91 protein-coding genes and 1 pseudogene (1 of these 92 running past the window's edge) are annotated in these 115,343 nt (G+C 39.7%); 40 read left to right on the top strand and 52 right to left on the bottom strand.

The features are described from left to right. A protein-coding gene (locus PTRA_RS16105) for a benzoate/H(+) symporter BenE family transporter (RefSeq protein ID WP_058374700.1) crosses the window boundary here: on the bottom strand, nt 1-756 show its 5' portion. It extends 402 nt beyond the left edge of the window; 756 of the gene's 1,158 nt are visible here — the first part of the coding sequence; the start codon lies at nt 754-756; the stop codon falls past the left edge of the window. Nucleotides 757-940: 184 nt separating this feature from the next. Next, entirely contained in the window at nt 941-2,161 is a 1,221-nt protein-coding gene (locus PTRA_RS16100) for an alkaline phosphatase family protein (protein ID WP_058374699.1), read from the bottom strand. A 334-nt stretch (nt 2,162-2,495) separates the two neighbouring features. Between PTRA_RS16100 and dgt the strand changes: the two genes are divergently transcribed. Both dgt and PTRA_RS16090 read left to right on the top strand, forming a co-directional pair. Then, nucleotides 2,496-3,962: a dGTPase gene (gene dgt, locus PTRA_RS16095; protein ID WP_058374698.1), complete on the top strand. Its 1,467-nt coding sequence runs from the start codon at nt 2,496-2,498 to the stop codon at nt 3,960-3,962. Nucleotides 3,963-4,031: 69 nt separating this feature from the next. Next, nucleotides 4,032-5,582: a hypothetical protein gene (locus PTRA_RS16090; protein WP_058374697.1), complete on the top strand. Its 1,551-nt coding sequence runs from the start codon at nt 4,032-4,034 to the stop codon at nt 5,580-5,582. A gap of 281 nt (nt 5,583-5,863) precedes the next feature. On the opposite strand, the gene gshA is transcribed toward PTRA_RS16090, so the two are convergent. After that, entirely contained in the window at nt 5,864-7,381 is a 1,518-nt protein-coding gene (gshA, locus tag PTRA_RS16085) for a glutamate--cysteine ligase (RefSeq protein WP_058374696.1), read from the bottom strand. Nucleotides 7,382-7,966: 585 nt separating this feature from the next. Between gshA and PTRA_RS16080 the strand changes: the two genes are divergently transcribed. Then, nucleotides 7,967-9,694, top strand: coding sequence for a potassium/proton antiporter (locus PTRA_RS16080; RefSeq protein ID WP_058374695.1), 1,728 nt, complete (start codon nt 7,967-7,969; stop codon nt 9,692-9,694). A 91-nt stretch (nt 9,695-9,785) separates the two neighbouring features. Here the strand turns inward: PTRA_RS16080 and PTRA_RS16075 are convergent, their stop codons facing one another. Continuing rightward, nucleotides 9,786-10,673: a LysR substrate-binding domain-containing protein gene (locus tag PTRA_RS16075; RefSeq protein ID WP_058375144.1), complete on the bottom strand. Its 888-nt coding sequence runs from the start codon at nt 10,671-10,673 to the stop codon at nt 9,786-9,788. 144 nt (nt 10,674-10,817) lie between these two features. Between PTRA_RS16075 and PTRA_RS16070 the strand changes: the two genes are divergently transcribed. The 4 genes from PTRA_RS16070 to PTRA_RS16055 all read left to right on the top strand — a co-directional run bounded on the left by PTRA_RS16070 (nt 10,818) and on the right by PTRA_RS16055 (nt 16,339). Beyond that, nucleotides 10,818-11,273 carry a DoxX family protein gene (locus tag PTRA_RS16070; RefSeq protein WP_058374694.1) on the top strand — a complete coding sequence of 152 codons (456 nt, stop codon included), beginning with the start codon at nt 10,818-10,820 and terminating at the stop codon, nt 11,271-11,273. 77 nt (nt 11,274-11,350) lie between these two features. After that, the gene (locus PTRA_RS16065; protein WP_058374693.1) at nt 11,351-12,301 is read left to right on the top strand and encodes a glutathione S-transferase family protein; all 951 of its coding nucleotides are present in this window, start codon (nt 11,351-11,353) and stop codon (nt 12,299-12,301) included. A gap of 210 nt (nt 12,302-12,511) precedes the next feature. After that, nucleotides 12,512-13,492 carry a YecA family protein gene (locus tag PTRA_RS16060; protein ID WP_058374692.1) on the top strand — a complete coding sequence of 327 codons (981 nt, stop codon included), beginning with the start codon at nt 12,512-12,514 and terminating at the stop codon, nt 13,490-13,492. Nucleotides 13,493-14,797: 1,305 nt separating this feature from the next. Beyond that, the gene (locus tag PTRA_RS16055) at nt 14,798-16,339 is read left to right on the top strand and encodes a DNA cytosine methyltransferase (protein WP_058374691.1); all 1,542 of its coding nucleotides are present in this window, start codon (nt 14,798-14,800) and stop codon (nt 16,337-16,339) included. A gap of 7 nt (nt 16,340-16,346) precedes the next feature. On the opposite strand, the gene PTRA_RS16050 is transcribed toward PTRA_RS16055, so the two are convergent. The 5 genes from PTRA_RS16050 to PTRA_RS16030 all read right to left on the bottom strand — a co-directional run bounded on the left by PTRA_RS16050 (nt 16,347) and on the right by PTRA_RS16030 (nt 22,341). Continuing rightward, the gene (locus tag PTRA_RS16050) at nt 16,347-17,081 is read right to left on the bottom strand and encodes a hypothetical protein (RefSeq protein ID WP_058374690.1); all 735 of its coding nucleotides are present in this window, start codon (nt 17,079-17,081) and stop codon (nt 16,347-16,349) included. Further along, nucleotides 17,074-17,877 (bottom strand): hypothetical protein, encoded by an 804-nt coding sequence (locus PTRA_RS16045; protein WP_058374689.1) that lies wholly within the window; start codon nt 17,875-17,877, stop codon nt 17,074-17,076. Before PTRA_RS16045 ends, PTRA_RS16050 begins: the two co-directional genes overlap by 8 nt. Beyond that, the gene (locus PTRA_RS16040) at nt 17,874-19,799 is read right to left on the bottom strand and encodes a hypothetical protein (protein ID WP_058374688.1); all 1,926 of its coding nucleotides are present in this window, start codon (nt 19,797-19,799) and stop codon (nt 17,874-17,876) included. Before PTRA_RS16040 ends, PTRA_RS16045 begins: the two co-directional genes overlap by 4 nt. A 410-nt stretch (nt 19,800-20,209) precedes the next feature. Then, nucleotides 20,210-21,748 carry a S24 family peptidase gene (locus PTRA_RS16035; RefSeq protein WP_058374687.1) on the bottom strand — a complete coding sequence of 513 codons (1,539 nt, stop codon included), beginning with the start codon at nt 21,746-21,748 and terminating at the stop codon, nt 20,210-20,212. After that, nucleotides 21,745-22,341 carry a class I SAM-dependent methyltransferase gene (locus tag PTRA_RS16030; RefSeq protein WP_058374686.1) on the bottom strand — a complete coding sequence of 199 codons (597 nt, stop codon included), beginning with the start codon at nt 22,339-22,341 and terminating at the stop codon, nt 21,745-21,747. The genes PTRA_RS16035 and PTRA_RS16030 overlap by 4 nt, the downstream gene beginning before the upstream one ends. 561 nt (nt 22,342-22,902) lie before the next feature. On the opposite strand from PTRA_RS16030, the gene PTRA_RS16025 reads away from it, so the two are divergent. After that, the gene (locus PTRA_RS16025; protein WP_011329728.1) at nt 22,903-24,504 is read left to right on the top strand and encodes an ABC-F family ATPase; all 1,602 of its coding nucleotides are present in this window, start codon (nt 22,903-22,905) and stop codon (nt 24,502-24,504) included. A 307-nt stretch (nt 24,505-24,811) separates the two neighbouring features. Here the strand turns inward: PTRA_RS16025 and katG are convergent, their stop codons facing one another. After that, nucleotides 24,812-26,992: a catalase/peroxidase HPI gene (gene katG, locus PTRA_RS16020; RefSeq protein ID WP_058374685.1), complete on the bottom strand. Its 2,181-nt coding sequence runs from the start codon at nt 26,990-26,992 to the stop codon at nt 24,812-24,814. 690 nt (nt 26,993-27,682) lie between these two features. On the opposite strand from katG, the gene PTRA_RS16015 reads away from it, so the two are divergent. After that, entirely contained in the window at nt 27,683-28,576 is an 894-nt protein-coding gene (locus tag PTRA_RS16015; protein WP_058374684.1) for a tetratricopeptide repeat protein, read from the top strand. Here the strand turns inward: PTRA_RS16015 and PTRA_RS16010 are convergent. From PTRA_RS16010 to PTRA_RS15990, 5 genes are all read right to left on the bottom strand, one after another. Continuing rightward, complete coding sequence (locus PTRA_RS16010; RefSeq protein WP_058374683.1) at nt 28,566-28,886, bottom strand: hypothetical protein; 321 nt, start codon at nt 28,884-28,886, stop codon at nt 28,566-28,568. The two genes, PTRA_RS16015 and PTRA_RS16010, sit on opposite strands and share 11 nt — an antisense overlap. Nucleotides 28,887-28,913: 27 nt before the next feature. Beyond that, a complete protein-coding gene (locus PTRA_RS16005) occupies nt 28,914-29,654 on the bottom strand; it encodes a nuclear transport factor 2 family protein (protein WP_058374682.1) in 741 nt (246 codons plus the stop codon). A 214-nt stretch (nt 29,655-29,868) separates the two neighbouring features. Then, entirely contained in the window at nt 29,869-30,612 is a 744-nt protein-coding gene (locus tag PTRA_RS16000) for a ferredoxin--NADP reductase (protein ID WP_058374681.1), read from the bottom strand. Between the two features lie 660 nt (nt 30,613-31,272). After that, on the bottom strand, nt 31,273-31,974 hold the full coding sequence (deoD, locus tag PTRA_RS15995) for a purine-nucleoside phosphorylase (RefSeq protein WP_058374680.1): 702 nt from the start codon (nt 31,972-31,974) through the stop codon (nt 31,273-31,275). A gap of 13 nt (nt 31,975-31,987) precedes the next feature. Next, complete coding sequence (locus PTRA_RS15990) at nt 31,988-33,205, bottom strand: phosphopentomutase (protein WP_058374679.1); 1,218 nt, start codon at nt 33,203-33,205, stop codon at nt 31,988-31,990. Between the two features lie 191 nt (nt 33,206-33,396). Here PTRA_RS15990 and udk point away from each other — a divergent pair, with 191 nt between their 5' ends. Together udk and PTRA_RS15980 are read left to right on the top strand one after the other, a co-directional pair. Beyond that, nucleotides 33,397-34,026, top strand: a complete 630-nt coding sequence (gene udk / locus PTRA_RS15985) for a uridine kinase (protein WP_011329721.1) — start codon at nt 33,397-33,399, stop codon at nt 34,024-34,026. A 17-nt stretch (nt 34,027-34,043) separates the two neighbouring features. Continuing rightward, entirely contained in the window at nt 34,044-35,267 is a 1,224-nt protein-coding gene (locus PTRA_RS15980) for a NupC/NupG family nucleoside CNT transporter (RefSeq protein WP_058374678.1), read from the top strand. 996 nt (nt 35,268-36,263) lie between these two features. Here PTRA_RS15980 and PTRA_RS15975 read toward each other — a convergent pair. From PTRA_RS15975 to PTRA_RS15940, 8 genes and pseudogenes are all read right to left on the bottom strand, one after another. After that, nucleotides 36,264-36,473: a cold-shock protein gene (locus tag PTRA_RS15975; RefSeq protein WP_002959120.1), complete on the bottom strand. Its 210-nt coding sequence runs from the start codon at nt 36,471-36,473 to the stop codon at nt 36,264-36,266. Nucleotides 36,474-36,723: 250 nt separating this feature from the next. After that, nucleotides 36,724-37,257: pseudogene (locus PTRA_RS18960) on the bottom strand (GGDEF domain-containing protein). Nucleotides 37,258-37,299: 42 nt separating this feature from the next. Then, nucleotides 37,300-38,817, bottom strand: coding sequence for an RNA-guided endonuclease InsQ/TnpB family protein (locus PTRA_RS15965; protein WP_058374676.1), 1,518 nt, complete (start codon nt 38,815-38,817; stop codon nt 37,300-37,302). Between the two features lie 789 nt (nt 38,818-39,606). After that, nucleotides 39,607-40,659 (bottom strand): hemin-degrading factor, encoded by a 1,053-nt coding sequence (locus PTRA_RS15960; RefSeq protein WP_058374675.1) that lies wholly within the window; start codon nt 40,657-40,659, stop codon nt 39,607-39,609. 45 nt (nt 40,660-40,704) lie between these two features. Next, complete coding sequence (locus PTRA_RS15955) at nt 40,705-42,792, bottom strand: TonB-dependent receptor domain-containing protein (protein WP_058374674.1); 2,088 nt, start codon at nt 42,790-42,792, stop codon at nt 40,705-40,707. Nucleotides 42,793-42,938: 146 nt separating this feature from the next. After that, nucleotides 42,939-43,352, bottom strand: a complete 414-nt coding sequence (locus tag PTRA_RS15950; protein WP_058374673.1) for a biopolymer transporter ExbD — start codon at nt 43,350-43,352, stop codon at nt 42,939-42,941. Beyond that, nucleotides 43,345-43,896 carry a MotA/TolQ/ExbB proton channel family protein gene (locus PTRA_RS15945; protein ID WP_011329712.1) on the bottom strand — a complete coding sequence of 184 codons (552 nt, stop codon included), beginning with the start codon at nt 43,894-43,896 and terminating at the stop codon, nt 43,345-43,347. Before PTRA_RS15945 ends, PTRA_RS15950 begins: the two co-directional genes overlap by 8 nt. Before the next feature lie 14 nt (nt 43,897-43,910). Next, complete coding sequence (locus PTRA_RS15940) at nt 43,911-44,663, bottom strand: energy transducer TonB (RefSeq protein ID WP_157756055.1); 753 nt, start codon at nt 44,661-44,663, stop codon at nt 43,911-43,913. Nucleotides 44,664-44,730: 67 nt separating this feature from the next. Between PTRA_RS15940 and PTRA_RS15935 the strand changes: the two genes are divergently transcribed. From PTRA_RS15935 to PTRA_RS15910, 6 genes are all read left to right on the top strand, one after another. Further along, on the top strand, nt 44,731-45,648 hold the full coding sequence (locus PTRA_RS15935) for a heme/hemin ABC transporter substrate-binding protein (RefSeq protein WP_058374671.1): 918 nt from the start codon (nt 44,731-44,733) through the stop codon (nt 45,646-45,648). Nucleotides 45,649-45,653: 5 nt separating this feature from the next. Beyond that, entirely contained in the window at nt 45,654-46,709 is a 1,056-nt protein-coding gene (locus tag PTRA_RS15930; RefSeq protein ID WP_058374670.1) for a FecCD family ABC transporter permease, read from the top strand. Next, a complete protein-coding gene (locus PTRA_RS15925) occupies nt 46,710-47,495 on the top strand; it encodes a heme ABC transporter ATP-binding protein (protein ID WP_058374669.1) in 786 nt (261 codons plus the stop codon). It begins immediately after the preceding gene. A 206-nt stretch (nt 47,496-47,701) separates the two neighbouring features. After that, complete coding sequence (locus PTRA_RS15920) at nt 47,702-49,501, top strand: glycoside hydrolase family 3 protein (RefSeq protein WP_058374668.1); 1,800 nt, start codon at nt 47,702-47,704, stop codon at nt 49,499-49,501. An 11-nt stretch (nt 49,502-49,512) separates the two neighbouring features. After that, complete coding sequence (locus PTRA_RS15915; protein ID WP_058374667.1) at nt 49,513-50,241, top strand: 5-oxoprolinase subunit PxpA; 729 nt, start codon at nt 49,513-49,515, stop codon at nt 50,239-50,241. A 152-nt stretch (nt 50,242-50,393) separates the two neighbouring features. Then, nucleotides 50,394-52,421, top strand: coding sequence for a S9 family peptidase (locus PTRA_RS15910; protein WP_058374666.1), 2,028 nt, complete (start codon nt 50,394-50,396; stop codon nt 52,419-52,421). A gap of 1,100 nt (nt 52,422-53,521) precedes the next feature. Here PTRA_RS15910 and PTRA_RS15905 read toward each other — a convergent pair. Then, nucleotides 53,522-55,123, bottom strand: a complete 1,602-nt coding sequence (locus tag PTRA_RS15905) for an isocitrate lyase (RefSeq protein WP_058374665.1) — start codon at nt 55,121-55,123, stop codon at nt 53,522-53,524. A 235-nt stretch (nt 55,124-55,358) separates the two neighbouring features. Here PTRA_RS15905 and PTRA_RS15900 point away from each other — a divergent pair, with 235 nt between their 5' ends. Beyond that, on the top strand, nt 55,359-57,542 hold the full coding sequence (locus PTRA_RS15900; protein ID WP_058374664.1) for a malate synthase G: 2,184 nt from the start codon (nt 55,359-55,361) through the stop codon (nt 57,540-57,542). Between the two features lie 224 nt (nt 57,543-57,766). On the opposite strand, the gene PTRA_RS15895 is transcribed toward PTRA_RS15900, so the two are convergent. The 4 genes from PTRA_RS15895 to PTRA_RS15880 form a co-directional block, all read right to left on the bottom strand. Further along, nucleotides 57,767-58,492, bottom strand: coding sequence for a YebC/PmpR family DNA-binding transcriptional regulator (locus PTRA_RS15895; RefSeq protein WP_011329702.1), 726 nt, complete (start codon nt 58,490-58,492; stop codon nt 57,767-57,769). A gap of 131 nt (nt 58,493-58,623) precedes the next feature. Next, complete coding sequence (locus PTRA_RS15890) at nt 58,624-59,241, bottom strand: HAD family hydrolase (RefSeq protein ID WP_099046608.1); 618 nt, start codon at nt 59,239-59,241, stop codon at nt 58,624-58,626. Nucleotides 59,242-59,665: 424 nt separating this feature from the next. Next, nucleotides 59,666-60,160 (bottom strand): DUF6702 family protein, encoded by a 495-nt coding sequence (locus PTRA_RS15885; RefSeq protein ID WP_058374662.1) that lies wholly within the window; start codon nt 60,158-60,160, stop codon nt 59,666-59,668. Beyond that, on the bottom strand, nt 60,160-62,610 hold the full coding sequence (locus tag PTRA_RS15880; RefSeq protein ID WP_058374661.1) for a M1 family metallopeptidase: 2,451 nt from the start codon (nt 62,608-62,610) through the stop codon (nt 60,160-60,162). The genes PTRA_RS15885 and PTRA_RS15880 overlap by 1 nt, the downstream gene beginning before the upstream one ends. A gap of 471 nt (nt 62,611-63,081) precedes the next feature. On the opposite strand from PTRA_RS15880, the gene PTRA_RS15875 reads away from it, so the two are divergent. The 4 genes from PTRA_RS15875 (at nt 63,082) to PTRA_RS15860 (ending at nt 69,237) form a co-directional block, all read left to right on the top strand. Then, nucleotides 63,082-63,324: a hypothetical protein gene (locus PTRA_RS15875; protein ID WP_058374660.1), complete on the top strand. Its 243-nt coding sequence runs from the start codon at nt 63,082-63,084 to the stop codon at nt 63,322-63,324. Nucleotides 63,325-63,416: 92 nt separating this feature from the next. Further along, nucleotides 63,417-64,664 carry an exonuclease SbcCD subunit D C-terminal domain-containing protein gene (locus tag PTRA_RS15870; protein ID WP_058374659.1) on the top strand — a complete coding sequence of 416 codons (1,248 nt, stop codon included), beginning with the start codon at nt 63,417-63,419 and terminating at the stop codon, nt 64,662-64,664. Beyond that, nucleotides 64,661-68,314, top strand: coding sequence for an AAA family ATPase (locus PTRA_RS15865; RefSeq protein WP_058374658.1), 3,654 nt, complete (start codon nt 64,661-64,663; stop codon nt 68,312-68,314). The genes PTRA_RS15870 and PTRA_RS15865 overlap by 4 nt, the downstream gene beginning before the upstream one ends. A 263-nt stretch (nt 68,315-68,577) precedes the next feature. Then, nucleotides 68,578-69,237 carry a class I SAM-dependent methyltransferase gene (locus tag PTRA_RS15860; RefSeq protein WP_058374657.1) on the top strand — a complete coding sequence of 220 codons (660 nt, stop codon included), beginning with the start codon at nt 68,578-68,580 and terminating at the stop codon, nt 69,235-69,237. A 110-nt stretch (nt 69,238-69,347) separates the two neighbouring features. Here the strand turns inward: PTRA_RS15860 and PTRA_RS15855 are convergent, their stop codons facing one another. Beyond that, nucleotides 69,348-69,800 carry an Lrp/AsnC family transcriptional regulator gene (locus tag PTRA_RS15855; RefSeq protein WP_011329694.1) on the bottom strand — a complete coding sequence of 151 codons (453 nt, stop codon included), beginning with the start codon at nt 69,798-69,800 and terminating at the stop codon, nt 69,348-69,350. A gap of 104 nt (nt 69,801-69,904) precedes the next feature. On the opposite strand from PTRA_RS15855, the gene PTRA_RS15850 reads away from it, so the two are divergent. Further along, nucleotides 69,905-70,549 carry a LysE family translocator gene (locus PTRA_RS15850; protein WP_058374656.1) on the top strand — a complete coding sequence of 215 codons (645 nt, stop codon included), beginning with the start codon at nt 69,905-69,907 and terminating at the stop codon, nt 70,547-70,549. 518 nt (nt 70,550-71,067) lie between these two features. Here the strand turns inward: PTRA_RS15850 and PTRA_RS15845 are convergent. Beyond that, nucleotides 71,068-71,673 (bottom strand): short chain dehydrogenase, encoded by a 606-nt coding sequence (locus tag PTRA_RS15845; protein ID WP_058374655.1) that lies wholly within the window; start codon nt 71,671-71,673, stop codon nt 71,068-71,070. 152 nt (nt 71,674-71,825) lie between these two features. Here PTRA_RS15845 and PTRA_RS15840 point away from each other — a divergent pair, with 152 nt between their 5' ends. Continuing rightward, on the top strand, nt 71,826-72,707 hold the full coding sequence (locus tag PTRA_RS15840; protein ID WP_058374654.1) for a LysR family transcriptional regulator: 882 nt from the start codon (nt 71,826-71,828) through the stop codon (nt 72,705-72,707). Between the two features lie 437 nt (nt 72,708-73,144). Here PTRA_RS15840 and PTRA_RS15835 read toward each other — a convergent pair whose 3' ends face one another. Genes PTRA_RS15835 through PTRA_RS15825 form a run of 4 tightly spaced genes read right to left on the bottom strand, consistent with a single transcriptional unit; the run spans nt 73,145 to nt 75,348 of the window. Then, nucleotides 73,145-74,119: a hypothetical protein gene (locus PTRA_RS15835; RefSeq protein WP_058374653.1), complete on the bottom strand. Its 975-nt coding sequence runs from the start codon at nt 74,117-74,119 to the stop codon at nt 73,145-73,147. Between the two features lie 35 nt (nt 74,120-74,154). Beyond that, entirely contained in the window at nt 74,155-74,292 is a 138-nt protein-coding gene (locus PTRA_RS19090; RefSeq protein WP_237113505.1) for an ACT domain-containing protein, read from the bottom strand. 41 nt (nt 74,293-74,333) lie between these two features. After that, nucleotides 74,334-74,891 (bottom strand): DUF6942 family protein, encoded by a 558-nt coding sequence (locus PTRA_RS15830; protein ID WP_058374652.1) that lies wholly within the window; start codon nt 74,889-74,891, stop codon nt 74,334-74,336. 1 nt (nt 74,892) lies between these two features. After that, entirely contained in the window at nt 74,893-75,348 is a 456-nt protein-coding gene (locus PTRA_RS15825) for a YaiI/YqxD family protein (RefSeq protein ID WP_058374651.1), read from the bottom strand. A gap of 119 nt (nt 75,349-75,467) precedes the next feature. Between PTRA_RS15825 and PTRA_RS15820 the strand changes: the two genes are divergently transcribed. Beyond that, nucleotides 75,468-75,992 (top strand): lipocalin family protein, encoded by a 525-nt coding sequence (locus PTRA_RS15820; protein WP_058374650.1) that lies wholly within the window; start codon nt 75,468-75,470, stop codon nt 75,990-75,992. 163 nt (nt 75,993-76,155) lie between these two features. Here PTRA_RS15820 and PTRA_RS15815 read toward each other — a convergent pair whose 3' ends face one another. Genes PTRA_RS15815 through PTRA_RS15805 form a run of 3 tightly spaced genes read right to left on the bottom strand, consistent with a single transcriptional unit; the run spans nt 76,156 to nt 78,439 of the window. Continuing rightward, nucleotides 76,156-76,491 carry a DUF3325 domain-containing protein gene (locus tag PTRA_RS15815; RefSeq protein ID WP_058374649.1) on the bottom strand — a complete coding sequence of 112 codons (336 nt, stop codon included), beginning with the start codon at nt 76,489-76,491 and terminating at the stop codon, nt 76,156-76,158. Continuing rightward, nucleotides 76,488-78,089, bottom strand: coding sequence for a PepSY-associated TM helix domain-containing protein (locus PTRA_RS15810; RefSeq protein WP_058374648.1), 1,602 nt, complete (start codon nt 78,087-78,089; stop codon nt 76,488-76,490). The genes PTRA_RS15815 and PTRA_RS15810 overlap by 4 nt, the downstream gene beginning before the upstream one ends. Continuing rightward, a complete protein-coding gene (locus tag PTRA_RS15805; protein ID WP_011329685.1) occupies nt 78,086-78,439 on the bottom strand; it encodes a hypothetical protein in 354 nt (117 codons plus the stop codon). The genes PTRA_RS15810 and PTRA_RS15805 overlap by 4 nt, the downstream gene beginning before the upstream one ends. Before the next feature lie 204 nt (nt 78,440-78,643). Between PTRA_RS15805 and PTRA_RS15800 the strand changes: the two genes are divergently transcribed. Then, nucleotides 78,644-79,000, top strand: a complete 357-nt coding sequence (locus PTRA_RS15800; RefSeq protein WP_058375143.1) for a VOC family protein — start codon at nt 78,644-78,646, stop codon at nt 78,998-79,000. Nucleotides 79,001-79,126: 126 nt separating this feature from the next. Further along, nucleotides 79,127-79,729: a uracil-DNA glycosylase family protein gene (locus PTRA_RS15795; protein WP_418055010.1), complete on the top strand. Its 603-nt coding sequence runs from the start codon at nt 79,127-79,129 to the stop codon at nt 79,727-79,729. Between the two features lie 167 nt (nt 79,730-79,896). Here PTRA_RS15795 and PTRA_RS15790 read toward each other — a convergent pair whose 3' ends face one another. Beyond that, nucleotides 79,897-83,952 carry a DEAD/DEAH box helicase gene (locus tag PTRA_RS15790; RefSeq protein WP_058374647.1) on the bottom strand — a complete coding sequence of 1,352 codons (4,056 nt, stop codon included), beginning with the start codon at nt 83,950-83,952 and terminating at the stop codon, nt 79,897-79,899. A gap of 180 nt (nt 83,953-84,132) precedes the next feature. On the opposite strand from PTRA_RS15790, the gene arfB reads away from it, so the two are divergent. Next, nucleotides 84,133-84,546 (top strand): alternative ribosome rescue aminoacyl-tRNA hydrolase ArfB, encoded by a 414-nt coding sequence (gene arfB / locus PTRA_RS15785; RefSeq protein ID WP_058374646.1) that lies wholly within the window; start codon nt 84,133-84,135, stop codon nt 84,544-84,546. Between the two features lie 83 nt (nt 84,547-84,629). Here the strand turns inward: arfB and PTRA_RS15780 are convergent, their stop codons facing one another. The 6 genes from PTRA_RS15780 to PTRA_RS15755 all read right to left on the bottom strand — a co-directional run bounded on the left by PTRA_RS15780 (nt 84,630) and on the right by PTRA_RS15755 (nt 89,805). Next, entirely contained in the window at nt 84,630-85,679 is a 1,050-nt protein-coding gene (locus PTRA_RS15780; RefSeq protein ID WP_058374645.1) for a DUF2955 domain-containing protein, read from the bottom strand. A gap of 10 nt (nt 85,680-85,689) precedes the next feature. Next, nucleotides 85,690-86,757 carry an HlyD family secretion protein gene (locus PTRA_RS15775; protein ID WP_058374644.1) on the bottom strand — a complete coding sequence of 356 codons (1,068 nt, stop codon included), beginning with the start codon at nt 86,755-86,757 and terminating at the stop codon, nt 85,690-85,692. Then, the gene (locus PTRA_RS15770; protein ID WP_058374643.1) at nt 86,747-87,238 is read right to left on the bottom strand and encodes a MarR family transcriptional regulator; all 492 of its coding nucleotides are present in this window, start codon (nt 87,236-87,238) and stop codon (nt 86,747-86,749) included. Before PTRA_RS15770 ends, PTRA_RS15775 begins: the two co-directional genes overlap by 11 nt. 230 nt (nt 87,239-87,468) lie before the next feature. Beyond that, the gene (locus PTRA_RS15765; protein ID WP_058375141.1) at nt 87,469-88,356 is read right to left on the bottom strand and encodes a spermidine synthase; all 888 of its coding nucleotides are present in this window, start codon (nt 88,354-88,356) and stop codon (nt 87,469-87,471) included. A gap of 13 nt (nt 88,357-88,369) precedes the next feature. Further along, complete coding sequence (locus tag PTRA_RS15760) at nt 88,370-88,990, bottom strand: fused MFS/spermidine synthase (RefSeq protein ID WP_058374642.1); 621 nt, start codon at nt 88,988-88,990, stop codon at nt 88,370-88,372. A gap of 314 nt (nt 88,991-89,304) precedes the next feature. Continuing rightward, nucleotides 89,305-89,805: a lactoylglutathione lyase family protein gene (locus tag PTRA_RS15755; RefSeq protein WP_011329672.1), complete on the bottom strand. Its 501-nt coding sequence runs from the start codon at nt 89,803-89,805 to the stop codon at nt 89,305-89,307. A gap of 104 nt (nt 89,806-89,909) precedes the next feature. Between PTRA_RS15755 and PTRA_RS15750 the strand changes: the two genes are divergently transcribed. Next, nucleotides 89,910-90,779 carry a LysR family transcriptional regulator gene (locus tag PTRA_RS15750; RefSeq protein ID WP_058374641.1) on the top strand — a complete coding sequence of 290 codons (870 nt, stop codon included), beginning with the start codon at nt 89,910-89,912 and terminating at the stop codon, nt 90,777-90,779. Nucleotides 90,780-90,922: 143 nt separating this feature from the next. Continuing rightward, entirely contained in the window at nt 90,923-91,372 is a 450-nt protein-coding gene (locus tag PTRA_RS15745) for a GyrI-like domain-containing protein (protein ID WP_058374640.1), read from the top strand. Between the two features lie 102 nt (nt 91,373-91,474). On the opposite strand, the gene PTRA_RS15740 is transcribed toward PTRA_RS15745, so the two are convergent. Further along, a complete protein-coding gene (locus PTRA_RS15740) occupies nt 91,475-92,344 on the bottom strand; it encodes an MYG1 family protein (RefSeq protein WP_058374639.1) in 870 nt (289 codons plus the stop codon). Between the two features lie 604 nt (nt 92,345-92,948). Between PTRA_RS15740 and PTRA_RS15735 the strand changes: the two genes are divergently transcribed. The 4 genes from PTRA_RS15735 to PTRA_RS15720 all read left to right on the top strand — a co-directional run bounded on the left by PTRA_RS15735 (nt 92,949) and on the right by PTRA_RS15720 (nt 96,575). Continuing rightward, entirely contained in the window at nt 92,949-94,466 is a 1,518-nt protein-coding gene (locus PTRA_RS15735; protein WP_058374638.1) for a DUF3360 family protein, read from the top strand. A 343-nt stretch (nt 94,467-94,809) separates the two neighbouring features. Continuing rightward, entirely contained in the window at nt 94,810-95,427 is a 618-nt protein-coding gene (locus PTRA_RS15730) for a hypothetical protein (RefSeq protein ID WP_058374637.1), read from the top strand. Between the two features lie 73 nt (nt 95,428-95,500). Further along, complete coding sequence (locus PTRA_RS15725) at nt 95,501-96,001, top strand: hypothetical protein (RefSeq protein WP_058374636.1); 501 nt, start codon at nt 95,501-95,503, stop codon at nt 95,999-96,001. Between the two features lie 13 nt (nt 96,002-96,014). Then, on the top strand, nt 96,015-96,575 hold the full coding sequence (locus PTRA_RS15720) for a YfbU family protein (protein WP_058375140.1): 561 nt from the start codon (nt 96,015-96,017) through the stop codon (nt 96,573-96,575). 334 nt (nt 96,576-96,909) lie between these two features. On the opposite strand, the gene PTRA_RS15715 is transcribed toward PTRA_RS15720, so the two are convergent. Together PTRA_RS15715 and PTRA_RS15710 are read right to left on the bottom strand one after the other, a co-directional pair. Continuing rightward, nucleotides 96,910-98,307 (bottom strand): heavy metal sensor histidine kinase, encoded by a 1,398-nt coding sequence (locus PTRA_RS15715; RefSeq protein ID WP_058374635.1) that lies wholly within the window; start codon nt 98,305-98,307, stop codon nt 96,910-96,912. Beyond that, the gene (locus PTRA_RS15710; protein ID WP_058374634.1) at nt 98,294-98,980 is read right to left on the bottom strand and encodes a heavy metal response regulator transcription factor; all 687 of its coding nucleotides are present in this window, start codon (nt 98,978-98,980) and stop codon (nt 98,294-98,296) included. Before PTRA_RS15710 ends, PTRA_RS15715 begins: the two co-directional genes overlap by 14 nt. Before the next feature lie 174 nt (nt 98,981-99,154). On the opposite strand from PTRA_RS15710, the gene PTRA_RS15705 reads away from it, so the two are divergent. From PTRA_RS15705 to PTRA_RS15680, 6 genes are read left to right on the top strand one after another with little or no spacing between them, the layout of a single operon-like run. Beyond that, nucleotides 99,155-100,993 carry a copper resistance system multicopper oxidase gene (locus PTRA_RS15705; RefSeq protein ID WP_058374633.1) on the top strand — a complete coding sequence of 613 codons (1,839 nt, stop codon included), beginning with the start codon at nt 99,155-99,157 and terminating at the stop codon, nt 100,991-100,993. After that, nucleotides 100,990-101,865, top strand: coding sequence for a copper resistance protein B (locus tag PTRA_RS15700; RefSeq protein ID WP_058374632.1), 876 nt, complete (start codon nt 100,990-100,992; stop codon nt 101,863-101,865). Before PTRA_RS15705 ends, PTRA_RS15700 begins: the two co-directional genes overlap by 4 nt. A gap of 22 nt (nt 101,866-101,887) precedes the next feature. Further along, nucleotides 101,888-102,292: a copper resistance CopC family protein gene (locus tag PTRA_RS15695; RefSeq protein ID WP_058374631.1), complete on the top strand. Its 405-nt coding sequence runs from the start codon at nt 101,888-101,890 to the stop codon at nt 102,290-102,292. A gap of 11 nt (nt 102,293-102,303) precedes the next feature. Continuing rightward, a complete protein-coding gene (locus PTRA_RS15690) occupies nt 102,304-103,206 on the top strand; it encodes a copper resistance D family protein (protein ID WP_058374630.1) in 903 nt (300 codons plus the stop codon). A gap of 22 nt (nt 103,207-103,228) precedes the next feature. After that, nucleotides 103,229-103,717 carry a YybH family protein gene (locus PTRA_RS15685; protein ID WP_011329650.1) on the top strand — a complete coding sequence of 163 codons (489 nt, stop codon included), beginning with the start codon at nt 103,229-103,231 and terminating at the stop codon, nt 103,715-103,717. Between the two features lie 10 nt (nt 103,718-103,727). Further along, complete coding sequence (locus PTRA_RS15680) at nt 103,728-104,255, top strand: DUF411 domain-containing protein (RefSeq protein WP_058374629.1); 528 nt, start codon at nt 103,728-103,730, stop codon at nt 104,253-104,255. A 124-nt stretch (nt 104,256-104,379) separates the two neighbouring features. Here the strand turns inward: PTRA_RS15680 and PTRA_RS15675 are convergent, their stop codons facing one another. The 5 genes from PTRA_RS15675 to PTRA_RS15655 all read right to left on the bottom strand — a co-directional run bounded on the left by PTRA_RS15675 (nt 104,380) and on the right by PTRA_RS15655 (nt 115,184). Further along, nucleotides 104,380-106,713 (bottom strand): S9 family peptidase, encoded by a 2,334-nt coding sequence (locus PTRA_RS15675; protein ID WP_058374628.1) that lies wholly within the window; start codon nt 106,711-106,713, stop codon nt 104,380-104,382. A gap of 199 nt (nt 106,714-106,912) precedes the next feature. Continuing rightward, nucleotides 106,913-108,379, bottom strand: coding sequence for a DNA recombination protein RmuC (locus PTRA_RS15670; protein ID WP_058374627.1), 1,467 nt, complete (start codon nt 108,377-108,379; stop codon nt 106,913-106,915). 1,017 nt (nt 108,380-109,396) lie between these two features. Next, on the bottom strand, nt 109,397-112,543 hold the full coding sequence (locus tag PTRA_RS15665; protein WP_058375139.1) for a DEAD/DEAH box helicase: 3,147 nt from the start codon (nt 112,541-112,543) through the stop codon (nt 109,397-109,399). Between the two features lie 424 nt (nt 112,544-112,967). Further along, the gene (locus tag PTRA_RS15660; protein WP_058374626.1) at nt 112,968-113,930 is read right to left on the bottom strand and encodes a hypothetical protein; all 963 of its coding nucleotides are present in this window, start codon (nt 113,928-113,930) and stop codon (nt 112,968-112,970) included. A 15-nt stretch (nt 113,931-113,945) separates the two neighbouring features. Then, on the bottom strand, nt 113,946-115,184 hold the full coding sequence (locus PTRA_RS15655) for an AAA family ATPase (RefSeq protein WP_058374625.1): 1,239 nt from the start codon (nt 115,182-115,184) through the stop codon (nt 113,946-113,948). Nucleotides 115,185-115,343: the final 159 nt, after the last annotated feature.

Below are 115,343 nucleotides of genomic sequence, written 5' to 3'. Positions count from 1 at the left end.
AAAACCCGTTACATTGAGTGACGCCGAAATAGGCGCTTTATAATTATGGGCTTTTAGTACCGCAATACCGGGTAAGTTTTGTGAGGTCATGGTCACTATATATAAAGGAATGCTAATACTAATAAATGCCTGAAAATTAAAACTGGGGGCTATATAAGCAAAACTACTGGCTTGCCATTGCAAGCTGCTGGTATCAATATGGCCCATATTCCACGCCAGTAACACACCGGTTATTAGTACACTTAACATAGTAAAACGTGCAAAGTAACGTTTACCTATACAATAAACTAATACCATTAAGCCAATCATTAACGGTAATTCGTTCATAAAGTTAAATACGTCAATGCCAAAAGTAACTAATACTCCCGCAAGCATGGCACAAGCAAGCTCACTCGGAATACGGTTCATAACTTTTTCAAACCAGCCCGTCACTCCCGATAAAAATACCAATAGTGCACAGAGCATAAATGCCCCTACAGCTTCATTTAGGTTATAACCATCGGCAGTAGAAATTAGCAGTGCAGCCCCCGTGGTCGACCACGCTATTAATATTGGCACTTTATAATAATACGATAAAATAATAGAGGTGCTGCCCATTACCAAGCCCAGCATTAAAATCCAGCTGGCTACTAGCTCAGGCGTACCGCCAAGCACAATAACTACCTGGTAAATCAGTGCTACTGAGCTGGTAAAACCAATAATAACGGCCACCAACCCTGCCATTACACGGCTAACTAACTGATCAATCCCTGCCATAAGTTTCTCTATTTATTATTGTTATATTTTTTAACATACGTGGCGGTTAAATACTTTGCAATTAGCAAGAGGTCTAATTTGAGTGAAAAATAGTCATGTCAGTTTACAGGCATAAAAAAGCGGCTAATTAGCCGCTTAGGTATTATGTAGTTTACAGCCTAAGCTGTTATTTTTAGACTACAGATTAATGTACTATCATTTTTCGCTGCACAGCGGGCATTAAGCTTTTACCGTCGCCGTCGGTTTTACTGAGTAGTTTTAGCCCCATTATTTTTGCCAACACCGGATAAATATCTAAGTTATTAACTTGCTCAATACTCATGCCCTTTTTAAACGCAGGGCCAACAGCTAAAAAGGTTGCAGCCATATCATCGGTATAAGCATAACCGTGGGTACCTATAGGGCCTGCTTTTTCTGAACTAGCAAATATTGCCGGTGCCGTTGTTTGCACTACAATATCGCCTACACGGGTGCCTTTATCATAATGATAGCCCGCTAACTGCTCAGCCGTTAATACCGTATAACGCCCTTTAGCTGCTTGTTGTAAACGCGCTTTATAGCCCTCAACATCGGCATTAACCGCCTCTGGTTTTGTATAAATAAGTAATCGCGGGCCAGTGTTTTTTACTAAAAAGTTGTCATCTTTAGGTAAACTACTAACTAATATGCTTTTAGCTGGATCAAGCTGCGCCATACCATGATCCGACACTATCACTAAGTTTACTTCTTGATCTAATTTGTTTAAACGTGTTTGTAACTGCCCCATTAACTCATCGAGTTGTTTAACTGCATCGCGCGTTTGAATCGCATCGGGCCCATATTTATGCCCCATGCTATCTACCAATGAAAAATAACCTGCCACAAACCGTGGGCGCTGCGCTTTAGGTAAACTTAACCACTGCACGATTTGATCAACCCGGTCTTGGTAGTCACTATGCTGCGAGTAATGAAAATAGTAATCAGGGGTCATGCCGTTAAAACGCGCATCCGACTCAGGCCAAAAATAAACCGCCGATTTAAGCCCCTGCATTTTAGCCAGGTTCCACAACGGCGTACCGCTAACCCAAGTACTATCGGTAAAGCCTTTACCCATGCTATAACATTCATTATTACGGGCTTTATCACAAAATCTATTGTCAACAATGCCATGATTAACAGGGAGTAAGCCGGTAATAATTGAAATGTGGTTAGGAAACGTTTTAGTAGGATAAACCGGAATCAACTTTTGCGCTCTAACACCGCGCTCACCCATTGCTTTTAAATTAGGCGCACCATGTTTTTCTATATAATCCCAGCGCATACCATCAATTGATATAAGTACTACAGTTTGCTCTTTTGCGGCAAACGCATTACTCATCCCTAATAAAAGGCAAACCGATATTGCCTTTATAATCCACTGTTTCATTTTAATACCCTGTTTAACATTACGTTTATTTATAAAATATGTGTGCAAATGAGCGCGTTTGGCTCATCTCTACTGAAGCGCTAAAAATTAAAAGCTACGCTTTTCGCGCCAGCAAGCTATGCGCCTACAAAGTAACAGCGCGAGGTAAACTCCCGCCTACCTACAATCACCGCACTGGGCTAATCTTTACCTGACATCTAAAAACCTGCTTTGTTATTCGATCTTAAAGCAATATATTAATTTAAGATACAAACTGATAGATTAAACCAAATTAATGAAAAACCTATGACGATGCGCTAAAACTATGCCTGTCATCAGCTTACAAAAGGACAAGATGATGATCGATTTTAGTAAAAAAATAACCCCCGCACGTATGTATCGCACTACCGCTAACTTACAAATGGCACTAGAGAGCGATCGGGGCCGAATTATAAACAGCGCCGCTATTCGTCGCCTACAACAAAAAACCCAAGTGTTTCCGCTAGAGCGCAACGCCGCGGTACGTTCACGCCTTACCCACTCGTTAGAAGTACAACAAGTAGGGCGCTTTATAGTACAACGTATTTTTGCATCACTAAGTTATCAGCAACAGCAAGACTACGGGCTCACCGAGCTAGAGCGGCCGTTAGAAAGCCTAGTTGAAATGGCCTGCCTAATGCACGATATAGGCAATCCGCCGTTTGGTCACTTTGGTGAAGCCGCCATAAACCATTGGTTTAATAATAATTTAGCAAGTGTAACGCCCGAGCGCTGTAAACAGCCTAACTCTGGTATTGGGGTTGTTTTTAAAAGCCTAGCACACGACATTTGCAGCTTTGAAGGCAACGCCCAAGGCATACGTATTATTCATTCATTACAATTACTTAATTTAACCTACAGCCAAAGTGCCGGTATTTTAAAGTATACCCGCCCTGCAGCGCTCGACAAAAAAGAGATACCACAAAATAAAAGCTATTTAATGAAAAAGGTTGGTTACTACTACAGCGAAAAAAACTTTGTAGAGGCACTACAAACTGAGCTTGAAATTCAGCCGTATTGCCGCCACCCCGCAAGTTATATTATGGAAGCCGCCGATGATATTTCCTATTGCATAGCCGATATAGAAGACGCCGTAGAAAAAGACATAATAAGCACCGAGCTATTATGCCAAAAGCTTAAAAGTCATTATACAAAAGTACTTATAAACCTCACTATCGACGACTGCCAACATCAAGATTTTGTAAATAAAGCCGTAGACTACGCACTTGAGCGTGCCCGCGCACAACCTTATAATTTTAATAGTGAATTTTTTATATACTTACGCGTAGCGCTGCTGCATCCGTTAGTTAATCATGCGGCTAAACGCTTTATTAAACATATAGAACCCATTTATCATGGCGATTTTAACCAAGCACTACTTGAGGATCGCAGCTATTTACACGCACTCACCATAACCCTTAAACAAGTGGCGCTTGAGTATGTATTTTCGAACAAAGAAGTAGAAAAACTCGAACTACAAGGCTATCGTATTATTAACGGCCTGCTCGATTGCTACAAACCACTGCTATTATTAAGCAGTGACGATTTTAAACGTGCGCTCAATGGCGACTCGCGCTTATTAATAGAATCGCGACTGGTTAAAAAGCTTTCTAAAAAGCACTTAAACAGCTATCAGCACGCCATAGATGCTATGCAAGAAGAGCCTGATCACTTTACCGCCTATGAGTTTTATTACCGCTGCCGGTTAATTCAAGATTATATAAGCGGCATGACCGATCAATTTGCCTACGACGAATATCGCAGTCTAATGGTAATTGAGTAGCCCACAGTAGATATATTTTAAATTAGCGCTTAAAATCAAACTATTGATGCTTAAGCGCTACTGACCTTTATGATAAAAATACTCACACGCCTGACCCTTTGTGTTGCCCTATTTTATAGCTTTAATAGCGCAGCCTATAACCAAGCTATGTGCATACTTATAAAACAAGAAATGCAGCAGCACAGTAATAATAAAACGGGCCGCAGCTACCGTAATGCCGCGCGCGACTATAATAAAAATTGCAATAAGCCGGTAGTAACACCAACCCAGCCAAAACCGCATACTATTGTTAACGATCCAGAGCCCCAGAACGCACTGCGTGAGCTTATTACTGAGCCGGTTACTGAGTCTATTCCAACGCCTATTGTTGAGCCTTTAAAAACACACTCTGAGGCAAACAATACCGCTAGTATTAATACCGAGCCACAAGCAAACCCTAGTCAAACAAGCCAAGTAACGACTGATGAACCCGTTGCCAATATAAAAAGCTCGGATGTAAAAAGCACTGATATAAAAAATCCGGCGGCTGAAAGTACACAGGCAAACGCTACAGAAGTAAGCGCAGATCCCATCGCAGCTGCGCAAAAACCAGCGAGTGTAAAACCTGCGCCAGTATCAAAAATAAACAGCGAAAGCGCCGCCTCACTACTGCTACCCAGCTTATTATTATTGCTAATAGTACTTATTGGGGTAATGGTTTTAGTACGCATGCGCCGAGCTAAACAAAGTAATTCTGATGTGGCAACAGTACTGCCAACTAGCCCAGCTGCTACCACATCCGTTACTAAACAAGTAACTGAACAAGTAACTAAATCGGCAGTTAAATCGACAGTTAAGCCAAGCCCTAGCGCCGTAAATATACAAAATACGACAACAGCACAACCTGCGGCTGAGCCGGTTTCAATGCAGCAAATTGATGCGGCATTGGCAAAACCACAAGCAAGTACTAGCGAGCCAGAAACCGTAGCTAAAACAGCCAATACAACATTTAGTAATGAAAAGCCCAAAACAAAACCAGAGCCCAATACCGCGGAGTTTGAAGCCGCGGCTAAAAACACCTTAGAGCGAATCAAAAATGCCAGCGACTTTGCCGAGCCAGAAGTACGCATGTTCGATCCCGATGCACCACTGCCTACTAAAAAGCAGCGTCAGCAACAGGTTACTCAACAAGCGCCAGCAGCAATTAATAATCAAACGCCAGCTCAAAATACAATTGAGCCCGCTAATATCAGCCCAGAGCCTATTATTGCGCAGCAACCAACAACAAATATACACTCCCCTGTAAACAGCAGCACAGAGCAAGCAACTTCATTTAATACCGAGCCCGAATTTAAAGAGCCCGAAGTGCGTACATTTGATCCCGATGCACCGCTACCAGGCAGTAAAGCAAAGCCTGTAATAAAAGCAGATACAAACCAACAGCCAAAACCAATAGCTGAGCCTAAAGCGCAAAATGTGCAAATAGACAACAGCAACCCATTTGCCAACCTATCGCTGGATGATAGCTGGGATCCAAATTCAACTAAAAAGCCAGAAATAGCGCAGAAAAAACGCGAACCTAAATCTCAAGCCCTGATCGAAGCCGAGCAGCGTGCTAAAAATATGCAAACTAAAGAATAGAGTTACAGGTTTTATACATTAGTTAGGTAAATATCAATATGGGTTTCAAAAAGTGAGTAACCCCATTCGGGGTTTACTTTTATTATTGTGGTTTATTAATTTCGGCCAGGGGATTAAGGCTTAATTGTAAAGGATGCGATATAAAACCGCACCTACAAGTAAATCCAAGTACCAAGCTTGGTAGGGCGTGTTGACCTTGATACGGCCCTGTTGCGGTTTACTTTATCGGGGTCGTATCATCTATCTAAAAGCTAAAGGCCAACACCTAAAGCTGTCTTTTGCTAAACCTTGCCCTCTAACTTTTGCTGCTCTGCGTGTGATGAGCTTACAAGCTGTTTAAAGTAATCGCTCTGTGCTGCGCTCAGTGGCATTTTTTTCCATTGTGCAGTGAGCTCAGTGGCGCGTTGCCCTACCCAGTCACTGTGATCCTGATTATTAGCGATAAGCTGCGTCATCATAAGCCCTGATGGCGTTAGCTCTGGCTGTTGTAATAATGGCTTATAGTGTTGTATCGCCTCGCTGTAGCCGCTATCAGCGTGATCAAGTAGCCCTGCTATAGCATCTAACTCTGCAAATAGCTGTTCGCTCCAAGCACTGCGACTAAGCTCACCATTAGCTGTTTCTAGCAGTAAATCAGGGCATCGCCCCTGCTCGGTCACACGGGTGTGATTGCGTGCTAAACGCTGTTGTTCTTGCTCGCCAATTTCGGGGCTATCTTGTAATAAGCAAAACAGTAAAAATGTATCTAAAAAGCGAATTTGAGTGTCGTCAATACCTAGCGCCAACATAGGGTTAATATCGAGATTACGTACTTCTATGTATTCAACCCCGCGCTCGTTCATAGCCTGCAGTGGTGTTTCACCCGCGTGAGTAACACGTTTAGGGCGAATATCACTGTAGTATTCGTTTTCAATTTGTAAAATATTATCGTTTAGCTGACGTTTTTCACCATTTACCTCAACCCCTATACGCGTATAAGGTGCATGTGGCGTGTGAAGCGCTTGTGTTAAATCGCGGCTATATTCAGCTAAGCTATTGGTACTTACATTTAAACTCGCTTGGGCATCGTTTTGATAGCCAAAACCACTCATTCGCAACGAAGTAGCATAAGGCATATAAAGCGTATCGTTGCCCAAACTGGCTAACTGATGCGCACGGCCATCAACAAACGAGCGGCTTAACGCCGGAGATGCACCAAATAAATAAAGTAATAACCAACCATAGCGACGAAAATTACGGATCAGCGCAAAATACTGAGCAGAGCGAAAATCTGCAAGCGAGTCTTGGTTACCCTGTAGAGTTTGATACCCCTGCCAAAAGCTATCTGGTAATGAAAAATTAAAATGAATACCCGCAATACTTTGCATAATACGCCCGTAGCGCATATCTAGCCCACGACGGTAAGTGTGCTTCATTTGTCCTTGCACCGAGCTACCATATTGAGCAATGGGCACACTATCATTACCTTGAAGCGCACAGGGCATACTCGCTGGCCATATATGTTGTGCGGTTAATTCTGTGGCAGTATAACGGTGCAATTGTTGTAAAAAGTCGAGTGTGTGATCAATACTTTCACCTGCAGGCGTAATAAATTCCAATAACGACTCTGAGTAATCTGTAGTGATATGAGGATGAGTCAGCGCCGAGCCTAAACTATACGGATGAGGGTTTTGTGCCAATAAACCGTCTGTAGTTACGCGTAAAGCTTCTTTTTCTATACCCCTTTTAATATGCGCCAATGATTGGATCAAATCAGCATTGGCTAACTGTGTTAGGCGTGGAGTTAGGGATAACGTCATAAAAACCTCTGTAATAATTCAGTCAATCAGGCGTTGCCCTGATGCTTTTTACTAGTGCTGTTTTCGCGCCTTAAACCTAAGCATACGATTACTGTGCTAGTAAAAATAAGTAGAGCATTATATTTCTTATGAATTAATAAATAATCCCTTCATTGTGTAAATCACTTTTACTAAGTGGTAATAGTGCCCAAAGGCGAAGTGCAAATTTAAAAACAATTTAAATGGTTAAAAGCTAAAAGGTAAGGTGAAGCAAAACTCTCACTTTGAATATTGAACCTAAAGCGCGAGCTAAAATTACATCTAAAAACGGCCTTTTCACACTGAGTTTGGCAAGTTTTTAGCAGATCGCTGATACCTGCTATTTATGACGCCGATCCTCCCTATTTAATGAAAATAATGCTACAATATCAAAAGCTAAAAAACATTTTTGTGTAAACAAACCCATGTTTAACATCGCTTATTATTTTACCTATTAAAATGAAAACCAGTTCATACTTAGCAGCAGAGTAACTACTATCCCATACTCTAGTGCGTAATTTACAATAACGACCTAACCCAGCCCTTAGCTATAAATGAGAATAATATATGTTTTTTATTGATCAAATAATATTGTTAGCCGCGGTATTAATTTTACTGGGTATTGTATCCAGTAAATTATCAGCTCGTCTCGGTTTGCCCGTACTGGTAATGTTTTTAATGGTCGGTATGCTCGCTGGTGAAGATGGTCCCGGTGGCATATTTTTTGATAATGCTGCAGCGGCACACTCTTTAGGTACGCTCGCATTAGCGATGATATTATTTGATGGCGGCTTACAAACGCCCTTAAAAGCGATAAAAAAAGTCTGGAAACCCGCCTCCGTATTGGCCACCCTTGGAGTACTTATTACCAGCGCAGTCACTGGGGTTGCTGCCGCATACATGCTTGATATTCCTTTGCTACAAGGCTTATTGTTTGGCGCTATTGTAGGCTCAACCGATGCCGCGGCCGTATTTGCGCTGCTGCGTAATGCCGGTATTCATTTAAACACCAAACTAAAAGCCACCCTCGAAATAGAAAGTGCCTCAAACGACCCCATGGCAATATTTTTAACCGTAGGCTTACTCGAAGTGTTAGTAAACGACATGAAGCTAGGCACAGGCCTGTTACTCATGTTTGTATCACAAATGGGTTTAGGCGCATTAGTCGGCTTAGCCGTGGGTTGGATCTCCGTTAAATTAATTAATAAAATTCAATTAGTCGCTACTGGTTTGTATCCGGTATTGGTTGCAGCGTGTGGTTTACTCTCATTTGGTATTACCGCAAACATTGGTGGTAGCGGATTTTTAGCGGTATTTATTACCGGTGTGGTTATTGGCAATAGCCGCTTTGTGTTTCAGCGCAGTACGTTTTTATTCCACGACGGGTTAGCTTGGTTAGGTCAAATTACCATGTTCGTGGTGTTGGGCTTATTAATAAACCCAACCTCGTTATTAGATGTGTGGTTTGAGGGACTGATCATTGCATTAGTGCTTATATTTATTGCTCGCCCTTTGGCGGTTATTCCGGTGTTAGCGCTATTTGGCTTTAAAGCACGTGAAATCACCTTAGTGTCTTGGGTTGGCCTGCGCGGTTCAGTACCTATTATTTTAGCAATATTCCCTCTTATGTTTGGCCTACCTGGCGCCGAACTCATTTTTAACGTGGTATTTTTTGTGGTGTTAATTTCAGCCACACTGCAAGGCTCAACGCTTGCTTTTATGGCCCGCAAACTAAAACTTACTTTACCACCGCCAGTAACTCCCGCAGCCACGCTAGAGATCACTGCTTTAGGCGATGTTGACGCCGATATTGTTGAATACACCATAGGCAAAATGTCACGCGCTGTTGGCCGTCGTTTATCGCAACTAGCACTACCCGATAGCACAGTAATGGCAATGATCAGCCGTAATAATAATATTATTGCGCCACGCGGCTCTACGTTATTACAAGCAGACGATCAGCTATTTATGGTACTAAAACCGCATACGCGCGAGTTTGTTGACTGTGTTTTTTCGAGCACGATTGATCAAGACATTACCGAGCTTTCGGCAAAAGAGCTAAGAGTTAAAGGCAATACCAGTGTGGCCAGCATAGCCTATTCTTACGATATTCATATTGCTGCTGAACCAAACGATACGCTAGAACAAGTACTAAAAACCTCACTAAACAGCCTACCTAAAGTAGATGACTTTATTGAGCTTGATGACGTAAAACTCACTATTTGTGAAATGGTTGGTGACCGTATTATTACCGTTGGTATTATAATTACCCTAGATGAAAGCCTAGACGAATAAAGGGCTTACCTTAGCTTTTAAATAGTAAATTATATTTACTACAGCTATTAGCTAACAGCCATACACGGCTGTTAGCTTTAAATGCGCAATGTTAAGGTTGTAATAATAGTGAGGTAAGTCGTTGCAACCCTTTACCTTTATTAGTTATTTTCCAGGCTATAAATAGGTCTTGGCAAGGCCGTTTATCGGTTAGCTTTACCTCCACTAACTGCCCCGACACTATATACTGCTCAATTAAACGCTTGGGTAAATAACCAATACCTATACCGGCAATAATAGCCGCAATTTTTTGCGCAACAGAGCTAACAAAAAAGCGCTGGGTGCCCTCTATTATATTTGCCGACCATGGAATTTCTTGCTCTGCAGAGTCGTGTACTATCACACTGCGGTACTGAGCAAGGCTACTCATATCGAGAGGTTGCTGCTGCGTTGCTAACGGGTGTGTGCTATTTACCACAAGTACGCTTTGATACTCGTCTATTTTAACCGCGCGAATGCCTTTTTGGTTCGGCACTGGCGACGGCGCGCCAATAACTAAATCAACTTTGTCTTCAATCAGCACTTCCCAGCTGCCGTTCATTACCTGCTCTTGTACATCTATTTCAATATTTTTATGTTCTGCTAAAAACTGCTCTATACTGGTAAATATCGGTTTTATATCAATAATAGAATCCAAAGCAATACGAATTTTTGGCTCCCAACCATTCGCAATTGTTTGTGTTTGCTCCGACAATGAATTAATCGCCAAAAGCAACTTGCGCCCCTCGGTCAGTAAATGTTTGCCCGCAGGAGTTAGCACAGCACGACGCCCCTGACGCTGAAACAAAGTCACGTTTAATTGCTCTTCTAGCTTTTGTACTATGTAGGATAGCGCCGAAGGCACTTTATTTAATTGCTCTGCGGCTGCCGCATAACTGCCACGATGCTCAATAGCGTCAAGCACCAGTAACGCTTCAATACTAATAGGAGGTGTACTCATGGTTTTTTTCATCCAAATAACAACTGTTCAAATTATTTGAACATATTAAGCAAATAATAGGCATTATTTAATTACAAAACAACAACTACAATGGCTACATACTCAATTAAACATACTTACTTAACATCAATAAGGGTAAAAATTATGACTATTAAAAATATTGCTAACGTTATCACTAAAACTGAACAATCACTGGCTGCAGTACCACTGCGCGTTATTGCAGGTATTATTTTTGCCGCTCACGGTGCACAAAAATTATTTGCATGGTTTGGTGGTTATGGCTTAGAAGGCACAGGACAATGGATGGAATCAATTGGCCTAGCACCAGGGTTTTTAATGGCCTTAATGGCAGGTAGTGCAGAATTTTTTGGTGGCTTATTTTTAATTGTTGGCCTACTAACAAGACCTGCTAGCTTTGTACTGGCTATTACTATGGTTGTGGCTATATTTACCACTCACATTGATAACGGCTTATTTATGAGCAACAACGGTTACGAATTTGGCCTAGCGCTATTAGCAATCACACTGGCTTTAGTTATCCAAGGTGGCGGTAAATTCTCACTTGATAATGTAATTAACCGTAACTTAAACAAAGCGTAATATTGGTTATTTAAAACACACACCGCATAGCTATGCGGTGTGTGTTTATGCATTTACAGCACATTAAGGAGTTAATAATGGGATTAATCGTAGACGGAAAATGGGTTGACCAATGGTACGACACCAAAAAATCGGGTGGTAAGTTTGAACGCCAAGCAAGCCGCTTTACCCAACAAATTTCAAACGCCGCCGATAGCCAATTTAAACCCGAAGCGGGACGTTACCATTTATATGTGTCGCTAGCTTGCCCATGGGCTCACCGCACCATGATAATGCGTAAATTAAAGCAACTCGAAAACGTAATTACACTTAGCGTAGTAAAGCCCGAAATGCTCGAAAATGGCTGGGAATTTGGTGAGCACGGCGATCCGCTTTATAACCTAAATTACGCCTACCAATTGTATTTAAAAGCCGATGCCAATTACGAAGGCCGCGCCACTATTCCTATTTTATGGGATAAAAAAACCCATACTATAGTTAATAACGAATCATCGAATATCATGCGCATTTTAAATACCGCGTTTAACGAGCTAACCGGCAACACCGACGACTACTATCCGCAAGCACTGCGAGCAGAAATCGACAGCGTAAACGAGCGCATTTACAACACAGTAAATAACGGCGTATATAAAGCAGGCTTTGCCACCACGCAAAGTGCTTATAATAGCGCTTACCGTGCATTATTTGAAAGCCTAGACTGGTTAGAGCAACGCCTAGCTAAACAGCGCTACTTAGTTGGTGAGCAAATTACCGAGGCCGACTGGCGCTTATTTACTACTTTAGTGCGTTTTGACGCTGTGTATCATGGCCACTTTAAGTGTAATCAGCAAAAAATTAGCGAATACCCTAACCTATATAACTATGTCACTGAGCTGTACCAAGTACCGGGTATTAAAGACACCATTGACTTGGAATACACCAAAATACACTACTACGCCAGCCACAAAACTATTAACCCCACCGGCGTAGTACCGCTAGGGCCTAAAACACAATTTGAGCAACCGCACAATCGCAACCGCCGGTATTAATCAGGCTTCGAGCTTCGGCAAAATTATGCTGAAGCTCTTAAGTAAGTAAACAGCCAGTAAAAAATTCACAAAGAGGGTATGAGGCGCTGCGCTTTAGAGAAAATAACAATCCACGGTCAGTTTCCAGTTAGCCCTCAGCTCGTAGCTTTTATTTACTAACAAATATAATGATGTAACACTAAACCCATATTGCGCAGAACGAGCTAATAAATGAAACTAGGACGAAACGATCCCTGCCCATGTGGCAGTGGCAAAAAGCACAAACATTGTTGTATGAACACTGCATCTACTAAACAGCATGCACAAATATTTGATGACATAACGCAAACTTTAGCCATGAATCCAGAGTTAAGTTTAGATGAGCTAAACCTTGTTGCAGAACAAACAATAGCTGCGCGAAATAACCAAGCCGATAGTGATTTTTGCGGGCTTTGCCCAACGCAAATATCTAATTGGCTCTATGCCCCGTTCAATGAATTAACAAAAGTTACTTTTAATACTCCAGCAGATTTATCAAGTAGCCCAGTGATGAGCTATTTAGCATTAATATTTACTGAAGCCATGCAACAAGGCGGCTCAATTAAAGCAACGGCTAAAGGCAATTTACCTGCTAAATTAGTCAAGCAAGCCTCTGAGCTACTACCTAACTTTGCTGTTTCTAAATACCCTATCCATATCAGTATTAGTGAATTTTCAGGCAGTAACGAAGATAAGTTTAACGCCCTACACTACACGCGTACTTTGGCTGATGTTGCCGGTATTATTTACTATAAAAGTGGCCATTTTCATATTAAAAAATCGGCGCAAAAGCTGTATCAAACCCAGGGGATTAATGCTTTTTACCTCCCTATGCTCGAAGCCGCCATCATGCAATACAATTGGCGTTACTTCGACAGCTTTACCGATAGCGTGGATCTGCGCGCATTTTGGCTATTTATGCTGTGGCGACTACAAAAACATGCCTCGGTCGAGCAACTAACTGACGAAGTCATTACCGCATTCCCAGCGTTACTTAGTCACGCTCCAGCGTCTCAATACTCAAGCCCGAGTAAGCTATTAGGCAGGCTGATTGAATCTCGATTCATCAATCGCTTTTTAGAATTTTGGGGATTTGTTAGCATCGATCCAAAGCGTAGGGAAAATGCCAATATACAGCCATTGCTAACGCAAACCTTTCAGTTTGCAATTTAGTACCACACATACAATTATTATTCGCCTCACATAATGAGGCGAATAGCATGACTAATTGCCTCATTGCGCTAAGCCCGAAACCTTTAAATTGTAGGCAGGGGCTTACCTCGCGCTTAGGCTTTTAATTGCAAATTTGAGTTATATGTCGCGTTGGCGACGGCAACCAAAGAAAGGCAAACGCTGGTCTCTCTTTGGAATCTCACAGCGCCCCGAGGATCACACTGTTTCTTCAATTGTAATTAATGATATGAACGTAATCAGCGTAGATAGGCCATCCATGGCCAAGCTACGCTTTATCGCGCATTGCCTAAAGGGATTTAGGTACTTGGAATTTGTCGGGAACAAAATTCCGCCATGCGCAGCTTATTACTCATCATTAATTCAATTTCGGGTGTGATCACGGAGTGTTGTCTCAGCGTCAGCCTTCAAATTGTAGGCGGGAGTTTACCTCGCGCTTGAGCTTTTAATTGCAAATATTAGTTATATATCGCGTTGGCGACGGCAACCAAGGGGCGCTCTTTACCAAATTAAAGCGCCGACCGCCCCTTGGAACCCCACAGCGCCCCTCAATTTCACTTATCTTTAAACACTAAATTAATATGAACGTAAACGCGATGAAAGCACATCCATGTGCAAGCATCGCTTTCCTCGCCTCCATGCGAGGTAATTACTCATTAATTATGTGTTTTCAGGTGAAGTTGAAGGGGAGGGTTTCTTAGCATCATCCTTTAATTACTCGCTCGCCTAGTACTTAACTCACACGTTTATACTTAATTACTAGTAACTTAGACGATTAATACTTGTAGCTGTACCGTATTTTAGTAAACTGAATGTTCGCAAACAGGGAGTGGCTTTAATGCAGCAGATTGGTATTTACGAGCAGTTAATTACGCAAGTAATTGAACAAAATTTAAATCGTGATACGATTTTTTAATTGCAAATTATTTATACATATCGCGTTGGCGATGGCAACCAAGGGGTGGATACCGCCGACCGCCCCTTGGAACCCCACGGCGCCCCGAGGATCACACTACTTCCTCAATTCAAATTAATGATATGAACGTAATCAGCGTAGATAGGCCATCCGTGGCCAAACTACGCTTTTCAACAGCATCCATGCTGTAAATTACTCATCATTATTTCAATTTCGGGCGTGATCACGGGGAATTATCTCAGCTTCTGTGTTTAAACTTCTAATAGTGTTGCTAATTTGCTCTATTAGCAGTAGTACTGCTATTTAAAACTTTAAGACCATGTATAAGCCTGGTATCATCCTACGTCATTTAATTATTTAGTAGTAAAGTTATGGTAAACGGTGAAATTCTGGTCATTGATTTATTCGCTGGCCCTGGTGGGCTTGGGGAAGGAATTTCAGCGGCTCAAACTTCTGATGGTAAATTACCTTTTCAAATAGGTATTTCTGTTGAGAAGGATGTCCATGCTCATCAAACTTTAACAACTCGTGCGTTTTATCGTACACTCAAAACCAAATCTCAGTCATTAAATAATTACTATCGTTATCTACATGGTGAAATTACAAGAGATGAGTTATTCAAGCTCCATCCTGATGTTGCAACAGAAGCCAATAAAGAAACTCTAAATGGTGCAAAAGAACTAGGCAAAGACAATAAGCTAATCCATAAACGCATAAAGGAACTCGTCAAAAAGCATAAAGGCCCAAAAGTTCTAATCGGCGGCCCTCCATGCCAAGCCTATTCACTTGCAGGACGTTCACGAAATGCTGGTAACAAAAGTTACATAGCAGAAGATGATGCTCGCCACTTTTTATACAAAGAGTACTTAGAAGTAATTTGCCTAGCGAAGCCTGATATTTTTGTGATGGAAAATGTAAGAGGGATACTTACGGCAAAAGTGAACGGCCAAGTCATGTTTCCGCAAATATTAGAAGATTTGCGCAGCCCTGGCTCAGTAACAAAACACAAAAAAATTCCAAAATATAAAGTCTATTCATTAGTCGTTGATGCTGACAATCCAGAAGACCCACAATACAAAGATTCTGCTGATTTTTTAATTCGTTGTGAGCAATACGGTATACCTCAAGCTAGGCATCGTGTAATTTTACTAGGTGTACGTGAGGATATTAAAGCAACCCCAGAAACACTAAAGCTATGCGAACACCAAGTTACCGTAGAACAAGTTATTAGTGACTTACCAAATTTACGCAGCGGCTTTTCAAAACAAAAAGATAATGCAAAAGATTGGGAAACAGCTGTTACTAAAAATGCAGCTAAATTAAAAGTAATTCTGACAAAGCAATTTAATGAAGAATCAGCAAATAGCTTGAACCTTTTACCAAAAATAGGCTTAACAAGAAAAGAGAAAGCTTTAAGTAACAAAGCTCCTATCATGCCAGAGCCTTTAAAATCTTGGTATATCGATCCAAGCCTTAAAGTAGTTCTAAATCATGAAACTAGAGGCCATATGGTTGATGACTTACTACGTTACTCATACTGTGCAGCATATGCAAAAATCCAAGGTTTATCACCTAAATCTCGTCATTTCCCACAAGAACTAGCCCCGGCCCATGCTAATTGGAATACTGGAACACATTCAGATCGATTTAGGGTTCAAGTTGCCAATAAATATGCAACGACAGTCACAAGCCATATCTCAAAAGATGGGCATTACTTTGTTCATTATGACCCACAGCAGTGCAGAAGTTTAAGCGTACGTGAAGCCGCACGTATACAAACATTTCCTGATAATTATATTTTCGAAGGGACGAGAACTAACCAGTATGTGCAGGTAGGTAATGCTGTGCCACCGTATTTGGCACAGCAGATTGGGGGGGTAATCATTGCCCTTTCAGAAAGAGGGCTTGATTAGCCTCTACTTAATTATTACTTATAAACTTTTCATATTCAGAAGGTAAAAGGGAATTAATGCTAGTTACATCCATTGCATCTACTTTATAATTAAGTGATAACCTTTTTAGCTGTAAAGCAACTCTTCTTGCCCCTCCTTCACCAGCTCTTGATCTTTCTCCATTTTTTAATAATTTACTAGAAATTTTAGAGCCAGTACTAGGCTTTAAGCTATCTTTATTTCTGTCATAATATAAATTACAAATGAAATTAAGTAACTTTTTTGAACGAGTTAAGTATTGACGCCCATTAATTTGCTCAGCTAGCTCGCCCCACACATGCATTTTATTACTGATAAGCATTCTAGAAATATCATGGCCATGCTGCCTATATAGCCTTACAGGCGTTGCAACAGAATGTCTGTAGACTATTCTACCAGGCATATAAATATAGTGTTCTGGTTTACTAAATTTACCATTCTGAATTATTTGTTCAATATATAAGCAACAAATCCAACTCCAAAATTCTGGTTTATTATCGAATAAATCAAAGATATTTGCCGATACAGTTTCATCAAGGTACTTTGCCATCATTAATCTATCTTCAAAACTTTTTGACTCATCAAGAAAAATATCATTTGAAATAACTTGCGAATACTGTTCACCTATCAAAATATCTTTTGGTAACTCTTTAAGCCCTTTACTTTCTATATACTCTCTAAAGATTTGAAGTCCGAACTCATTAAAAACGGAAATATTAATCATTTATTGCTACTCCTATATCTTTTGCAAATTTACTAGCAAACTTTTTCTGAAAACAGTAACTTTCTAATAAATCATCGATAGTGTTTAATAATGAGTAATACTCTCTAGGCTCTTCAAGTAAGTCAGGTATATTTTCGAATTGTATTCCGAATGACTCCAAAAACTTCCCCCAATTGTACTGCCAACAACTTTTATCATATATATCAGCGGCTTTATTAAAAGCTAAATGAACAATACATTCTTTTGTTAGTTCAGGAAGTATACAGCCAAGAATACCTGAATTGTCTTTTACTACATTTTTAATGTTTGGAATTGATTTGTTTAATACCAAAATAGGGTTGGTATCATCAGAAAGTTTAACTTTCCAAATTCTCTGTCCAAGATCTAGAAGCTCTACATTTAGAAGTGAGTTTTCATCTTCTGGCTCATCATTTGAGCGATACTTAAGAGTTTCATTACTCGCGATTATCTGTTGAGCATCATTAAAGATTATCAACCTAAACCCTTTAAGTGAAGCAAAGTCCAGCTCTTCTAGTAATAGGTTTGATGGCTTTTTAAAACTTGATACTGTTCCTAGCTCATACTCTTGCTCAGCATTAGAAGAATAAGCATATAAACTAACTTTTGCAGATACATCTTGTAAATTCATTCCCAATATAACATCTGATAATAATACTAAGTCTAACTCAAAAGCTTCATTACCATCTGAGTCAGTATGTAAAGTAATACTAATTTTATCACTTGGGATTTTTAGTCTTTTTGTTGGATTTGTTGTATGAATTCCACTCAATTTCATAGCTCAATATCCTTATCATTTTCTTGAGTTATTCTGTATTTGACTTTCAATGGTACGCTGCTATTAAATCCTGATATAGAAAACTTGAAATCATTGCTGTTTACTTTTAAAAATATTTTGTTCAAGTCAGCAGATATCACTTCACAATTATTCTCATATACTTTAAATTGATTCAACGCTGAAAAGTCAAAGTCTAGATGAGTATATAGCTTTAGTGGATTACCTTCCGATAAAACATTATCAAAAGCTGCAGTTAACTCTATCTCGAAAGGCACATCTTGCTCTTTGATATACTCAGTAGGGGAAACCATAAAACCATTCACATCAGGAAGGTCTGAAAGAATAATCATTGGCAATTTACTAGGAATAGGCTCTGTAGGAGCTGGGTTTTCGCCTCCTTTATTATCTATATTTTTCTTTTTTTTCTTTTTCTTTCTTGAGAGTTTCTCATCAACTGGAACAGATAATAAACCTACAAGAAATGCCCTATCCTCACTTTCCTCATCATCCAGTAAAAGATTGAATAACTTAGGTAATGATTGACGGACTTTAGCTAAAGTATTCTTAATATTTTTATATTTATCCTCAACCTTACTCTCTTTCGCACTCCATATTAAGTGAGAAGCTTCTTCTGCATTTGCAAGGAACTCAGCCAGATTAGGGCTTCTTTCATCAGCTACAACCAAACCAAAAGCATTTTTACCTGTGTGAATTCTTAATCGTCTTTCTTTTGCTATAAATAAATCAGTCCTGATAAAAGCTTCTTCTGTTTGCTCAATTACTTCAGAACGTTTAAGGTACACATAAAGATTTTCAGTATAGTTATTTCCATTTTTTTCGGAAATATATATGGGTACCTGAATAGCTACTATTTTTTCTTTGTCAAATTTTTTCTTTATTTCCTTTATTGTTTGCTCATCATAAATGTTATAGAAACTATCTTCACTTCCACTCCACCGAACATTTTTTACAGGTGAAAGTATTTTTAAGTTAATACACTGCTCTACAAAGTCTAAAAATTCAGAGGATGGAGCATAGTCATATTTATCTGTAAACTTGTGTGAATTTGCTTTTGCAATTGAGATAAGATTATTTTTATTTATAAGTTTACTGCCAACTTCTATTGCAAGCCTGTTTCTTAAAATAGGAAAATAGAAGTCATGGACAGATGCTTGAATAATAATACTCTCTGTTAATTCTTCTGATGGTTGGGGTATAAAATATACGTTTCCACTATCCAATGTAGATATATCTACACCGAAATTTCTACAAAACTCTTTAATATACTCTTCATCTTCACATGGTAAAGGCTGTTCACTTTTATTATTTGCCCAAAAACCAAAAGTCTCGTAACTTTTATCTTCACATTTATGAGTTCTTGATAAATTAATATTGCCCATTAAAAGTAGTTTTCCATCCTCAGCTCTTTTAGTAACTAAAAAGACACACCTTAATTGTGACAACATGTAATAAATTATCTTTCCTTGGCCTGCCCTTCCGTTTTTAGCCCCTGATTTAGCTTCTAATGCTTCCCCAAAAAAAAAGTTTGCCCAATCGCTATTCTCTGCATCACTATCAGTATATTCACCTTTAAAGCCAGTAGTCCCTTCTTCTCTTATAACCAACATTGTAGGGTTTTCGGAAATACCAGAATAATTAGTTTCTGATGCATTTAAATGCTTATGTATTGGCTTAACGAGCATCTGATATTGTTTAATTGCTTCGGTAGTTTTTATTTTTTCAAAGTTTATAAATACTTTTGCTGGTTCACTTGGATTAATACGGTTATCCAAAATATTTTGGAATAACTCACGTATAAAAATATACCCATCAGCCCAGCCTTCAACCTTAAAATTATTAACCAACGACTTTCTACCTCGTCGGCTTCTTTGGGTCAGCTCATCTATAATCCACGTTAACATAAAATATTCCTTAATTTTAAAAAATAACAAGTTCTAAGAGAAAGTAATTTACTAATACTTAATAAACAATTACTAACCAATATACTTCAACTCCTGCATGCGTTCATAAATAAATACACCTAACTATATGTAATCAAAAATTAAATTTAGTTGATGGTGAGTGCTTACAGCATGGTGGAATTTTGTTCCCGACAAACTCCAAGTACCTAAATCCCTTTCGGCAATGCTGTAAAAAGCGTAGCTTGGCCATGGATGGCCTATCTACGCTGGTTACGTTCACATCAATAACGTAAGTTGAAGATAAAGTGTGATCCCACGGCGATAAAACCTCAAATAGAGGTTTTTAAACCCTTTAAATCTTCACGCAAAAAACAATTTATGAGCGCGAGATAAAATCGCAGCTACAATTATTATTCCACAACCACTTGCTTAAACCGTGCGAATGTTCGCATGCTGTCATCAGCAATCATTACTTCATAATCTGGGTTTTGAGCGATTAGCTCATATTGCCCATTAGGTAATTTATTAACTTTACGCAGTAAATACTGCCCGTCACCACCTATATCATCTCGCTCAATCGCGACAATTTGGCCGCGTAGCGATCCCGCTTTATCGGGTGTTATAAGCTCAAGTAACAGTAAATCGCCATCGTTAATCGGATTTTTACCACCATTCATTGAGTTACCCCATGCATGCGCTAAAAAGTGTACTTGCGGATCGAGCTTGCCTGCACCAAGTGGCGCATCCATTAATTCTATGTCGCTCTCATCCCCTGTTTTAAAATGCCCACAAGCAATTTTAATATTGGGGAAATACGGCAGCTTTAGCGCATCATCAGTTGATTTTAAGCTAATAACAGGCTCTGCAACTTGATTTAACTCTGTTTGTTTTGCTTGCGGGAAAGCCACTATATCGGCGGTTGGTTTTGCTTGCTCAAAATGGTCTTTATTTCCAAGCCATAATTTAGCGTTGTTGGCTTGTGCCACCTGATACGCCCAATTGCTTACTGCGAGTGACTTATCTGCATCGCAGTGAAAATACGCACTTAGCTCATTATTAATAATTTGGCTGTTAACAACCAAGTTTTGCTTTTGCCAACGCTCACGGTGTTGCTGCGCAGCTAAAAAGTCGCGCTTATTGTTATTACATGTGCGGTGCGCAGCCACAAAATTATGGCCAAGATCGTTTGCGTAGCGGGAAAACGGTATAAAGTGATCGACCTCAATATCGTTTTTCATTGGCTTTTGGCAATAAAAGCATGAGTTTGATTGCAGCTCTACTAACACAGGTTTTGCTTTTGTGAGTGCGTTACGATCAAAGCCAAATAAAAAGTCGTGCAGTTGGCTTTGCGGGCCAATAAGTGTTTGGTTGTACTTTATACTTTGAATTTTTTGCAGCCACGCATTTTTAGCTAAGTACACTACTAAATCATAAAAACGTCTAAAGCAACTGGCGATACCTGCATTTAAGGTAATGAATTTAGTGTTTTTAGTGTGCGGGTATAAAAAGCATTCTTCTTGTTTGGCAAGTATTTGTAAACGCCAAAGCGGACCACTTTTCAATGTTGCCATAGCTGCATTAAAAGTCGGTTTGTAAAATGAACTTTGCTTTAGCTGGCGTAAATTACGAATATTGTTTTGTTGGCATTCAAACAATACGCTAATCACTTTTGATTGCGCGCCTGTGTTTTGCAAAAGTAGAGCGCTTTCACCGGTATGTTCTGACGGAAACGGCATTGCATGATGCCAATATAAGGTAATTAATTTATCGGCAAGTGTAGGTAACTCTATTACTAATTCACTTTGATCTGACAATAACGGCTGTTCTACACATACATCGGCAATAGCATGCAGCAAGGCAAACTTATAAGTTGCGCTAAAGTCCCCTTCAACTAACATTCGTTGAATATACGCAATAAAGTCGAGCTGTTGCTGCATTGCTCCAATCATAAAACGTGTACTACTTTAATCAGCGCATTTAGCCAAACTTCACTTTCGCGCTCTGGGCGCTGATCAACACTTTGCCATTGTTTAATCGCTTTTAACTGCGTATGGCTAAGTAAATGCGTTAAACCATTTTCAGTTAAATCGGTAAATTCACGGCCATTATGCACACGCTCTGTGTCGCCATATTTAAACGATACATACAAAACCCCATTGGGTTTTAGTGCATTTTGTAGGTTTAAAAACACCTGCAGAAGTTCAGCTTTTGGCACGTGCAATAAGCTAGCGCAGCACCAAATAGCATCGTATTTATTAACGCAATCTAGCTGTTGGAAGGTTTTAACGTCGACGGGTTGCTGTAAGTAGCTGCTTGCTAATGCAGCAAGTTGTTCGCTGGCATCAAACGCGCTAACAGTAAAACCAAGCTGTTTAAAATAAGCAGCATCGCGGGCGCTGCCGCAGCCTGCATCTAAAATATGACCATGTTCGGTAACATGTGGCAAAAATTCAGCATACAGCACTGACATATCAACATTTAGGGTTGAGTCACTAAAGCTTTGTGCGTTTTGATTGTAGTAACTAAGTGTGGAGTTTGACACGAGACACACCGCTCCTTGGTTTATCTGTTAATAACTAACGTATTATTAAGTTAGTATTCATTTAAAACAATTTACCTGATTGGTAAAAATAAATATAGGCTTATTAGTTATATAACCAATAAAAACTACGCCGTTATCATTAATACGCGCCTGCTTTTACAATTATGTAAATTTAGCCTTAACTTTTAAACAATTAAGTACAAGTTTTTGTTATTACTAAATTTAAAAACCCACACAACACGTTTAAATTAATCCGGATGTATAATCGTGCCTACACATTAAAAGCTGCGCTTTTCGCGTCAGCAAGCTCGCCCATAAGCACGAAGTAAACTCCCGCTTACTCTTGTACATTAACCTTGGTTAATTTTTACCTAAAACCTCAAGCCTGACATCTAAAACCGGCTCTTGCTCTACTGGCTATTTTTTAAGTTTCTTTTACCTTTCATCTTTGGCTTTGGATCTGTATAATTCGCCAGCTAATTTACCCTATTGTCTGGTTCTTGTTTGTGGCGTTTTGCTGCAGCCTATCCCTGTCAGTACTTTTTCTAGGATTACATTTTTTTGATCTCCACCGCAAATATCACGATGCAGTTTGGCGCAGAGCCGTTGTTTGAAAACATTTCAGCTAAATTTGGTAACGGTAACCGTTACGGTTTAATTGGCGCTAACGGCTGCGGCAAGTCGACTTTCATGAAAATTTTAAGCGGGGCACTTGTGCCAAGTGCGGGTAATGTATCTATTACTCCAGGGTTAAAAGTAGGTAACCTAAGCCAAGACCAGTTTGCGTTTGAAGAATTTAGCGTAGTTGACGCTGTAATTATGGGCGACGTGGAGCTTTGGAAAGTAAAGCAAGAGCGCGAACGTATTTACTCTTTGCCAGAAATGAGCGAAGACGATGGCATGAAAGTAGCTGAGCTAGAAAGCGTATTTGCAGAAATGGACGGTTACACGGCAGAAAGCCGCGCTGAAGAAATTTTGCTAGAAGCGGGTATCGATAAAGAATTTCATTATGGCTTAATGGCAAACGTAGCGCCAGGCTGGAAACTACGTGTGCTTTTAGCACAGGCGTTGTTTGCAAACCCTGATATTTTGCTACTCGATGAGCCTACCAATAACTTGGATATTCATACAATTACCTGGCTTGCTAACGAGCTTAACAAGCGTAAATGTACCATGATTATTATTTCGCATGACCGTCACTTTTTAAACTCGGTATGTACACACATGGCCGATATTGATTACGGCGAGCTGCGTATTTACCCTGGTAACTACGAGAAGTTTTTAGAAGCCGCTGGCCTACAACGCGAGCAATTACTTGCTGAAAACGCGAAAAAGAGCGCTGAAATTGACGAACTACAAGACTTTGTTAACCGTTTTGGTGCTAACGCATCTAAAGCGAAACAAGCAAGTTCGCGTGCTAAAAAAATGGATAAAATTAAACTTGATGAAGTTAAATCGTCAAGCCGTATGAGCCCTTCGCTGAGCTTTGACGAAGGTAAAAAAATGTATCGCCAAGCGCTTGAAGTTAACAAAATTGGCCATGGCTTTGATGGCGAAATGTTGTTCTCTGGCGGCGACTTATTACTTGAAGCCGGCGCTAAGCTTGCAGTAATTGGCGAAAATGGTGTGGGTAAAACCACCTTTTTACGCTGTTTAGTAGACGAGCTTAAAAGCTTAGAGGGCGAAGTTAAGTGGTCTGAAAATGCTACTTTTGGTTATTGCCCGCAAGACAGCACTAAAGATTTTGACAACGATTTAACTTTGTTTGATTGGATGTCGCAGTGGCGCACAGCTAAGCACAACGATTTAATGGTACGTGGCATGTTAGGCCGTTTGTTGTTTACAGCAGACGATTCAAACAAAAAAGCGCGTAACTGTTCAGGTGGTGAAAAAAACCGTTTGTTATTTGGTAAGTTAATGATGCAAGACGTTAACGTACTCGTAATGGACGAGCCTACAAACCACATGGATATGGAAGCCATTGAAGCACTTAACAATGCGTTAAAAGACTTCCAAGGTACGCTTATTTTTGTAAGCCATGACCGTGAGTTTGTATCGTCACTTGCTACGCGTATTATCGATATTAAAGATAAGCAAGTAATCGACTTTCAAGGCTCGTTTGACGAATACCTAGCCAGTTGTGAAGAGAAAAAAGTAGCGTAATAACAGGTTTTAAGTACTTTATTTAAGTATTAAGTAAAAACGGTGCTAACTTTAGCGCCGTTTTTTTGTGCTTGTTATTTGCGCTTCGAGTTGCGGGCAATAGCCTCATTAAATGATTAACTCACAAAGAGGTTATGAGGCGCTGCGCTTTTAGAGGAGTTAATAATGCCATGAACCATATGTTTTAGGTCTGGTTATTTACTCCCATTCTTTTCTGTTTATGCAAACATGGCTTTTAAGGAACTATGCCCCAAAAAAATAGGGGAGTAATTAATACTCCCCTGTGTTTATTTACCTGCAGATAAGGTTATTTAATATCGAATCTGTCGGCGTTCATTACTTTTACCCAGGCATTAACAAAGTCTTGCACAAAACGAGTTTTATTGTCGTCTTGGGCGTAAAATTCTGCCAGTGCGCGTAAAATAGAGTTTGAACCAAACACTAAATCTACGCGGGTTGCGGTCCACTTAGTGGCACCACTTTGACGATCAACTATGTTGTATAGGCCTTTTTCTGCAGGCTCCCAGCGGTAGTTCATATCGGTAAGAGTTACAAAAAAGTCGTTTGTTAATTTACCAACATTATCGGTAAATACACCATGCTGAGTGCCGGCGTGATTTGTGCCAAGTACGCGCATTCCGCCAAGCAGTACACTCATTTCTGGTGCGCTTAATCCCATTAATTGGCTACGATCAAGTAGTAGCTCTTCGGCTGATACGCTGTAATCATTTTTCAGCCAATTTCTAAAGCCATCATGAATAGGCTCTAGAACGTCAAACGATTCTGCGTCGGTCATTGCATCGGTTGCATCGCCGCGTCCTGGCGCAAATGGTACGTTAATATTTACACCGGCATTGTAAGCTGCTTGCTCTACCGCTGCAGTACCGCCTAAAACAATTAAGTCGGCAATGCTAACGGGCTTACTTAAGCCTGCTTGTACTTTTTCAAGTGCGCTAAGTACCTTAGCTAAACGTGCGGGTTCGTTACCTTGCCAATCTTTTTGTGGTGCAAGGCGAATACGCGCACCATTAGCGCCACCACGGTGATCAGAGCCACGATATGTACGCGCGCTGTCCCAGGCGGTGTTAATTAAATCAACAGCACTTACGCCACAATTAAGTAAGGTGGCTTTAAGATCAGTTATTTCACTCTCACTGAGGGTGTAATTTACACTGGGGACTAGATCTTGCCAAACTAGGTCTTCACTTGGTACATCGGCGCCTAAATAACGTGATTTAGGGCCTAAGTCGCGGTGAGTTAGTTTAAACCAAGCACGAGCAAACACATCACTAAAGTATTCAAAGTCGTTATTAAAACGCTCAAGTATTTTGCGATACGCTGGGTCCATCTTCATTGCCATATCGGCATCGGTCATTATTGGGTTTAAACGAATGGATGGGTCTTCTACATCTACTGGTTTATGTTCTTCTTTAATATTAACCGGTTCCCATTGGTGCGCGCCTGCAGGGCTTTTTGTTAGTTCCCACTCGTAATTAAGTAACATTTCACAATAACCGTTATCCCATTTAGTCGGGTGTGTGGTCCATGCGCCTTCAATTCCTGAGGTTACTGTGTCGCGGCCAATGCCACGCGTTGTGCTGTTGTTCCAACCTAATCCTTGCTCGTGTACGTCGGCTGCCTCTGGCTCTGGCCCTAGGTTTTCGGCCTTGCCATTACCATGGGTTTTTCCTACCGTATGGCCGCCAACTGTAAGCGCGGCGGTTTCTTCGTCGTTCATCGCCATACGAGCAAATGTTTCGCGTACTTGCGCTGCGGTTTTAAGCGGGTCGGGCACTCCGTTAACCCCTTCTGGGTTAACGTAAATTAAGCCCATTTGTACTGCTGCTAGCGGGTTTTCCATGGTGTCGGGTTTATCAACGCTGCTATAACGCTCGTCACTCGGTGCTAACCATTCTTTTTCGGCGCCCCAATATACATCTTTTTCTGGATGCCAAATATCTTCACGACCACCGGCAAAACCAAAGGTTTTTAAACCCATGGACTCATAGGCCATATTGCCGGCTAAAATAATTAAATCAGCCCACGAAAGTGCATTACCGTATTTTTTCTTAATTGGCCAAAGTAAGCGACGCGCTTTGTCTAAATTGCCATTATCAGGCCAAGAGTTTAACGGTGCAAAGCGCTGGTTAGCTGTTCCACCGCCGCCACGGCCATCGGCCAAACGATAAGAGCCTGCAGAGTGCCATGCCATGCGGATCATTAAACCACCGTAATGGCCCCAATCAGCTGGCCACCATGCTTGGCTTTGGGTCATTACGTTTTTTAAATCTGATTTAACAGTTTCAAGATCGAGCGTATTAAACGCATCGGCGTAATTAAAATCGCTATCGTATGGCGTCGTTTTTGTATCGTGCTGATGCAGAATGTCTAAGTTAAGAGAATTAGGCCACCAATCGGTATTGTTTTTTGAGGTGGTGGTATTACTACTGTGCATAACCGGGCATTTTCCCGCTTTATGATCATTCATGTTGAGTCCCTTTTTATAAAACAAATAAAACGTACAACTAATATAGGCTGGCAAGACAATGTAAGCTAGCTTCTATCGATGCTTTAAATAGATTGCTGTTATTAATTTTTTTGATGAGTATTTAATTTAAATAAACCTTTCATTTATAAATCGTATTTTTTAATTCTTACAATGACTTACTCATACGGGCTATACACCTCAAAGCGATCACTGAATTTAAAGTTAAAAATAAAACTGATCGGTATCAAAACTAGCAGCGTATCTATTTACGAAGGGTTTTAAAGTGGCTTTAAGTTGTTTTTATTAAATATACTTTTCCTTCACCATGTGACCAAAATAAAGGTGTGATAGCTTATTTTTACACCTTTATTTTTTCAACAAATTTTTTAAATAGTTGAATTAAGTTAAGTAAATGTTCAGCTAAATACCGTTATTATGCAATCTAACTTATTGTTTTTCCCTTTGACATTATGTTGTTTTAAGTAGTTTTTGCCAGCTCACCTTGAGCTGGTTTTTTTTGCCTAATTTTTATCAATAGCGTCTAAAAATATCTAATAGCTGCAAACTGGTGTTAATTACCTAACTAGCGCTATAAAGTGTTTAACGAAACACCAACCTCCTCTAGTACCCTGAATCTGTGCATGTTAAAGTTGCCTTAGCGATTTATTGATTTTATTTATTAGGCGTACTATGCGTTACTTTTTATTACTATTGTTTATTTGCGTAACTTTTAATTCTACAGCGATCATTGCTGCTGAAGATGACCCTTTTTCGGCTCCCAGCGAGCAGCAACAAAACCAAGCTGTTGATGGGCTAGCAGCTCCTATGTATAAGCCGCTAATGGAGCGCTATATTCTTGATGAGCTTAGAGCTGTGCGTCAAGATCAGCAAAAACTACGTGAGGATGTAACTAAACAAGTTACTCATGCCCAGCTAGATACCGCCGACCGTGCAATTACTTATACTACTGATACTATTAACAATGTATTTTTTATTATTACTGCTACCGCGTCAATTTTAGTATTAGTGGGTTGGAACTCGCTGCGCGATGTTAAAAATAAAGTAGAAGACATAGTAAATACCCGAGTAAGCGTTATTACCGATGAGTATGAAGATCGCTTAAAAATTCTTGAAGAAAAACTACGCGTTCGCTCTGAAGAAATACTCAGTAACCAAGAGCGGATTTCGGTCACTAATGAAGTTCATTCGCTGTGGATGCGGGCTAATTTAGAAAGTGATTTTGCTAACAAAATTGAAATTTTTGACGAAATTTTAAAACGTAAACCCGAAGACGTAGAAGCCATTGCTTATAAAGCCGATGCGCTGCTAGAAATTAACGATACAGCTCAAGCTATTGAGCTGTGTAACCAAGCAATAGAGATAGACAGCGATTATGGCTATGCTTATTGGCAACGTGCGTGTGCTTATGCGTTAATTCATGAGCATGCCGATGCGTTAGCCGATATAAAAATGGCGTTAGATTACTCACCTAACTTACGCAATGAACTACTACACGAGAGTGCGTTTGCTAGCCTTCACGACAACGAAAGCTTTAACGATATTTTGAGTGCGACTAGCGTTTAAAGTACAGATCTATTGCTTTACTGAGCAGCTCGTCGAGCTGCTCTTCAAACTCTTCTATATTTATTTGAAAGTGATCGAAATACAGCTTGGCCTGAACTTGCGATAAGTTGCGGCTATTTACGCTGTATTGACGTTCACTTTTTTGTTTGTCGTAACGAGGGGTAAATAAAAATTGCGCATAATATGGCGATTTAATATGCTTATTAGCATAGCGACAAAAATCTTCTATGTAGCTTAGCCCTTGTGGGCCTAAACAGCCTGGCTCTACCCGATACTCTAGGCGAATTTTTTTCTCGTCGTTTAACTGCATCTTGATACTTACTTACCTAGTTGTGAGTTATCGAAAAAATAACACACGAATTATTTTACCATCTTTAACTTGATAGCTTGAAATAAGCTCTGAGCGTTTGTCTATTACGTTTTCATCTACTGAGCAGGTTTCTGATAATTCATGATCAATTACTATATCGCCATGTACTATGCGTTTAATTGGTGATGAATGAATGCATTTTAGCTTTTTAAACATTAAGCCATAACGGGCTATTAGTTTTTCTTTGCCTTTAAATAGCAGCTCGTTAGGAAAAATATAAAACTCAACGTCTTCGGCATAAACCCTAATAAACTCTTCAATATTACGGGCGTTATACGCTTTAACTAATTGTTCAACCACAGCTAATGATTCGCGCGATTGTTTGGCTTTTGTTTGCTGTTTTTGAGTTAAGGCTTCTTTTGCTTGCGTTACTGCTTGCTCAGCTTTGGCAATAGCAGCCGCTTTTTCCTCTTTATTTTTAATTTTTTCAACTGGCTTAGGGGTTTCGGTGCCAAGTACTTTTGAGTCGTCTACTTTGTTAGGATCAACAACTGGTTTTGTTAATACTGCCTCTTTATGCTCAAGGGTATTGAGCCTATCTGTAGCTTGTTGTTTTGACTCGTCGGCAGCTTGCTGCTCTTTTTCAATTACAGGCTTAGCTTGCTCTGCAATGCTTTGCGCCGTTGTGTTGGTTTCTTGCTCTGTTGCGTAAACAAGTGCCGCGGCACCAATAAATATAAAAGCAAAAACGATAGGTAAAGGTTTCATAGTTTTCCTAAAATGAGCACGAAATACTGTTAGGGCGCAACATAGCAAATTTTGCGGTTTTGGGGTAGTGATTATCTGTTTAGTACTAGGGCATGTTTGGCATTTAGCATGGTTATTGCCCATTTAAGGGAGTAACCACACTAAATAGGTGCTTATTTACCTAAAAACCAAACACCCGGCTATACGTTCAAACGGGCAAAATAAACACGCCTAACTACCAATATTGCTCAACCGTTATGTGGCCGGGGGTTCTACGCCGATTGCGTTGGTAATTTTGCTTTATGAGTAACTCTGTGGTGTCTTTTACCATTTGCGGATTACCACAAATCATAAACTGTGCGTTTTCGGGCGTTGCATTTAGCCCAACGTGCGAAAATAATTGCTTATTCGCAATCATATCCGTTATTCGTCCATGTAGCCCTACTTCCGCTTGCTCACGACTCACTACTGGAATGTAATTTAACTGGGTAGGATGAGCTTCAAGTAGCGTGTTTATAAGCTCCTGATAGCTTAAATCGTCATTTAAACGCACGCCATGCACTAGGTTTATATGCTGATACTTTTGCCATACTTCACTCTGTTGTAGCATGGATAAAAACGGCCCCAAAGCGGTGCCTGTACTTAGCATCCATAACTGTTCGCTGGCGGGTATTTCGTCAAGGGTAAAAAAGCCTGTAGCACGGCGCTCTATTAATACATTATCGCCTGGTTGTAGCTTGGCTAAATGCGATGAGAGTAAACCGTCAACTACGTTTATTAGGTAAAACTCTAAATTGGGGTCATCGGGGGCATTAACGTAGGAGTAAGCCCGTGCAATACGCTTATCGCCATCCATTATAGATAGCTTAGTAAACTGCCCCGCTTTAAATGGCTCAACGTCGGCATTTACCGTTATGCTAAATAACGAGTCTGTCCACCAAGTAATTGTTTTTACTGTTGCATCAACCCAATTAGACATAGTTAGCTCCTATATTATCGGCTATAAAGTATTAAGGTTACTGACTTTAAATATGCGTTTTTATAGCTTAAACCTTAACACTAAGTAACAAATACTTATAGAGTAATTAGCTGCCAAATTTTACGAATAAAAATAGGGAATAAATGAGTAGAGCTATATTTATTTTTCACACAACCCCCAGCTCTTTTCACCCACTCAAAGCGCAGCGTCCTAACCTTATTATGAACAGAATTTAATTTAAAGTGCGCGGCATACATACAGCCCCGCCAACACAATTTGCACAAAGAGAAGACAATGAGAGTAAATAAGTAGACATAAAATACATTGTTCTTGGCTTTGTTATTCCTCTAAAGGCGCAGCGTCTCATACCCTCTTTGTGAATAAATGGGCTTAGATGTTTTTGCACAAAGAGCAGAAGGGGTGAAAGTATACAAACAGGTTTTAGCGTAGTACGCCTGCAAGCTGCTTGGCTGCAAAATGATGTCTGGTTTAAACTTAATTTTTAGATGCAGAGCTTACTCACGTTAAAAGCTAAAGTTTAAGCATAAAAAAAGCCGCAAAAATGCGGCTTTGGGGTTTAGTCTCACTTCACTTTGGGCGTGTCTCCAAAATTTAGTGAATACGTTACCAAGGAACTGTTTTACTAAAATAGTTAATTACTTAGATAGACTCTAAGGCAATTTTAACCATTTCGTTAAATGTGCTTTGACGCTCGTCTGCTGGAGTTGCTTCGCCAGTGATCACATGATCACTTACAGTGAATAATGCCATTGCTTTTGCGCCATATTCGGCTGCAACACCATATAAACCGGCTGTTTCCATATCAACTGCAAGCACACCTAATTTATCTAAATCTTTATAAAAAGTGTCGTCGGCTTGATAAAATGTATCGGTAGTAAATACGTTGCCCACTTTTGCTTTAATACCAAGATCTTTTGCAGTATTTACGCCGTTTAAAAGCAGGTCAAAGTCAGCAATTGCAGCAAAATCTGTACCGCGTACACGGGCACGATTTACGTTTGAGTCGGTGCATGCACCTTGTGCAAAAATAACATCGCGTATTTTAACGTCGCTACCAATACCGCCACACGTGCCAATACGAATCAGGTTTTTAACCCCAAAAGTAACAATTAGCTCACGCGCATACAAAGACATTGATGGAATGCCCATACCCGATCCCATAATGCTTACAGGCTTACCTTTGTAAGTGCCCGTAAAGCCAAGCATGTTACGTACACTGGTTACTTGTTTTGCGTCATCTAAAAAGTTTTCAGCTATATATTTTGCGCGTAGCGGATCGCCTGGCATTAATACTGTTTCGGCGAAATCACCTACGTTTGCATTGATATGCGGAGTACTCATTAATCTTTCCTTTTTATTTAGATGTAGTTAGCTTATCTATAAAGCCATCACCGTATTCAAGCGCAGGTAAGTTAAACCATTGTGCTAAGGTTTGACCTATGTCTGCAAAGCTATTGCGCTCACCAAGTGGGGTGTCGGTCATACCCGGTTGGTAAGCAATTACTGGTACGTATTCACGGGTGTGCTCAGAACCTGGAAAGGTTGGATCGCAGCCATGATCGGCAGTAATAATTAGTAAATCATCGGCTTTTAGTGCGTTTAATATAGTTGGCAAGTAATCGTCAAACTCTTTTAACGCTTTTGCATACCCAACAGGATTACGACGATGACCAAACATTTCGTCAAAGTCGACCAAGTTAGTAAATATTAAGCTGTGATCGGGCGCACTTTGCATTAATTCGTTGGTTTTTTTCAGCAAGTTTATTAACCCTGGTGCTTTATGCTTTTGGGTAATACCTTGATGCGCGTATATATCTGAAATTTTGCCAATGCTTATTACTTCGCCACCGTCTTTTGCCAGTACGTCTAGCAATGTAGGAGCTGGCGGTAATACCGAGTAGTCACGGCGATTGCTGGTGCGGGCAAAATCTTGATTATTTGAACCCAAAAATGGCCGCGCAATCACTCGCCCTATATTCATTTCATCAAGTAGCGACCGTGCAGTTTCGCAAACCTGATAAAGCTTTTCTAGGCCGAATGACTCTTCATGCGCGGCTATTTGAAACACGCTGTCAGCTGAGGTGTAACAGATAGGTTTACCTGTTTTAACGTGCTCTTCACCTAGCTGCTCTAAAATAGTGGTTCCTGATGCATGGCAGTTGCCTAATATGCCAGGAATACCGGTGCGAGCAATAAGCTCGTCAATAAATTCTTGTGGGAAGCTTGGCTGAGTTTTAGGAAAGTAACCCCAATCAAATAAAACGGGTACTCCCGCCATTTCCCAATGGCCTGATGGCGTATCTTTACCGCTCGAAAGCTCTTTAGCGTATCCCCATGCACCTTTCGATGTTGAACGATTTGACACTAAACAAGGCTCTTTACCGGCCGCTTCGCAGGCATCAATTAACCCTAACTTTGATAAGTTTGGTAGCGATAATGCTGTGCCTGTTTCGTCATAATATGCTTTTAGCAGATGTGCTAAAGTATTTGCGCCAATATCACCAAACTTATCTGCATCTGGTGCTGCGCCAATACCTAAACTGTCTGCCATTAGGATAATTGCTCTTGCCATTGTGACCTCCCGTTATTCAATATGGTTACTTTATCTGCTCTTCGATTTTTACGCACAGGACATAAGTCCTGTTTCATATAACCTAAACATTATAAATTTACGTCCTTAAGCGAAGCAAAAGAGATTAATCGTGTCTTTTTTGCTATTGTGATCTACCAACAATATATCTTCCTGTGTGGGTGAGAACTTTAGTGACACGAACTATTATAGCCATTGCTGGCGCATCAGCGTCGGGCAAATCTCTTTTTAGCCAAACAATTTACAATGAATTGGTTAATGAACTTGAACCAGGCGCTATCGCCATTATCGAAGAAGATGCTTATTACAAGGATCAGTCGCATTTACCGTTTGCACATCGTACGCAAACTAACTACGACCATCCTGATGCATTTGAATATAAGTTAATGCATGAGCATTTAACACAACTTCGTAACGGCCACGCTGTAGAAGTACCTATTTATGATTATGCACAACATACTCGCAGCGAAACAACGCGGTATGTAACTGCAGCTAAAATATTAATCGTAGAAGGTATTTTACTACTTAGCGATAAAGCGCTTAATAAAGAATTTGATATTAAGGTGTTTATAGACACTCCCTTAGACATTTGCTTAATGCGTAGAATGCAACGCGATATGGAGCAAAGGGGCAGAACATTACAATCTGTTGTTGAACAATACCAAGCAACTGTTAGACCGATGTTTTATCAATTTATAGAACCGTCAAAGCATAATGCAGATCTAGTTGTCACTCGAGGCGGCATGAATCGCGTTGCGATTGATATAATAAAAAGTAAAATCAAACATATTCTTCAAGAATAGTAACGGGAAACATTTGTATGACAACTTTTATGAGCGTAGTTGGCATGTTTGTGCTGCTAGCTATTGCATTTGCGGCGTCAACTAATCGCAAAGCTATAAAGCTTAGAACGGTAGGTATCGCATTTGCGATGCAAGTAATTATTGGTGGTTTTGTATTATTTTTTGATGCAGGTAAAAATGCATTAGCAAGTGTATCTTCCGCTGTTTCATCGGTTATTGGTTTTGCTAACGACGGTATAAGCTTTTTGTTTGGACCTTTAGCATCGCAAGATACATTAGGGTTTATTTTTGCTATTCAAGTACTGCCGGTAATTGTGTTTTTCTCTGCGTTAGTGGCCGTGTTATATCATTTAGGCATTATGGCGTGGGTTATTAAGATTTTAGGTGGCGGCTTGCAAAAGCTGTTAAAAACCTCACGTACTGAATCGCTATCGGCCACTGCTAATATTTTTGTTGGTCAAACAGAAGCGCCGTTAATTGTTAAACCTTTTATTGCCACTATGACCAAATCGGAATTATTTGCCGTAATGGTAGGTGGTTTAGCAACGGTAGCAGGCTCTGTTATGGCCGGTTACGTAATTATTGGTATTGACCTTAAGTATTTAATAGCAGCTAGCTTTATGGCGGCTCCTGGCGGCTTTTTAATGGCCAAAATGATTGTGCCAGAAACCGAAACGCCTAAAGACAATTTAGCTGACTTAGATTTAGATGATGAAAAGCCCGTTAACGTTATTGATGCAGCTGCATCGGGTGCTGCAAGTGGTATGCACTTGGCACTAAACGTAGGTGCAATGCTACTTGCTTTTGTAGCATTAATTGCATTGTTGAACGGTTTATTAGGCGGTATTGGCGGCTGGTTTGACTACCCGACATTAACGCTGCAAGAAATTTTAGGTTATGTATTTGCGCCTGTTGCATGGTTACTTGGTGTGCCATGGAATGAAGCAATACTAGCCGGTAGCTTTATTGGTCAAAAGTTAGTAGTGAATGAATTTGTTGCTTACTTAGACTTTATAAATTATCGCGATACGTTAAGTGCGCACACACAAGCAATTGTTACTTTTGCACTGTGTGGCTTTGCTAACTTATCATCGATAGCCATTTTACTAGGTGGATTAGGCGGTATGGCGCCTAGTCGGCGAAAGGATATCGCTCGCTTAGGGCTCAGAGCAGTGTTAGCAGGATCTATGGCTAACCTTATGAGCGCCGCAATTGCTGGATTTTTCCTCTCGCTAGCTTAGAAACTTAATGAGATGAACCACTGTTGCAAAACAATAAGATAGTGCTTTAAGGGGTTAAAGCTCTATCTGACTTGAACGATACTTCATCAAGGGCCGCAAGGCCCTTTTATCGTTTGGGCTTATAAATAGGCTTATAAATAGGTTTATAATGAGCTTAAAGGCTAACCTTTGAATCATATAATAAAATAAAGAACCACCTGCCAACCACCACCTTTAAACACTAAAATGGTATTCACCACAGATCAACACCAGTCCCCTGCCATAAGCGCAATATAAAGCAGTAAAAAGCGTGCGAGGTAAACTCCCTGTGGCTTCCATAACCATTAACTTGGGTGGGATTATAACTGCTCGCTAATAATTAAGAAGTTGATAATTGATAGTTAACTGGCAGGCAGCTCAAGCCTGAGTGCTGTCCCTTTTCGTATTTACAGCCAAAGCTAAACATTGAGTTTGCTTAGTTACTTTATTGAGCTTGCATCAAACACTTGACGCCTAAAACCTTAAATATAAACCTGAAATATAAAACCTGTTTTTACCTCATACTGGTATCTAATCTATAGGGTTTAAATCACTACTTTGTGATCTTATCACCTTTTACAAATACGTTTTTCGTACTACGAGCGTGCGGCAGGCAACAAGCTACTCGCCCAGGGTAAGTTTATACCCAGCATCAAAAACACAGCAAAAAGCGCGAGGTAAACTCCCGCCTACTTTCGCAGCCCTTTTTGCATTTACGGCTAAAGCTATACACATTGAGCTTCGCAAATTGTTCCCGAGATATAAAGCCTGAAACCTAGAGCCTAAAGCCTAAAGCCTAAAGCTTGGAGCCTGACACCTTTTATATAAAATTGCATTCACAAAATCGATACGGAGTTTGGCAGTTAAATTTAATGCATTGAAATACAATACTAAAGGGGAAGTTACCGAGGAATACCAAATTTTAGGCACAAAAAAAGCGCCTTAAGCGCTTTTTTTCATTTTACTTAAAAAGTAAAATTATACAGCTGTGATGTTATCAGCTTGTGGACCTTTTTGACCTTGTGAAAGAGTGAACTCTACACGTTGGCCTTCAGCTAAAGTTTTGAAACCTTCGCTTTTGATTGCTGAGAAATGTGCGAAAACGTCTGGGCCGTTTTCTTGCTCGATGAAACCAAAACCTTTAGACTCGTTAAACCACTTAACTGTACCTGATACGATGTTTGACATTGTAATATCCTGATATAAAAATAAAAATATGCTCATATGAGCGGGTGTAGCAAAAAATGAGATGGTACTTTAAAAACTTCAGGACGGTACTACAAGTATTACTTATACAACATCGAAATGGAGATTTATAGATTACATGCTTTCTTTCTAGCTGCGGCTTACTATATAGAAGTTTTAATTTGTGTCAAGTTCATTATTTAAATAATTTTAAAATATTAAACCTTGTTTAGATTAGTTAAGGGCCTTTCAGTTACTCTATTAAATTAGCAATAACGCTACGGTTACGACCATGCTCTTTTGCATAGTAAAGTGCGTTATCGGCTTTTTTAAATACTTGCTCAATATTAGTGCCGTGCTCTGGGTAACTAGCAATACCTATTGATATGGTTATATAACCAACTGTATCTATATGCGACGACTCAACAACAAGGCGCAGCCTTTCAGCTATTTAAAATGCACCTTCACTGTTTTGATTAGGTATCACAAGTATAAACTCTTCGCCGCCAATGCGCGCAACAATATCGTCTTTGCGAGCAATACTTTGAATAAGCACGGTTAATGCTTTGAGTGTTTCATCGCCTTTGTCATGGCCATATGTGTCATTTACGCGTTTAAAAAAGTCGATGTCTATTTCTAAAATGGTAAATAACGTTTGTTCTTGAATTAATTTATCAAGCCATACTTTTAAGCTTCTGCGATTATGAAGCCCTGTTAGAGGATCTGTTTGTGCATCGTGGCGTAGCTGCCCTATTTGCAGCTGTAAAATACTTTCGCCTTTTAACATTGCTGTTCTTAATTGCTGACTATGAACTACTCGTAGCTAAAACTATCGAGTTTCCAAGACGCCAGTAACACTGGCGTCCATTGTTGTAAGAGAGTTTCTTTGTACAAGGCTTGCCGTCGATGACGGTCTTACGTCAGCTTGCGTGCGTGAGCACACAAGGGACACATCAGTTGATGCAGTCTCTAACTCCCCTGATTTTTCAGTTGAGGCCAGTTCGCTCCCCAACGGCGGTGTTACCGCCTTTTTACGTACTGCTGTTTTCTTACGAGTTTTTGCTTTCTCGGCAAACGTAGACTCTTGTATGTAAGGTACAGCTCGTTGCGCTACGACAATGCTGGCATTGTCGTCCGCATGAAAAGTTCCGCAGCCATTTAAACAAATTAATGTATCTTGCTGAGGTCTTATCGTATTTTTTTCACCGCACATATGGCACGTCTGCGACGTGCCTGCGGGGCTCACTTCGACTACGGCCTTCCCGTAGTCGTTCGCTTTATACTTGATGAAGTCACCAAGCTTTCCTAAAGCGACATTTAATAATGAGCGATTTAAACTGCTCTTGGCATTCGCGTTGTTACGCGCATAGCCACGGCCATGCTTGCCGCGCTTTGGTTTAGCACGCTTGGTCATGTTTTTGAGTTTTAAGTCTTCCAAAGCGATTATAGACTTCGCCGAAAGCACGACCTCTTTCGAGGTCTGGTGCAAAAAGTCGTGCCTAATTCGCGCAGTCTTGGCGTCGAAGTTAGCTATCTTATCTGCTAGCTTTTGCTGCTCATTAGACTCAACACGTCTAGTGTTTTTGTTATTGTTTTGGCGCTTTTTACGCGCCAAAATACGCTGATACCGAGCCTTCTTTTGCACTAATCGCTTTAGCCTTTCAGTCGTCTCAGGGCTATAGGCTTTGCGCAAACCGTCGCTTGTTGCAATAGGCAGCTTAACGCCACGGTCGATACCTGTGATTTGGGATAGTAATTCGTCATCACTGAGGCTTTGTGCAACAAAGCCTTTCAACAGTTCCTCATTCGTTGCAGACTCAACACCGTCGTTATACGACCCTGAGAGGTAGAAGCGTCTACCTTGGCGCGATATACGGAACTGCTTTGCGAGCTGGTCGGGTTCGTAGTCGAGCTTTATAGAAAACATACGTGCGGGCTTCTTCGAAGCCTTCTCGTAGAATGTCAGAAGTGCCCGACCTTCGTTTAGCGGCTCAAGGATGAACATTTCCTTTGTTACTACACAGCTACGCTTGCGATTACGCCCTTTGGGCTTAGGAAACTTCCGAAGCCCACTTCGGCACGCATTAATATCACTAAATAACATACTTGCAGCGTTTCGAAGTATTTGTGGTGGTATTTCTTTTAAGAAGGAAAGCTCAGGTTTAGCCTTAATACCTGCATACTTCTGATCAATATCCGAGCCTTTGTCGGCTCGGATAAGTTCGAGGCTTTCCTCAATTTTCTGATTACGCATGACATTCGATCCACCGATCCACCGCGCAAAATGAGTAGCTGCTTTACTACTCATTTTGTCAGTTATTTCGATATTAAAGCCACGAATTGCCATTAATTAAATGCCTTGAACAGTCACTAAACACAGAATATTATAGCGCTATACAAAAAACAATCATGAGTTTAATATGCACGAATGGAGAACTGGCAGGAACTGCGTTTATAAGAACCAAGTACACCTAGCATTCGTTGCAAAATACCGCTGTGACGTGTTCGCTCGCAGCGTAAGCCACCCTCTGAACTAGCTGTAAAATAGAGTAAAGCTGTAGCAAAACACAACCACTAAAACCGCAGGGCTTAACTCGTAGCTAAAGCCGACGAGAATGCACCCTGCAAATGTTCAAGAAAGCTATCTGTTGCTGAAGCAAGCTTATTAGCATAAGCGTAATTACTGTGTAACGTGTAGTTGATTAACTGCTCTTTTTGCACTTGATAAGTAGCATACTACTTACTAAGGTGCAAATAGAGGCAAGCAAAACAAGTAATAGTATAAGAAACCTGAGGTTTAATGTTGGTAATAATTTGTGAAACACCCTGTTTATACCTCACGTACAACTTGCATGCATAATATATTCAATACATTTTATACTACCTGCTTTAAAACCAAGAATCTAACCAACTTTAATAATGTGCAGTACTAATTAACCTAAGCTCCGAATAATAAACCTATCTCAAGCAGTTATTGACGCGTAAATTCGCCTTGTTTTCACTGAAAACTTATGGCTAAAGAAAATAAATTTAAATCTAATTATAATTCAAAACGTTAGTAAATCTCTTAACCAGAGTTCCGGTTAATTATTGCCTACCTATAGGTAGACAATAATTAGAAATGTGTTTTATCAAGTTAACTTTTATAACTGTCGCTCAATTTATTACACAGTGCTATCCACTGCTTCGGTTGCTCTTTACCTTCAATCCTGCGGCCAAATAAGGTCATAACTGTGTTGCTGCTCTCATCAAAAAACTCTATTGAGTACACAACAGTATTACCGTTATCTGTTGGCTTTTTAACGACAAAAGCACGCGCTAAATCTTCACTTTTAATATGTAAATTAAAGTCTTCATCAAGTACGTTATACCAAGGGCCTACTTGCTTTAAGTTATTGAGTGTTCCTGAGTATATTTGCACCGCGGCGTTGTTATTTACAAAAATCATTATCTCGCTTTGCTGCTCTTTTAACGTACTAAATATTAACGGTAAGCTTGCGGTTGGTATTTCTTGTGCCCAATTGGGCTGTGCAAGTTCAAGTGCTTGTATTCTGCCTACTTTAAACTGGGTTAATAATGCCGGAAAATGATGCACATCTTGCAAGTTTTCCCATGCGGTTAAAAAGCCTGCTACATTTATATTTTCTTGCGGTGTGGTCTCAAGCTCTGGGGTTTTGATTGGCTCGACCATTAATGTAGTGCTTTGCTCTGGGTCGCTATATTTATTAATTAGTGCCTGATACGCGGTTAAATTAGTTTTATCGGTATTAAATATTTTATGAACGGCTCGGCCATGTTTATCAAAGCACTGAATGCTCACAATGTTATTTAACTTAACAGCAAATACACTGGCCCATTGCGATAAAAACAACCTTAAATCTATGCCTCCTGGGTTAATTGCTATCCCCATTTTTTTATTATTACGCTGTGAGGTATACAGTTTTTCGTAGCAGCCTTTAATTTCACTCACTACAACGCCGTTGCGTGTAAGTGCCATTACATGCTCTAGTTTTTTTAACCCTTTGAGAATGTTTTCGATTTGATTAATATTTAATTTAATTGCTTGCTGCCCTACTTGAGAAGCAATAAGTTGTGCTTCTGTGGTGCCAAGTTGTACGGCGGCATCTACACTGCGAATATTGGGCTGCGCTACTTTTAATGTTTGATATTGGTTAACTAAGGTATTCATAATTTACTCCTAAAAGGTAATGGCCTAAGTGACCATTACGGCAACTTAAAATTTAAAACTAATTTGCGTTTTAATATTACGGCCAACACCATAGTCGCCAATGGCGCCTGTAGTACCAGCTATAACTTGGTATTCTTTATCAAATAAATTATCTATTGCTAAGCGGGCATTCCAGCTGTCGTTAATATCCCAACTGGCGTTTATACCTGCTAAAACATAACTTTTATGTTGCTGCTCAATGCCAGATACAAGCACTGTGCGATCATTAACATGTTGAATGTTAAAGCCTGTTTTTAGCATGTCGTTAAAAAAGTTTAATCCGCTACTCAGTGCAAACTTATCGGCTGGTAAATACCATAGTGGTTCATTGTTTTGGTTTTCACCTGATATTCGACTATAAGAAAAGTTGGCATAACCTAAGGTATGTGCATAATTTATTTCAAACTCAATGCCGTCTCGTTGGTTTTCGCCACTATTGTTATAACGCGCTGCGGGTTCGGGATTAGTGGCTATATTGGTGTTTGATTGAATTTCGTCATCTATTTTTACTTTAAAATAAATAACACGGGCAGTTAAGGCATCTCTGTTTGTAAATATGTTTTGGTTTTGGTAACTCGCACCAATTTCTTTATTGGTGCTGTTTTCTACTTTAAGTTCGAGTGCCGGATCACGCCCACCATATTGATCATAAAGCTCATCAATTAATGGGGCTCTAAATCCTTGCTGATAACTTGAAAAAACAGCCAGTTGGTTATTAATTTGATAGTGGGCGGTTAATGCAGGCACCACTTGAGAGTGCTCAACATCGGTATCTAAATTATTAAATGAGTTGGCAAAGCTAGAAGTTGCTGTGGTTTTATATTTTTCATAGCGCAGCCCTGTGGTAAGCGTTAATGCCTGCCAAATAAATTCGTCTTGTAGGTAAACGCCTATACGTTTTTGAGTACCTCCGGGCTGAGATGTTATTTCGTCTTGTATTGCTTGCTCTGCATAATCAATACATTGATAAGTTTGCATGTCTAAATTAAGGCATGGATAACTTAACTTGGTTCCCACTCGATCTTTTTCAGAATACTGCATGCCATAGGTTAAAGTATGCTGTTTAATTAAAGATGTATTTGCAATATCAAGTGTGGTTATGTTGTATTCGTAGTTAGACTCTAAGCCAATAAAATCTTTTAAAGTGCCTGAACCATCACTTTCAACAACCTGACTTTGGGTGCGCCCTAAGCGTGCTGTTAAATTTACATAAGGATTATTGGCGGGGTTAAGCTCATAGCTTAAATTAGTAACCGACTGTTCTATTTCTCTATATACCATACCCCATGCGCCAGGATCGGTCGTATTAAACTCGGTGCGCTGATTGTCTTCACTTTTTGTATACGACAATCCAATTAAGGAGTCTTCGTTTAAGTAGTACTCTACTTTTAAAAGCAGCGATTCGGCCTCAATACCCGAATTATCGAGCGTTTCACCATTTGATAACTTAAAGTCGTCACTGCTGCGCTTTACGTACGAAGTAAGTATATCTAATGAGTCGGTAGGGCGTGCATAAGCATATACGGTACCGTTATTTTCATTATTATTGCCATGGTGACCTAGCTTAACTTTAACGCCACCTTGCTCACCCGGTGCTAAAAAGTCGCTGGCATCTTTAAGTTCCATTTCTACCACACCACCTAAAGCACCACCGCCATGCAAAACAGTACTTGGTCCACGTTTAACATTTACAGAGCGATAAAGTTCAGGATCTGAAAAAAAACTTCCCATTCGATACTTTTCAAATGTTTGAATTGCACCATCTACACTTATCAACACATCTTCTGCGTCACTAAAACCACGTACATTAAACTTTTGTCCCATATTACGTGGGCCACCGGTTGCAGTAACGTTAGGAATACTAATAAGGCTGTCGAATACGCTACTAGCAAGTACTTGCTCTATTTGTTCTGCGTTAATAACATTAACGGCTTGAGCTGAATTTAGTGCAGACTTTGCGGTACGGGTTGCCGTTACGGTTACGGCATCAAGTGCTGTAACCGGCATATTAGTGTGGTTAGGGTTTTCAAGATCAGCTGCCATTAAGGGCGAAGACAGAGCGGCAAGGCAAGCTGCCAGTTTGGTAATACGCATTATTTACTCCATTTAATAATTATATTTTGTTTACTCTTTTGCTCTACTTATATTGAATGCAAAAAAGTTACATAGCGCTTTGGGTTAGCCCCTACTGCCTAAAGCAACTTGACTATAACAAAATAAACATTAAATGATAATGGTTATCAATCGCTTTTAACTAAAATATTTGCAACTTTATACTTTTCAGCAGAAAGTTTAGCTAATAGCTTTACTAATTCGCCGCTAGGTACTTGCTGATCAACCGCTAAATACAGAGGTAAGCTTTCTTTACTGTTTTTTAAGGCGTTAACTGCTTCATTTAACGAAGTAAATGATTCTTTTTCGAGGGCGTATTGAAGCTTATTATGCTCTAACCGAATACTAAGCACCTGTACATCTGCTTGTTGTACCGGTGTGCTGGTGTTTTTACCTGTATCGGGAAGCGTTACATCAAGCATATTTAACTTAACCGCTGCTGTAAGTAATAAAAAAACCAATAAAATAAATAACACATCAAGCAAAGCGGTTAAGTCTGGCACTAATTGCGCCGCTGTATTACGCGGTGGCAAGCTAAGCATAAGGTGAGTCACTATAGGTAAACTTATAATTTAAATGATTGATAATTCTTGTAAAATCATTTTGTAACCCTTCTAGTATGGTGTTTAATAAGCCGCTAACTAATAAACATGGAATAGCAATAACTAATCCAGCCATGGTTGAATACATAGCTTCCCACAAGCCATCAGCTAGTAAAGCAGGCGTAACCGCTTGATTAGTTTCGGCAATGCGTTTAAACATAACGACCAACCCCCACACAGTACCAAGTAACCCCATTAAAGGGCTTAAAGAGGCCAATAAGCTCAATATGTTTAGCCGTTTTCGCCAATCAATTAAGCAGTCTTGTAAATACAATTGGCACCATTGCAAACGTTGCTCACTGTGCAGCAACTGCTTAGCTTGCAGCGTAATTGCAAATTGACTTGTCCCTAATTTATGTTGCTTTAATTGCCACTTAGCAATAATTAAAATAGTGCTGCGCTCCAGCACAATAGCCAAAGCTATAATTGACACCAATAGTAATGGCCAAGCCATAATACCTACCGCATTAAAAGTTGACTGCATGTTATTACTCTTTGTTATACGTTTAACAAAAACCGAATTGGCACGCTAAATCGTGCTTTTATCGGGTGGTTATTTTTAACAACAGGATGAAACTGCCACTGCGCTACATTATTTAAAGCAGCTTTGTCGAGCTCAGTAAATCCGCTGCTTTTTAACACAGTTAATTTTGCTATATGCCCCTGCTTATTCAACTCAATTTGCAATAACGTAACCCCTTCGTAACCTCTTTTTTTAGCCCGTAACGGATACGTTAATATTGGCTTAGGGGCTTTAAATAATGGTAATTCGGTTACGGTAACTAATTGATTAGTAGCAGAGTGCTGGTTACTTAGTTTTGTGGTACTAGAACTGGGCGCAGCAGGCTTTATTTTATTTTTGTTTGCTGGGACATTTTTTACAGACTTTTTATGTTCAGTGCTTTTAGCTATGTTAACCGGTTTGGCTTTAGCTGGTTTTTTTGGCGGGTTATCTATTATTTTTTTTATATTTTTAGGTGTTTTTTTTACTATTTTAAGGTGCTGCTTGGTGCCCGAAAACTCAGTGCTAACATTATCGTTTTTAACTACAGGCGCTGTTAGTTTTGGCTCAGCTGGTATTTTTTTAGCTACTTTACTGGCGTTAACCTGGGTTGAGTTAATAATATTAATTGCCACACGATCGGCTTTTTGCCCCTGCGAAAATGTCATAGCTTTAGGGGGAGCAGGTTGAATAAACAACCCAATATAATGAGCAACTGCTGACAGTAATATAAAAATAGTAAACTTCATAGCTTTTAAATCTAAATGATAACTGTTATTGTTCGTGTTTATTAATAGTATCAACATTGGATTTGTTATGAAACCCCTATTCACATATTTAATTACGCTTACCCTGTTAACATTTGCTTGTAGCAGTAATTCAGCTCCATTTTCGGCACAAAAAATTGTTGTTTCGGGAGGCTCAATAACCGAAATTATTTATGCCTTTAATGAGCAGCATCGTATTGTAGGTGTAGACAGCACCAGTGTATTTCCAAGTGCTGCGACTAAAAAACCGCAAATAGGGTACGTACGAAAAATAAGTACAGAGGGGATATTATCGCTCAGCCCAGATTTACTCTTAGGCGAAGCCGACACTGGACCTCAAAAGGTAGTAGAGCAGCTAAAAAGTACGGGAATAAACATGACCATACTTACACAAGAAGATAACTTTTTAGGCATTGAAGCTAAAATAAAACACATTGCACGTTTACTCAATGTACCTAAAAAGGGAGAGCAACTTGCAAATAGCTTGGCAATAGACAGAGCTGCTTTAAACACAGTTTTACAACAAAGTACTTATAAGCCTAGAGTACTTTTTATTCTTAATGTACGCAGCGGGCAACCTATTGTAGCTGGGGCAAATACCTCTGCAAATGAATTAATAAATGCCGCTGGAGCAATTAATATTGCAGCAGAGCATATACAAAATTGGAAACCGCTTTCAACTGAAGCGGCCCTTGCTCTTAACCCAGACGCAATTATTACCATGGGACGACACGGCGACACCCCACTGGAAAGCGTATCGAAACTAGCACATTTTAAGTTCTCTAATGCAGTTAAAAATAAGCAAGTTTATAGCTTCGACGGCAGTTATTTATTAGGCATGGGCCCACGTACACCACAAGCAGTAGTAGAGCTTGCGAGTGTTTTACACCCTAATGCTAAATTACCTGCAACGTATAAGTTTCGCTTTGCTAAAACCTCTCAACCTAACATTGAGCTAAGTGAGTAATAACTATGCTGGCATTAGGAAGTACGCTATTAACCGAACAAAAACAGCGAAAAATGGCCATTCCCTGTTTATTTTTAGCCTGTGTTTTTATGTTTTTTATTGCACTAAGTAAAGGTGGCGTAAATTTAAGCTTAAGTGAAATAGTGGCAATAATTAACCAGCTTGAAACTGATAGCTTTAAAAACGCTATTATTTGGCAAATACGCTTACCGCGCATAGTGTTAGCCATGGTGGTAGGTGCAGGGCTAGCCGCTTGTGGCTGTGCTATGCAGGCAATTTTTAGAAACCCATTAGCCGATCCGGGTTTAATTGGTGTGTCGAGTGGTGCAGCACTTGGCGCTGTAACCACTATAGTATTAGGCAGTAGTTTATTTGCTAACTTTAGCAGCACCTTGGGTGTTTATGCAGTACCGGTTGGCGCATTTATTGGCTGTATTAGTGTGTGTGTATTTATTTATAGATTAAGCGCTCACAGTGGTCAGTTTACAATTATAAGCTTATTACTAGCAGGTATTGCTGTTAACGCCATTGTGGGATCGCTCATTGGTGGGCTTACATTAATTAGTAACGAGCAACAACTGCGCGATTTAACATTTTGGAGTATGGGTTCGTTAGCCGGTAATCACTTTGCCATGATGCTGCCCTCTTTATGTATTATTGTTTTGAGTGTGGTTTTATTACTACGCCTAGCAAAACCTCTTAATTTATATTTACTAGGCGAAGCGCAAGCTAAACATTTAGGCATTAATGTAACGCGGCTTAAAAAACAGGTATTTATTTGTACGGCATTGTGCACCGGTGCTGCCGTCTCCATTACCGGTATTATTGGCTTTGTTGGTTTTATTGCGCCGCATATTGTAAGGCTTGTTTTAGGGCCCGATCATCGTTACTTAATGCCAGCAAGTATTTTAGGCGGGGCGCTGTTATTAAGCTTTGCTGATTTATTTGCACGTACTGTGATGCTCCCTGCAGAGTTACCTATTGGCTTAATAACCAGTGCTATTGGTGGCCCTTTCTTTTTAATTATGTTGTTAAAAACTTATCAGCAACGGAGCTTATAAATGCTGTGCGCTAATAATGTGTCGGCCCAAATTGGGCAAAAAAAACTACTCAAGCATATTAACTTTTATGTAAAACCTAACGAGTTAGTGGTAATTATAGGCCCTAATGGAGCAGGTAAATCGTCGTTACTAAAAGCCTTATGCGGCGATATAAAAATTAATAATGGTGATATCACACTTAATGATCGCCTACTTAGCGACTACTCAATAGCAAGCTTGGCTACATTACGCGCTGTGCTTACGCAAAATTACGAACTCGACTTTCCATTTAGCGTAGCTGAAGTGGTTGATATGGCGCACTTTGCCCATCAAGCAGACTATAGTAAACAGCAGCTTATACATTTTTCAGAGCAAGTAATGCAAGCACTTAGTGTAACGCACTTAAAAGCCCATACCTTTACACAACTCTCTGGCGGAGAAAAGCAACGCGTACAACTTGCGCGGGTATTATGCCAAATTCAGCCTAGCCTAGTTGCCAATAAAACACCTTACTTACTAATTGACGAGCCCACCTCTAGCTTAGATATTTTTCATCAATACGATGTAATGGCTCAAGCTAAAAGTATTGCCAGCCAAGGCGCAGGAGTGGTTGCCGTGATCCACGACCTATCGCTTGCTGCCAGTTTTGCAGATCGAATTTACATGCTTAATAATGGCGAAGTAGCCGCATGCGGTACACCAAAAGAAGTGCTTACCCCTGCGCTGCTTAAGCGGGTATATAACATTAGCGCCAGGCTTGAAAATAACACCACCGAGGTTATGCCACACATTCAAATGTGTTACTAAATTACTTAAAAATAACGCCCTAATATCAGCGTTTATTCAGCTTTAAAAATCAATAAGACTTAAACGCACCGCTATTGCGTATCGGCTTTGCAGTTGCACTAAAAAATAGATAAGCTGCATGCACTTATCTATTTTATTTAGCTTTGGAGTGTGTTTTGCTAAATAAGTATGCTGTATCGTCTATTGCTTTTTTAATCGGGTGTTTAATGCCATTACAATCTTCTATAGCTCAACCTGCGCTTACGCTTGAACAACAACTTGGCCAAAAGCTATTACTAGACTTTCGCTATTTTTGTCACCAAGGTGCAAGTAAACAGTGTCGAACGCCAATGACTCAATTACCCGATGAACTAGCAAACGCCATTAGTAAATACAATATTGGCGGGGTGATTTTATTTTCTGAAAACACCCAATCTATTGAACAAATAATTACCCTTAACCAACAATTACAACAGGCTGCAAGTAAATCAAGCTCTGCATTACCTTTGTTTATTTCGGTTGATCAAGAAGGCGGCCGTGTTGCACGCCTACCGCGCGATGTAGCAACCTCGTTTACCGGTAATATGTCGATTGGTGCTACTTTTGAAAAGCACGACAGTTATTTTGCCGCGCAAACCGCTAAAGTAATGGCCACCGAGCTAAGTGCTTTGGGTATTAACGTTAATTATGCGCCTTCAATCGACGTAAATATGAACCCAGATAACCCCGTTATTAATGTGCGCTCGTTTGGCGAGGACCCTAAGCACGTGGCAACTTTAGGTGCCGCTCAAGTTGCTGGGTTTGAAAATAACGGCATTATTAGTTCGCTTAAACATTTTCCGGGCCACGGCGACACTAACGTAGACAGCCATACGGGCTTACCTAGGGTAAACCATGCAAAAGAGGTTATTTACCAACAAGACCTAGCCCCTTTTAAACAGATTATTGCCACGCAAAGCCCTGGCATGATCATGACCGCACATATTCAGTACCCTGCGCTTGATAGCAGTACCTTTACCAGTGTTGATGGTAAAAGCATGATTAAACCCGCAACTATGTCGCGTAAAATAATTACTGATATTTTACGCCATGAGCTTAATTATAATGGCGTAGTAGTAACCGATGCACTTGATATGGCAGGTATTAGTCACTTTTTCAATCCTACTCAAGCGGTTATAAATACCTTTGCTGCAGGGGTCGATATTGCCTTAATGCCAATAGAAATTCGCAGCATAGATGACTTAACCAAACTTGATCAGCTCATTAAAGATTTAGTCGCTGCAGTTAAGTCTAAGCAACTTAATCAGCAAGAAATAACTGAGTCGGCGCAGCGTATTACAGCGCTTAAAAGTAAGTTTAAACTTAACACCAATTTTAATGCCATTAATGCGCTAGTTAACGCCAAGCACGTTATTGGGAGTAAAGCGCATCGCGATATTGAAGCACAACTAGCGGTAGAGGCTATTACACAAGTTAAAAACACTCATAATACACTGCCACTTACACTTAAAGCCGGGCAACATGTTCATATTATAATGCCCGACACTCGCAAATGCATGGCACTACAACAAGCCCTGCAAAGCATTAGTAAACATACGCTTAACTATACTTGTAGCAGCTTGCAAGGCTTCGATCCGCAACAAGCACATGCAGACATTAATAAAGCCGATGTTGTTATAGCGGGCAACGCAACGCCAAATCAAAGTGCGGTAGAAATTGGCGGTATGGATGATTTAAAAAACGATCCTCAATTTGCACTTAGCAACGCACAGCAACCAAAAGCACTTGAGTCGTTATTAATAGTGGCAAAAAAACAAAATAAAAACACGGTATTTATTAGCCTAAGAGCGCCTTACGACATTGCTGAGTTTAGCGATTATGCCCATGCTGTACTTGCATCGTATGCCTATAATATTGATCACGATAAAAACGATATTGTAACAGGCCCCGCATTTACCGCTTTAGCACACGTACTGTTAGGCAAATTGCCAGCTAATGGCACTTTGCCTGTAACAATAAAAAAGTAAGGAGACCTTAAATGCTATTAAATTGCGATTTAGGTGAAAGCTTTGGTGCTTGGAAAATGGGCTTAGATGAAGAAGCTATGCCGCACATTAATATGGCTAATATTGCTTGTGGTTTTCATGCGGGTGATGCCGATGTAATGGCAAATACGCTCAAGCTGGCAAAACAGCATAAGGTACAAATTGGCGCTCATCCTAGTTACCCAGATCAACAAGGTTTTGGCAGACGATCTATGGCGCTAAGTGCAAGCGAGCTTACAAATTGCCTGCACTATCAAATTGCTGCGCTAGAAGGTATGGCCAAAGTACAAGGCTTAAGCCTTAGTTATGTTAAGCCCCATGGCGCACTTTATAACGACATGATGCTTAACGAGCAGCTTTTAACTAGCGTAATGAGCGCTGTAGCACACTACCCTAGCCCATTAAAATTAATGATTTTAGCTACTGCTGATGCTAAAAAGCATCAAAAAATAGCCGACACTTTAGGGTTAAAATTAATATTAGAAGCCTTTGCCGACAGACAATACACCGACGAAGGGCTTTTAGTGTCAAGGCAGTTAGCAGGCAGTGTGCATAACGAGCAAGCTTTAATTGAGCAAGTAAAGCAACTGTTAGCTGATGGCAGCGTAACTACGCGCTCAGGTAAAAAATTAATTTTAGATGCCGATAGTTTATGCGTTCACGGCGATAACCCTGCCGGTATTGCACTCATTCAACAAATAAAGTTATTGTGTAAACGTTAAATCATTATTTAATATGTTCAGTTGTAAACCCCCTTTACAGCTGAACCGTTTTACAGATTCAGTCTACCCACGCAATTACTTCATCGCCCTAGCTATTATTTTTAAACTCTCTAACATATAACTATTATTATTAACAACCACAGGGATTTGAAATGAAAACATTTTTTGCGCTTAGTCTATTAATAAGCACGGGTAATCTTGCCTTTGCCAATAGCAGCACCCTACAGTTAGAAGATGTATTTACGCTTGAATACGCTAACCAGCTAGATATTACCAAAGACGGGAAAACAGTTTATTTTGTACGTAACAGAATGGATATAAAAACCGACCGTAAAATAGGTAATATTTGGACAGTAGATTATAAAACACGACAAATTCAACCGCTTACTTCTGGCGTACATATGGATCACTCGCCAAAGTTGTCGCCAGATGGCTCTCGTTTAGCATTTATTTCAAACCGCGACGGTAGCAACCAAATTTACATGAAATGGCTTAAAACTGGCGCGGTTAGCAAAATAAGTAACCTTACAAGTACGCCAAAAGCGCTAAGCTGGAGCCCAGATGCTAAGCAACTCGCATTTAGTATGTTTGTTGCCACCTCATCAAGCTCACCCGTTAGCTTACCTGGTAAACCTGTAGGCGCGACTTGGGCAGAGCCAGCTAAATATATTGACGATGTGTATTATCGTGCTGATGGTGCTGGTTACGCTAAAAAGGGCTTTGAGCAATTATTTATTATTGACGCAAATGGCGGCAATGCTAAACAGCTCACCTTTGATGAGTTTAATAACGGCGGCGAAGTTAGCTTTAGTAAAGATAAAAAAGCGTTATATTTTTCGGCTAATAGGCATAATAATTACTTGTTAAAGCCAACTAACAGCGAAGTATATAAACTTAATTTAATTACGCTTGAAATAACCGCTGTAACCGATAGAAACGGCCCCGATCGCCAACCTCAAGTATCGCCTAATGGCCGTTACCTTGCGTATACCGGTTACGATGACAAGCAAACTAATTACGAAAACACCCAATTGTATATTCGCGACTTACGTTCGGGTAAAACAACTAATTTAACTGCCGACTTAGACCGCAGCGTAGCTAAAATAAAGTGGAGCGGTAACTCTAAAGGTATTTACTTTAGTTACGCTGATCAAGGGCAAACCACGTTAGCGTACCAACCTCGTAGCGGTTCACGTAAAGTTATTACCGAAAAAATTGGCAGCGTTTCGTTTGGTCGTCCTTATTCTGGTGGCGACTTTGATGTGAGCGAAGATGACGAAATTGTGTTTACCCTAGCCGACCCGCAGCGCCCTGCCGATGTAGCGGCAATTAAACGTGGTAAAGCGCAGCGCTTAACAAGTTTAAATGACAATTCGCTGGGGCATAAACAACTAGCCAAGGTAGAAGAGCTATGGCTTAAGTCGAGCCACGACCAACTGCCCATTCAAGCTTGGGTAGCCTACCCACCTGGTTTTGACAGTAGTAAAAAGTACCCATTAATTCTTGAAATTCATGGTGGTCCGGTGGCCAATTACGGTCCGCACTTTAGCGCCGAGGTACAGCTATACGCAGCTAAGGGTAACGTTGTATTGTATATGAACCCTCGCGGGAGTGACTCTTACGGCAAAGAGTTTGCACAAACTATTCATCATAATTACCCAAGTAACGATTATGACGACTTAATGACTGGGGTAGATGCTTTAATTGCCAAAGGTTTTATTGATGAGTCTAAATTGTTTGTTACCGGTGGCTCTGGCGGCGGCGTACTTACCGCGTGGATAGTTGGCCATACCGACCGCTTTGCCGCAGCCGTGGTTGCTAAACCTGTGATTAACTGGATCAGTTTTGTACTAACTGCCGACTTTTACCCGTTTTTTGCTGACTATTGGTTTCCGGGTAAGCCATGGGATCATATAGAACATTATATGAAACGCTCGCCAATTAGTTATGTCGGCAATGTAAAAACACCCACTATGCTACTAACCGGTGAATCTGATTACCGTACGCCGATTTCAGAAACCGAACAGTTTTATCAAGCATTAAAGCTACAAGGTGTCGAAACCGCTATGGTACGTATTCCCGATGCATCACATGGTATTACTGCTCGTCCATCTAACTTAATGGCTAAAGTTGCCTATATTCAATGGTGGTTTGATAAACACACTAAACAGCCTAAATAATATAAACATACCGCTTGGTATGTAACTATTAAAGCCACTTTTTAAAGTGGCTTTTTTACATTACCAATAAGTGTAAAGGGGGTTTACAGTAAGTAACCTAAACTCAGGTTAGGTATTTTTAATAGTAACGCAAAGGCAAACCACAAACGCCGCGGCAAGTTAATTAACCTGACCTCTGGTTAAGAGATTTACTAACGTATTGAATCATATTTATATTTAATTTTATTTTCTCTAGCCAGAGATTTTCAGTGAAAACAAGGCGAATTTACGCGTCAATAGCTGGCCTATTGCAAGAAAATTCCACGCAGTTAGCGCTGAAAATAGCTGCTTGAGATAAGTTTATTATCCGGAGCTCAGGTTAATTATAGCCCAAAAGTACACACTCCCCCTTTAGGGATATAGTCCAATTTAACTATATGCACCTACACGCTAATATCAGCAATATAGAAATAAAGCCATCTAAATGCTTACTAATACTTAAGCTATCTTAATGCCTAGCTTAAGTATCGGACTTAACTATTATTTGAGTTGGTAAAATTTCGGTTTATACAATTAAATACCCACTGAGTTGGTAAAAAATCGGTTTGAGCTAGTGTTTATAGGCCCTCAGTTAGTAAAAAAGTGTTTTGTGGATGGCTTAAGTTAGTAAAAAATCGGTTTATTATAAGGTGAGTGTTCACTCAAAAAGCTAAAATCAGTCACTTATGGCCTTTATTTACAGTTTATAAAGCCATAAAAGTGCTAAAAAGGTTGAATTATGGGCTTTACACTAAGCTTGGTTAAACTCTGATCCGTAATTATTGCCAGCTAGTTAAATACTGATCTGTTGCGGGTAGCAACTTAACTGAACTGGTTAAGATATTTACTAAAGTATTAAACTGTAATGAAAATTTTATTTTCTTTAGTCAGAGATTTTTTGAGGAGTGGGGAGGAAAAAAAGCAGCTTTACGCGTCAATAGCTGAGCTATAGCTAGCAAACTTAACGCAGTTAACATCGAAACTAACTACTAAAGATAGATTTATTATCCACATACAGGCTACTTAATTATACGCATAAAAAAAGGGCCTTTCGGCCCTTTACGTAACACTATCTAGTTGAATTAGAATTGGTTCATGGTGTTATCTTCACCACCGGCTTTAAGCGCGTTATCACCAGAGAAGTACTCTTTGTGTGTATCGCCAATATTAGAGCCTGCAAGGTCTTGGTGCTTAACAGACGCTTGTTCGCGACGAATCTCTTGACGCTGTACATCACGTACATAAGCCAGCATACCTAAGTCACCAAAGTAACCTTCTGACAAAATATCCGTACTTAATGCTGCTGTATGGTACGTTGGCAATGTGATTAGGTGATGGAAAATACCGGCTTCACGTGCACCATCTCGTTGGAAGTTTTGTACTAGTAAATCGGCTGCTACTGCAAGCTCGGTAGCATCCATTTCTGGTGCCATAAGGCCTTTATTGTCACCCAAGCTTGGGTAAGCGCTAAGGTCACGACCTGCTTCTTGCCATTCTTGATACACTTGCTCACGAAACTTAAGTGTCCAGTTAAACGACGGTGAGTTGTTATAAACAAGCTTAGCATTTGGCACTTGCTCTTTAACACGATTAACCAGTTCAGCAATTTGCTTAACATGTGGTTTTTCGGTTTCAATCCACAGTAAGTCTGCACCCGACTGTAGGCTAGTTACACAATCTAGTACTACGCGGTCTTTTTCTGTGCCTTCGCGGAACTGAAATAAACCATTATCAAGGCGCGTTGGTTTGCAAAGTTGGCCATTAAGCTTCATTGCAGTGTCGCCTTCATTTAAATCTTCAACACCGTTAATTGGCGTAGTTTCTAAAAATGCATTGTATTGGCTAGCTAAGTCACCTGGAGTTTGTGAAACTGGTACTTTTTGCGTTAGGCTCGCACCTAGTGAATCGGTACGCGCAACAATAATACCGTTATCAATACCCAGTTCTAAAAATGCGTAACGTACTGCGTTAATTTTAGCTAAAAAGTCTTCGTGCGGTACAGTTACTTTACCTGCTTGATGGCCACACTGCTTAGCGTCAGACACTTGGTTTTCGATTTGAATCGCACAAGCACCTGCTTCAATCATTTTTTTAGCGAGTAGGTAAGTCGCTTCTTCGTTACCAAAACCGGCATCGATATCTGCAATAATTGGCACTACGTGCGTTTCAAAGTTATCAATTTTATCGAGTACCGCTTGTACGTCGCCACCATTTGCTTTAGCTGCATCTAGGTCATTAAATAAATGGTCTAGCTCACGTGCATCGGCTTGCTTTAAAAAGGTGTAAATTTCTTCAATTAGTGCCGGAACTGAGGTTTTTTCGTGCATGCTTTGATCCGGAAGCGGACCAAATTCTGAACGAAGTGCTGCAACCATCCAGCCACTTAAGTATACATAACTACGCTTAGTTGTTTTTTGATGGCGCTTAATAGCCATCATCATTTGTTGCGCAGTAAATCCATGCCAACAACCTAAAGACTGAGTGTACTGGCTTGTATCTGCGTCGTATGCGGCCATGTCTTCACGCATAATGTCAGCAGTAAACTGTGCAATTTCTACCCCAGTACGAAAGCGATTTTGTAAACGCATACGTGTTGCATATTCAGGGTTAATGGTTTTCCATGCACTACCTTGTTTTTTACAAAGTGTTGCTAATGTATCTGTTTCGCTTTTATATGTAGTCATAATTAAAATCCTTTGAACGGGGTAAATTATAGTGTTATGAGAGTGACTGCTTTAGTTGCTCTGCAGCGCTTAATTAAACATTAGGCTTATTTTTCAGATTTAGTAAATTTATAGTTGTTATTGCGGCTATACATATCATGAATGAGTAAAAAGCACTCAACCCCCCTTTTTTACGTTATGGTTACACTACGCACACTAAAATTTACAATATCGCGACCGTTTAAGGATTATTAAAATGCCCCATACTCTCACTCACTCCGGACTCAGCGTAGACAACCAACTAGCTGACTTTGTTAAAAACCAGCTATTACCTGGTACACATTTAAATGAGCAGCAATTTTGGCAGCGCTTTGCGCATATTGTACAAACATTAACGCCAGTAAATAGAGCTCTACTTGCTAAACGCGAGCAGCTACAACAGCAAATTGATGAGTATCATCTGGCCAATAAAAGCTGGGATAAAGCCCAGTATCAGGCATTTTTAACCGACATAGGTTACCTAGTAAACGAGCCTGAGAATTTTAGTATTGAAACAAAAAATGTGGAGCCCGAAATAGCACAAACAGCTGGGCCGCAGCTGGTAGTGCCGGTAAGCAATGCACGCTTTGCACTTAATGCTGCAAACGCACGTTGGGGTTCGTTATACGATGCCCTATACGGTACTGATGTACTAAGCGAAGAAGATGGTGCCGAAAAAGGCCGTACGTATAACTCAGTTCGTGGCTTTAAAGTAATGGCATACGCGAGGCAGTTTTTAGATAAAGCCTTGCCACTAGAAAACGGCTCGCATATAGAGAGTACTAATTATTCTGTTGTTGATGGCGCGCTGTCAATTACTCTACGCGACAGCTCACAAACTAAACTAAAAAACCCTGAACAATTAGTGGGTTACCAAGGTGAAGCACAAAACCCTAGCGTTATTTTGCTCAAAAATAATGGCCTACACCTTGAACTGCATATAGATCACCACCACCCAATAGGCCAAGCAGATAAAGCAGGCTTAAAAGATGTGGTACTTGAAGCTGCACTTACCACTATTATGGACTGCGAGGACTCTATAGCTGCAGTTGATGCAGAGGATAAAGTACAAGTTTATAAAAACTGGTTAGGTTTAATGCAAGGCAACTTAGTCGAATCGTTTAAAAAAGGCGATAACATAGTCGAACGTACCCTGCAAAGCGACCGTCAATATACTGCGCTAAATGGTGAAACCTTAAGCTTAAAGGGCCGCAGCATGATGTTTGTGCGCAATGTAGGCCACCTAATGACTAATCCTGCAATTACCGATGTAAGTGGTAACGATGTGTTTGAAGGCATTATGGATGCCATGTTTACTGCAACAGCAGCGCTGCATGACTTAAATTCTAGCAGTGCGCTTAAAAACTCCAGTGCGCAAAGTATCAATATTGTAAAACCTAAAATGCATGGTCCTGAAGAAGTGGCGTTAACTAACACGTTATTTAACATGGTTGAAGAAGCACTTGGCTTAGAAAAAAACACCATTAAAATGGGCATTATGGATGAAGAGCGTCGTACTTCAGCTAACCTAAAAGCCTGTATTCATGCAGCAAAAGAGCGTGTTGTATTTATTAATACCGGATTTTTAGATAGGACAGGTGATGAAATTCATACCTCAATGCACGCCGGTGTGGTACTGCCTAAAGCCGCTATTAAATTAGAGCCGTGGATCAGCGCCTACGAAGATCGCAACGTAGACATTGGTTTGGCTTGTGGCTTAAGCCATAAAGCACAAATAGGTAAAGGTATGTGGGCTATGCCCGATAAAATGGCATTAATGATGGAGCAAAAAATAGCTCATCCTAAATCAGGTGCTAATACCGCGTGGGTGCCCTCCCCTACAGCAGCAACTCTGCATGCCATGCATTATCATGATGTAGATGTATTTTGCGAGCAACAAAGCATTGCTAAGCGTGCAATTGCCAGCTTAGATGAGCTACTTACCCCACCATTAATGGACGAGCCTGAGCTACTCAGCAAAGAAGATATTAAAACCGAGCTTGAAAACAACGCCCAAGGTATTTTAGGTTATGTAGTACGCTGGATTGATCAAGGGATTGGCTGCTCTAAAGTGCCCGACATAAACCATATTGGCCTTATGGAAGACAGAGCAACACTGCGTATTTCAAGCCAACATATGGCTAACTGGTTGCATCATGGTATTTGTAGCGAGCAACAAATTAGATCAACCATGGCTAAAATGGCAAAAGTGGTAGATGGCCAAAATGAACACGACAATGCTTACAAGCCTATGACAATAAGTGAGCAATCACTTGCTAATAATATTGCTTACCAAGCTGCACTAGCCTTAGTGTTAGAAGGAGCTAAGCAACCAAGTGGCTACACTGAGCCTTTATTGCACAGCTACCGCTTAAAATATAAAGCGCAGCAAGGCGCTTAATACGTAACTTCAAGTAATAAAACACCCTAGTTAGCGTACAAAAACCAGCCAAAGTGCTGGTTTTTATTTATTTGCCCAAAATACCAGTCATTATTAATAACTAAGGTGAATGGCTAACATTCATCTTAGTAGCCGTTATTAGTTTTTAACCACAAAAAAGCGCGTTTTGCTTACACAAAACACGCTTTTTCTAAAATTATTACCGCTTTAATATACAGTTTTAATTAGTTTTTGATGATTGCGTTGTGATAAATATTTTGTACGTCATCACAATCCTCAAGCATAGTGATGAACTTATCAAAGTTAGCAATTACTTCTTCATCTGTGATTTCAATATGCACTTGCGGGACAAAAGTAATTTCGTCTACTTCAAAATTAATGCCTTCAAACGCCTCTTCAAGGGCTGTTTTAGCTTTAAAGTATTCTGTATGTGGGGCAAACACCGATACTTTACCGTCTTCAACTTCAACATCGGTTACATCAACGTCAGCCATCATTAGTGCTTCTAACACAACTTCGTCATCATCGCCTGAAAAACCAAGTACAGCAAAATGATCAAACATATGTGCTACACAACCCGGTGTACCAATTTTTGAATCTGTTTTAGTAAAAGGCAAACGTACATCTTTAATAGTACGATTTGGGTTATCGGTTAAGCAGTCAACAATAACCATACAATTTCCAGGGCCATAACCTTCGTAACGTGCAGTTGAGTAATCCTCCCCTGCTCCACCGGCAGCTTTTTCAATTGCTTTTTCGATAACATGCGCAGGCACTTGATCTTTTTTTGCCTTTTCGATTAAGCGGCGCAAAGTTTGGTTTACATCTGGGTCAGGTTCGCCGTTTTTAGCTGCAACGTAAATTTCTTTGCCGTATTTTGAATTTACTTTAGTTTTTGCGTTAGCCGTTTTAGCCATCGAACTTTTACGAACTTCAAATGCTCTGCCCATCATGTACCTCTAATGAATACGTTAAACTTGTCGACATTTTACCAATTCAAAACGTATTGGGCTAGCACCACGTCAATATATAACGTTTATAACGCCACACTAATTACATAAAAAAATAAATAAAGCGCTATTTAACATAACACAACTTTTTGTGCGTAATTGTCAATTAAAGTAACTAACTGCGTAAAATCATGTAATACGTAATCGGCCTGACTAGCATAACTAGGAGTAACATCGGGGGCGTATAAACATGCACGCATATTGGCATTATGCGCTGCCTGAATATCATATAAAAAATCGCCCACATACAATAAATTACTTGGGCTTATATTCCACAAGGTAGCAATATTATTTAATGCACTCGGATCGGGCTTTGCTGGCGCGTCACTTCGGGTAAGCACTATTTCTATTGGCAGTGGATTATTTTGTAACTTAATAGCGGCCGCTTTGTCAAAATTGCGCGTGACGATCGCCATTGGAATATTTTTAGCTTTAAGGGCATTTACAGCCTCACTCACACCGGGTAGCATTTTGGCATGTTGAGCGTCGAGTAACTCATGCTGATGTACAATATTCATTGCCTCTTCGCGCATATATGCTGAAGGCAATTGGGCAATATAATCGAGTAAGTCTTGCTCACACGGGCACCCTATTTGCGCTTTAATTAATGAAAAATCTAATTCTGATGACACTAAAGTGCCATCTAAATCAAAAATCACACCTTTAATCGCTTCAATCTGCATTTCTATATCCTTCCTTGTATTTAATACCCATTGAATTAAACCCTATATAAAAATAACTTCATCGTTTATAAAACTAAATCACTGATGAATAACAAAATTTATATACCTAACCTGACCTCTGGTTAAGAGATTTACTAACATACTAAATCATAGTTATATTTAAATTTATTTTCTCTAGCCAGAGGTTTTCAGTGAAAACAAGGCGAATTTACGCGTCAATAGCTGGCCTATTGCAAGTAAATTCAACGCAGTTAGCGCTGAAAGTAGCTACTTGAGATAGATTTATTATCCAAAGTTCAGGTTACCTAGCTTGCTAAAAAGCACACTAATATACAAGGTATATTAACGGAATTTAGTATTAAGTCGATCATAAAAACAGGAGTGAAAATAATAAAAACGCGCACAGTGACTGTGCGCGTAGTTTGTAGGATTATTGTTGCTCAAACCTTGCTTCAAGCCAAGTGTCGTCTTGAGTAAAGTTTAAGGTTTTTATTTTTCCTTGTCCTTCAACGTTAACCATATTAACTTGCGAAGGCCATAAGTCGCGCAGTGCACCGTTACTCATTTTAATTCCTGCAATTTTTACCGGAATTGGCGCTTCTTGGTAAACCCAAAAAAACTTGCCATCAACTTGTGCTCCTACAAAATTAAGCGGCAGTGGCTCACCGTTTAATGTTTGTAGCGCAACATGCGACTCTACATATTTGGCAAAGCGTTGTTGATCTATTTTATTGCTAATAATATCAACCTTGCCTTTAAATAAGTGCGCCACGGCATGCTCGGTATCGTGCAAATAAAAACGATGCATTAGCTCAATATTATTAGTGCGTTTATTAAAAAGCACAGTAGTAACAGACGACTTTAATTGATGCGCCATACTAGGCGCAGCAATTAATAAACTAACAATAATTAGCAATATGCGCATTATTGTTGCTCCTCACTACTATTATTTTCGTCGCCTTTAGATTCGTCTTTTTTAAGCTCGGTTTTAATATCTTGCATAATATCGCGGCTTACTTTCGCTTTGCTCTTTTCTTTTTTAAACACTTCTATGCGTGATGGAATAATACGACGCGGGTAGTTATTATTTTCAATATCTACGTCAGCCGTTTCCCAGCGCGGGTCGATGGTAACCGACACCAGCGATTTGTTTTTGTCTGTCACTATTAATTTTTGTACATTTTTATAATTACGACGCCAAATTTCGGCCGCAATATAACGCTCTTCTTTACTGCCATCTTCAAAAGTCAGCTCTAATAAAATAGGCATTACTAAGCCGCCTACGTTAGAAAACTCCATTACGTAGTAGTTTTGGTCTTCTTCTATTGCACGCTCGAGCGTTTTACGCTCCCACGGCTCTAAGCCCTTTAAAAACTTGTTGTACGCGTTGCGCTCTTTATTAGTAACGGTAAAACGGTCGTTTTCGTCATAAAAGTCGGTAACATCGGGGTTTTCTTCTACCCAGGTTTTTTTACCTTGTGCGCGGTTACGCTCTACAAACAGCGAAGTAGGCTTATTTGCTTCAATATCGCGCAGGCGACTAAAATCAATATCAGGGTTCTTAGTGTCTAAACGCAGTTGGTATACCTTATCTAAAGCAATATCTACGTGATCTGTGGTAAAAAACCAACCACGCCAAAACCAATCTAAATCAACACCCGAAGCTTCTTCCATAGTACGAAAAAAATCAGCTGGGGTAGGGCGCTTATACTTCCAGCGCTGTGCGTATTCTTTAAACGCAAAATCAAACAGCTCTCGGCCTAAAATAACTTCACGTAAAATATTAAGTGCAGCAGCAGGTTTAGTGTACGCGTTAGGGCCTAAACGCAATACGCTGTCTGACTGGGTCATTATAGGCACTTGAATTTCTGACTTCATATACGCCACTATATCGCGCGGCTCAACACCCCATGGAATGCTCGGATCCCACTCTCGCCCTGCAACACCGTCTAAAAAGCTATTTAAACCTTCATCCATCCAGGTCCATTGGCGCTCATCTGAGTTTACTATCATCGGAAAGTAAATATGGCCTACTTCGTGGATCACTACCCCGAGTAAAAATCGCTTTTCGGCTTGAGAGTAAGTGCGTGTTCCATCATCTTGCAGCTTAGTACGCGGGCCATTAAAGGTGATCATTGGGTATTCCATACCACCAACAGGACCATTTACTGACTGCGCGGTTGGGTATGGGTAGTCAAATGAATACTTTGAATACACTTCCATAGTGTGAATAACAGCTTCGGTCGAATATTTTTTCCATAAATCGCCCCCTTCTTTAGGGTAAAACGACATAGCCATAACCAATGGCTGCTCATCACCGCCTTGCTGATAGCCTTTAGCATCCCACATAAATTTGCGTGACGACGCCCAAGCAAAGTCGCGTACGTTATTAGCTTTAAAGTGCCACGTTTTAGTTTTATCTGTTTTAGATTTTTCGTTATCGAGCGCTTCTTCTTCACTAACAATAAACACGGGGCGTTTAGCTTTTTCGGCTTGCTTTAAACGTTTGCGTTGCGTGCTCGTTAATACGCTACTTGCGTTATTAAGCTTACCCGTTGCCGACACGATATGATCGGCAGGTACGGTAATTTCAACATCGTAATCACCAAACTCTAAGGTAAATTCGCCGCCACCTAAAAAAGTTTTATTAGTCCAAGCTTCGTAATCGGTATAAGCAGCTAAGCGCGGAAACCACTGCGCCACTAAAAATATATCGTTACCATCTTTCTCAAAGTGCTCATAGCCCGAGCGCGCGCCTACTGCATCTTCTTCAACTAAGTTAAATGCAAAGTTCATGCTAAATTCGGCTTCTTTACCTGGCTTTAACGGCTTATTTAGGTCAATGCGCATTAAGGTATCAACCACGGTTACACGTAACTCGTTGCCATTGTCATCTTTTACATTGCTAATTGTATAGCCAAGCTCGTTGTCGCTCATAAACTGTTGGCGACGTAGGTCGCCTAAACTTAACTTGGCGGGTTTATCGGCTGGTAAACTTGTTAAAGTACTTTTAAACGTTTGTGTGGTTTCTGCAATTGAATCATTTTTAAAAACGTTTTGATCTAACTGTAACCATAAATACTTTAATGTGTGCGGTGAATTATTTTTATATTCTATTTTTTGACTACCGCTTATACGGCGCTTTTTCTCGTCTAACTGTACATCAATATCGTAATTAACGCGTTGCTGCCAATAATTTTCGCCAGGTTCTCCGGCTGCACTTCTATAAACATTTGGCGTTGGCAACGCTTCGTCTAGTTGACGAAATTTATCGATATAGCTGCCTTTGGTTTGCTCAACAGCAGACGCTAAAACAGTGCTCGACATTGCTATTGGCAATATAACCGCACTTAGCGTATAAATTATTTTTTTCATTATTAAACCTGTTAGATTTTAGTATGCGCACTTTGACAAAATTATCGTTTTTCTTCAATAAAATAACGATAAAGTGCGACTTTTTCAGGCTAGTTTTCACTATTTTTTTACAATAAAATCGCATTATTCTTTTATATAAAATTAATTAAACGTGAATTAAAATAATAAAACTGTAAAGGGGCTTTACAGTTTGTCGTTTTAAATAAAAATAAAGGCCAAATATCCGCTAAAAATAACGGCTTACAGCTACTAAATTTCCCCCTGTATTTTGGCTTCAAAGGTAGCCAAATGTAATTATTTAGCAAAAAAGTTAATCCCTTTGTATGAGAAACCGCCAATAGTGAAGTTTATGGTTGATCTTTGTATCCATTTGTACTTAGAATCGCCCACTTTTTTCATTTGAGGGTAATTTAATATAATTATTTTCAAATATGTTTATTAATATTTTAGTGTTGAAAAGTGTGGTGGTGTATGGATTTTTATGTTCTAAAAAAGCAGCAAAAACTAATTGCTATTCCAGCAGACGCGCAAAACTGTAAGCAGTATTTAAACTCAGGTTATTTGTATATTGACAAAGTAGCCGCTTGTAACGAAAAAAATGCATTGAAAGCGTTACAAGCTAAAAAAGCCAAAGCACTTAAACTGCCGTTATTTATGGCACTTTTAGCCTTACCTCTTATTTATGTTGGTTGGTTTAGCTTAGGAGCTAGCTAAAACCCATTCACCCTAGCAAGATGAGCCTATAAGGTTGCATCTTTAACTGCCTTGGGTATATTGGCGCTCTTACGATTTTTTAAGAGCGCTACATGAAAGTTCTGCACACTTCTGATTGGCACCTTGGCCAACAATTTTATGAATATGACCGTCGTCATGAACACCTTGCTTTTTTCACTTGGCTGTTAGCCACACTCGTTGAGCAACAAATAGATTTACTGCTCGTTGCTGGCGATATTTATCATACTGCAACACCCAGTGCTAGCGCCGAAAATCAACTCTATCAATTTATTAAAGATGCCAAAAAGCAGTGCCCTAATTTACATGTAGTAATTATTGCTGGTAACCACGACTCTGCAAATCGTATTTTAGCTGCGCAACCGTTACTCGCTCAATTTGATACCCATGTTGTAGGGCGTTTTGAGCCAACAGCAGCGGCCGATACCGTAATCACCATTAACACTAACAATAAACGCGCTGTAATCGTTGCCATGCCATTTTTGCGCGCAAGCGATGTAACTACACTCAGCCAAACTAAAAATGGCCCTAGCTATGCCCAAGGCGTTAAAAAGGCATATGAACTTGCCCTTGAGCATGCGGCTACTTTACAAAGTGAAAATACCCCGTTAATTGTTATGGGGCACCTTCACGCCAAAGGCGGCGATATATCGAGTGACTCTGAGCGCAATTTAGTAATAGGCGGCGAAGAAGCCATATCTGCCAGCGTTTTTGGTAAGCAAGCACACTACGTTGCGTTGGGGCATTTACATAAAGCGCAGCAAGTTGCTAAAAATGAATGCATTAGATATAGCGGCACGCCAATTCCTATGTCATTTTCAGAGCGTAATTACAGCCACCAAGTAAATGTAGTAGAGTTTAATAGCGATGAAAAACAGCAAATTAGTGTAACTGTAAACCCCCTTTACATTCCTCGTTTAGCCGATGTAATAGTTTTGCCAAAAGGGGAGTGCGTACCATTAGCTGAGCTATGCGAGCAAATTAAAGCCCTCGACACCACAGCCAATACAATAGCACCATATTTACGGGTAAAGCTTAAATCTAGCGATACCGACACCACCTTCAGAGAGCAAATAGAACAAGCCCTTGAGGGTAAGCATATTCGCTTTTGTGGCATAGAGCGCGTGCGCGAACAAGCAGCTAACAATGAAGGCGGCGCAGTATTTGAAGATTTAAGTGAAGTTGAAATGCTCAACCCACTTAATTTATTAGAGCAAGCATTTGCAAACGACAAAGATATGCACGGTGAAAGCGTACCCGACGCACTAAAAAATCTATTAAACGATGTTATTAACGAACTAGAGGAGCAACAGCAACTATGAAAATAACCGCAGTGCGTATTCATAACTTAGCTTCTATTGTTGATGCCGAAATAGATTTTTTAGCCGCCCCGCTAAAAGACGCCGGATTATTTGCAATTACCGGCGATACCGGCGCAGGTAAAAGCACTATTTTAGATGCTATTTGCTTAGCTTTATATGCTAAAACCGCAAGGTTAGGTGGGGATAAAGGCAATAAGGTAGAGTTTCAAGGCGACAGTATTAGGCTAAATGACGCGCGTAATTTACTTAGGCGAGGAACGTCTAATGGCTTTGCTGAAGTAGACTTTGTAGGACAAGATAAAGAAAGTTACCGAGCGTGTTGGAGCGTAAATCGCTCGCGAGGCAAAAGCGACGGCAATTTACAAGCAGCACAGCATACGCTTCACTTGTTATCTGATGACACGCTAATTTCGTCAGATAAAAGTAAAACAGTAAAACAAATAGAAGCCAAAATAGGGTTAACCTTTGATCAGTTTTCGCGGGCAGTGTTATTAGCGCAACACGAATTTGCCGCGTTTTTAAAAGCCACCGGCGATGAGCGTGCACAGCTTTTAGAATGCTTAACCGGTACCGATAAGTTTAGCCGTATTGGTGTACGTATTTTTGAGCGTAATAAAGAGCTAAAAGAAAAGTTTGAATTACTCCAAGCAAGTTTAGCAAGTTACACATTACTAAGTGAAGATGAATTAGCCGCTAAACAAACTTCGCTTAATGAATTAAAACTGCAAATTGAACACACTAAAAAAACCTTAACAACGACAGAGCAAAACTTAAATTGGTATAAACAAGCCAATACGCTTGAGCAAGCACTTAAACAAGCACAGCAAAACCAGCAACAAGCGCAAAATGAGCTTAATGCAATTGCTCAGCAAAGTGAGCAAGCTAAACAAGCTCAAAGCGCACTTGAAATTAAAGATAACCGCAGTCGCTTTAAAAGTTTAACAACTCAAAATACTGAGTTAAATACGAAAGTAACTGACTTAAAAAGTATAGATCACACTGCAATAATTACCGCGCATGCTAATACGCTTAGTAAGCACCAAGAGATATTACAAACAGCTAAAGAGCAAAAACAAACTGCTGAGCCTATTATTGCTAAAGCGCGCGAGCTCGACAGCCAATTAGCTATTCAAGCACAAACCATTGCAAGCCTTACCCAGCAAAGCGAAAAAGAGCAATTACAATTAAACGATTTGCAGCAGCAATTTAAGCAAAGCCAATCTGTGCTTGATGAAGCCACAAAATTAAGTGCCCAGCATCAACAGTGGTTAACTACGCACACACAATTAAAACCTTTAGCCAATGATTGGAATTACTACCAGCACAGTTTTAATCAGTTTATAAACGCAACTGAGCAATTAAAAACAACGGCAAATCAAAAGCAAAAATTAGTGGCTGAGCAAGCTAAGCAAGCGACGCTTTTAACCGCGCAAAATACAAAGGTTGAGTCACAAGAACAGTTACTTGCTAGTGAGCAAAAAAATCTTAACCAATTAAATGAGCAGCAACGCCAATTTAATATTGAACAGTGCGATGCAAAGCTTAAAAATATTGATTACTTAAAAGATCAACGCGAGCGCTATAAACAGTTTAATCGTGAACTAAAATACAGCACACAACAGCAAACATGCGTTGCAGAAAAACTTACCCAAAGTGAGCAAGCGAAAAACGCATTATTACAAAATTTGGCTTCGTGCGAGCAATCGCTTAAGCACAACGAATACGCACTTAGCCAAGCACGCCTTCGCGCCAGTGAAAATGTAGAACACTTACGTACACAACTAGCTCCTAACGAGCCATGTTTAGTGTGCGGTGCAACTGAGCACCCATATGCAAGCACTCAAAACCAGCAATTAAATAACTTAATAGCCGATTTTGAAACAGCGTATAACAATGCAAAACAGCAACGCGATAACGCCCAAACCCAGCTGCATCAGCATCAAACACAACATGCTGTGTTAGTGGCCGAGCAAACGCAACATAGCCAAGCAATACAAATTGCACAGGCCAAGCAGCTAGAAATTAAAACGACCATGCAAGACGCTCGCACCGAGCTTAACGATTTAACAACCGAGAAGCTTGATGAAACCTACAAGCAACTCAGCGAGCAAAAAGCCCAGTACTTTGCAGTACAAACACAGCTGCGAACTTTACAAGAAAAAGTAAATCAGCAGCTTAACGCTTTAAAAACCGAGCAACACGTACAGCAGCAATTGCAAAACCAGCATGTTGAGTTAACTAATCAGCTAAAGCAATTAAGCAGTAAACATAACGAGCTAAGCGTACAAATAAACGAGCAAAGCACAGCGCTTAACGCGCAATTTGAACACAGCGATTTTTGGCAGCAGCTGCAAAGTGAATCGCTTACCCTAAGCGATTTAAACAAACAGGTTGAGCAATACCAGCAAACACTTACACAGCTGGAGCAAAGTCAAAAACAGCTCGACAGTGCAAACCAGCAATTACAGCAATTAACACCATTAATCACTAAAAGTGAGCACGCACTTAAAACATTAAATGACGATTTAGCCAAAGCGCAGCAACAGCAAAATATTACGCAAAGCGAGCGCTTAGCTTTATTTAATAACGAGCAAATAAGCGCAAGCGACTATCAAGCCAAACTAGCTACGCAGCTTGAGCAATGCCAAACACAGCTAAATGCCAGCCAACAAGCGCACGATAACGCGGTTAAACAGCGCGACGAGCATGCCATAACACTTAAAAATGTTGAGCAACGCTTGCAAGAACACACCCAAGAGCTAACCAGCCTTGAGGCGCGTTACTTAGAGTGGTTTACTGACTTTAAAGCGCAATATAGCGATGCAACGCACGAACAGATCACTATTTTACTAACCTTAAGCAGCGAGCAAATTAAAGCGCACTTAAAACAGTTTGAGCAAGTATCACAAACGCTAACCGATACAAATGCAGCGCTTAAACAGCAACAAAAGTCGTACACAGAGCATCAAAATAGTGACAAACCTTCAAAAAATCAAGATGAATTAACTGAGCAGCTAAATGTATTAAATACCCAGCAAACAGAGCTACAAAATAGCTTGCTTGCCACTAATACCGCTATTGAGCAGCACAACCAAAATGCTAAAACGCTCAAAGGTAAACAAGCTGAGTTAACTACGCTTAAAACGCAAGTTGATCAGTGGCATTTACTTAATAAAGTATTAGGCGATGCAACCGGTAAAACCATGCGTAATTTAGCGCAAACGCAAACCCTAAAAATACTGCTACATTATGCAAATAGTCATTTAAAAACCCTTAATAAACGCTATGAATTAACCGCTATTGAGCATTCTTTAGATATAGCTATTATTGACCGTGACATGGCCGATGAGCAACGCTCTGTAAATACGCTCTCTGGTGGTGAATCATTTTTAGTCTCTTTGGCGCTGGCTTTAGGGCTTGCTTCATTGTCGTCAAACAAAGTACAAATCAATTCTTTGTTTATTGACGAAGGGTTTGGTACGTTAGACAGCGAGACGCTCAGTGTTGCAATGGATGCACTTGATTCATTACAAGCACAAGGGCGAAAAGTAGGTGTTATATCGCATGTAAGCGAAATGAGTGAGCGCGTAGCAACACAAGTCCATGTGGCTAAAAAGCCGGGCGGTTATTCTAGCGTAGAAATTGTGTGATATTAATTTAACGTGAACTCTGGTTAAGAGGCTTACTAACGTATTGCATCATAATTATATTTAAACTTATTTTCTCTAGCCAAAGGTTTTCAGTGAAAACAAGGCGAATTTACGTGTCAATAGCTGGCCTATTGCAAGTAAATTCAACGCAGTTAGCGCTGAAAATAACTGCTTGAGACAGGTTTATTATCCGGAGATCAGGTTAATTTCACCCATTGTATTTATGATCCCCAAAAAACATGGGGTCTATAAAGGAACTAATAATGCCAACATTTACAGATGATCAAGCAACACAATACGATAGCCGCATTACGCGACTAGTACCAGGCTACGAGTTATTGCATCAACTAACTAATGCGCAACTGCAAGCCACATTAAAAGATAACGCACATATTTTAGTGGTAGGGGCGGGAACTGGCAAAGAGATAATTGAATTAGCTAGCATTAATCCAACATGGAAGTTTACCGCACAAGATACCTCAAACGACATGCTTAGTGTTGCTAGCGATAAGTTTGCTGAGCAAGGAATAAGCGATAGAGTAACTGTACATTGCGGACCTTTAGAAAAACTTAAAACTAAAGCCGATGCAGCCTTATGCTTATTAGTTCTACAGTTTGTAGAAGATAATGGCGATAAAAAGCAAATTCTTAAAAACATTAAAGCAAGCCTGAACAAAGAAGCGGCACTGTATATTGCTGATTTAATGCGCCCAGAAACCTTATTTGAGCGTGACGCGCAACTTTTAACTTGCGCAAAGCTAGGCTTAGGTGAGGCCGGACAAACTCATATTCGTCATAGCCTAGAAAATGAATTTTATCCGTTAGATCGCATGCGTTTTAGCGAGCTACTGCATGAGTGTGGGTTTAGCACTATTCCTAAACTGTACTTTAAAGCACTAGGTTTTAGCGGTTATGTAATTTAGTAACCGTAACACTGAGCGACTACTTAACTTAGTAACTACACCACTTAGTAGCTAAGCTTTAAATATTAAACAGCCCCGCCTAGCGCAGGGCTTTTTAATGGGGTATATAATTAAAAATGCAGATTTCGGGCTCGAACAATATCTTTCATCACAATGGTTGAGGTTAAGCGTTGCACGCCTGGTAGCGCCGACAGTTTATCATCGTATAATTTTTGAAACGCGCCTAAATCTCTCGTCACCACATGTATTAAATAATCAGGTGTACCAAACAAACGCTGCGCATTAGTTATTTGTGGAATATCTTCAACTGCCAGTTCAAGTTTAGCCAACGATGCTTTATCACCTTCTTTAATAGTAATAAAAACCAGCGCAGAAAAATTAAGCCCTACTTTTTCTGGAGAGATCTCCGTTCTGTAGCCCACAATTGCTTTGGTTTTTTCTAATTCTTTAACTCGACGGTGACATGGCGAAACACTAAGCCCCACGCGATCTGCAAGTTCTGAAAGAGTCAGCCGGCCATCAACTTGCAACTCAGCAAGAATTTTCCGATCTATGCTATCCATACCCAATTATTTCCTAATAATGGCGTTTAATAAGGTAAAATATAGTATTTTTTCCCCATAATAAAGCAATAAAATAAGCTCCCAAATATTTTAGGTTATTGTTGATGGATATTAATGTTATTTTTTCTTTTTGGCTGGTGTCGATATTGTTTGTACTTACTCCAGGTGCTGATTGGGCGTATACCATAAGCGCAGGAATTGCGGGAGATAAAATTATTCCGGCGGTTTCAGGACTCTTGTTAGGCCACCTTATTGCCGCGTTGATTGTAGTAGTAGGATTGGGTGCTATTTTAGCTTCACATGTGATGTTAATGAAATTTTTAACCTTATTTGGCGCACTGTATGTTGTTTGGATCGCGGTTTCGCTTTATAAAAACCCACCAGTACCTGCAGTATATAACGGCGCTGCTAGCGAATTAGGCAAAACATCATTAAAGTGGATGAAGAAGGGCTTTATTATTAGCGGTTTAAACCCTAAAGTAATGCTGTTATTTTTAGCGTTATTACCACAATTCGTATTTCCGACTTTTTCATTTTCGATCACCGAGCAGCTGTTAGTATTAAGCGTAATTCATTTAATTGGCTGTGGCTTTGTATATTGGTTTATTGGTGTTAGCGCCCGAAAAATATTAAGCAATAACCCGGCACTTGCGATTAAATTTGGTCGACTTTCAGCCATTATATTATTTATTTTAGGCTCTTTAATGCTATTTGATAGCGCGCAAAAGCTACTAGTACACTTACAGTAATATACGCTTCATAAAACAAATAAAGCCTAAGTAGTACTTTAAACACCACTTAAGCTTTTTTTATTACTAATATTATATGCATCAACCACTTTGCTACATAAGCATGTAATTTACACTTCATAAAAATTTAATTCTCAAGTATTAAGGGTATTCATTAAGCTTTAACTCTGTAAGCAAAAATATAAACAAACCAGATACATACGCTATTTTAAAGCAAACTATTCAGCCAGCAACACTTCTCAATTAAGCTTAGTTACTGGCTTACAAATATTAATATATGTTTTATGCCTAGGTACTCTTTTACATACTTGTTTTGTATTAGTAGCACTTTCAACAACATTATTTATATTACTTGCTGGCACATTACTGCAGCCAGAAAGTGCGACTGTACTTAGTGTCGAAATTATTATCAGTATATATTTTTTCATTTGCTTACTCTCAAAAGGCTTATATAGTCGGTTTATAAGCAGCCTGAATAATTATTTTCAGGCTACCAATTAGGCTTTAATTATGAGCCGTTAAGCATCAACAAAAATAACTTCGCCAGTAATAAAACCATCAACCGAACGCTCAAACGCTTTACCTACAAGTTTGCTTGGTACTGGCTGAAAACCTGGCATCATTTCGCCGTATACGTCCCATGCTTCTTCAAGTACGGTAGGGTTAACAACATTAATACGTGTACCACGTGGCATTTCAAGCGATACGCATTTAACAAACGTATCTATTGCGCCGCTGGTTGTTGCATCAGCAATCGCAAACGGAATAGGCTTAACGTTTAAAATACCGCTAATTAATGTAAATGAACCGCCAGCAGCAATGTACTTTTGGCCAATGCGTACAAGGTTAATTTGCCCCATCATTTTGCTCATAATAGTGCTCATCCACTGGGCTTCGCTCATATCTGCGAACGTTTCGTACTCACATAAACCTACGGTATTAACTACGGCATCAAAATGGCCTACTTTTTCATACAGCTCAGTAATTGATTGCTCGCTGGTAATATCAACAATATGGTCTACATCGCCAGAGCGACCTGCTGTAATTACTTTATGCTTAGATAAACCGGTTAATGCCGCTTGACCCATTTTTCCTAGCGCGCCTATTAAAATTACTGTTTTCATTGTTTGCTCCAATCATTTGTTCACTTTAGTGTGTAGGAGCATAGTAAGGGGGTATCTCAACAATTAGAAACAACCCTTTTATGTAAGTGATACAAGATAATTTGGTTATGTGCTAAGTTAAGTATTATTACTTAAACAACACTGGCAGCAGTATGAGCAAGTTAGACCGATTAGATATAAAACAATTGCGTATTTTCCAAGCGCTCATTCGCGAGAAAAACGCCTCAAAAGCAGCGAATAAATTGGGCTTAACCCAACAAGCAGTGAGTGAGCAACTAAAAAAGCTACGCGATGTATTTGACGATCATTTGTTTTTAAGAAAAACCAATGGCTTTGTGCCCACACCCTACGCTGAAGAACTGTCGGTAGATATAGACAAACTATTAAACGACTTTCAGGCACTGCTTGCGCCTAAAGTGTTTGATCCAAAAACAGTTAACGGCACCTTCGTAATAGCCGCTACTGACTATGCACAACAAGTTGTTTTACCAGCATTAGTTAAAGCACTTCGGGCACAAGCGCCAAATTTAAAGCTAATAATAAGAGACTTCGAACTAGACAGCCTGCACGATCTAATGGAAAGCGGCAAAGTAAACCTAGCTATTGCATTTCCTGACTATATTCCAAGTACTTATCCCATTATTAAATTGTTTGAAGAGCAACACATTTGCGTTACATCACCTAACTCTTCAATAGCAGGTACTAAGCCAAGCCTTGCTGAAATCGCCAGTTATCCAAGTATTATTGCCTCGCCTTCCCGCCCAAATTTTAAAGGTTCTATTGACGATTGGTTTAAAAGCTTTAATTTAACGCGTAACGTAGTGGTATCGGCGCCATGTTTTTCTATTGTACCTATGTACCTAGAAACTACCGACTCCATCGCATTTTTACCCTCACGTGCGGTAAGCTCAGAGCTTATAAAAATTGATTTGCAGCAATTACCCGCCCCGTTTGACGTAATAGCTGCGTGGCATCCGCGCTACAGTAAAAACCCGCTGCATAAATGGGTAGTATCAAAGTTGGTGGTTGAGTAATTCGAGAGTTATTATTTGTAATAAAAAATAAAGCGGATATTAGACCTTTTTAATAAAACTTTTAGGGTAATAGCATCATAAAACGCAGGTCAGTTAAGCGAAGCACCACCCAACGGGCGAATGTCACCATCACTTCAGATTATTGCTGTATCAACTTAAAATAGCCCTCACTTAACATTTAAAGCCAAGCTAGCCTAACCAACCTCTGTCAGTAATTAAAATGACACCCATAATTAAAATGACACCCATTCTAATGATTAATCCCTTTGATGTTTATCTAATTAAACATTGCTGAGCTTAAAACCCTATTAGCTTTAACAATCTCTCTGCTTATTTAAATAATATTCAAATAACGCTGCTTTTATTCATTTTTAGGCATGCGAAATACTCTGTTTTCACAGTGAGGGGGAATAACGGATAATTTGTGAAGTAACGCTTTAAGCCAGTAGCTTTTCGCAGTTACTAACGTTGGCGCGCCGCTTTCTGTTTAGGTGTTCACAGTATCCTTCGTGTGACGCTGGGCGACCTACTGCGCCATGAAATACGCGACTAAATTGCGTGGTGAGTTTTAACCAGTTTTCGGAGGTAATGTTTACTCTTTGTAACAGGGGTAAAGTGGTATTTTCAATATGGCCTTTCTTGTCTTCACATATACAACGCCCAGTTAATTCTACTAATTCAAGGTAAGATTTAAGCTCAAACGGTAACCCTTTGGCCATGTGCTTTTTGGGTTTACCTGAAAAGCGTAGGAGTTGCTTCGGTTGCTTACCCGCAGTGGCACTTTGGATGCGTATTTTTACACTGGTATGGTCCGATGTTTCTGGCGTTGTTGCTGCCTTTGCTCTTATTGGGTTTAAATCTACATACGCCATACAGGCGATTAATGCGGCTTCATCTAAGAGGGCTTGTGATTTAAAGCGTCCCTCCCAAAACCGTCCGGTGCAGTTATCTTCTTTATTAGCTCTGCGCGCAATATCTTCGTTTAATAAGCGCATAAACCAACTGATATTAGCTAAGCGTTCTCGATACTCACTGATTGTTTCATGTAGAAAGAGCAGTTCAATTTTACTTAGCTCTTCACCTTGTAAGTATTTGTTGGTGAGTACGGTGCCTTTACAAAGCCTGTGCCATCGCTGAATAATGGCTTTATCGGTTAGTCGCTTGGCTTTTTTATCATCAACATAGAGTACTAAGTGGGTGTGGTTGCTCATTACTGCATACGCACACACATCAATACAAAACACCTTAGCGAGGGCAAGTAATTTACTTTCAACCCAGCCTCTGCGATGCTCATACGATTGATTAGTAAAATGATCTACGCCGCATAAGAATGCACGGCGTACACAGCGCGAAATACAGTGATAGTATTTTGTATCGACCAAACTTACCTGACGTTTTCTTGCAATAGCCATGTGACACCTTGCTTAATTATCGTACTAGCTAGAGCTTAGTTAATCATGCTGATATTGCAAATGTTAGGATGGGTGTCATCTTTAAAAGTAAAACAGCAAAATATATATTCGCCTTGTTTAAGCTCTGGCTGCATTGATTTTAATAATTCGTTTATAGCTAAAGTTCCAGCCATAACACTGTTCCTTGTACTATTTTTTGAAGTGTTTGTAGCTCTTATAAACTACTTTTAAGTTGCGCGACAAGCTCGCTCAGTCGTGCAATTTTTATATTGCTTAGTTGTCTGTAATCAAAATACGGGCATACAATAATATTGTTGGCTGTATCTATTGCAAACTCGTCGTTGAGCCAATCAAATTGCGCATTAAGCTTACCTTGTTGGAGTAAGTTTTTAGCGTGGGTGCGTCCGGCAATTATGTGCAGTTGGTTTTTATTGCTAGAAGCTTTATCTGCAGAAGTAAGATTAGGCGCGCTAAACAGTAGGGCGGTTTTACTGTTTTTTTGCAGTAAAAATTCATCGCGATATTGCTGCCAAGTAGGCGCTTGTTTAGCAAATGAGTAATGCTCGCTAGGTAGAGCAAATAATACTTTAGCGTATACGTTAAACACTTTTCGCCAACCATTACCGCAATGTTGGTTTATAGTATTTATTTGCTCATTAATAACGGGTTCAAGGCTGTTTAGCGTTTCGAAATAGGGCATTGACGGCGCTTTTGCTACGTACACCGCCACGTTAAATTGCTCGTCACCTAAACCAATTAAGTGCTTGCTCAAATTAGCTTGCCTTGTTTTGCGCTAAAATACGATCGAGATTATTAGCAAAGTTTTGGCGATCAGTTTGGCTAAGCGGCGGCGGCCCACCACTCATTTCTACGCCACTTGAGCGCATGGTATCCATAAAATCGCGTACATTAAGTATTGAGCGAATATTCTCGGTGGTATAAAGCTCGCCACGCGGGTTGAGTGCTTGCCCGCCGTTATCAATTACTTCACTGGCCAGTGGAATATCGCCAGTGATCACTAAGTCACCTTTGGCAATACGTTTTACTATTTCGTCATCAGCTACATCAAAACCCGAAGACACTTGTAGGCGGCTAATATATTTTGATGGCGGGATACGCATGGCATGATTAGCCACTAATATGGTTTCGGTTTGTGTGCGCTCTGCGGCCCTAAAAAGTATTTCTTTGATAACCACTGGACACGCGTCTGCATCTACCCAAATTTTCATGATTAAATCTTTAAATTGCTCTAGTATTTAATTGATCCTATAGCAATTTTTTTTAATCGGCTAGCAAACTTTATGATAGCTATTACGTAATATTAATAACCACTCAAAAAGGAGCTTAAATGAACAAAATAAAATATTTTTTTCTCATCATTACACTATTTTTACTCAGTGCATGTACTAGTCCGCCAGAAGGGATCACTGCGGTTAAAAACTTTGACTTACAAAAGTATCAAGGTAAATGGTACGAAATAGCGCGGCTAAATCATTCGTTCGAAGAGGGTATGGAGCAGGTTACTGCTAACTATACTATTAATGACGATGGCACTGTAAAGGTAATTAATAAGGGCTACATTACTAAAGAACAACAATGGAAGAATGCTGAAGGCCTTGCAAAATTTGTTGGGGATTCTGACATAGGACATTTTAAAGTATCGTTTTTTGGTCCATTTTATGGGGCTTACGTTATTTTTGAACTTGAGCAAGCTGATTACCACTATGCATTTATAACGAGTTATAACAAAGATTACTTATGGTTTTTATCACGCACGCCACAGGTAAGCGATGAGTTAAAAGAGCACTTTTTAAAAACAGTTAAAGACTTAGGCTTTATTACTGAGCAAATTATTTGGGTTAAGCAAAAATAAATGTAAAGGGGGTTTACAGTAAATAATACCGTAAAAGCAATTGTAATAATTCTTTAAACTTCATACTCGCTATAACTAAAAAGGTAAGCAATAAGCTTACCTTTTTAGTTTTTTACTACTTATTTAAAACTACATTAGCAGATCAGTATTTTACTAACTTAGCCTAGTTTAATACTAAAAATAAAGTAGTTAAGGCTGTTATAACTAAATTTAACACACTAAAAACTTTAACAAACTGAGTTATGAAGTTATAAAAAACCATTATAATTAAAGCACTTAACGACATATAACCACAAAAAAGCAACGCACCATAACCACCTTGATCATTCACGCAAAGGAGCAGACTTAGTAAAATACTGATCCAAGCAGTAGCTAGGAGGTATTTTCTTTGCAAATTAGTCGGCCGTTTTTTAAAAACATCTTTAAAATGATTAAATTTTGCCAACGCAAACACGTTAAAAGCCAGCAAACAGAGGCTAAATTGTAATAACTCCATCATACTTTTTGTCCTTTTAAATCAGAACTAGCGTTGTGTTTTAGCGCTTTTGTAGTTTGCTTGGCAGTACGTAATTTTTCGGTTTGTATAAAAAACAATATGCCAGAGAGTATAAACAGCGCATCAAAGGTGAATAACGGCCACTGTTTATTTATTAAATAACTAACTATATTACCGTTAGTTGTTAGCGCATTAATTACAGGTACTGCTAAACAGGCTAAGCCATTTATTGCCGCCATAACTCGCCATTGCACTCTATCGCGCTTTATAAGCGCTACAACGGCTACCACAAGCCAGGTTAAAAAGAACGCCAGCACTTCTTTATCAGCACGCCCGACAACTTGTGGGCTAAGTACTCTATTAGCAATAAAAAACACACAGGTAGCTAATGGAAGCCCCATTAAAGTAGCTAGGTTTAATCCTTCTACTAGTTTTATGCCAAACGATGGATGCGCATTTTTTTTCATTCGCTCACGTAAACGTTTTGCCCACATAATGCAGCCAGAGGCAATCATTACACAACCCGCAATACCTCCTAAAAAGTAGAGCCAACGTAGCAATGGTTCGGCTAAGCGCCCGGTATGCATTGAGTTTAACGATTCATAAAGCGCTTTGCCTGCACTTAGTTCTTCATCGGTTTGAGCTACCAACTCCCCTGTTGCGCCACTAAATATTAGCCGAGGTGTTTGGTCACGAAACGCTTTTTGTGGGCTAACGAGTACAGTAATAGTTGATGCCGCCATATTAGGGTTACTTACCTGTACACGGCGAATATCGGCATTTGGCCACTTAGTATAAAGTTGATCTAAAATGCTATTTACTTTTACCATAGGCGCTGCACCCTGCGCTTTGTCAGTTACATTATTGCGTGGTGTAACATCATTAAAAAAGTCTCGCATACCTTTGTCGTAACTAGTTTCAGCCGGATAAGGAAACAGCATAAATATTAAGGTAATTAACCCGGTATAGGTAATCATTAAATGAAAGGGCAGAGCTAATACTGAGCTTATATTGTGAGCGTCGAGCCATGTGCGGCTGCCTTTATTGCGCCTAAAGGTAAACATATCTTTAAAAATACGCTTGTGGATCACCACCCCCGATACAATCGCAATTAGCATAAATAAACTCGCAAAACACACAATCCAGCGCGCGGTAATAACATCTATGTAATGTAAATCAAAATGCAGGCGATAAAAAAAGTTACCGCCTTTGGTTTCTCTAAAAGGCGCAAGCGGCTGCATAGTATTTGGATCTAATTGCGTGTCTTCAAATTTACTTCTGCGCTGGCCCGGCTCTTTAGGTTTTGCAAAGCCGTAGGTTAAGTAAGGTACGCGTTGTTCAGGAAGTGTTATACGCCAGCTTGGGGCATTGCTTGCTTGGGCGTTTAGGTAATCAAAGCCTGTAATTACTTGTTGTTTTTGCGCACTTATACGATCCGTTTTCGCTTGAATATTATGAATTTCGGGCTGATTCCATAAACTAATTTCGTCTCTAAAAAAGCTTAACGTACCAGAAAAAAAGATCAAATAAAGTAACCAGCACACTAATAACCCAACCCAGGTATGTAACCAGGTCATTGAACGAAAAAAACTATCCTTCATACCCAACCCTTTATTAGTGCTAATAAACTTAATTGCGCTGCAGTAGCTAGTAAAATACTGATCCACACTGTTTTTAATGACTTAACATAAAAAGCGTAAATAAATACCAGCGTATAAATTAAAATACTTAACGACACGCTCATCAAAACTGCATCGGCTTTATTTAGTGGCAAAATAGCGCTCAGTAACGAGCAGCTCACCGCAGTAAAAAAATAGCCACCGACAATGGCAATAAAAAAGCGTAAACACACTTTAAAAGCATAACTAAAACGGCTTATGTGCTGAAATATCAAAAGCGGCTTTAATAAAAGCAGCTTAGTTGACCCTAAACTAAGTGATGAAGCCTGCATAATGAGTCAATCCCTTAAATATGGCGAAAAATAAAAGTGCTATTATATAGTTTATGAATGCAAAAGATAGTGATTCCCATTTGCATACGTAAATTAATTTTAACTTAGTATAATATTGATCCCAAATACGCTTAAGCGCCTTGCTTGGTAGTTAACTTAGGTTTATGGTTAATTTACCCTTTAAAAATAGTAAGTAGAATAATGATGAATAATCACGAAAAGCTAAACTATGTAGAGTTTCCAGCAGCTAATTTAACCGCAACTAAAGCATTTTTTAGCCAAGTTTTTAATTGGCAATTTACCGACTACGGCCCAGACTACACGGCTTTTAGCGGGCAAGAGCTTAATGGTGGGTTTTACCAGTCGCCTTTAAAGTCGAGTACTGAAGAGGGCTCCGCGCTATTGGTTTTTTACAGCAGCGATATTCATGCAACACAAAGAAAAGTAACCTTATACGGCGGTAAAGTAATTAAGCCTATTTTTGAATTTCCTGGCGGTTGTAGGTTTCATTTTACCGAGCCAAGCGGTAATGAGTTTGCAGTATGGGCTGAAAAACACTAGGTTATATAATGGGTTAAGTGCATAACCAGGAATAGATCAGTATTATACTAACTAGTAGTTAGGCACACTAAAATAAACCGATTTTTTACCAACTCAATACCGCAAATAACGAATAGAGGCCAAAACTTGAGTGAAAAACAGTCAAAAAAGATAGAATTTAATGAATTAGTAGCTCAAGTTAGTAAATGCGTGATCTGCGAACCGCAATTACCGTTAGGAGCACGCCCCGTTATACAATTTAACCCTAACGCCCAAATATTAATTGCAGGCCAAGCGCCGGGTATAAAAGTACATCAAAGCGGTATACCGTTTAACGATCAAAGCGGTGATCGCTTAAGGCAGTGGTTAGGGCTTACTAACAGCCAATTTTATGATGCCAATAACATTGCTATTTTACCTATGGGGTTTTGCTATCCAGGTAAAGGCAAGTCGGGCGATTTACCACCACGTAAAGAATGTGCCCCAGCTTGGCGCACACAGCTTTTAGCCGCCCTGCCTAATTTACAGCTCACTATTGTGCTAGGTAAGTATGCCCAGGCTTATCATTTACCCAATACTAAAAAGCTAGCACTTACTGAGTTAGTAAAATTGTGGCGTGACTATTGGCCAAGCCATTTAGTGCTACCACACCCCAGCCCGCGTAATAATATTTGGCTTAAAAAGAACCCTTGGTTTGAACAGGAGGTACTGCCAGAGTTAAAAAAACGCGTAACAGAGGTATTATTGTAGGCAAGTAGCTTATTGCCCCGCGTATCTAGTGCAAATATTTAAGTAATTATATTTTCGTTGAAAATATTGCGCCTGCAGGCTTAGCACCTACGAGTAAAACCTATTGCCGTATTTAAAGTTTATTGTAAGTGCGATTTAAAATCGCACTTTGCACTAAACACTTTATTTTACTGATTTTGCAACAAAGACAATAACTGATCTTTTGATAATTGCCCGGTGTTACTGCTGCCGCTAAGTACTTTGTCGGCAAGGGCTTGTTTGTGCTCATGCAGTTGCAGTATTTTTTCTTCTATGGTGTTTTGCGCAATTAAGCGATACACGGTTACAGGGCGTGTTTGCCCTAAGCGATGCGCTCTGTCAGAAGCTTGTTGCTCAACCGCGGGGTTCCACCAAGGATCTAAGTGCAGCACATAATCGGCAGCAGTTAAATTAAGCCCGGTGCCGCCAGCTTTTAAACTAATTAAAAATAAAGGCGCCTCACCTGCCTGAAACTTATCAACCTGTTGCTTGCGTTTGTTGCTGCTCATGCTGCCATCAAGGTAACAATATGCTATACCGCGTTTTTTTAGTCGCTGTTCAACTAATTTAAGTACATCAACAAACTGGCTAAAAATAAGTGCTTGGTGATCATTTTCAAGTAATTCTTCAATTATTGCTTCGGCGGTGTCGAGTTTGCTTGAAGGTAACTTACTGTTTTCAACTAATAACTGCGGAGCAATACACGCGCGGCGCAATTTAGTTAATGACGCCAATATAGTAATGTATTGGCTGTCTTCTTGGCTGGCTTGCTCAAGCGCGTTTAAGCGAGTGGCTTCGTAAAGAGCTTGCTCTTTATCGCTGAGCGCAAAAGTAAGGTTTATTTCGGTTTTATCGGGTAACTCGGTCAGTACCGTTTTTTTATTACGGCGTAAAATAAACGGCGCAATTAATGTTTTTAGCGTATCAGCCTGCTGCTGATTTTTATCGGCATTACCAAAGCGCTTTTTAAACTCAGCTAATGAATGTAAAAAACCCGGCATTAAAAAGTTAAATAAGCTCCACAGCTCACCTAAATGATTTTCAATAGGAGTGCCCGAAAGCGCCACTTTAAACTGACCATTAAGTGCAAAAGCAGCTTTAGCGCGAAGACTTAATGGATTTTTAATGGCTTGTGCTTCGTCTAGTACAATATTGGCAAATTCGTACGCAGACAATTGATCCCCTATTAAAGGTAATAAGCCATAACTAACAATTACTAGGTCATTAGCGCTAGCACCGGCTAGCACCTCATCTGTTGCGGCTGCATTATCAATAGTTTTAATATTAAGAGTAGGGGTAAATCGCGCGGCCTCTACCTGCCAGTTATGACATACCGATTTTGGCGCTATAACTAAGCTGGCACCTAAAGCACTGCGCATTTGTAATACATTAAGTGTTTGTAGCGTTTTACCTAAGCCCATATCATCGGCTAAACAGGCATTTAATCCCCAGTTAGCCAGTTGCATTAACCATTTTACGCCAACCACTTGGTAGTCGCGTAATATATTAACTAAATGCGCGGGTAATACAGGTTCACTTGGGCGCTCAAATTTAGCTAAGCGCTGTTGCCAGTTTGCACCAAAGCTAACATCACTCAGTTCTGCAGCACTGTGGTACAAAGGCAGCGCGCGCGCATTAGCAATACGAAGCTGATCGTCGGGGGCGTTTTTAGCTTTACTTTGCATGCCCTCTAAGCGATTTAATAAGTTAGTTAATCGTTGATCTAATAATAACGAGTTATTTTCGTCAAACTCTATAATACTGCCACGACGCGGGGCTTTAAGGAGTGTTTGCAAAGCAATTATTTGACCATCGGGGAGCGATAATTTACCACTAACACTAAGCCAATCGTTATCATCATTTAAATTAAGAGAAAGGTGCTTACTATTGGCAACCTTCATACCTTGGGCGTTTTCATCCCAACTTAATACTAGTGCGTTGTCTTTTTGCGCGGCTTCTAATTGTATTATGGCTTGGCTAATATCTTCGGGTAAATAAAACTGCTGATGCGCGCTGTTATACTGCGGATGCTCTTGATCGGCAAATACGCCAGCTAAATTACTAAGTAGGTTTTTTAAAGCGCGTTTTTCTGCTTTTAAATCGCGTTTTACAACGCTGTTATCGGCTTGCTCGTTATCGCTATAGGCTAAGGTTATTGCGCCTATTGCGGGCTCAACCCATGGGCCATCAACACCAAATGGCATAGTATAAAAGTTAACGTCTATACCCATTGGGGTTAACTTAATTACTGCGGCTAAATCAACAAGCCCTTGGCGCACGTTATTAATTGCAGAAAACTCGCTGCGGCTACTGCTAATATAATGATCCTTCGACAAGGCCTCTAACGCCGCATTAAGTTGTGGCAGTTTTTCTTCTGTTAAGTTATTAGGTTGCTGAGCAAGCAGGCTATTTAATTTATGTTGTTTGTCGTCTACTACAAATACTTGGTAACTATTAGCGTGGCTGTGGGTAAGTAAAAAGTCGCCGTCTATGTCGGTAATTTTAGGCTGTATAATTAATTGGTAACAGTCGTTAATATTTTGCCCAATTTCAATTATAAACTCACCTTTGTTAAGCGTAACTAAGTTACCTTTAATGTCTTCAAGCCCTTTGAAGTTAATTAGCGCTTGCAACACCGCGCTGGTTGCTTGTACTTCACTGTAACCAAAGCCCGCATGATTACTAATTACTTGCACTAAATTATGATCGGATGGGCTAAGTAAGTGTCGGTATTGATCATCATCAAGATCATAAATATTTACTTTACGGCCTTTAGTCCATTCGCCTTTGCTGTTGTGTTTTTGCACTTTGGCTTGAATAAGTGGCAAGTCTAAATGGGTAAGGTCGAGCTGCCAAACTAGGCGCTCATTTTGCGTTGGAGTGTCTATTTTGCTTACTTCATTTAACCAACGCTGCCATTGTGGCACGCGTTTAAAATGCTGTAATAAACCGGTATCTGGCAATGGTGTATCGTGCGTTAGCCAATTTGCTAAATGCGTGCACTGTTCACCTAGCCAGTGCTGATGCTGTTGGCTTGAATAAATTAATTGGCTCAGCAGTTTACTGTTGTCTCTAAGGGCATTAATTTGCTCTTCGCTACCGTGCTTTATTAAAGCCAATAATAGGCAAAAAAGAGGCGCTAATGCATTTGGGTTTGCCTGTAGGTTTTCAATCGTATCGTGTAGTAAGCGCTGCTCAAAACTTATTACTTGTTCGGGTGCGAGTAACAAAAATTCAATGGCTTGCGTTGTGCTACTGAGCTCGCCGAGTTGTTTGTTATACCAATTTTTATGTGTTCTTAGTTGTTTTAAATCGGCTTCTGTACCACTGGCATATAAACACACCATATACAGTAAACCGCTTATTTCACACGGATAGCTACCCTTAACAAAGGTTTTACGATAAAGCGTTAACCCCGTTTTAAATTGTTGCAGCGCCAATTCTAAATGAGTACCGTCAATGGCAAGGCTATTAGCCTGACTAAATATTGCTAAGTTACTGTGCGACTTATCAATGAGTAATTCATTATAGTCAGGTTGTTGCAGCAGCGTAGCTAAGCTTTCGTTTAGGTAAATTCGCTTACTTGGCTCAATAGTGGTTGCGGTACTTTGTACTATTGATGGCCATGAATGCTCAGCAGTTAGATTAAAAAATTCACCGCGAATAAAATGCTCTAAACATATTTGTTGCCACTGCGCGGGTAAAGCTAACCACAGCTGCTTACTGTATTTTGATTGTGCTAGTAAATTAATAAAGTGATGATCAATTTCAGGCTCTGCAGATGACGCTAACGGCGAGCCTTCACTTTTTTCAATGCTATTAAATAGCTCAAACATAAACATTAAAGCACTGTCGTTAAAGCGGTATATAGTGGTTATTTGCGTTAAAAAGTTTTTAATTAAGCCAGGGCAGTACTCTAACAAACTTACAATTGCATATACGATGGCATCGATAGAAAGTTTATGATTTTGCCTAAACGGTTGCTCCCAAACCAGTGATTGTTCTTCTAACTCGCGGGTTATTTTTTTTACTTCGGCGTGTGAAAACGAATACCCGTTTATAAAATGATTAAATAGCAGTTTAGAAAACAGCTGAGGCGAATTTTGATAGCTGTAAGATGAAGAACTTAAAAGTAAACTTAATAAAACACAAAGCTTTTTTTGATCATCAATCGTGGTTACTGGGGCAAAAGTAGATAAAGACATAAAACACTATAATAAACACAAGATAACTGAGTATATACTCCCGCGCCTTTAGGTTACAACCTAAAGGGCGGGTTAACCGTTACGGGTTAAATTTACGCCAATTAATAGCTGCTTACCTTGATTTGGGTATAGTTAATCACAAATGGTATACTAGGTTTTTATAAAAACTAGCTGAGTATAATGTTAACTATTTCAAATACCGTGACCATTGATGAATGGGAAGTCGAATTAACCGCAGTTCGCTCGCAAGGTGCCGGTGGACAAAACGTTAATAAAGTAGCCAGCGCTATTCATCTTCGTTTTGATATTAACCGCTCTAAATTACCCGACTTTTATAAAGAACGCTTACTTGCACTAAACGATAGCCGCATAACCAAAGACGGCGTATTAATAATAAAAGCGCAAAGCCACCGCACGCAAGAGCTTAATCGCGAAGATGCATTTAAACGCTTAAAAGATCTAATTATTAACGCCACTAAAGTAAATAAAGCCCGCAGAGCCACTAAACCTAGCCGTAATTCGCAGCGTAAACGCATGGATAAAAAAACCAAACACGGCCAAACCAAAGCATTACGCGGCAATATTAAGCTTTAGACAAATATATATTTAGCTAATACATAAAAAAGGCTGCAAATAAAATGCAGCCTTTTTTATCGCTAATCGCTAATCGCTAATCGCTAATCGTAGGTATGATGGCGTGTAGTATTAAATTTATTTAATACTCTGTGCATTACATATACCGCACTTAAGCTAACCACAACAGCCACTGTTACAGAGCTAAACCTATACAACGCACTGTAAATCAAGTCTTGCCCAGGGGCTAACGACTGCCCAAATAAAATACCAAACGTGGTTAAAACACCAAAGCCAATGCCCGGCGGCCCTCCACCTAAAATATGAAAACGACTAAATATAAACGATAAAATCCACAACACAATAACAGGAAACAGTAAAAAGTCGGTATGAGTGTATAAAAACAACTGCGACAAAAGCGCGGCATTACAGCCTATAAGCGTGCCAATTATACGCTGCCAACTGGCTATGCCTGCGGCTTTCCAACACAACGAAAATAAAATTAAAATAGATGCCGCCTGCGCCGAAATAGAGTCTTGTAAATCCAGTACCTGAAAAACAATAAACGATAACGTAGCCACGCTTGAGCACAACAGCACTTCGTGGCGAATACTTGCTTTATCTTTTGTTGGCACTGCACGCCCAGGGCGCGCAGTAACATCGGGGAATAAACCATGCATTAATGCTGCAATTACTACAGTTAAAATAATGGCTATACCGTTACTTAAAATAAGCGGATAAATACTGCTACTACTGGTTACGTAGCTGGCAAAGTGTAATTGAATCGATAAACTAACCGCACCTAAGGCACCAAACAAAAAGCCACTTCCGCTACTCATTTGGTAAAATAAAATACAAAAACAGGCAAATACAATCAGTACCATAAGCACCGGCAAGTGCGAAAATAACCCCTGTAATATAAGCACAACAAACGCACTAAATGCGGCACTGGCAAAAAACTGCCTAACCACAGATTTATTTAATGTTGGCACTAAGCCTAATAGCAACATGGGGTAAACGGTAAAAAAAATCCCATTTGGCCAGTCCATTAATTTACTAATAGCAAACCCTAACGTGCACCCGCCGGCAATACGCAGTGCTTGGCGTAGGCCGTTTGAATCAAGTTGTGGAGACTGGCTAATTTTTTGACTCATTTTGCCCCCACTAATAAATATAATGTAACCAGCTAATAAAGCGTATTTGTGCTGCGCCTAACCATTGTCCAAGTTTTGACTCAGGAAGTAGTTGCACCGTAGCACGCGCGCCACTAGGCATATTAGTAATTAGCGCTTGATCGTTTTTTAATAACTGTAAATGAATACGTTGGCGCTGTGCGTCGCGTACCCAACGGTTACTGGTTTCGGTAGTGCTTAGCAAGCCATTGGCACTTAATTGGCCATCGCTTACACCCGCTTCAAAGGTACTAATTTTTGCATCGTACACTTCACCGGGGCGGCTATCAAAAACCACTTTTGCTAAACTACCTGGGTGCATATTAAGCAATGATTTTTCACGAAAGTCGGCTACTAAATCAGCCTTTTTAGCCACAATAGCTAACAAAGGTTGGCCACTAAGGGCATAAGCACCGTCAAGTAATTGCAAGTTAGCAACCACACCATCGCTTAAAGCGCGAACTTGTGTGTACGATAAGTTAAGCTCAGCTTGCGCTAACTGATTCGCTCCATGGCGCAGCGCTAAGTTATCCTCCCCCGATGTGCCACGCGCTAAAACAGCTTCAGCTAATTGCGCTTCAAAAGCCGCTACGTTTGATTTACTTGCAGCAAAGTTAGCCCGAATACTCTCCAGCTCTTGTTCCGATATAGAGTTTTGTTTATAGAGCTTTTCGCCTCTACTTTTTAATAAGCTTTGCTCATGTTGTTTTGCTTTAGCTGCACTAATTTGTGCCTCAAGCGCTTTAACATTCGTATCAAGGCGTTTGTTTTGTAATTTGGCATCATCGAGGGTTAATTTAGCTTGCTCAACAGCCAGTAAGTAAGTGCTTTGATCAATTTCAAACAATATATCACCAGCCTTTACCGGTTGGTTATTGCTAACTAACACCTTAGTAACACGGCCACTTATTTGCGGTGAAATTTGTACTACTGGGTGGTAAACACGCGCTTGTGGCGTTACTGGCAGCCAAATATCGGCTATAACATAGTATAAAAATACTAAAATAAATCCAACGAGTGAAAGCCTCACATAGCGCGCAAATTTTTGATCAGGTGTCATTGTTAGCCTTATTAGAACTGTGATATTTAATATAATTTTTTGCGTTGTCTTCCATTTTAATTAAACCATGAGCCATTAAATCAAGCTGCTCATCGTTTAGTCCATTATAAAGCTGATTTTTAATATCAGTGATCTGTGCCTCTACCGCCTGTAATATATTGCGGCCTTGCTCTGTAAAATAAATTTTTTTACTGCGCTTATCGTGCTTATCAACTTGACGGGTAATAAGAGTAAGCTCTTCGAGTTGCTTAAGCGTGCGCGTAAGCGACGGCATTTCAATGCCTAAACTATGCGCCAAGGCTTGTTGAGTTACTCCTTCTTTAAGCATATTTATATGCACCAAAGCAATCCAACGCGACTGAGTTAAACCTAGCGGCTCAACGGCAACTGTAACAACTTCTCGGCATAACCTATGCACTCGACCCATACTGCCACACAAGGTTAAATCGAGTGTTTCATGAAAAGGAACTGGTTTAGACATTTCAACCTCTAACTACTTAGCATGCTAAGCACTTTACCATTAGTTAGCATGCTAAGTAAATATTTAGCTAGGATTTAGTAAAGGTTTAGTCGCTAAAACACTAGGGGTAGCTGATCTTTTTAAGGTTTAATTTGCAGCGTTATATTTGGTTTTAGGTAAGGCAGAGCCTATGTAGTGTGGTTATTCCCATAAAAAGGCAATAACCACACATAATACCAAACACGCCTAGGCTAAAAGTTGAGTAGGTTAGCAGGGGAGTATTGATCAGTAAGAACTTTTGTATTTTCAGGCCAATCGTGATTATTTTTTGTAAAGTGCAGCATTTGGCTAATAGCTTTAATATTTACACCGTATGGCAATAACAGCGGGGTTAACTCATTTACGCGTTTATTAATATGCGCTTGGGTAAGGGTATTTTTATTGCCAGCTAAAATAATACGATTACTGTGGTTTTTTCGGCTAACGTTAATAAAGTCGCCAAAAACAGCGTAATAAGTGGCCGACTCGTGCTCGTACAGTTTACTCGATGAAAACGTATTGGCCGCAATAACGCCGTCACTTGCAAGCACACTTTTTAACTCTTCAAAAAACTCCTTAGTTAGTAAATGCTCAGGAATGTAGTCGCCATTAAATGCATCTAAAATTATCCAATCAAACTGCTGCTTTTTAAGCGCCGCACGCTTTATAAAAATACGACCGTCTTGTACTTTTGCCGTTACCTTAGCGCTTTCTTTAAAATAAAAGTAATCGCGAGCTACTTTAATTACCGCAGGATCTATTTCAATGTTTTCGATTATTGCCTTAGGGTAAAGCTCTGAAATAGTGTTAGATAAAGTCCCGCCGCCTAAACCAATAATAAGTACTTTTTTAGGATCTTCTATTAGCAACAAACTTGAAAACACCAATTTAGTGTAATTAAAAACTAACTTTTTTGGTTCGTTAATATACATACAACTTTGACTACTTTGGCTAGATTTTTCATCAAACTTTAAACAACGTAAATTACCGGTTTCTTCCACTAATATATTACGATAAAGCGAGCGCTCGCTATGAATTGCTTTAGCCACACTAAAGTTTGAAAACAACAAGCTAAGTAGCATAAGCATATATAAAACCATGTGAAAATTGCTTTTATGCATAACGACGCTCCGCTAAAAATAGTTTATTTACCAGTATGGCTAATAAGCCTAATACCGCTAAGGTTAAGGCAAAACCAATTATTATGGCGTTTACGTCAAACGCGAGCACCATATAAAATGAGGTAATAATAGTGCCTAATGCGCTGCCCAAGGTACTTACAAAATACAACCCGCCAGCAACTTGGCCGCTGTGTTCGCTGTCGGTAACTAAAAGCCGAACCGAGTAAGGAGAGATCATGCCTAATATAATAGTAGGAACAAAAAATAATGCCGTTGAGGCGAGCAACGAGCCATAGCGGCTGTCTTCAATGTGAGTAAAAATAAATTCCATTATCGGGTTAGCAAATAACGCAATGGGTAACACCATAATGCTTGCCAGTAAAAAAATACTCCCGTACTTGGCTAGGTTAGGGCGCTTAATCGACAATTTACCACCAAGTAAGTAACCAAACGATAGGCTCAGCATAAATACCGTAATTATACTGCCCCAAATATGTACGCTACTACCAAAAAACGGCGCTAAAATACGCCCACCTAACAGCTCAATTCCCATAATACTAAAGCCGCTACTAAAGGCCAAAAAGTAAATAAGTGCATTGGTTTTGTTTAACATTTTATAATTCTTATCGTGTTATTTTTATCCATATTAACGTGATGCTCAATAACTGGCTATGCTTTATTTTTATACTGTAAAGGGCATTTACAGTGCATCCCCAAATTAGCTGCTACGGCAACTAACTAAACCCCAATTAAGTAGACACCCACTTTAAAAATCAGTGATTATTTAATTAAGAACAGCTTTATTCAAATACTGATAATAAGTGTGGGTGTCTACTTAACTCTTAACTTTCTACTTAATTTGGGGCATTTAAAAGGCTGCAGTAACTTACTGCAGCCTTTATATATTTTAATGCTAAGTACACTAACTTAGTATGCGCCAGCGCTATAAATAAGTTCGTAGCTGTGGCTGTATATTTCTAGGATATTACCAAACGGGTCTTCCATGTAGATCATGCGGTATGGTTTTTCACCTGGGTAGTAGTAACGTGGCTCGGCCATACGTTTTTTACCACCGGCGGCTACAATGCGCTCTGCTAGGCCTTCAACATCTGGGTCTTGCACACAAAAATGAAAAATACCGGTTTTCCAATATTCAAAGTTATCTTTTGGGTTTTCTTGATTTTTAAATTCAAAAATTTCTACACCAATACGATCGCCTGTAGATAAGTGCGCTATTTTAAATTTTTCCCATTTTTCACCAAACACTTCGGTACACATTTCGCCTATTGGGCTTTTGTCTTCGAGTATTTCGGTTGGCTCCATAATAGTGTACCAACCCATAACTTGGGTATAAAACTCTACTGCTTTTTCAACGTTTGGTACCGAAATACCAATATGCGAAAAACTACGTGGATAGGTATGACTCATAATAATGTTCCTGCTTATCTTGTTACTGGTTAATGCGTTTAGTTTACGAAGCCAGTTAAATTAAGTAAAATAATCATTAATCATCATTTTGAGTACATTTTGTAATGATAAATCCCATATGGTTAAATACGTTTTGTACTTTGGTTGAGGTAAATCACTTTACGCAAACAGCCAATCGCCTCCACATGACCCAGTCGGGTGTAAGCCAACACATTAAAAAATTAGAGCAGCACGTTAACTGTGCTTTGCTAGAAAGACACGGCAAACAGTTTTCGCTTACTGTGCATGGGCAAAATCTGTATCAACAAGGCAGTTTATTACTTAAAGAGTGGCAGTTTTTAGAGCAGCAATTAAAAGACGACTCGCCTTACAGCGGTAAAGTAAAAATACAGTCGCCTGGTAGTTGTGGATTGCAGTTTTATAGCCAGTTATTAGCTTTGCAAACAAAGCACCAAGGGCTGAATATTGACTACCGCTTTGCGCCAAATATGAGTGTTGAGCAGGCCGTAGCTAACCATAATGCCGACATTGGTTTTTTAACCCAAGCGCCCACGCTTAGCGAAGTAACCAGCCATAAAATAGGCAATGAGCCGTTACTATTAGTTACTCCAGCACATATTAAAACCCCAACATGGCAGGTTTTATGTGAACTTGGCTTTATTGCTCACCCCGACGCTAAACATCATGCGCAACTTTTGTTGAGCGAAAACTACCCGCAGTTTGAACATTTAGAGCAAATAAAACACACCGGCTTTTCTAATCAAATAAGTTTAATACTGGAGCCGGTAAGCTTAGGCCTGGGCTTTACTGTGTTACCTGCGCATGCAATAAGTGCGTTTAATAAGCCTAAACTTATACAAACTCATTATTTGGCAAACCCTATAAGTGAAAATATTTACGTGTGCCACCATCGCAACAGGCCATTAGCAAAACGTATGCATACAGTAATTAAAACAATAAAAGAGAGTTTATAATTGCTGTAATACATTAGTAAATCTCTTAACCAGAGTTCAAATTAAATAATTTAAAGGACTTATAAATAGTTACAGTCCATAATGGTTTTTCTGTTACGTTATAGTTACGTTAAAGCTAAGTGATTGAAGTAAGGAAGGTCATAATGCAAGTAAAGCAACTCCCAAGTATAACTTTAACTGGTTTAAAGGTAAGAACGTGTAACGCCGATGAAATGAACTCTGGCACTGCAAAAATAACGGAGCTTTGGCAAAAATTTGGTGAAAAACATGGGCAACAGCTAACAAAAAATACAAAAACGTATGGTGTTTACACTAACTATGAAAGCGATGTAACCGGTGAGTTTGATGTAATAGCCTGTTGCGACGACTTGTCGATTGGAGATAAAAAGTCAGTAAAAGTAACTACCGAGGCAGGGAGTTATTTAGTATTTAACGGGACAGGTGAAATGCCCGATGCGGTAATCGATCTGTGGGGCGAAATTTGGCAATACTTTAGCTCAGACGACTGTCTCTTTACCCGTACCTACAGCAGCGACTACGAATATTACAAAAGTGCTGATGAAGTAGAAATAGCCATAGCAGTTAAAGAATAATGCTTTAGGCAATAATTAAAAAACGCTAGCTTAACTTGCTAGCGTTTTTTTATGCGCGTAAATATTAATTTTAGCGGCTAGCGCTTTTAAAGCCCTATATTACTAGGCTTCTAGCGCCATTGCTGCCATTTTCATCGCACTTGAAAACGACTTTGCGCCAGCAATAAATAAACCGTTATGACAAAAAACAGCATCTTCAAGCCCAGTTTCGTCCTGAAATTCTTTATCAGATAAACCAGCCCACGGTTTTGGGAGTGACTTGCGGTCTTCAAACGATCCTGGCTCAACCGGTACAGTTTGCACAATCCACTGGCCAGAGTGCGAAGGATAAACCATATATAATGCTTTATCAGAAAGCGCATGCACGGTTTTTTTCCACGGTGTGTATTGCTCTAACACAATTACGCGTGGATCAGCGGCATTTTCAATCGCTTTAGCAACAATTGCTTTTGCATTAATGCCACCGTTAGCCGCAGCAATAAAGCGAGTTAAAATGCGCGATGCAAACTCAACCGCTTCATCAAAACAGGCATCAAAGTTGCTCTCTTCTTGCCACGTTGGGTTAAACATTGAAATAGTTTGGCTAAGGCTAATGCCTTTAGCAACGCCTTCAACATGGCCGCAGTCAATTGCATCAATAGTAGATACTAAACCAGAGTCAATTGCATTGGCTGTTTCTTGGCTGCCTTGGCATATTTCAAGGCCATATTTTTGCCAAATTAAACCAAATGAAGAAAAAGGAATACCGTTTTCACGCGCCCCGGCACCGCCACGTTGATGGTGATCAAAACGGCCTGTCTCTGGGTTATGCTCGCCACCTACATCAATCACAACATCGGCTTTGCTTATAAGCTCCATATCGCGGGTGCGTATAAGTTTAAAAGAAGGATAAATATACTTAAGTGCAGCTACACTAAAAACATCATCTGCATGAAAAGTACCGTTGTGAGTTGCTATCGTTATATCATTCATTGGTTTTGTATCATTTTCTAAAAGGATAAGAAGGTCTCGCTATTTAAACGTTACGGTTTTGAAAATACTTAACAAGTAAAAATCATAAGGCGGATTCTATCTGATGAGCGCTAACAAAAACAGTAAACTGTTTTTTATCCTTGTTAAAGCAATTAAGCTCGCTTGTAATAACCTGCTAATTATAGAGAGATGCAAAGCCACACATTATTATTCTGCTGCGTTATTTTTGTATCAATAACCAAACTTTAGTTAAATTTTCAGCTAAAACATGGCTAAATACCCTATTTGTTTAAGTAACATAATATAAATACAGATAAAATTATTTTAATTTTTATTATTGCTGTAAATGCTAAAAAATAATCCACTGCACTTTAACCTTTATAAAAACAAGCTAACCATCTGTTTAAAAACAATAAAAAATACATTTAACACCAAATCCTACATTCAGCCATAGGTATATAAATGTTATAAAATGGTTTCATACAAGACCTTTGACTAATCGTAATCTGTTGCTAGCTGCTTTATCCTGCCGCCTCAATTTTTATTTGCTTTAAACAAAGCTGTATTTTTATTTTGAGTGAGCAACTATGTTGCAGGAGAAGCCATGAATACCACGCCGCAAGATGATATTTCATCTGATGCAAAACCAGGAGCGGATACTCAAACCGCTGCCAATAGCTATAAAAATCTATACAAGCCTAGCTCTGAGTTTAATAGCCGAGACGAATACCTAGAACACGAGCTGCAAATTATGCAGCCTAAACGCTGGCGCCCAAACTTACCCTTTAGAGACTACAGGTTCGAATTTGAAGACGCTATTCCTGCAATGGCTGCCACCATAGGTAAAGTGGTTATGGTTGCCGCCATTGCCGCAACGTTTGCAAGCCCACTGGGTTTAAGCGACGCTTTTGTTTTAGAAAACGTGCGTTACGAATTACTTATCGTCGCCTTTTTTATTATTTTGTTTTCAGGCTTTATTTTACCTACCGCTAACTTAGCCGGTACTCATGGCCCTTTAATTCCGTTAATTCCAATTGTAGTTGCAGCAGGGGGGCATCCTATGGCATTTGGCTTGCTCATAGCAGCCTTTGGTTTAATTTTGGCAATAAGTAAAGGCGGAACACTACTGGCTAAACTAACCAGTAAAGGCGTATGTGGCGGGCTTTTACTCTACCTAGGGTTTATAGGCATAACCTCGCAAGTTAAAAAGCTGTTTGCATGGGCCGAAGCCATCGATATGACCCACATTGCCTTTATTGTTATTTTTTCCACTATAATTTTATATGCCATGTTAGAGCATTTTAAAAAGCGTTGGTTAGCCGTACCACTTAGCTGTATTTTAGGCGGCGCAATAGCCTTTGCATTAGGCGCACCGTTTGAGTTTCATACTGCACCGGGCCTACCAAACATGGACCCTATGTACTGGTGGGGCGAAGACACCGGCTGGATGTTAGGCCTACCTACCCTAGAAAGCTTTGTAGTAGTACTGCCATTTGCAGTGCTTGCTGTTGCTATGTGGTCGCCGGACTTTTTAGGCCATCAGGTATTTCAAAAAATAAGCTACCCAAAACGTACCGAAAAAGTACAAATGAACATAGACGACACCATGCTTAGCGCATCAGTTAGGCAAACCTTTGGCTCGCTACTGGGCGGCGCTAACTTTGCATCATCGTGGGGTACTTACATAGTGCCAGCAGCCATTGCTAAACGCCCAATACCAGCAGGCGCTATTTTAACCGCACTATTTTGTATTATTGCTGGCGTATGGGGCTACCCTATGGACCTTGCAATTTGGCAACCAGTGCTATGTGTAGCGCTAATAGTAGGGGTATTTATTCCACTACTAGAAGCCGGCATGGAAATGACTCGCGTAGGTAAAACCACCCAATCAGCTGCTATTGTAGTATTTGCTTCAAGCTTAGTTAACCCTGCATTTGGTTGGTCACTCACCATATTGCTAGACAACTTAGGCTTTATTGGTTGTAAAGAAAGAAGTAAAGAACTTACCCGCATGAGCCGCTGGGTTATTCCACTAGTCATGTTTGTATTACTAACCAGCGTAATGGCCATGGTAGGCATGCTGCCAGGTATACCCGCGTTAGTATCAAGCTTTAGGCACTAACTTTAAAAGTTAGCTTAAAGTAAATTACTCCCAGTAAGCGCATTTTATATGCGCTTACTGCGTTTTAAAGCTTAATTTTTTAGGTGGCAGCATAGAGCGATAACCAGTCATTGAGATTGGATAAATATAATAGTCAATTGAGTGGTCAAACTACTTTTGCGCATATATTCATGAAAATGAGCGCTGCGCGCATATTGGTTCATTTAACTTTACCTAAAAACTTTAGAAAACTTAGTTATAGTAATAACTTAGGTTATTTGTTAAAACTATATAAAGTAGATGAATGAGCGTTAAGTCGGCAGCGATGAGCGTATTATTAAATTGTTAGGTATCAGGAGTAAGTATGGCGTCATCCCCCGATATATTATTAGGTGAAGGATCCACAAGAATGCATAAACTATTTGAGCATTTATTAGATGATGTCCTTGAATCTTACAAGATTTTAGAATCTGATAAGAAGTCACAACATTTAAGAAGAGCCGCAGTAAGAAATGTATTTTCTTTCATTGAGGCTGTCGTTCATATTATCAAGTATGAAATAAAAAGTGATTTACGATTAAATAGGTTTTCTTACTCCCTCACAAAAAAAAATTCTGAAGTTTTATTTGAAGAGAAAATTAGAAATGAAGAAACAATTCCATTTTTCATACCCATAGATGAGAATATTAAGAAAACGTTTTCTCTAGCATCAAAAGTTTGGGGGCTTGAGGGGTTTAATCTTAATACTAATGATGAAAAATATAGCGCTTTTTTAATAGCGAAAGAAGCAAGGAATAAATTGACGCATCCAAGAACGTTTTACGATATTCAAATTACTAGTGATGATATATCTAATGTGTCCAAAGCTTACATATGGGTTAAATCTGAATTTCTTAGGCTAATTAAAATGAAGGTTCATAGTATTACCATCGACCTACCACCTGAAGTTTATGATCACATTATGGGTGATGAAAATACCTAGCAAGTCAATTACTGGACGAATTACGGCTGTGTTTGAGGCGTTAGGCAACCCTAAAGAACAACCTGAGGTATAAATGGAAACTATATTATCAATACTAGGATCGGTTGCATCTATCGGGGCTGCGATATGGGCATTTATCGAAGCTAACAAGGCTGCAGATTCTGCGTCTCAGGCAGTAAAAGTTAGAGACGAGATGATTGATCGTAGACGTTTAGTTGAGGTTTCAAAAGTTCATGCCCAAACAGATAGAATTTTATCCGTAGTATCAAAAATAGGTCCGTCATGCAACGCCAAAAAGCTTAAAGGTGTCGACTTTCATAGTATTGCAAAGGAGGTAGAGGAGTATGCACGGCTTCTGAATGAGCAAAGCTCAAATTTCTCCGATCTCTTTGTAAATAAAGCTAGCGCACTGTGCGATGAGTTAAATGAAGATATTGAAGCGTTATCGGATGCTTCTGGCCCTGAAACTATTAAAGAAGTTGGGAAGAGGATTTATTACAAGATTAATAGCTTCATGCCCTTTGTTAAAGATCTCGCTGACGAGCGTCAGGAACGCTCAATATTAGCTAAATAATTTGGAAGATAATATGAAAATATCAGATGGTGAAAAACTAATACTCCTGATGCTGAGTGAGCTGTATGAGAACCTAGAAATAGACGGTGAAATTGAGCCGAAATTTATTCAGTCTGCAATATTTAGTAATAACTTATGGGCAATACCGTGGAAATATTCTGGAATACCTTTTGAAGATCAAGATGATCCAGAAATTGTTAAAGAAGTCCTTGATATATTAGATATGTGGAGCTTTATTGAGCATAGTTATGAGCAGTTGTCAGACGAAGAAAAAGCAAACTTAGAAGAGGCGGCAAAACCGTTTGGAAAAGACCCAAAGTTTCCGGGATTTGATGGAAATAATGAATCTTCCTATATGGGAACTGCATCTTTTATTGTTAATGATTTAGGGCGATTTGAAGAATTCAAAGGTAGAAATTTCAACTCTCATTGCCCATCTTTAGAAGGGCACGGAAGAATGTTTTCCGTTTTCGGAGAAATTCGAAAAAATATAGACTTTGGTCCATTATCTGTTGAAGATCTAACCCGCATTCTTAAAGAGCGAATTCATCCAAGCAACAGAGGAAATGCCTAATAAGCAAAGGCAGCGGACGCCAAAAAGCGGCGCTCGCTGATTTGAGCGTTTCCAATGTCCGCAAATGGCACTTTCCAGCCATTCGACAACATAAAATGCTGATAATAAATTGGCAAGATATTTTACTGTGTCGGATGGCGCTTCGCTTATCCGACCTACAATTGGTACTTTTTGTGTCAATCGATAATACTAAACGCTAATGTTAATTGGCACTGCTTTTTTTCGTTGGTTTTCGCTTATGCAAACTGTAAACCCCCATTACAGTTTGCATAATAAAGCCACAATTTAAATTGTATTTTACGCTATGGCTACTGTGCTAATAAGAGGGTTAAGCTCAACTTTTTATGTGTTTAAAAAACACGTTAAAGCGAGTGTTTTCATTTGAGGTTACCACTATTTCGCCCCCATTTGCTGTAACTAGCGCTTTTACTATCGCAAGCCCTAAACCCGCGCCGTTGCCTTGTCGCTGCCTTGATTTATCGGCTCGATAAAATCGGTCAAATAAATAGGGTAAATGCTCTGCTGCTATTTTTTCGCCTGGGTTAATAACCGAAATACACACTTGATCACTGCCAATGCGCTCACTCTTAATAGTTATTGATTCGCCTGCTGGAGTATACCTAATCGCATTTGATAATAAATTAGATAACAACTGCCTAAAGTGTAATTGTTCACAATAAAACTCAACATTACTACCTTGTTTAATAAAGGTAATATTGGCATCTTCAGCTACCGCATCAAAGTATTCTAGTAACGCGTCTATTTCTTCATCACTTTGTAATACTTGTTGTTGTGCTTTTATTAGTCCATTTTGAGTTTTTGCCAACCACAACATATCACTAACCATTTTTGTTAGTCGCTCTAGTTCTTCAAGGTTTGAAAACAACAGTTCTTGGTATTGCACAAGGTCGCGTTTTTTTGTTAAGCCAACTTGTGTTTGAGTAATAATGTTAGTAAGCGGAGTACGCAGTTCGTGAGCTATATCGGTAGAAAAATTTGATAAGCGCATAAACTCATCTTGTAATCTATCCAACATGGCATTAAATGAATGCACCATATTCACCAGCTCAATCGGCACTTTACTTTCATCTAACCTAACATCCATTTTATGGGTTTGAATGTCATATATTTTTTTGCTTAAGCCACGTAGTGGATTTAACCCCTGATGTACCGCAAACCAAGCAACGAGTAAAATGAGCACCGCTGAGCCAAACATAATCACCCATAGACTTTGTTTAAATTGGCGCAAAAAATGTTTATGAAAGCTCATATCAATGGCGGCGGTAATTTTATATTGCTGTTGCTGCACGTTAAAGTCGCTGACTAATGCGCGATAGGTATGATCATTAGCTTGCCAAAGCACTATGTTATCGCGGTTAAAACCAAGCGCCGATGGCGCGCTCATAATCTGCTTAGTAAAATCGCGATCTGAACTTTGGTAAATTAAGGTTCCTTGTTGGCTATTTACTTGATAATAAACACCATGATGCCCTGCTACAGCTTTGGATAATGCCTGCCCCAATGCTGTACTTGAGCTATGCTGCTGGGCTAAAACAGCTGCAACTGACTGGCTAATAACCTTTAACTCGCCACTGTCTTGCTCAATAAAGTGATGTTCAATGGAGGAGTTAATTAATGACGCCACTAAGGTTAAACAGGCTATTACAGTAACAGCAATAAACAACACTACCCGCATGGTCAGCGACATAGGTCGAGCGTTAGTTTTGGGCATTTTCGACCTCTAATTTATAGCCCATACCGCGCACTGTATGAATAAGTTTAATGCTATAGTCATCGTCAACCTTGCCCCGCAGGCGTCTAATTGCAACATCGATTACATTGGTATCACTTTCAAAGTTCATATCCCATACTTGCGACGCGATAAGTGAGCGAGATAACACTTCGCCTTCTCGGCGCAGTAACAGCTCTAATAAGCTAAATTCTTTATTACTGAGTAAAATACGCTTACCTGCACGTTGTATTTTACGCTTTGGTATATCCATTTCTAAGTCTGCAATCGTGAGTATGTCGGCCACTTTTTGCACGCCACCGCGGCGAATTAGCGTACGCACTCGAGCAAGTACTTCTGAGAAAGCAAACGGTTTTATTAAGTAATCATCTGCGCCAAGTTCAAGCCCTTTTACTCTGTCATCAACACTATCGCGAGCCGATAAAAATAATACTGGCGTGTCATTTTTGGCTTCTCGTACCGACTCTAAAATTCGCCAGCCAGATACATCGGGCAACATTATATCTAATATAATCACATCAAATAATTCAGTCATTGCTAAATGGTGACCGTCAAGGCCATTGCGCGCCAAACAAACCTGAAAGCCGGCTTCGGTTAAGCCCTGTTTTAAGTAATCACCGGTTTTAATCTCGTCTTCAACGATTAGTAAGCGCATATAATTCCTTTGTTACTTTTATTCTGATTTTAGTTATCACTTAAACAGCACTATGCCATATGCGCTACAACAGCAACATGACATTAAGATTACAACTTTGTAATGTTCGCGTCATGTCGATGTCAGGTTTAAATATTATACTCAATGCATATTTTGCTATTCAGGTGTAATAAAATGGGTTTTAAAGAGTCATTACAGCACATTTCAAAGCCACGTAGGCGTTTTGTTCAAGGATTAATTGCAGGCGGTGTGCTGGCAGCTTTTCCAACTGTATTACATGCAGCATCATCTTTAGCGGCATCAACATTAACAGGTACAGTGCCGGAGTTGAGCGGTAAAGTTATTGACTTGGTTATTGATGAGTCCCCGGTAAATTTTACCGGTGTGGTGCGTATGGCTACCACCATTAATGGCTCTATTCCCGCGCCAACATTACGCCTTAAAGAAGGTGACGACGTGACCATTCGCGTTACCAACAATTTAGCGGTACCTAGCTCTATTCACTGGCATGGTATTATTTTACCGTATCAAATGGATGGTGTACCGGGCATTAGCTTTAAAGGCATTATGCCTGGCGAAACGTTTGTTTATAAATTTAAGTTACAACAAAGCGGTACTTATTGGTATCACTCACACAGTGGTTTTCAAGAAATGACCGGTATGTATGGGGCGTTAATTATTGAGCCTCGTGAGCAAGATGTTATCAGCGCAGATAATGAACATATTATTCAACTCTCTGATTGGACTGATGATGATCCTATGGAGTTATTCCGTAAATTAAAAATTCAGGGGGATGTGTTTAACTTTAATCAGCCCACTGTACCTGAGTTTTTTGATGACATAGCAACAAGCGGCGTTGCTAATGCACTTCAACGACGTGAAATGTGGAACCAGATGCGAATGAGTCCAACCGATTTAGCTGATTTATCGGCTTCGGCAATGACCTATTTAATGAATGGTACTGCACCAATGGCTAATTGGCGTGGGCTGTTTAAAGCGGGCGAAAAAGTACGTTTAAGATTTATTAATGGCTCAAGTAACACCTTTTTTGATGTACGTATCCCAGAGTTAAAATTAACTGTGGTACAAGCAGATGGACAAAATGTTGAACCTGTCACCGTAGATGAGTTTCGCTTTGGTCCAGGTGAAACCTACGATGTGGTTGTTGAACCTAAGAATGACGCATACACAATTTTTGCACAAAGCATGGACCGCTCAGGTTATGCCAAAGGGACTTTGTCTGTCGCTGCTAATATTGATGCGCCAGTGCCTGCACTTGACCCCGTTGAGTGGTTAGCAATGAGGGATATGATGGGCAATATGGATCACTCTGCTATGCCTGGAATGGATCACAGCGCTATGGGCCACGCTAGCATGGACAAAACCAGTATGGATAAGGGGGCAATGGATCACAGCACAATGGACCATGGTGCAATGGCTATGGACCATAGTCAGCATAATATGGGTGGAAACCCACTGGCTGTTCCAAGTCAGAAAGTTCGCCACGCTAAAACAGAATATGGCGCCTCAGTTGATATGCGCGTTGATACGCCACGCACAAACTTAGACGATCCTGGTATTGGGCTGCGTAATAACGGCCGTCGTGTTTTAACACTCGCAGATTTACGCTCTCTTGATGGCATAGTTGACCACCAAGCACCCGAAGCCGAAATAGAGCTACATTTAACCGGTAATATGGAACGCTACAGCTGGTCTTTTGATGGCTTAGAGTTTGGTAAAAGTACTCCTGTGCATATGAAGCATAATCAGCGGGTACGAGTTATTTTACAAAACGATACCATGATGACACACCCTATGCATTTACATGGTATGTGGAGCGACTTGGAGAACGATCAAGGTGATGTGTTAGTTCGCCGCCATACCATAATGGTACAGCCCGCCCAAAGAATTAGCTTTTTAACTACGCCACATGATGTTGGTCGTTGGGCTTGGCATTGTCATTTACTATTTCATATGGATGCAGGTATGTTTAGAGAGGTGGTTGTATCATGAGAAATTTAACCTTATCAACAGTACTTACTAGTGCACTATTAATTAGTGCACCGTTATTGAGCCTGCATGTGTTTGCTCAAACTGAAATGGGCGACATGTCTGGCGATATGGCGGGCGATAAAATGCAGCAGCAAGGCGGCGATGCCCCTAAAAATGCTCGCGATCCACACGCTTATGCTAATGGCACAACCTTAACGCAAGGGCCATATGCTTTAGCTGATGGCGAGCGCTTAACCCTTGCAGATGAGCATAAGTTTTACGCTATTTTAGGTGATCGCCTTGAGTATAACGAACAAGCCGATGCTGCTGTTTTCGATTTACAAGCGTGGTACGGCACCACATTTAATCGATTAGTGATAAAAACCGAGGGCGATGTTAGTGATGGCAAGCTTGAAGAAAATCAAACTGATATTTTATGGGGCCATGCAATTTCGGCTTATTGGGATACGCAAGTCGGTATTCGCTACGATTATTATAAAGAGGGCAAAAACCGTCAATGGTTAGCGTTTGGTATTCAAGGCTTAGCACCTTATTGGTTTGAGCTTGATATGACAGCGTATGTAGGTGAGAGCGGCAATACAGCATTTACAGCAGAAGCTGAATATGAGCTGCTTTTAACACAAAGGCTCATTATACAGCCTCGTGCTGAAATAACATTTTATGGTAAAGACGATGAACAAAATGAGCTAGGCAGTGGACTATCTAGTACTGCTATTGGCGTTAGGGTTCGTTATGAATTTACTCGCCAATTTGCACCTTATGTAGGTGTAGAGTGGACTAATAAATTTGGTAGCACAGCAGATTACGCCAAGCTAAACGAGCAGAGCAGCAACGATACTGAGTTTGTTGCCGGTATAAAATTTTGGTTTTAATATTTAAAAATAAGAGGTAATTATGAAATTTATAACTATTGCGGCAATTTTAGGCTTAGCTTTAAGCTTTTCGGCATCAGCTCATATTTCGCTAAAGCAATCAACACCACAAAATAGTGCGATGCTAATGCAAAGTCCAGAGCAACTTACATTAACGTTTAGCGGCGAAGTACAACTTGCCAAAGTACTCTTAAGTGATGCTGCAAACAAGCAAGTAGATTTTAACTTTAAACCCAGTGCAAAAGCTAATAGCAACTTTAGCTGGCCGTTGCCCAAGCTTGAACAAGGTAATTACACAGTTAAATGGATAGCGCTTGGTGGCGATGGCCATAAAATGTCAGGCAATTTTGACTTTATGCTGCACAGCAGCGACGCACATTCTAAAATGAAAAATATGTCTGCTCCGCATAAACAACATAATCATTAGGTAGTCATATAATGCAATTAAGTGATTGGTCAGTGCTGTTACTATTATTAAAAATAGTAAGCTATTTAGCTATTGCAGCCCTTGCGGGCTGCTTGCTAATACGCTTACTTAATAATGAGAGTACAACGCCAGATAAACAATTAAGCTGTTTTAATCGGTATTTAAAGCGCTGGCAAATCACCCTTGTTATGGTGGGCTTTATTGGTGCAATATTACAAATACCAATTGAAGCGGGGGCCATGGCTGAATCTGGTTTTGCTGGCATGATAGACCCCTTCATGCTGGATATAATTTGGCAATCAGTAATTGGTGAGCAGGTAAGTATTAGAGTGCCTGCATTTATAATTGCCTTGTTTGCGGTGTGCACTTGGCGCACCCATTCAAACTCAGCTAACGTGGCTAATTTTGTTATTACACTATTAGCACTTGTTATCCTTACCTATAGCTTTACCTTAACCGGCCACAGCGCCGAAAAAGGCCTATTAATTAAAAGTATATTAACACTGCATTTAATTGCCATTGCTAGTTGGATTGGCTCACTATGGCCTCTTTATAAAAGTTGCCAACTGCTATCGTTAAATACGATAAAGCATTTAATGGAACGCTTTGGACAGCTAGCAATTATTATCATAGCGGTACTGCTCATATCTGGTATAACCTTATTATGGCAATACTTAAATTCATTTTCTGTATTATTTACTTCAAATTATGGCCAGCTAATAATGTTAAAACTGTTGTTAGTGAGTGCTATGTTACTACTGGGTGCTTGGCATAAACTACGTTTAGTTCCGCAAATTACACAGCAACATCATGTTGTTACTTTAAAGCGTTCTATTTCTGTTGAAATGGTTATTGCCGTGTGTGTATTGCTAACCACCAGTGTATTTACCACGCTCGTTGGGCCGCCCGTATAATTTATCTTATAAAGAGAAAAACATGTTAATAAAACACCCTAAATTTGGATTGATCTCAGCGCTGTTACTTACTGCAACAAGCTCTTTTACTGTAAACGCGCATGGTGATGAAGAGCACGCAAAAAAATCAGCTTTATTTGTTAATGTAAGCAGTGCTGCAGCAAAAGTTGTTAGCTCGTTTCATACTGCGCTTAAGCAAGGCGATAAAGTAACTGCTCGACAATTACTAGCCGATGATGTGATTATTTTTGAAGGAGGCGGCGTTGAGCGCTCAGCCGATGAATACGCTAACCACCACATGTTAGCTGACATGAAATACCTAAGTGCAATTAACAGCGACCTGTTAGAGCACCAAGTGTTTATTAATGGTGATATGGCTTACTCGGTATCAAGAAGTAAAAGCCATGGCAACTATAAAGGTAAAGAAATAAGCGCCACAGGTATGGAGTCAATCACCTTAAAAAACACCGATTCAGGCTGGAAAATAACTCATATTCATTGGTCAAATTAAGGCGTTAATTATGCGTATAATTAAAATCACCTCAAGCGTGCTTTTAGCACTAGCACTGCCTCTTATGGCCGCGTGCTCTGAGCAATCACCGCAAGTACATAAAGCAACTAGCTCAGCCGATAGCATCAAAAAGCAGGAGTTAAAGCTTACTGTTTATAAAGATAAAAACTGTGGCTGTTGCAAAGGCTGGATTGAGCATATAAATCAAAGCGACATTAATACAAAAGCCATTGATGCAGACGATATGGGGTTAATAAAATCGCAATATCAAATAAAGCCTAACCAGCGCTCATGTCATACAGCTGTGTCGGCCAACGGTTTTGTGTTTGAAGGCCACGTACCGGCTAAATTTATTAAACAATTTTTATCGGAAAAACACCCAGCGCATATTATCGGTTTAACCGTACCCGCAATGCCACTAGGCACACCAGGTATGGAAATGGGTGATGCATTTCATAAATACAACATTGAATTTATTACCACAAACACCACCACAGGTGTGTACAAGCACATTAGTCAATACGACGAGCAATTTTAACTGTTGTGGCATAGTTTGTGAAACTATTTAGCACCTATAAAAAACTGTAAACCCCCATTACAACTTGCACAAAAAAGCCACAATTAAAAATTGTGGCTTTTTTGTTTTTAATAATAAATCAAAATTATTTTAGTAAATTTTTCTCAAAAAATTCGGCCATCATAGTGTGGTAATGCAAAGCCGTTCCTTTGCCTTCTTTTAAGCTATGTGAGCGATTAGGATAAGCAAAAAACTCAAATTGTTTATTGTGCTTAACAAGCTCGTCAATTAAACGCTCAGATCCCTGATAGTGCACGTTATCGTCGCCAGTACCGTGGATCAGTAATAATTTACCGCTGAGGTTTTTAGCAAAACTAATTGGCGAGGTATTATCATAGCTTTGTGGATCGGTGTTTGGGTTACCCGAATAACGCTCTTGATAAATGGTGTCGTATAAACGTATATCGGGCACAGGTGCTGAAGCAATACCTACTTTAAATTTGTCGCCGTGACGAAATAATAAATTAAGTGTAGAGCTACCGCCGCCAGAGTGTCCCCATACGCCAACCCGCTCTGAGTCTATTACATCCCAGCGTTTAGCCATCGCATCTAAAGCATCAACTTGGTCTTGCACTGTAATTGAGCCTATTTTTTTATAAATAGATTTGCGCCAATCACGGCCTTTTGGCGCGCGTGTACCACGATTATCAACCGATGCAACAATAAAGCCTTTTTGAGTTAATAACGATTTGTATAAATAGCTATTGCCTTCAAAGCGATCTTGTACGGTTGATCCCCATGGTTCGCCATAAACGTAAAATACGATTGGGTACTTTTTATTTGGATCCATATCCGCAGGAAACATAATATAACCGTCAAGCTCGGTGCCATCACGCGCGGCTACTTTAAAAAATTCGTGGTTTGGTAAACTTTGCTCTGCTAATTTTTGTTTCAGCTCGCTGTTTTCGACCAAGGTTTTTACATTACTGTGATCGCTCACCTTAATAATTTGCTTAACTGCCGGCTGACCAAATTTAGAATAGGTGTGCATGGCCCAAGAAGCATCCTTTGACACGTAATAACTGTTGGAGCCGTTAAACTGCTCTGGTGTTACTCGTACTGGTTTACTGCTGCCATCTATTGCTGTGCGATACAAATAGCGCTGCGCTGCATCATCTGGCGATGCACTAAAGTACAATACGTTTTTATCTTCGTTGATTGCAAGCATATCAACAATGTCGTAATCACCTGGGGTTAGGTCAATAATTGTTTTGCCATCGCGCGATATACGATATAAATGACGCCAGCCGTCGCGCTCGCTGTGCCAAATAAAAAACTCACCGCTTTTTGACCAATTAGCACTATAAAACCATTCAATAAACGCATCGTCTTTTTCTGTCAGTATTTTAGTTAGCTGCTGCTTTTGCCAATTAAATAACCATAAATTATTATGATTTTGTGGGCGGTTTAAATCTTGGATCAGTAACGACTCACCATCGCCTGCCCAGCTAATGCGTGGTATGTAACGATCGCGGTTATCGCCCTCAAGCTTAGCCCAACGGATTTGCTTGTCACTCAGGCTCACTACGCCTACGCGTACTGCTGAGTTAGTTTCGCCTGCTTTAGGGTATGGAAATTCAGTAAGGCTAGGGTAGAGCGCTTTGGTGTTGTTGATCATGGTAAAGTATTTAACGCCGCTAGTATCGAGCTGCCAATACGCGATTGATTTATTATCTGGGCTCCAACTAAAGCCATCACGAATAGAAAATTCTTCTTCGTATACCCAATCAAAATTACCATTAACTAGGGTAGCGCTGCCATCGGTTGTTAATGCGCTAACGGCATTGCTGCCAACTGCTTGCATATAAATATTATTATCGCGTACATACGCTACTTTTGAGCTGTCGGGAGAGAACTTAGCAAACATAAGCTTTTTAGGCTCAGGGTTTTCGCCGCCTAACTGCGAGAGTTTATTCGTATTTAAGTTAAGTAACCAAAAATCTCCTCGGCTGCGCGAACGCCATACTTGCTCACTGTTGGTAAATACCATAAGCCACTGGCCATCTTTTGAAAATTGATAACTTTCAATTGCAAACGCTTCATCTGCGCCCTCTGGCAGTAACTTTTCAAAAGCAACCAGCACTTTTCGCCCTGTGCCATCGGCGTTGTAAAACACAATGTCGTTGCCTTTTACTCCGTGCTCTTTTTCGTCATCAGTTTTAACGGCTACTTTTTTATCGGCTTCACGTTGCTCAAGTACTGTGTAGCCAGTGCCATCATCTAACCATTTAAAGTAAGTACTACGCTGTGCTTTAAAGTATTTATCTTTATATATTTGCTCAAGAGTAAGCGGGTTACTAATAGCTGTAACTGCATTACCGGTTGTTAATGGTGATGTATTTGATGTCATAGAACACCCTTGTATGGTTATACCCGCCATAATGGCAACTAACAGTGCTGAGGTTTTAATTATTTTCATCGCGTTTCCTAGGGGGTGTTTATTAAATAAATACTGACCCCGCTACTTTAGCAAATAAGCCAAATAGGATCTGAGCGTTTATCGCGTTATTAAGGGATTGAGCTGAAAAAGGGAATTAATACGCCATGTTAATTAAAGTAGTCATTAGATGTGCAATGAAGGTGACAGTTTTTAAATACCTAATCCTTTAGCTACGCAGTTAATCTAATTCTAAATTTGCACGTTCAACGCTCTCTGCTGGTAATTCTTTTTGTACCGATACACCCAGCTCTTTAAACTCGCTTGCCTGTTTAATTAAGTTACCTTTACCTCGGTAAAGCTGCGAAAACGCTTTGTCGTAGCTTTCTTTAGCACGATCGAGCTGTTTGCCAACCCCTTCCATGCTGGTTAAAAAGCCGTTGAGCTTGTTATAAAAACGCTCGGCTCGGGCTGCCAGTTCTTTTGAGTATTTAGTTTGTTCTTCAAAGCGCCATAGCTGTTTAACTATATTTAAACTAGTGAGCAAGGTAGTGGGGGTTGCCACTAAAATATTTTTTTCGATTGCTTGCTGGTAAATATCACTTTGGTATTTAAGCGCTTCAACAAAGGCTGATTCTATTGGTACAAACATCACCACTACTTCGGGCGAGTTAAGCCCAGGTAGACGGTCGTACGATTTACTCGCAAGCTCGTTTATACGCGCCTTAACAGCCTCAACGTGCTCTTTAATAGCTTGCTGTGCTGCTAGCTCGTTATCGGCGTTAACATAGCGTGTGTAGGCGTTTAACGAAGTTTTAGCGTCAATAACTAAATGGCGACCTTGGGGTAAATACACAACTACATCGGGGCGTAAGCGGCCATCTTCGGTGTTAAACGACACCTCGCGTTTGTAGTCTACGCCTGCGCGTAAGCCTGCGCTGTCTAGCACGTTTTCTAGCATTAACTCGCCCCAATTACCTTGGGTTTTCTTTTGTCCTTGTAGGGCGTTACTGAGCCTGTCGGCTTGCTCGGTTATGGCTTGGCTTTTTGCTTGTAAATGCAATAACTCGGTTTTAAGCGCGGCGCGTTGCTTTAAGTCTTCAACATGGATTGACTCCATTTTGTCGCGAAAACCTTTTAGCTCGCCTTGCACTGGTTTTAATAGTTGCTCAATGCTTTCTTGATTGAGCACTTTAAACTTTTGTGATTTTTCTTCTAAAATTTGATTTGCTAAGTTTTCGAACTCTTTTTTAAGCATCTCTTTGCTTTGCTCTATTTGCGCAAGTTGCTCGCTAAAGTGTTGTTGTTTTTGCTCAAGCGTAGTGCGTATATTATTTAGCTCTACATCGCGTTGGCTATACTGTTTGCGCAGTGCACTTAGCTCAGCTTCAGCTTTTTGCCAAAACTGATTATATTGCTGGCTTTGTTTTTCTTGCTCGGTAAAGCGGGTTTTAAAGTGCTGTGCTTGGTCGCGTTGCTCTTGATGGCTATGCTCTAAAAGTTCGTGATCATCCGCTAATTGGGTGTACTGCAGGGTTTTGTTATCAAACTGACTTTGCAATAACGACAACTGCTGTTGTTGCTCACTAAGTTGTTGTTTTAATTTTTTACTAAGCGATGCAGATACTAGGCTACAAAGTACGCCACCTGCGGTAACGCCTACGCCGACACTTAGCCAATCAATATGAGTTAATAACTGAGAAAACATAAAATAAACTTATTAAATTTAGAGACATGCCATCATAACGAATAACTATCGATAGCAGTAGGGCGGGATATAAATTAAAGGCATAAAAAAAGCCAACCTACAAAAGGTTGGCCTAACATTACTAAAACTAGTAACCAAATAGGGAAATCAACATGAAACTGGCGTTAACAACAATTCACCACAAGCATAATAGTAGACGGCAAGTTGAGTATTTAGTTCAACAATAATTTAAATTTATTTATATGTTGTTTAGAGGGCTGCTAAGTATTTTTGCAAAAAAAAAGCCAACTCCAACGAGCTGGCTCAATCATTACTAAACTTAGTAACTAAATAGGGGAATCAACATGAAACTTGAATTAACTGCAATGTAATAACAAGCATAATAGTAGACGGCAAATTTAATATTTGGTTCAACAATAATTTAAATTTATTTATAAGTTGTTTAGAGGGCTACTAAGTATTTTTTGCAAAAAAAAAGCCAACTCAAACGAGCTGGCTCAATCATTACTAAACTTAGTAACTAAATAGGGGAATCAACATGAAACTTGAATTAACTGCAATGTAATAACAAGCATAATAGTAGACGGCAAGTTGAGTATTTAGTTCAATAATAATTTAAATTTATTTATATGTTGTTTAGAGGGCTACTAAGTAATTTTTTGCAAAAAAAACCAACTCAAATGAGTTGGCTTAATCATTACTAAATTTAGTAACTAAATAGGGGGGGATCAACATGAAACTTGGTTGAACTGCAATTCAACCGCTAGCAATATAGTAGACGTTGAATATTTAATTAAGTTCAAAAAAAATAAACTTAAGTTTATGTGCAAAGCAGCCGTGTAAAAAAGGCATAAAAAAAGCCAGCCCTAAAGTGGGCTGGCTAAATCATTACTTATTTAAGTAACTAAATGGGAAATCAACATAATGCTTGGTTAAACTGCAATTCAACCGCTAGCATAATAGTAGACGCTGCATATTTAATTAAGTTCAAAAAAGATCTGGATATTTAAAAATATTTTAATCTTTAATTAAAGAGAGCATTTGTTGCTCGTCAAACTGGGTAAAACTCATTGATTTTTCGGTAAATAATGCATCTACAAGAGCTTGCTTGTCTTGTTGCATTTTAAATACTTTTTCTTCAATTGAATTTGCCATAATAAGTTTATACACAAACACTGGGTTAGTTTGGCCAATACGATAAGCACGATCTGTGGCTTGTTTTTCTACTGCTGGGTTCCACCAAGGATCGTAATGAATTACCGTGTCGGCTTGCGTTAAATTAAGCCCCGTACCACCGGCTTTTAAACTAATTAAAAACACCGATGTTGCACCACTGGTAAACTCATCAATTACTTTATCGCGCTGGCGTGTTTGTCCGGTTAATAAACTAAAGTTTATATTTATTTCTTTTAGACGTTCAGCAATAAGATCGAGCGCAGAAGTAAACTGACTAAATATAATTACTTTTCTACCTAGGCTTAGCATTAGCGGTAAGCGATTACTTAGCCATTCTAGCTTTGCACTGCCGGCCTGAGTTGTTGGTTCTATTAATTTAGGGTGACAACAAATTTGCCTTAATTTTAGCAGTGCTTCTAAAAAGGCAAGTTTACTTTTTTGCATGCCTTGTTCAGAAAACAGATCAGTTAGTTTTTCTTCTAATGCCTGGGTAATACTGTGGTACATTTCTTTTTGTTTTGGCTCAAATTCAAACTCTTTAATTAACTCTGTTTTTAGCGGTAACTCTTGAGCAACTTGCGCTTTAGTACGGCGTAATATAAACGGCATAATTAAGTCTTTAAGCTGCTGTGCTCGCTCTGCATTGCTCTCACGCTCAATTGGCGTTTGAAAGTGAGTTTTAAAATGCGTTTGTGAGCCAAGTAATGACGGCATAGCAAAATCAAGTAATGATTTAAGCTCAAACAAGTTGTTCTCTATTGGCGTACCACTTAAGCAAAGCTTAAAGTCGGCATTAAGGCGCTTTACTAAACGCGATACCTGGGCGGTATCGTTTTTAATATATTGCGCTTCGTCGAGTATAATATTTTCAAAATAAAGTGGTGAATAATACGCAATATCGCGTTTAAGTAGCGGATAAGTAGTTAATATACATTGTGCTTGCGCTACATTTTGTAATAACTCATTACGCTGGGCACCAAAAATAGTGGTTACTTTTAAGTTTTTAGCAAACTTGGTTATTTCTTTTTCCCAATTGCTTACTAGGCTTGTAGGGCACACAATAAGTGTAGGGCCTGCCTGCGCATTATTATAACTACTTGTTAGGTAAGCAATAACTTGCAGTGTTTTACCTAAGCCCATGTCGTCTGCTAAAATTCCGCCAAGCTGATGACGCTTTAAAAAGTTTAACCACGCAACCCCTTGCTGCTGATACTCGCGCAATACAACTGAGTCATTTAACCCTTGTATAAGCGTAGTGGGGCGCGACTGGTCATTACTATTTAGCTCTTCTAAATAACGCGACAATGATTCGTCGTGTAGTTCAACATTTATAGCAGTATGACTTACCAGTTCAGGCAAGTATGAAAGCGGAATATTAAACTCATCTCTGGTTTTTATAAATTCAAATCGTTGTTTAAACTCATTTAACAAATGCAACGCTGCTTTATTTATAGCGCCAAACTCACGACCTATTGGGTAGTAATAAAACAACTCACTTTGACGATTTAACGATTCATAATGAGCATCAGTTTGATTAAATAATAACGTAGCTTTAGCATCGTTTAATATAATTTTGCACTGCATTTGATGGCCCGCAGTACGGTGCACATGCAAAGCTACTTGGCTTTGTGGGTTAACAGCATTTACTTTACTAACCGATACTTTCCAGCCACGTTGTACAAAGCTAGGAAACACCTCATATACTAACCAGTGTAAATGAATGGGCGATTGTTTATTAAAAATAAACTCGCTTTGTAAACCCCCTTTACAAAAATCGAAACCTAAATTTATTAGCTCATTTTTTACAGTGTTTTCAAAAGCACTATTTACTAGAGTTTCTGGCGCGGTGCCTGCCAAATAGTTTTTATTTTTATATTTAAATAATAACGAAAGTGTTAAGCCTTCCGCCGACATTGTTACCTTTAAAACAGCATTACTAGAGAGTTTTGAGGTATTGTTTTTTTCATTAGTGGGATGCGGAATAACACCCGAGCCAAAGTTATCAGCGAGTTGTTTATAAATACGGTCAAAATTAGTATCGTGTAATGCTGGAATTGTTTGTAAGTGGGCAATTTCATCTGCACTTAAGGGCGTGCGAATACGTCCTACTTTATAAGTATCGAGATCTAAATAAGTAGGTGGCGTAGTTTTAATTAGTGTCCAATTTTTGCTGTTTTCTAAATTAACTTTTAATTGGGTAAGATCTTTTACTTGCTGCCAACTAAAGCTTAACGCTTGACCTGTTTGCGCTTTAATAGATACGCGTGATCGTTGTAAAAACAACCTATCGGTTGCTATAAGTTGTTGTAGTGCGTTAAAACCCCATTGCCCTTTAAGCTCAATATTACCTACTGCATTTTGTGAGCGTATCCAGCTAAATAATCTAAAGTCGCTTTCTAATAAATCGCTAGGAGTTACAAAGCTGTTTAGCTGTTGTTCGGTAAGGTTACGGCCTAAGGCATAGCTTTGATTTTCATCGTAATTAGCTATTTTTGGCGTTAAAAACACTTTATTGTTTTCTATATCTAATACAAATAAAAGCACTTGTGAAGGTGGTTGTTCGGTGCTGTTTTTAAGTGCTCCGAGCTCAGTAAACCAATCATTAATAAAGTAGTCTTCGCCGTACTCACCAGAGTGTTCTATTTTAAGCTTGAGTAAAATAGCAGCTAGGTGGCGGCATTTCGTTTTAACGTTACAAGTACAGTGAGTGTCTACCGAGTAACCAGTAGGTACTTTACTGATCTCAATACGTTGATTAAACGAAATACCTTTGTCGCCACGTACTGTTGAATCCACAACTGAAAAATCGCTATTATGCTCTAACCAGCTAATTTGGCCGTTTTTATAATACGCTTTACCTTTAGCCAATACGGCGGGCTTAAACAATTTTTTAATGAAGCGTTCAGAAAGAGGAAACTGGGTAGCCTGCTCATTTTTAATTTCTTCAAAAATAGCCATTAGATCAGTTTTAGATAAGTTAGCAGACATGTCACTCAAAGTATTAAATTTTAAAAACAATTTTTTTAGTATATGCCTTATATGCTCTGAGCTAAAGCAATATTAACGTTAAATAAACTGGTTGGAGCTGAGCGCTTAGTAAAAAATTGATTTATAGCTAAATACCGGGCTAATTATTATTTATTTAAAATAAAGAACACAGCTAACTCACAAGTTAAAAACAACTTACTAACAAAGAAGGGGGTTTACAGATCAGCTTTATACTAACAAAGCGCGAAACAGGAAGGATCTAAGATAAAAAGGCAATTTAGTTAGTAAAAATCTGATCTAATATAAGTAAGTTACACTTTTATGCTTAAGTTTAGCTATATGGGATCAGTTTTTTACTAACTCAAAGGGTATTCAGATCAATATTTAACTAAGCAAACACCCTTGTAGATCATTATTTTACTAACTAGTTAAATGCAGCTAATAGCTTAGTAAGTTGCTCTAAGCGCTTGTCTGTCATAACTTTATTGTTTATTTTTATTGAAACATCACCATTTTTTAAACTGCGCTGTACTGAAACAAAGTTACTCTCAAGCACAACTTCACGTTTAACGGCTATTTTTGGTTCGGTAGTTAAATACTTAGTAATAGCCATTGCACGCTTGTCATCGCTTGCTGCTGCGTTTATGTCTTCATGATTAGCAATGTCAGCAACTAGCTGGTTAAAGGCTGCTTGGTCGCGCTCCTTTGCGCTAATTAGCTTTTTAGCCACTTCACGACCAACATGATTAGCGGTAGGGTAAAGTGCAACAATATCTGCTGGGATTTGCTCGTATGCTTTTATTGCATCGGCAACCGCGGTGTGCGACACGCCCTCAATAACTGCAATTTCACGGTAGGAACCTTTTTTACCTTGCTCAATTAATTCATTTTTAGTGTTTTGATAAGCTTGTCCAAGTTCCCATAAGCTAGGTGCTATGTATTGATCCGAGGAAACAGCTAAAATTTTTGCATCTTTATCGGTAAAGTCACTAGAGCTTAATACTAAATAATCGGCATTACCCAAAATGCAGGCTTTACGACGGCGTGATCCCGCAAGTACTAAGCTTGTATCACCTTGATCCCACAGAAGTGCCGGGTGTTGATTACGGCCATCTTCTTTTATTGCCGGTAGAATGTCGGATACCGACTTTTCATTTAACAGCGATTGTACTCGGCGGTTTTTGCCATATACCTGGGTTGTTGACTCAATGTCACTATGGGAAATTACTTTACAAACTAGGGTAATTTCTCGGGTAGGATCGCTTGGTGCAGGCATACGAATTACATCGCCTGCGTTTGCTTGCTCTAATAAAGCATCAAGACTACTACTACCGACCGCTGTTGCAAAAGGGTCTAAGCGGGTGTCATTTTTACGTTTTTTAGCCATTTTTGTTTAACATCCTTACTTAGGGGTATTTAGTTTTGATTGTGTAGATTGCCAATTAGAGCGGATCAGCATTTCAAGCTCATCAACTACATCTTTTATATTTTCTTGGGCACGCATTAACGATTCGCGACTAGCTAAACTATCTGACGCTTTTTGATCAAAAATAGTGTTAAAAGAAGACGAACTGGCTGTTATTGCTGAGCTATGATTAATTGGGTAACTCATTACTTGACGACCAAAAGCACTACGAACATCTTTAACAATATCGCGTTGTGAATGGTTACCTTTTACATAGTTAGTTACTAAAAACTGCATAAAGTCCCATCCTTCATGGCCTAGGGCTGCAACTGTATGATAAATCTCGCCTAAACGTTTTAAATATTTATTATTAGCATCAAAGTCTACCGCTTCAGGGTGAACTGGTATTAGCATCGCTGTAGATGCCATTAATGCATTATAAAACATAAAGTTAAGGGTTGGTGCTGTGTCGATTAATAACACATCAAACTCGTCTTTTACTGGGTCTATTACTTTTTCAAGTAACTTATGATAATGACGGGTTTGTTCGTAATTTGAGGTGTCTTTGAGTAAAGTTGCTGTTTCGTGTTCAAAATAAAAATCATCCATACCAGATGGTAAAACACGAATATTTGGAATATGTGTAGGTAAAAATGAGCTTGATACAAATTCAGGCCACGTTTCACCTTCGTCTAATTCAATACAATCACGCATTAAATCGCCAACGGTGATTGGATCGGGCTCTGCTGATGGAAAAAAGCTAGATGATGAACCTTGAGGATCTAAATCAATAATACCAATACGGTAGCGTTTTATATTTGTAGTTGCCAGTGCTGCTGCAATATTAACCATACTAGTTGTTTTACCACAACCGCCTTTTAGGGAGTTAATTACAATAACTTGTAGTTTGTCATCTCCAGTACGGTGATCTGGCTGAATATCCATAATATCGGCCATGGCAAAAATATTTACCAAAGTGTAAGCATAATGACCATTAGCACCACGTTTGATATTTAAATTATCAAAATCACCATTGTCGTGGCGTCTTTTTAAGGTACGATTGTTACAACCAAGCAGATCGGCAGCAGCTTTTTGCGTATAAGTTCTTAATTCTTTTTCTTCAGATTTAAGATGAGCGCGATAATGTTGTATACGTCCTTCTAGTGACTTTTCAGCAACTTCAGCAGTTGCTTTCAAAAGCCGGTAGGTACTTAGCGCATTATTATTGATAGACATACTTAATTCCTCAAAGTTAGGCTGTTAGTATAATGTCCATTCAATTTGCTGTAAACAACTATTTATAGTGACATGTGTTTTATAAACAAGACATCTAATAATATTTTTACATGCTTAATATCTCTTAGTATAAATAGAAAGGTTAAGTATGGTTAAGTA

The sequence above is a fragment of the Pseudoalteromonas translucida KMM 520 genome (assembly GCF_001465295.1).
GTDB classification, from domain to species: Bacteria; Pseudomonadota; Gammaproteobacteria; order Enterobacterales; family Alteromonadaceae; genus Pseudoalteromonas; species Pseudoalteromonas translucida.
Note: the sequence above shows the minus strand (reverse complement) of the source record. Positions and strands in the feature narration are given on the sequence as shown.

Coding starts and splice junctions, on each gene's coding strand:
- PTRA_RS15925 (WP_058374669.1), top strand. CDS start 46,710: ATGCTGTGCGCTAATAATGTGTCGGCCCAAATTGGGCAAAAAAAACTA.
- PTRA_RS15725 (WP_058374636.1), top strand. CDS start 95,501: ATGGAAACTATATTATCAATACTAGGATCGGTTGCATCTATCGGGGCT.
- deoD (WP_058374680.1), bottom strand. CDS start 31,974: ATGAGTACTCCGCATATCAATGCAAACGTAGGTGATTTCGCCGAAACA.
- PTRA_RS16070 (WP_058374694.1), top strand. CDS start 10,818: ATGACTATTAAAAATATTGCTAACGTTATCACTAAAACTGAACAATCA.
- PTRA_RS15910 (WP_058374666.1), top strand. CDS start 50,394: ATGAAAACATTTTTTGCGCTTAGTCTATTAATAAGCACGGGTAATCTT.
- PTRA_RS16055 (WP_058374691.1), top strand. CDS start 14,798: ATGGTAAACGGTGAAATTCTGGTCATTGATTTATTCGCTGGCCCTGGT.
- PTRA_RS16075 (WP_058375144.1), bottom strand. CDS start 10,673: ATGAGTACACCTCCTATTAGTATTGAAGCGTTACTGGTGCTTGACGCT.
- PTRA_RS15775 (WP_058374644.1), bottom strand. CDS start 86,757: ATGACACCTGATCAAAAATTTGCGCGCTATGTGAGGCTTTCACTCGTT.
- PTRA_RS15675 (WP_058374628.1), bottom strand. CDS start 106,713: ATGAAAATAATTAAAACCTCAGCACTGTTAGTTGCCATTATGGCGGGT.
- PTRA_RS15920 (WP_058374668.1), top strand. CDS start 47,702: ATGCCATTACAATCTTCTATAGCTCAACCTGCGCTTACGCTTGAACAA.
- PTRA_RS16090 (WP_058374697.1), top strand. CDS start 4,032: ATGATAAAAATACTCACACGCCTGACCCTTTGTGTTGCCCTATTTTAT.
- PTRA_RS15815 (WP_058374649.1), bottom strand. CDS start 76,491: ATGATGGAGTTATTACAATTTAGCCTCTGTTTGCTGGCTTTTAACGTG.
- PTRA_RS15695 (WP_058374631.1), top strand. CDS start 101,888: ATGAAATTTATAACTATTGCGGCAATTTTAGGCTTAGCTTTAAGCTTT.
- PTRA_RS15750 (WP_058374641.1), top strand. CDS start 89,910: ATGATAAATCCCATATGGTTAAATACGTTTTGTACTTTGGTTGAGGTA.
- PTRA_RS15710 (WP_058374634.1), bottom strand. CDS start 98,980: ATGCGCTTACTAATCGTTGAAGACGAGATTAAAACCGGTGATTACTTA.
- PTRA_RS15965 (WP_058374676.1), bottom strand. CDS start 38,817: ATGGCAATTCGTGGCTTTAATATCGAAATAACTGACAAAATGAGTAGT.
- PTRA_RS15755 (WP_011329672.1), bottom strand. CDS start 89,805: ATGAGTCATACCTATCCACGTAGTTTTTCGCATATTGGTATTTCGGTA.
- PTRA_RS15825 (WP_058374651.1), bottom strand. CDS start 75,348: ATGAAAATTTGGGTAGATGCAGACGCGTGTCCAGTGGTTATCAAAGAA.
- PTRA_RS15685 (WP_011329650.1), top strand. CDS start 103,229: ATGTTAATAAAACACCCTAAATTTGGATTGATCTCAGCGCTGTTACTT.
- PTRA_RS19090 (WP_237113505.1), bottom strand. CDS start 74,292: ATGGCTGGAACTTTAGCTATAAACGAATTATTAAAATCAATGCAGCCA.
- PTRA_RS16000 (WP_058374681.1), bottom strand. CDS start 30,612: ATGTCTAATTGGGTTGATGCAACAGTAAAAACAATTACTTGGTGGACA.
- PTRA_RS15955 (WP_058374674.1), bottom strand. CDS start 42,792: ATGCGTATTACCAAACTGGCAGCTTGCCTTGCCGCTCTGTCTTCGCCC.
- PTRA_RS16065 (WP_058374693.1), top strand. CDS start 11,351: ATGGGATTAATCGTAGACGGAAAATGGGTTGACCAATGGTACGACACC.
- PTRA_RS15850 (WP_058374656.1), top strand. CDS start 69,905: ATGGATATTAATGTTATTTTTTCTTTTTGGCTGGTGTCGATATTGTTT.
- PTRA_RS15765 (WP_058375141.1), bottom strand. CDS start 88,356: ATGGTTTTATATATGCTTATGCTACTTAGCTTGTTGTTTTCAAACTTT.
- PTRA_RS16080 (WP_058374695.1), top strand. CDS start 7,967: ATGTTTTTTATTGATCAAATAATATTGTTAGCCGCGGTATTAATTTTA.
- PTRA_RS15760 (WP_058374642.1), bottom strand. CDS start 88,990: ATGTTAAACAAAACCAATGCACTTATTTACTTTTTGGCCTTTAGTAGC.
- PTRA_RS15680 (WP_058374629.1), top strand. CDS start 103,728: ATGCGTATAATTAAAATCACCTCAAGCGTGCTTTTAGCACTAGCACTG.
- PTRA_RS15810 (WP_058374648.1), bottom strand. CDS start 78,089: ATGAAGGATAGTTTTTTTCGTTCAATGACCTGGTTACATACCTGGGTT.
- gshA (WP_058374696.1), bottom strand. CDS start 7,381: ATGACGTTATCCCTAACTCCACGCCTAACACAGTTAGCCAATGCTGAT.
- PTRA_RS15780 (WP_058374645.1), bottom strand. CDS start 85,679: ATGAGTCAAAAAATTAGCCAGTCTCCACAACTTGATTCAAACGGCCTA.
- PTRA_RS15945 (WP_011329712.1), bottom strand. CDS start 43,896: ATGCAGTCAACTTTTAATGCGGTAGGTATTATGGCTTGGCCATTACTA.
- PTRA_RS15875 (WP_058374660.1), top strand. CDS start 63,082: ATGGATTTTTATGTTCTAAAAAAGCAGCAAAAACTAATTGCTATTCCA.
- PTRA_RS15915 (WP_058374667.1), top strand. CDS start 49,513: ATGCTATTAAATTGCGATTTAGGTGAAAGCTTTGGTGCTTGGAAAATG.
- PTRA_RS15670 (WP_058374627.1), bottom strand. CDS start 108,379: ATGTTTTCTCAGTTATTAACTCATATTGATTGGCTAAGTGTCGGCGTA.
- PTRA_RS16100 (WP_058374699.1), bottom strand. CDS start 2,161: ATGAAACAGTGGATTATAAAGGCAATATCGGTTTGCCTTTTATTAGGG.
- PTRA_RS15800 (WP_058375143.1), top strand. CDS start 78,644: ATGAATAATCACGAAAAGCTAAACTATGTAGAGTTTCCAGCAGCTAAT.
- PTRA_RS15895 (WP_011329702.1), bottom strand. CDS start 58,492: ATGGGCAGAGCATTTGAAGTTCGTAAAAGTTCGATGGCTAAAACGGCT.
- PTRA_RS15835 (WP_058374653.1), bottom strand. CDS start 74,119: ATGGCTATTGCAAGAAAACGTCAGGTAAGTTTGGTCGATACAAAATAC.
- PTRA_RS15905 (WP_058374665.1), bottom strand. CDS start 55,123: ATGACTACATATAAAAGCGAAACAGATACATTAGCAACACTTTGTAAA.
- PTRA_RS15845 (WP_058374655.1), bottom strand. CDS start 71,673: ATGAAAACAGTAATTTTAATAGGCGCGCTAGGAAAAATGGGTCAAGCG.
- PTRA_RS15855 (WP_011329694.1), bottom strand. CDS start 69,800: ATGGATAGCATAGATCGGAAAATTCTTGCTGAGTTGCAAGTTGATGGC.
- PTRA_RS15900 (WP_058374664.1), top strand. CDS start 55,359: ATGCCCCATACTCTCACTCACTCCGGACTCAGCGTAGACAACCAACTA.
- PTRA_RS15745 (WP_058374640.1), top strand. CDS start 90,923: ATGCAAGTAAAGCAACTCCCAAGTATAACTTTAACTGGTTTAAAGGTA.
- PTRA_RS16045 (WP_058374689.1), bottom strand. CDS start 17,877: ATGAAATTGAGTGGAATTCATACAACAAATCCAACAAAAAGACTAAAA.
- PTRA_RS15805 (WP_011329685.1), bottom strand. CDS start 78,439: ATGCAGGCTTCATCACTTAGTTTAGGGTCAACTAAGCTGCTTTTATTA.
- PTRA_RS15860 (WP_058374657.1), top strand. CDS start 68,578: ATGCCAACATTTACAGATGATCAAGCAACACAATACGATAGCCGCATT.
- PTRA_RS15740 (WP_058374639.1), bottom strand. CDS start 92,344: ATGAATGATATAACGATAGCAACTCACAACGGTACTTTTCATGCAGAT.
- PTRA_RS15930 (WP_058374670.1), top strand. CDS start 45,654: ATGCTGGCATTAGGAAGTACGCTATTAACCGAACAAAAACAGCGAAAA.
- PTRA_RS15980 (WP_058374678.1), top strand. CDS start 34,044: ATGACAACTTTTATGAGCGTAGTTGGCATGTTTGTGCTGCTAGCTATT.
- PTRA_RS15935 (WP_058374671.1), top strand. CDS start 44,731: ATGAAACCCCTATTCACATATTTAATTACGCTTACCCTGTTAACATTT.
- PTRA_RS15975 (WP_002959120.1), bottom strand. CDS start 36,473: ATGTCAAACATCGTATCAGGTACAGTTAAGTGGTTTAACGAGTCTAAA.
- PTRA_RS16035 (WP_058374687.1), bottom strand. CDS start 21,748: ATGATTGGAGCAATGCAGCAACAGCTCGACTTTATTGCGTATATTCAA.
- PTRA_RS15720 (WP_058375140.1), top strand. CDS start 96,015: ATGAAAATATCAGATGGTGAAAAACTAATACTCCTGATGCTGAGTGAG.
- PTRA_RS15735 (WP_058374638.1), top strand. CDS start 92,949: ATGAATACCACGCCGCAAGATGATATTTCATCTGATGCAAAACCAGGA.
- PTRA_RS15865 (WP_058374658.1), top strand. CDS start 64,661: ATGAAAATAACCGCAGTGCGTATTCATAACTTAGCTTCTATTGTTGAT.
- PTRA_RS16015 (WP_058374684.1), top strand. CDS start 27,683: ATGCGTTACTTTTTATTACTATTGTTTATTTGCGTAACTTTTAATTCT.
- PTRA_RS15950 (WP_058374673.1), bottom strand. CDS start 43,352: ATGCTTAGCTTGCCACCGCGTAATACAGCGGCGCAATTAGTGCCAGAC.
- arfB (WP_058374646.1), top strand. CDS start 84,133: ATGTTAACTATTTCAAATACCGTGACCATTGATGAATGGGAAGTCGAA.
- PTRA_RS15660 (WP_058374626.1), bottom strand. CDS start 113,930: ATGGCTAAAAAACGTAAAAATGACACCCGCTTAGACCCTTTTGCAACA.
- PTRA_RS15715 (WP_058374635.1), bottom strand. CDS start 98,307: ATGCCCAAAACTAACGCTCGACCTATGTCGCTGACCATGCGGGTAGTG.
- PTRA_RS15885 (WP_058374662.1), bottom strand. CDS start 60,160: ATGCGCATATTGCTAATTATTGTTAGTTTATTAATTGCTGCGCCTAGT.
- PTRA_RS15730 (WP_058374637.1), top strand. CDS start 94,810: ATGGCGTCATCCCCCGATATATTATTAGGTGAAGGATCCACAAGAATG.
- PTRA_RS15840 (WP_058374654.1), top strand. CDS start 71,826: ATGAGCAAGTTAGACCGATTAGATATAAAACAATTGCGTATTTTCCAA.
- PTRA_RS15705 (WP_058374633.1), top strand. CDS start 99,155: ATGGGTTTTAAAGAGTCATTACAGCACATTTCAAAGCCACGTAGGCGT.
- PTRA_RS15870 (WP_058374659.1), top strand. CDS start 63,417: ATGAAAGTTCTGCACACTTCTGATTGGCACCTTGGCCAACAATTTTAT.
- PTRA_RS16060 (WP_058374692.1), top strand. CDS start 12,512: ATGAAACTAGGACGAAACGATCCCTGCCCATGTGGCAGTGGCAAAAAG.
- katG (WP_058374685.1), bottom strand. CDS start 26,992: ATGAATGATCATAAAGCGGGAAAATGCCCGGTTATGCACAGTAGTAAT.
- PTRA_RS16040 (WP_058374688.1), bottom strand. CDS start 19,799: ATGTTAACGTGGATTATAGATGAGCTGACCCAAAGAAGCCGACGAGGT.
- PTRA_RS15770 (WP_058374643.1), bottom strand. CDS start 87,238: ATGTCTAAACCAGTTCCTTTTCATGAAACACTCGATTTAACCTTGTGT.
- PTRA_RS16010 (WP_058374683.1), bottom strand. CDS start 28,886: ATGCAGTTAAACGACGAGAAAAAAATTCGCCTAGAGTATCGGGTAGAG.
- PTRA_RS15960 (WP_058374675.1), bottom strand. CDS start 40,659: ATGAATACCTTAGTTAACCAATATCAAACATTAAAAGTAGCGCAGCCC.
- PTRA_RS15700 (WP_058374632.1), top strand. CDS start 100,990: ATGAGAAATTTAACCTTATCAACAGTACTTACTAGTGCACTATTAATT.
- PTRA_RS15655 (WP_058374625.1), bottom strand. CDS start 115,184: ATGTCTATCAATAATAATGCGCTAAGTACCTACCGGCTTTTGAAAGCA.
- PTRA_RS15990 (WP_058374679.1), bottom strand. CDS start 33,205: ATGGCAAGAGCAATTATCCTAATGGCAGACAGTTTAGGTATTGGCGCA.
- PTRA_RS15940 (WP_157756055.1), bottom strand. CDS start 44,663: ATGAAGTTTACTATTTTTATATTACTGTCAGCAGTTGCTCATTATATT.
- dgt (WP_058374698.1), top strand. CDS start 2,496: ATGATGATCGATTTTAGTAAAAAAATAACCCCCGCACGTATGTATCGC.
- PTRA_RS15880 (WP_058374661.1), bottom strand. CDS start 62,610: ATGAAAAAAATAATTTATACGCTAAGTGCGGTTATATTGCCAATAGCA.
- PTRA_RS15820 (WP_058374650.1), top strand. CDS start 75,468: ATGAACAAAATAAAATATTTTTTTCTCATCATTACACTATTTTTACTC.
- PTRA_RS15690 (WP_058374630.1), top strand. CDS start 102,304: ATGCAATTAAGTGATTGGTCAGTGCTGTTACTATTATTAAAAATAGTA.
- PTRA_RS16050 (WP_058374690.1), bottom strand. CDS start 17,081: ATGATTAATATTTCCGTTTTTAATGAGTTCGGACTTCAAATCTTTAGA.
- PTRA_RS15790 (WP_058374647.1), bottom strand. CDS start 83,952: ATGTCTTTATCTACTTTTGCCCCAGTAACCACGATTGATGATCAAAAA.
- PTRA_RS16005 (WP_058374682.1), bottom strand. CDS start 29,654: ATGAAACCTTTACCTATCGTTTTTGCTTTTATATTTATTGGTGCCGCG.
- PTRA_RS15665 (WP_058375139.1), bottom strand. CDS start 112,543: ATGTCTGCTAACTTATCTAAAACTGATCTAATGGCTATTTTTGAAGAA.